Origin of the sequence: Acinetobacter sp. FDAARGOS_515 (genome assembly GCF_003938865.1) — a bacterium.
GTDB classification, from domain to species: Bacteria; Pseudomonadota; Gammaproteobacteria; order Pseudomonadales; family Moraxellaceae; genus Acinetobacter; species Acinetobacter ursingii.
Genome location: NZ_RKIX01000003.1, coordinates 230,686 through 346,028, shown reverse-complemented (window position 1 = coordinate 346,028; position 115,343 = coordinate 230,686). Strand labels below are relative to the sequence as shown.

The window sequence follows — 115,343 nt, the reverse complement described above, 5'->3', positions numbered from 1 at the left end:
TTAACAGATTGTATGTTAATGGATTATTGGGGAAATAAAATAAGGACAATGAAGGCTTTCAGTTTCAGATTGTATCTATTTTGCAACAATGACTACACCGAGTATCCTGTCAAATTCATCAAGATTTAAGAAAGAGGAATGAGAGTTCTATTCGTCAAAGTTAGTCAAACCGATAAATATCCATGCCTAGCGCTCCCATAGAAAAACTACTATGTACAATCGAAAAACGATTGCCTGTTCCCATCGCAAAAAATAAAGGAGCAAAATGTTCCAGAGTGGGATGATTACGTTCAACATATGGAATATCTGGCCAATTCAGCACAGTATCATAATCTTGATGAGTCAGTTTATTGACCACATAATTACGAAAAGAGGAAGCCCATTCGGGAACATGTTGAGCATTTCCATCCCATGATAATTCTGCCAAATTATGGGTGATGCTGCCTGAACCAATTAAGAGAATTTGGCGTTCGCGTAACGGAGCAAGGACTTTGCCAATTTGATAAATTTCATCTGCATTCATGTTCATCGGCAATGAAATTTCAATGACGGGTATATCCGCCTCAGGATACATATGCAATAACGGCATCCAAACTCCATGATCACGTGGTCGGGTGCTATTGGCATGAGCAGGAATGTGTTGTTCGGCCAGTAATTTTAAAATTTCCTCAGCCAGTTCTGGTTGACCTGGCGCAGGGTAATGAATTTGATAGAGTTCTTTGGGAAAGCCACGAAAATCATGCCATGTTTGTGGACGCATTGAAGTACTGATTTCCAGAGACTGACTTTCCCAGTGTGCAGACATGATGATAATCGCTTGAGGTTTAGGTAAATTAAAACTCAAACGGTGTAAAGCTGGCCCGATTTGTTCAGGATCCAGTGCAAGCATAGGTGAACCATGAGAGATAAATAGCCCGGGAAGTGTTTGTAAATTCATGCTGTTTACCTCATACAAATATCAATTGATCTTGCCAAACATATAACGTTTTAGTTTGATAATTTTGTCTCAAACGATGCATCAAGCGCGATGATAAGGATGATTGTGGTTGATGCTCATGGCTCGATAAAGTTGCTCAATTAATAAAATCCGAACCATCGGGTGTGGCATCGTGAGCTTAGATAAAGACCAATGCCAAGCAGCAGCTTGACGGACTCGATCAGATAATCCATCTGGACCACCAATGGCTAAAGCTACATCATTGCCTTCCAGCATCCATGACTTCATCGTCTCTGCAAGTTTTTCTGTGCTTAGCTCACGTCCGCCAACTTCCAGTGCAATTAGAGTTTCATTCGGTTTGAGTGCATTCAGAATACTTTCACCTTCAATCTGGCAATATTTTAAAATATCGGCTTCTGAATCATTTTTTCCACGTTTTGCCATTGGTAGCTCAATCACTTGAGTCTGCACAAAAGGTTGGATACGTTTGAAATAATCTTCAAAACCCGTGAGTACCCAAGCTGGCATTTTCTGACCAATCGTGAGGATGCGAATTTTCATAATATGGCTCGATGCACAATGCGAACAAATCTAAGTATAACGAGGATCTTAGCGGGCTTCATGTCGATTGTAATTCTATCTATTTGAATGATTAAGCCTTAGACAAAAAACTAAGTACATTAAAAAAACGCAGCCCACAAAAAGCGTGAAGGGGCTGCGGTTAAAAGGTCATCTGTCTGGAGAATCAGATGACCAGACTAAATTCAACAAGTGAAAATGATGAATTGTTACTTTTATTATGGGGTTAATTGATCAATTTTCAACCTAATAAATGTAAAAAAGAGAGCCTGAGCTCACTGCTGTCCCACAAATATCACAAGAAGAACCTCAATTGAGGTTCTTCTTGTTTTCGCCATTTTTTATCAGGCACAAAGAGTGACCTTAAAAGTTTCCTTTCAAATAAATTGACCTGAATAATTCTCAGTAAACGCTGAACACTCCATCCTTCTTGTGCCATGTGTTTAGCGAAGTTCACCAGCAAATAGGCAATTAATGCAATCCATATTTGCGTTTGTATCGCATTGCGGCTTCGACCTAGAAATGACTTCAGTTTTAAATTCTGCTTGATGGCTTTAAAGAATAACTCAATCTTCCAGCGATCTTTATAAATTGCAGCAATGGTGGATGCTGCCAGATGAAAGTTGTTGCTCAGAAATTCGAATGTTCTTTTCTTATCTGTATCATAAAACTCTATACGTCTTAATAATTCAGGTGCGCCTCTTTTCTTGGCATGCGCACTGCTCAATTCAATACATTCATCCGCAATAATCCCTTTAGTCTCTAATACGCTGCGGCTTGATTTAACTTGATAAACTGTCTTTGGGCGTAGCCGGGTTACAAAGCTGACGTTCTGAAGTGTCAACTGAGCAAACCATTGATAATCAACATATCCTTTATCAAAGACGATAATGCTGCCAGCAGGAAATTTAAATGCTCTGCCTTGCACCATATCATTTTCAATACCATCCCCAAGCGCTACAAATTCAGGAATGGTATTGCTGTGATTTAAGCCAACACTGAGTTTAATACTGGCTTTGGATTCATGCACTTTTGCCCATGCGCACAATGACAGTGAAAGATCAATATGACTGGCATCTAGTGAATACAGCGGATTTTTGAATCTAAATTTATGTGCAGTTTTAGAGTTTTCACAGCGCTGAAGCAGCTGTGTGAACAATTGCTGATACAGGCTGGCGGGCTGTTCTTCGTTGAGTCTTGCTAAGGTGCTTCGCGCAATTCTCTTCGCGCCAAGATGATAGAGCTTTTCCTGCTGGGATTCGAGATTGGATTGAATGTCTCTTAAGCTTTGCCGACAAGAAAGTTGGGACATCAATATGGCAACAAACTGATCCCAGCGGGTGGCTGATCTTAATTTTTGCCCAGAGTGGTGCAGTTTAGCCAGACGTTCAAAATCTTGTCTTAGAATGGGTTTGAGTAATTGATGAAATACGGTATTCTGATGTGACAAAACCTGAATCCTTGTAGTTGAAGTGTTTGTTCGCACTTATATTTTAACTACTTTGGACTCAGGTTTTTTTATTTAAGTTTAACTATGGGACAGCAGTGGCCTGAGCTCTCTTTTTGATTGACATAGTATGAGATTAATGACGTGCAGCTTTTGACTCTTCAACTGGTTTTACGATCGGCGTTTTTGCCAATGGTTTGGGTTGTTCAGTTAAAGCTAGCGGCAGAATCTCATCGATGCTTTTCACGGCTTTAATTTCCAGACCTTCTTTGACATTATCTGGAATTTCAGCCAGATCACGCACGTTATCTTGCGGAATAAATACCAACTTAATTCCGCCACGGTGTGCTGCCAAAAGTTTTTCTTTCAAGCCACCAATACGCAGTGCATTACCACGTAAAGACGTTTCACCTGTCATGGCAATATCAGCGCGGATTGGAATCCCAGTAAATGCAGAAACCAATGCGGTTGTTAATGCCAATCCAGCAGAAGGGCCATCTTTTGGTGTCGCACCTTCAGGCAAGTGAACATGGACATCAGTTTCTTCAAAACGAGACGCTTCGATTCCCAGTTCATCTGCACGAGTACGAACCACGGTCATTGCAGCGGTAATCGATTCTTTCATTACATCACCAAGCGAACCTGTAGTAATGAATTTACCTTTACCTTTAACTGCTGCCACTTCAATGGTCAATAACTCACCACCGACCGAAGTCCAAGCCAAACCATTAACGCGACCGACTTGAGCTTCATCTTCAGCCATACCATAGTCAAATTTATGCGCACCTAAGTAATCTGGCAGATTTTCACCTGTGACATCAATGTGCAAGTTTTTCGACTTCTTGCTCACCGCTTCTTTTACCACTTTACGTGCAATTTTAGAAACTTCACGCTCTAAACTACGCACACCCGCTTCACGTGTGTAGCGACGTACAATATCGCGAATCGCTTCTTCATGAACGGTCAATTCACTGCTACGTAAGCCATTGTCTTTAATTGCTTTAGGAACGAGGTAACGTTCAGCAATATTAACTTTCTCTTCCTCGGTATAACCCGGTAAGCGAATGACTTCCATACGATCCAGTAGGGCTTCTGGAATATTCATGCTGTTCGCTGTACAGATAAACATCACTTCTGACAAGTCCAAATCAAGATCAAGATAGTGATCGTTAAACTTGCTGTTTTGTGATGGATCTAGAACTTCGAGCAGGGCAGAAGCAGGATCACCACGATAATCCTGTGCCATCTTGTCAATTTCGTCGAGCAAGAATAATGGATTCTTCACGCCGACTTTGGTCAATGACTGCACAATTTTACCCGGCATCGCACCAATATAAGTACGACGGTGACCACGAATCTCAGCTTCGTCACGTACACCACCCAAAGCCATACGCACAAACTCACGACCAGTAGCTTTTGCGATAGACTCGCCCAGTGAGGTTTTACCTACACCTGGAGGGCCAACTAAACACAAAATTGGACCACGAAGTTTTTTCACACGAGACTGAACTGCCAGATATTCCACAATACGATCTTTGACATCATCTAAACCATAGTGATCCGCATCCAGTATTTCCTGTGCTTTTTTCAGGTTAATACTGACTTTGCTAGCAGTATTCCACGGGGTATCCAGAATCACTTCAAGATAATTACGAACCACAGCCGCTTCGCTCGAAGCTGGTTGCATTGCTTTTAACTTGCGAAACTCCGCTTCGGCTTTTTTACGAACATGCTCAGGTAAATCTGCTTCAACCAGACGTTTTTCAATTTCAGCAACGTCATCTTCAGCACCGCCATTCATATCGGAAAGCTCACGCTGAATCACTTTCATTTTTTCATTGAGAAAGTATTCGCGCTGGTTTTTTTCCATTTGGCGTTTTACATTGTCATGTAAGGTTTGCTCGATTTGTTGTTCAGCAGATTGTTGAGTTAAATAGGTCGTTAGCTCTTGCAAATGTGCTTCAAATTCATCATGTTCCAGAAATTTCTGTTTTACATCGATATTTAAAGGCACACGAGTCGCGACAAAAAACATGAGTTGTAATAAGTCGTCGATTTTATTTGCAGCCGTCACCAGTTCACGGGCATTACGTAATTTTGCTTCTGCGTATTGAGCAAATAAAGTACGTAACTCCTGCAAACGAGTTTCCTGATCTTGTTTGTCCATATTAACCGTCATCGGACTTAATTGATGTTCGGCCGTTAGATGGCTATCTTCATCAATAATTTTGGTTAATTTTGAACGGTAAAGACCTTCGATTAAGACCTTAATACAGTTTTCATCATTTTCGTGATTCACAACTTGCACAATCTTCGCGACAGTACCGTATTGATAAAGGTTGTCGTGATCAATTTCTTCAGTAAGAGAATCTTTTTGTGCAACTACAAATACTAAATTGTCACTGTTACGAGCCACATCCACTGCATTGATCGATTTTTCACGACCCACGAATAGCGCAATTTGCATGTGTGGATAAACCACAACATCACGCAACGCTAAAAGCGGTAATACACTTGGAACCTGAGGCTCTAAGGTTTCTACATTCATAATATTTTCAGACATGGGCACTCCTAATGAGTGACAACGATGTTGCCATGTTTTTTATAGTGATGTGTATTTTGAAAATTACAAGGGCATTCATATAGAAAATGCAAAAAAATAAGCAAATCAGTCGGAATTAGTATGCTGAAAGGTTTAACGCTTAAAACGATAGATACCATGAGGTGTGAGGAGTGCATCCAACGGCTGATCCCATGCTTGACGGGGCAAGGTTTGATCAAGCAATTGAAACGTGTGAGCCAAACCTAAACGGAATGGTTGATATGGTGATGTTGCCAATGTTCGGTCATAAAAACCACCGCCCATTCCCATTCGGGTTCCATGATGATCACAGGCCACTAAAGGCATTACCACTAAATCAAGATGAGACACAGAATAACCACGACTTGTCATGGGTTCTTTCATACCTAAAGGATGATGAGAAAAACGCTGATTATGATATTGATGAGAACTCACTTTTACCCAGACCAATTTATTATTCATATTACAGATCATGGGTAAATAAACTTGTTTTTTTAATTTATAACATTCTTCAATTAAAAGTTGGGTGTGAACTTCGCCAAAAGCGTGTAGGTAAAGACCGATTTTTTGATGACGAGTCATTATTAAAAATTTTCTAAAAAAGAATAATGCCGCCGAAGTTGAGTTCTTTTGCTGAAATTTGTTTAGCTGTTTGCGCTTCTGAGCTAAAGTTTTACGAAGATTTTTCATATTTTTTACAAAATGCCAACTCTCTAACAAATAAACACACAAAATTAAAAGAATATCTCACATGAATTTTATCAAAAAAATAATTTAATTAACCTAATAAATTAAGTCTAAATACAAAATTTAATAGAAAATCCACACTTCCTATTAATTATATTAAATTATATATAGGGATTAAAAATAAAAACTTAACAATATATATGATTTAAATCAAGTTTATTATTTTTAGTGTGATGGACTTATCATTATATTAGTTATAGACTTTAGCCAAAATCAAAAAATCCTATAACTTACTTTACTGGCGGTAACAAATAATGAACAAAGTATACAGAGTCATATGGAACGCTTCTTTGGGAGCTTGGGTTGCGGTTTCTGAGTTAGCTAAATCCAAAGGCAAATCAAAAACTGTAAAAAAAATAGCAGGAAGTGTAGTGGTTGCAACTGCTGCGATCATTACAGTTTCAGCTCATTCACAGGATATCAATGAAGATTTAAATGTCGCAGGTAAAATAACAGCTACCGGCACGATTACTGGTTCGGATGTGACTACCGATAGTGGCGCCTCTCTCAATGATTTGAATAGTAAAGTTAATAATACAACTACAGGTTTGGCCAGCAAAGCTTCGCAAACTGATTTAGATAATCTGACAACAACAGTAAATGGAAAAGCCTCCCAAACTGATTTTAATAACTTGAATAATCAAGTAAATAACGGAACCACAGGATTAGCTACCAAAGCTTCCAAGGCAGAAGTAACAGCTGCAAAGACGGAAGTTGTGCAAGGCAAAAATATTAATGTAACTCCAACTACTGGAAGTAATGGGCAAACCATTTATACCGTTAAAACTGCGGATGATGTGAATTTCAATACGCTTACCACCACAGGTAATACAAGCATTGGTGGAGCACTGACGGTAACAGGCAATGCTAACTTAAATAATGGTGCCAATTTAAATAATAAGAAAATCACTGGACTTGCCAATGGTACTGCTGATAGTGATGCGGTCAACTATGGTCAGATCAAAAATCTGGTGATTGGGAATAATTATGATGGTATTCAGTATTTTAGAACAAAATCAACAGAAGCTGATGCGAGTGCTTTAGGTGAGGACTCTACCGCAATTGGACCTTTAGCAACTGCAAATGGTGATAATTCAATAGCGGTTGGCAATACATCGCAAGCCAATGGTCTTGGTAGTATTAGCGTTGGTCAAAAATCGATTGCCTATCAGGAAAATAACGTCGCGATTGGTAAAGAATCTGCTGCCTTAGGAAAATACAGTACCGCCATTGGCGCAAGTACTGGTCAGCCTAGAACGCCAGTGTTAACTAACGATAGTAATAATAACAATCAACTCACTGCTATTGATGGAATTCCTGTGACAGCGACGGGTTCAACGCCAGATACCATTACCGAAATTAATGGTACTGCTGTAACACCTGATCAAAGAAATGCTTTTATTGCACTACTGAGTAGTGGTGCCAATCTGGCAGGTGGAGAAGCCAGTCTTGCACTCGGAACCTCGAATCTTGCAACTGGAAATTCCAGTGTCGCTCTGGGTTCAATGAATAGTTCAAGTGCAACTTCGAGTGTCGCTTTAGGTTCTAACAATAATGCAAATGGTAGTTCCAGTATCGCAATTGGGGATCGTAATAGTGCGTCAGCGAGTAATGCAGTAGCCATTGGGACTCAGGCTTCTTCCTCTCGCTCCAATACGATTGCAATTGGTAAAGGCGCAATTGCAGACACCAGTTCTGGGATTGCCATTGGTGAAAATGCAGGCGTAGGATCATCACAAGGTTCAACCACTGACCGTGTAGAACATATCGCGATTGGTAAAAATTCAGGACAAAATGTCGTTGGTAATCAAAACATTGCCATTGGCAGTGGCGCAGGTTCTAATTTATCTCCAGATAATAATTCTAGTTCGGATAGTAATATTGCCATAGGGATTGCAGCGGGAAGTGGCATTAATGGCGATGATAATATTTCCATTGGACGCAATAGTAATACAAATGGAGGAGCCATTACACGTTCAGTGACACTAGGCTCAGAAACCAAAAGCTCTAGCCAGTCTGTTGTAGTTGGAAACTCGTCTAAAGTCACTTCGGGAACCGATGCTACAATTGTGGGATACAATGCTCAAGTCACGGGCACAGGCGGTATTGCACTCGGTGCCAATACCCAAGCAGCTGCCAATAATATTGCGTTGGGTATAAATAGTGATGCTAGTGCTAATTCGACGACGAAAGCCTATTTAGTCTCTGACACGATTCCTGATGTTGCAACGGTTGGTTATAGTGTTGTTTCGGTCGGAAATGGAACAACAACTCGAAGGATTACCAATGTTGCGCCAGGGGGAAATCCAACAGATGCTGTGAATGTGAGCCAATTGACTCAATTACATAATGACGTTTCTTCTATATTGGGTTTGACAGGTTCCACCGATGGGAAATTTGGTGAAATTGATATTAATGGTAAAACCTACGGAAGTATTGTCGCGGCGATTGCCGCTGGAGGGGGAGGTGGAGGAACTTTACCGACTGATTATTATGTCACCTACACAAATCAGGCTCAAAATGAAATTAATCTGGGTCCGAATGGCGGAAAAGGAACAACCATCAACAATGTTGCGACAGCGACCAATGATGATCAAGCCGTTAATTTAGGACAGGTCAAAGCGCTTGCGAAAGATGCCACAGTCAAATATGTGTCCATCAATAGCACTGATGGAGCGAATAAGTTAAGTGACCAAGCGATTGCAAATAATTCTGTGGCAATTGGTCCAAGTACTGGAACTACGGCTGTCGCAGAAAACAGTATTGCCTTAGGTTCAAACGTTCGTACTGAGGCTTTAAATGGTATTGCAATTGGTAATAGTGGAACTCGAGCGAAAGGTGAAAGTTCGATTGCTATCGGTAAAGAAAATACCACGGCAGATATTAACAATATCGCTTTAGGAACTTTAGTCAGTACCAAAGGTATCGATAGTATTGGGATCGGTAAAAATGTTCAGACTGATGCAACGAGCAGTACAACAAATTACGCTATTGCCATTGGTAGTGATGCAGAAGTACAAAATTCAGACCAAGCGATTGTAATTGGTCGAAAGGCGATTGTAAGTCAGGACAATGGCGTTGCAATTGGTAATGAAGCATTAACTCAGGGTGAGCAAGGTATTTCTATCGGAAGACAAGCCACTTCATCCGCTGAAAATACCACAGCGATCGGGAATAAAGCATCATCATCGGGACAAAGTGCAAATGCAATAGGTGACAATGCAAAAGCTCAGGCAAAAGATGCAAATGCAATGGGTACAGCGGCAAATGCCTCTGCGCTCAATGCTCTGGCTTTAGGCACTGGAGCTTCTGCTTCATCAGAAAATAGTACCGCAATTGGTAATCAGGCTCGGGCTTCTGCAAGTGATGCAGTGGCACTGGGTAATGGTGCTGTTTCTCAAGCTCAACAAGCAATTGCCATTGGAAAAACAGCAACCGCATATGCAAAAAATGCAATTGCTACAGGTACAAATGCAAATGCTTATGCAGAAAATTCAATTGCATTAGGTAGTAATACAACGGTTAATAATAATCATGCCAACGCTGTAGCCTTAGGAAGTAATTCGGTATCAGGTGATTATAACCAAACGACGAAAAGCACCATTAATGGTCGAGATTATAACTATGCAGGTTCTGGTGCAGGTTTATCTACTGTCAGTGTTGGAACAAAGGATAATGAAAGACAAATTATCAATGTTGCTGCTGGTCGTGTGACTGCTACAAGTACTGATGCTGTTAACGGCAGTCAACTCTTTGCAGTACAGGAAGAGGTACAAAAACCACTTAGCTTTGCTGGTGATAGTGGTACAAAAGTTGATCGTAAGTTGGGTGATCAGCTTAAAGTTACGGGTGGTGCAAGTGGTACATTAACCGAGGGTAATATTGGTGTGGTCGCCAATGGCTCCGATACTTTGCAGTTAAAACTGGCGAAAGATGTGAATTTAACCAATGCGGGTAGTTTAACGGTTGGAACTACTAAATTAACAGATGGAAAAGTGGAAATAAAAGATTCCTCCAATAATAGCAATGTGAGTACATCGACCAATACTGTAATGACAGCAGGTGCGAGCAGTAATACGATCGATGCAAATAGCATTACATTAAAGAATGCTGCCAATAATGTCGTGCTTAGTGGGTCAACAGGAACTTTAACTGGGTTAACCAATAAAACTTTAACTGTATCTGGATTTGCAACGCAAGGACGAGCAGCGACAGAAGAGCAGTTAAAGCTGGTGAATGATACAGCCAATAAAGGTTGGAACATCACGACCAATAAAGATACAGCCAACAAGTCTAATGTAGCGCCAGACGCAACAGTAGATTTCTCCAATAGTGATAAAAATATTACAGTCAGCCATTCAGGTACAAATGTTGATCTAAAACTGGCCGAAGTGGTGAATATTGGGGGGCAGTCTGGAGGCGCCACTATTAGTGTTAATGGTAAAAATGGAACCATTACTGGTTTAACCAATAAAACCTTTGATCCAAATAATTACACAACTGGACGGGCAGCTACGGAAGATCAACTTGCGACACCACTTACATTCACAGGGGATAACGCGGGTGTAAATGTTCAACGTAAATTGGGTCAGCAGCTCAGTATTGTTGGTGGTGAATCTGTCGCAACAAATTTAACCGATAATAATATTGGTGTCGTTGCAGATAGCACCAACAACAAACTGACGGTCAAACTTTCTAAAGACATCAAACTTAATAGTGTAAATGCCGCGGGTACAGTGATTGATAGCAAGGGATTAACGTTTGTTAATTCGAGTGGTGGGGCTATTCCAAATTCACCAAGTATCAGCGCGACAGGTATCAATGCGGGAACCAATAAGATTACCAATGTTGGCGCTGGAGCAATCACTGATACTTCAATGGATGCTGTAAATGGTAGTCAGATCAAAGGCATTATAGATAAAGGCTTTACCGTCAGTTCAAATGGAAATACAGCCGCTAAGGATACGATTGCCTTAGGTGAAAATGTTGATTTCAGTGCAACTGATACTAATATTAAAGTGACCAATACTGGAAATAATCAAATTACGTTTGGTCTGGAGCCTGTGGTTAAAGTCGGGCCTGCGACTGGAGGAAGTCCTGTTACGATTAATGGTAACACCGGTCAAATTACAGGCTTAACCAATAAAACCACGACAAGTTCGGACTTTGCAACCGTAGGTCGTGCAGCGACAGAAGAACAATTAAAGACGATCCAGACAGGTTTAACTGATTCAGGTTTTGGTCTTAAGGCGGCGGATAGTAATACGGTTAATAAAAAGTTAGGCGAAACCATTGATATTGTAGGCGCCGATAGCAATATCACCACCAAAGTCGTGAATGGTCAGGTTGCCGTTGAGCTTTCCAAAAATATAGATTTGAGCAAAGCGGGTAGTTTAACGGTTGGTAACACTAAAGTGACTGACGGCAAGGTTGAACTAAAAGATGGTGCAAAATCAAATAGCAGTACGGTAGATGGTACCGTGGTGTCTGATGGCACAAATACGACCACCGTAGGTGCATCTCAAATTACGGTTGGGGCTGGATCAAACCCAATTATTATTAATGGAGCCACAGGTCGTGTTAGTGGATTAACCAATACCACATGGGATCCGAATGCAACCTATAACCAAAATCAAGCGGCCACAGAAGAGCAGCTTAAATCGGTTAGTGACGTTGCTCAAAATGCCAATAAAGGCTGGAAATTCACTTCAACAAACAAAGGAGGAGTCGCATCAGCTGCGCAGAAGATTGCACCAGATGATACCTTGGACTTTAATAACACAGACGGTAACATCAAATTAGCTGCTACAGCGAATAATCTGACTGTAAATCTAAATCCTGATGTGAATTTGACTTCAGCAGGAAGTTTAACAGTTGGATCTTCTAGCATAAAAAATAATGAAGTCAAAGTGGGCTCTAATACCTTGACTGACAATGGATTGACAGTGGGTTAGACCAGTGTGACCTCTGGCAATGTTACAGGCTTAACCAATAAAACCACGACAAGTTCGGACTTTGCAACCGTAGGTCGTGCAGCGACAGAAGAACAATTAAAGACGATCCAGACAGGTTTAACTGATTCAGGTTTTGGCCTAAAAGCAGCGGATAGTAATACGGTTAATAAGAAGTTAGGCGAAACCATTGATATTGTAGGTGCCGATAGCAATATCACCACCAAAGTCGTGAATGGTCAGGTTGCCGTTGAGCTTTCCAAAAATATAGATTTGAGCAAAGCGGGTAGTTTAACGGTTGGTAACAGTAAAGTGACTGACGGCAAGGTTGAACTAAAAGATGGTGCAAAATCAAATAGCAGTACGGTAGATGGTACCGTGGTGTCTGATGGAACAAATACGACCACCGTAGGTGCATCACAAATTACGGTTGGGGCTGGATCAAACCCAGTTATTATTAATGGGGCCACAGGTCGAGTTAGCGGGTTAACCAATACCACATGGGATCCGAATGCAACCTATAACCAAAAGCAAGCGGCCACAGAAGAGCAGCTTAAATCGGTTAGTGACGTTGCTCAAAATGCCAATAAAGGCTGGAATGTTAAATCAGATTCAACTTTAGCATCTACTCAAGTTAAACCAGAAGATACTGTCGATATAGGTCTCGCGAATGACGAAAAGAATCTTAAGGTTGCAGCGACTAATAGTAATGGAACCACGACCATTGACTTTAGTCTGAGTAAAGATTTGCTGCTAGATAGTGTGAATGCTGGTGGAACAGTTATTGATAAGAGCGGTCTAAGATTTGTTGACCCTATTACAGGTTTACCTTTGTCTAATACTCCATCGATCTCTTTAGGTGGAATTAATGCGGGTAACCAAATTATTAGCAATGTGGCCCCAGGTAAAAATGGAACGGATGCAGTCAATGTGAATCAGTTAAATGATGTAAAAGCGATTGCAGAAGAAGGATGGGTGTTTACTACAGCTACATCAGGTAAGGGGCAAACCGTAAATTCATCACTTCAAACGATTAAGCCGAATCAAAGATTTACCATGATTTCTGGCGATAACGTGGAGCTTATTCAAAATGGCGACAAGGTGACTGTTACCACCACGCCAGAAGTGAATTTTGATAAAGTAACGGTCGGCAATGTGGTCATTGACAAAACCACCAATAAAATTACGGGTGTAGAAGCGGGAACCATCGCAGCAAATTCAAAAGATGTGGTAAATGGCAGTCAGCTTCACGATCTGGGTAGCGGTGTTCAAAATATTATTGGTGGCAATACCACTTATGATCCTAATACTGGGACATATACCAATAATAATATTGGGGATACTGGACAAAATAACATCAATGATGCGATCAAATCGATCAATGACACCGCCCAAAATGCCAATAAAGGTTGGACAGTTTCCACCAATGGTCAAAATGCAAGTCAGGTAAAACCAACGGATACTGTGGATTTTGCCAATAAAGACGGCAATATCAAAGTCAATAACACAGGCAATAACATTACGGTTGACTTGGCGAAAGATATTCAAGTTGATAGTGTGAAGGCTGGTGATACAACAGTGAATAACAATGGTTTAACCATCAATGGTGGGCCAAGTGTAACCAAAAATGGTATCGATGCAGCTGGCAATAAAGTCACTGGTGTTGCAGAAGGTAGCATTGCTCAAGGCAGTAAAGATGCAGTCAATGGCAGCCAGATTCATGACATTATCGGTGATGGTGCATTTCAGGGAGGCGATGGCAATACCATTACCAATATTGGAGGCACGGGTGCAACCAACATTAATGATGCGATTGGATCAATCAATCAAAAAGCAGGTCAACATAGCACTGTTGAAGCAGGTCAAAATATTACGGTTAAAGAAAGTACCAATAGTAATGGCGGTAAAGAATATACCGTTGCGACCGCAGATGATGTGAAATTTAACTCGGTCACCTCAAATACCGTGACTGCAAATAATGTGAAAGTTGGCGATGTAAATATTGACCAAAATGGTATCAATGCAGGCAATCATAAAATCACAAATGTGGCACCGGGTGAAATTTCCAGCACATCCAAAGATGCTGTCAATGGTTCGCAATTAAATACCTCGAATCAATATATCGTGAACTCGCTGGGTGGGGGTGCCAAGTATGAAAATGGTCAATTTACTGGCCCTACCTACAATGTAAATAATGGAAGTTATAACAATGTCGGAGATGCATTGGGTGCATTAAATCAGGCAGATATCAATCTTGGAAATCGAATTACCAATCTTGGAGATCGTTTGGAACAAGTGTTCTATAACGTAAACGGCCGTATTGATGATGTCGAGAAAAAAGCCAATGCAGGTATTGCTTCTGCGATGGCACTGGAAGGAGCGCCTTTTGTTGCGGGTAAATTTACCTATGCTGTAGGCGCTGCTTATCATGGTGGAGAAAATGCAGTCGGTGCAACCTTGCGTAAAACTGCGGATAATGGTCGCTGGTCAATTACAGGCGGTGTTGCAGCAGCGTCGCAGGGAGATCCAAGTGTCCGTGTGGGTATCAGTGGTGTGATTGATTAATTTCATGAATGCTCAACAGGAGATGGATGGGCCATCTCCTTTCACAAAAATATTAAAGAGAACAAAAGCTATGCAAATCAAAAAAACTTTTATGTTCGCTGCAATGTTGGGCTTTATGATGTCTGCAACAGCAGCTGAACCGACGGCAACGACAGAACAAATTACTTTCCCTGACATCAGTAAAAGCTATCTTAAACAGGTATTGCGTTATGAAGTGGCTGATGTAGTTCGTTTAGATACTGGATTGAATAAAGACCAGATCAGGCACCTATTAGGTAATCCACAATTTAATGAAGGAATTTTTGGTGCAAAAGTCTGGAATTATGTGTTGGATATTCGTGTACCGAACAGTAATGATTATAAACGTTGCCAGCTTCGTATTGATTTTGACAAGAACAACAAGGCTGAGCGATTATCTTGGAAAGGTCAGGATTGTGAAGCTTTAATACATCCTAGCAATCCAGCACCAACTTTAACCCCAACTCCAGTACCTGTTGCTCCAGCACCCGTTCGATCAAAAGATATCCTATTCGCTTTTGATCGCTCAGATGTTGCAGGAATTACAACTGGAGTAGATTCGGTCAAAGAAATTGCAGAACAGATTAATCATTCACAAGATCATCGTCCTGTGATTGTTGCGGGTTATACCGACCGATTAGGGTCTTATGCCTATAACCAAAAACTTTCTGCAAAACGCGCACAAACGGTAGCGACATTGTTGACGCAATATGGCATTGATTCTAATCGTATAAAGATAGAAGCGAAAAATCAGACCACTGCCTATCAACAATGTGGGACAAACTCAGATAAGTCTCAACTGGTTGAATGTCTAGAACCCAATCGCCGTGTCAATGTAAATTGGTAAGTCAAGCAAATTGATAAAAAAGTACGCTTGAGGCGTACTTTTTTTAAGACTTATTTGATAACACTTTGGGATGCATCACTAAACGATAATAAGCAATGAATAAGAAAGTCCCTGCGGCACAGCTCAAAAAGATCAGTTTAGGTAATACAAAATAAGTTTGGGTACCCATCTGATTGAGTTGTATAAACAATTGAACAGCATGCGTGGAAGGCAAAAGCCAAGTAAAACCCTGTATCCATAACGGCATTGCTTGAATAGGCCAGGCAATGCCTGTTAATAAAAATAAGGGAATAGAGGTCGAAACCAGAAAAAGTCCAGCTCGTTCAGACATATCCAAGAGTGAACCAAAAAGTAGACCTAATCCACTGACACAACTGACGAAAATGGGTACAGCCAACAGCATTCCCCAGAAGTTTCCGCCACGTGGATAGTCATTAACCCAAAAAATGAAGCCGAATAAATAAAAACAACCTAAGCAACCTATGGTAAAAAAGCAGGCAAAAATTCCCCAAAATTCACTTGCTTTCGGACGCCAGTTTTTTTCTCGAAAACCGCCAATCAACATGCCCAAACCTAAAACGATGGTTTGATGAATAATCACAGGTGCGACCGCAGGGAAAATATAACTTCCATAACCTGATAAGGTATTAAACAAAGGGATTTGGTGGATTGAAAGTTCGGGTTTGAAATGTGAAATTTTTCCAAAGCGTTCGGCTTGTTCACGAATCGCATTTTCAATCGCAGTGGCTAAGCCTAATCCAATATCTTTGGTTTTTAAAAAGTAGGCAGTACTGATATAAAGTCCGATCCCTCCAACTTCGCCGCGTTGAATACTGTTAGACAAATTGTTGGGTAAATACAAGATGCCATCCGCTTTTTGGTTACGCACCATTTGTTCGGCTTCAAGAAAATTACCAGTAACTGCTTTAATCTTCACATCAGGACTATTGGCAACTTGAGTAATGATCGTTGAAGTGACGACACTCTGTTCTTCATCTACAATGACGATAGGAAGAGATTCAGCGTGTTCTGCCTTATAGGCCGTTGGATAAAAGATACTATAAAAGAAAACAGATAAAATGACGGTGGTCAAAATAGATGAGTTTTTAAAAATATTTTTAAATGTTTCAAGATAATAGTGAAAGAAATTATGCATTGCTTTGCTCCTTCACTAACTTTTTCATGAGTAACACACTCAGCGCAAAATAAAATAGACAATAGCCCAGTAAGATGAGAAAAGACCAAACTGAAATTGAGATATCACTCCCTACAACCCATTGCTCTGTTTGTAAACGTGCATAAGGGGTATAAGGAATGATCATTGACCAAAACTGAGTAAAAATGGGAGCATTATTTAATGGTAATGTGACACCCGCAAAGCTTAACGATGAGCCTCCATAAACTGCAATAAACCCAAAAGTTCGTCCTAAATTTTTACTGGCAAGCACTACCGTTGAACTAATAAAGGCATAGGCAAAATACAGTAAAATTTGTCCTGCCAGTATCATCACTAAGCTTCCCGCAACAAACCAACCTCTAATTTCGATCAACCAAAACATCCATGCCCAAGTCCAGAAAGTATAAATCACCACATAAACCAATATTTTTGCAAAAAGTGCTTGGATATAATCATCTTGGTTTGCCCAGTCAGGTACAGTTTCTCTTTTTAATTCCTGTCCAATCGCAAATGCCACACAGCAACATAGTAATAAATGTAAAATAGCAGGAATAACAAAAGGTTCTAAGTAAAATTCATAACTTAAATTTGGATTATATAAAGTTGAAATTTTAACGTTGGGTGTTGGCATACTGAGGTAAGGCAGCACATTTCCCAGATAACTTTCTCCAGCAAAATCTGCCATGCCATTCAAAACAGACAAAAGCATGGCCGATGAAACCGTATTTCCCACACTAAAAAATGACTGATTAAACACTATACTAATTTGGGCATCCTGTGCATTGACCAAACGCTGTTCTGCGCCCGCAGGGATATGGACATAACCCCAGATTTTGGTTTGGTTGAGTAAATTCTCAACTTCAGTCTGGTTTTGAGTTTGATATTTTACATCGAGGGTATGATTGAGTGATAAATCACGACTAATGTTACGACTGAGTTCACTCTGATCCTGATCGATGACGGCAATGGGTAGATGATCAGGTTTGCCCGTATAAAACATGCTACCAAATAACAAAATGATAAATAGTGGGGCAATCACCACCATTGCCAGATCCCACTTATTGTGAAGGAGATAGCGTAGCTCTCGTAACATACTGGCCAGCATGTTTATTTTGCCTCAGTCACTTTAAAGACCACACTCATTCCTACCTTCAAATCTGGTATGGCATGTTCTGGGACTAAATGTAGTTTAAAACTACGAATGTCATAACCACCTGTTTGGCGCGTGGTTTTAATCGTGGCGAATTCACCTTCCGCATCAATATTTTTAATTTTAAACTCGACTTTTTGATTGAGCGCAGGAATATAACCTTCTAGAGTCTTGGCTTTATACACCGAGCGATATTGATCTTCACGCACATTTAAACTCACCCAAAGTTCATCATCTTCCAAAATACTAACCACGGGTACAGCGGTCGCGACCAGCTCGGATGGTTTGCCGTAAGTTTTAGAAATAGTTCCATTGACAGGTGAATACAGTTTGGTTTCACCTTCAAGTGCGTTAGCTTCTGCTAATGCAGCCTGAGCAATTTCAACCTGCGCATCCGCCATTGATTTTTGTTCAGGGGTGCTGCCGCGTTTGGCTCGGGCATATTGTTGATAAGTTGCTTCGCTGAGTGCTTTGGCAGATTGTTGAGCAGCATACATTTCATCACGACGTTGCCGTGAAATTACACCTTCTTGATAGAGCACGGCTCCACGTTGATAGGTTTTAGTGGCCAGTTCTGCCTGTGCCTGTACACTTTTCCAATTGGCATACAACGTCTCAATGTTTTCTTGCTGTGAACCACGTTCAGCCGTGGATTGCAGCGCTTGTGCAGATTGTAAGGCAGCCAGAGCTTGCTGTTTCTTTGCCTGAATTTCAGGGCTAGTTAACAACACCAGTTCCTGTCCTTTTTTTACTTTTTGCCCTTCAGAGACATAAACTTGTTCGATCCTACTAGGCACTTTGGTACTGATATGTAAGGTTTCAGCTTCTACTCGACCTTGCACTTGTACTTGTTTGGGTTGGTAGGCTTTCCATAATCCATAAGCAATCAGTCCCAGGAGTAATAACACCACAATTGCAACGATGACTTTCAAGAGTCCTTTGTTTTTAGGTTTTTCAGACTTACTTTGCTGTTGTTCCGTTTGATTTTGCTCGATCTGATCAGGTTTTGCTTCTGTATTCTCTGGATTAGAAGAGGAATCTGGATGTTGAGCGTCAGATGGTGGTTGATCTTGATTCATCATGTCCTCTCCTTTAACGAATGAAATCGGTATTTGGTTGGTTTACATAAGCTTTAAAGTTTGAAATCGATCCGTGACTTTGTAATAAAGTCGCCAATGATAAAATATATTTATAGGCATTGAGCGCCATTTCGCTATCTAAAGCATTTAAGGCATTTTGAGCATCAATCACTTGTGTTGCAGTACCCATATCTTCTTTAAAGGACAGCTCTTGAATGCGTAAATTTTCCTGTGCCGCTTTTTGGTTTTGTAAAAGTAAACTATGGGTCTGTTGTGCTGAATGAAGTTCGCTATAAGATTTATTCAGCACATTTTCAATTTCTTGTTTGGTACGTGCCGTAAGTAATTCTGTAGCATAACGTTTAAGTTCGGCAGAATGGATACTTTTACTTTTATCAATGCCTGAAAATAAGTTATAGCGAGCTGCAATACCAACGATCCAGTTTTCTTTATCATCGAGGCTATATTCACCAAAAGCAAATAAATTTGGTTTTTTGGCGGCTTGTTGAGCTCGAACATTTTCATTGGCAATTTGAGTATCCATTTGCATTTTACGCACCAGACTGGACTGTTCTGGATAGGTGGCCATTAAATTGTCTAATGATTGAGTTTGGGCTTTGTTAACAAATAACGGCGTAGTAAGTTGATTCACTTGATTGGTTCTGAGCAGATTATTGAGTTGAAACTGACTACTTTGTAAATTTGCCTGTGCATTTTGCAATAAACGCTGCGCATTGTTCCTTGCCACTTCAAACTGCATGCGCTGTCCTTTACTTAAAAAGCCCTGTTTTTCAAGTTTGAGAGCATTATCCAAATGCCGTTGCATGGCATTAAAATTAAATTGACTAGATTTCAGCAATTGCTGTTGTAATTGCACATTGAAATAAGCCTGAATCATTTCAAAGCGTTGTACGTCTTGTTGTTGCTCGGTATTAAGTTCTGAACGTTGTGATTGGATCGCTGCAATTTGTTTGGTTGATTTGAGTAAGCCGCCTGTATAAAGCGGCATGACCATCGAGATAGATGATCTGATTTGTTCATCTTGTAAGATTAAATTGGCGTAATTAGGAACCATGTTGACGCCATCATGAATAACACCACTGACTCCATTTTCAATATCACCAATGATATTAGGAGGAATCACATTTTCCCATTCATTCAACTGGTTATCGAGTTTCTCATTCAGCGCATTTTCAATGCCCTGTTTAAATGAATTTAATGGCACATCTACTTCGTTGTGAAATTTATAGGCGCGAACATTCAAATCAATCCGTGGTAGCCCCAAACCTTTTACAGCTTCGGCATCCAATTTTGCAGAACTTTGCAGGGCTTGATTGGCCTGAGAGGTGTACGAGTTTTCAAGCACTTGCTGTTCAGCTTGTGCATAGCTATAACTTTGGGCTTGTACTTGAGCGCACAAGCCTGTAAAACCTAATCCAACCGCCATGATCTTGAATAAAGTCTGCGTCAAGAAGGTTGGTTTTGTTGTATAAACCTGACGTCTAAATTTCATAGAAAACAACTTTTAATATTTTCAGCTAGTGTAATCGATTATTTATAAAAGTAAGTTATTGAATTGTTTACAATACATTTGTATAACAGGCTTAAACCGCTGATCAAGTCCAAATCAAACCCTAATCTTGATCAAGCAGGAGATTGTCAGTTTGATATTAGCCTAAATTAAGATTTTGAATAGACTAAATCAAGAGACTTAGCAGTTCATATTGAAATATTTATGGGTTCAATTACTGCACGAAACTTCAAGATATGGTTAAATGCCACATTCAGTTTTGTTTCACTCTAACAAAGGAAAAATCATGCGCGCGTACAATTTCTGTGCTGGTCCTGCTGCATTACCCACTGCCGTTTTAGAAAAAGCTCAAGCTGAGTTATTGGACTGGCACGGTAAGGGCCTTTCCATCATGGAAATGAGTCATCGCAGTAAAGATTATGTCGCGGTTGCGGAAAAAGCTGAAGCGGACTTGCGTAAACTGATGAATATTCCTGAAAATTATCAGGTTTTATTTTTACAGGGCGGGGCATCACTTCAATTTTCAGCGATTCCACTCAATCTTTTGGGTAAAAATCCTAAAGCAGACTATATTCATACTGGGATTTGGTCAGAAAAAGCCTTAAAAGAAGCACAGCGTTATGGCGAGATCAATATCGTAGAAGCGGGTACAACGCTCAATGGCAAACTGGCGATTAAAGACCAAAGCGAATGGAATTTATCTCAAGATGCTGCCTATGTACATTATGCTGATAATGAAACTATTGGCGGTTTACAGTTCGCGGGTGTTCCAGAGGTGAATGCACCTTTAGTATCTGATTTGTCTTCAAGTATTTTGTCTGCGCCAATTGATGTATCCAAGTTCGGTTTGATTTACGCGGGTGCGCAAAAAAATATTGGTCCAGCGGGTTTAACGATCGTCATTGTTCGGGATGATTTATTGGATCAATCTCGTTCAGAGATTCCTAGTATTTTGAAATATTCTGCACAAGCAAAAAATGATTCAATGGTGAATACGCCTGCGACTTATTCATGGTATTTGTCTGGTTTGGTTTTTGATTGGTTACTCGAACAGGGTGGGATAGAGGCTATTCATCAGGTGAATCTGGAAAAAGCCAAATTGCTTTATGGTTATATCGATGCCAGCGACTTTTATAATAACCCGATAGCTGAAGCGAATCGTTCAATTATGAATGTGCCATTTACTCTGGCAGACGAAGCTCTGGAAAAACTGTTTTTGAAAGAAGCTGAAGAAAATCATTTGTTAAATCTGGCGGGACACCGCTCAGTCGGTGGGATGCGTGCGAGTATTTATAATGCTGTTCCGATTGAAGGTGTACAAGCTTTGGTGAACTTTATGGATGACTTTGCTCGACGCAATGGTTAATTGAGCAAAAAAATAAAGCCCTCAAAATGTGAGGGCTTTGTTTTGCATATTTGATATATCAAAAAACCAATAAAATTAGGCAGCTAATAAGCCAAAATGGTAAAAAATCATGGCTGCGAGAAACATTCCAAGAATAAAAAAGCAAAAGGCGCCTTTGTCCAACTTAATTCGTTGACCACTAAATTGGATGAGACTATAGCTTTGTTGTTCTCGAATAATTTTCATTAATGAGCCTAATAATTAAATTATTGTGAAAATATATTAATTATTCGTAGTTTTAGCATAAATATTCGCCTGAATCCAGAGGTTGCCGCGAATATACTGCCCAATTTCAAAGTTTTTATACAAATGTTGTTTTGTTGCAATACGAATTAATGTTGCAGGCAGATTATCTTCTAAAACTAAAGTGACATCATAAAGGGTATATTCCTCATTCATAAACGTCATGGAAGTTTTACCTACAATATTACCCTGAAACCACGCTTCATCTTCCTGACCCATTGTTTCGCCATATAAATAGGCCACCATTTTAGAAAAATCAACAGTGACAGGTTCTTTATCTTCAGGGGTTTTCGGCTCCCATGCATTAATCAGTTCCTGTAAATTTTCAGGTGCCACGCCATTATGTTCAGCTAAAATATCATTTAATGCTCGATGATGTTTAATTGAGGCTGGATCATCCACAATAATCGTTTCATTATCCGCTACCTGTTCTAACTCATAGGCCCAAGCATTGAGTTGAACCTGATAATTTTGATCTTTTTGATAATGGCCATGATTGACAGCATATAAATTATCAAAGGCATAAATAATCGTGTTTGCATTTACTTTTAGTCGTAATACTGCTTGAGTCGCAGAATCCGAAGTAATAATTCGATCAATGGTCGCATTAAATTTATACGGACTTTCAAATGTAGGAAATGCAGTTTTTAATGCTTTTGGTTTATTATTTTCAACTGCAATAATCTGATTCAGTTGAATAGGAGACTTTGCAGGGCCTTGAATGAGCCAAAAAGCCTGATCTATTTCTTCTTCACATTCACAAATCCCCATCGGCATAACAGGGCTATCTAAAGCCAAGCCCAACCATTTTGGGACATCTTGCTCAGGCTGGGTAGAAAGAAGTGTCCAGTGCTGCGCATGACTGCCAAAATTATTTTCTTCAATGTGAATGATTTCAGGGCTGTTTTGATTTTTCATATTGGCTGTGAATCGAAAATGGATAACTTGATATATTAAATCGAGCATATCTTGGTTTTTTCAAGTCTAGCACTGTAATTATGTAAAAAAAACATCAGGATTTTTCACCCGAATAAATATCCATGCGCAAAACTGAATCTGTTAAAATATTGCTTATTTTCGTCCAAGAGACATGCAGTTGTTAGCATTCAAGTTATGGGTAGATGCAGATGCATTGCCTAAAATTCTGCGTGAAGTGATTTTACGGGCATCTGATCGTTATCAACTCGAAGTGACCTTCGTCGCCAATCAAAATGTCGGGATTACACCATCAGTTCGAATTAAATCCATTCAAGTCATGAGTGGTGCAGATCAGGCAGATCAAGAAATTGTGGAGCGGATGCAAGAAAATGACATTGTCATTACGCAAGATATTCCGCTTGCAGCGCAAGTGATTGAAAAAGGCGGCGTTGCGATTCATCCGCGTGGTGAGGTTTATACCACAGCAAATGTTAAGGCGCGTCTACATCTTCGTGATTTTATGGATACCTTGCGCGGCGCAGGTGTACAAACAGGTGGGCCACCGCCAATATCTGAACGGGATAAACGAGAGTTTTCGAGTGCTTTGGATCAAACCATTTTGAAACAAAAGCGTAAAACAGCATGAGAATCCAGAATGCTATCTAAACGTAACATTGTCATAACCTATGTTGTGTTGGTGTTTATCTGGGCCACTACGCCTCTTGCGATTGTGTGGAGCGTGTCTGATATTTATATATTATGGGCAATGGCGTTACGTTTTTTTATTGCTTTACCCATTGCTGCGATTTTATTGTTTTTTCTCAAAGTTAAATTTCCTACCGACAAAGTTGCACTACAGAGTTATGTGGCGGGTTCTTTTAGTCTGATTGGTTCGCAGATTTTTACCTATATCGCAACACAATATTTAAGTTCGGGAATTATCGCGTTAATGTTTGGTCTAGCGCCGATTATTGCAGGACTAATGGCGCATTTTGCTTTGAATCAACATCTGAATCGATTGCAATGGCTAGGAATGTTTGTGGCGATTTCTGGGCTTGCACTGATTTGTTTTGCTGGATCTGAGCAGAATATTCAGCCCATTGGGATTGGTTTAATGCTGATCAGTGTATTTATGTATTGTCTATCCATTTTTTGGGTCAAGAAAGTCAATGCCAATGTACAACCGATGGCACAGGCAACAGGGTCGATTTTAGTCTCAGCTTTAGGAGCAATTTGTTTGATGCCGTGGATTTGGCAATATGCACCCACACATCTACCTGAAGCTAAATCGTTATTGGCCTTAATTTATACCGTGATTATGGCATCGTTGATCGCGATGTTTTGTTATTTTAAATTGGTACGCAATATCAAAGCGACGACTTTATCACTCACCAATGTCATGACACCACTTTTGGCCATGTTGGTTGGTGTTTTGGTCAATCACGAAAAACTATCCATGTTTGGGGTGATAGGCGCGGCGATTATTTTAATTGGGTTATTTCTATATTTTTATAAAGATTTACAAGCCAGTCGTAGATTACAAATGCACTTAAAACAGCAAAATTCCAAGCAATCATTTGAAAACGAATAACCTTCATAAAGATTTAGTTAGTCGTTTAATATTTGTTCCGCAATACATTCTGCTAGCTTCACTCGATCGTGTGGATGCAAGGTAATAAAATAAACCCCTGTTTTAAATTTATGATCATCTTCAGGAATGCTATATACCACTTGAGCCGTCACCGCGATATGAAAATAGTTGTCAGGATGACTAAGGGTGATATGAATATAAGTGCTTTCATTTAATGACTCAGATGCATAAAAACTGAGTCCAGTTTCAGAGACATTGACTTGTTCAGTACTTGGTAAGATGGATTGAACGATAGAGTCGTACAGAGAACCCGTAATTAAATTCAATTTTTGATTAAATAAAGATAAGATACGAGCAATTTGTTGATCTTTTTGATTTAATTGTTCTAATTCGTAGCTAAACGCATGATCAATTTGATCTAATTCTGCAAGTAGTAGAAAATAGCGCGGCAAAACAAAACTTGGATCGTAAGGATCGTTAAGCGCAACTGCATCAGAAATAATCTGATAGTTGATTCTTAACGCAGCATCTATACGAGACATGACACGGCGTTCAGTTATACCACTCGAATGCTGTGAATTTTCCATAATGAAATTACCTCGGATTAGATGGTATGTTTAAACCAATCTCGTTATATATCGGGTTGAGATATACTCGCGCACGGCGTAGTAATCACTTTATTTCTTTTATTGCATTGGTTTCCATGATTGGTCTCACCTTAGGTGTTGCCGTACTCATCACCGTGCTATCGGTCATGAATGGTTTTGACCGTGAGTTGAAAAACCGTGTCTTAGGCATGATACCTCAAGCTACTGTTTCTTCAACACAAATTTTAACAGATTGGCCAGAACTTGCAAAAAAAATTGAAAGTCATCCGCATGTCACGGGTGTTGCCCCTTTTACCCAGTTACAAGGCATGTTGACTGCACATGGTCAGGTGGCAGGCATTATGGTGACTGGGATCGAACCCAAATACGAAACCAAGGTTTCTATTATCCAAAATCATATGGTTGCAGGGAATATTAATAGCCTGCAAAAAGGTGAGTTTGGCATAGTATTGGGTAAACAAATGGCAGATGCATTGGGGCTGGGTCTTCATGATAACGTGACCTTAGTGCTTCCCGAAGCAACGCCATCGCCAGCAGGTGTCGTACCGCGTTTTAAACGTTTCAAAGTGGTGGGAATTTTTAGCATTGGCGCAGAAGTCGATTCGATGATTGGCTATATCGCCCTAAATGATGCTTCAACGCTGTTACGTTTGCCCGATGGCGCACAAGGTATCCGACTAAAATTAGACAATATCTTTCAGGCACCTCAAGTCGCAAATGACATTGTGAAAACCCTGCCACCGAACTTTTATGCATCTGACTGGACCTATACTCACGGTAACTTATTCAGTGCGATTCAGATGGAAAAGGCGATGGTGAGTTTGCTACTGTTCTTAATTGTGTTGGTAGCGGCATTTAATATCGTATCCTCTTTAGTGATGGTCGTGACCGATAAAAAATCAGATATTGCCATTTTGCGAACCTTGGGTGCTTCTCCAGCGACCATTACCAAAATTTTTATGGTACAAGGCACGGTGATTGGTGTGATTGGGACCGTTGCAGGTGCGATTTTGGGCATCATACTAGCGACCAGTATCAGTAATGTGATCGACTGGCTCAATACTGCTTTTGGCTGGCATTTGTTTGACGCTTACTTTATTAACTATTTACCGTCGTATTTAAGATGGCAAGATGTGGTGTTGATTGTTTCTGTGTCTTTAATCTTAAGCTTTTTAGCGACCATTTATCCAGCTTTGCGTGCTGCAAAAATTCAGCCTGCGGAGGCTTTACGTTATGAGTAAAATCGTTCTGGAAGCCAAAGATATTTATAAAAGTTTTACCGATGGTAAATCCAAGGTTGACGTGATTAAAGGTCTGTCTTTACAGGTGAACGCGGGTGATTTTGTCTCAATCGTGGGAGCAAGTGGTTCTGGTAAAAGTACTTTACTGCATGTATTGGGCGGACTGGATCAGCCAACGCAAGGTCAAGTATTTTTAAATGGTCAGCGCTTTGACACTTTAGGTGAAGCGGAGCGCGGTTTTAAGCGTAATGAATATTTAGGCTTCGTTTATCAGTTTCATCATTTGTTACCTGAATTTACGGCACTCGAAAATGTAGCAATGCCGCTTATGTTGCGTAGTAATAGCAACTTTAAAGAGGTGAAACAACGTGCAGAATATTTGCTAGAGCGAGTCGGATTATCACATCGTTTGGAACATAAACCTGGTGAGTTATCGGGGGGTGAAAGACAACGTGTGGCTTTAGCTCGTGCCTTAGTGACTAAACCTGCTTTAATGTTAGCTGATGAGCCCACAGGTAATCTGGATCGTAAAACAGCGATGACGATTTTTCAGTTGCTGATGGATCTGAAAAAAGAGCTGAATATGGCCATGCTCATAGTCACACATGATGAGCAGCTTGCTCAATCCGCAGACTCAATTTTGCATATGCAAGATGGTTTATGGGTTGATCAAATTAGCTAAGATGAAATGATTTACCGACCAATAACCTTTTAATGCTCATGAAAATGGGCTTTAATTTTGCCCAAAAAGAATGCCTATAAAATTACATGTTAAAAATTATATTGTTGGGATGGATTGCAGGCATCAGTTTGATGGGATATTCATTGCCTTACCTGAAATCGATCAGCGTTTATTTTATTGTATTTGTTTTGATTTTATGGATGATTTATTTTGTAAAAATAAAAATATGCAGCGAAAATATATCCTTTAAAGCAGTTCTAATCGCAAGTTTAACATTTGGTATGTTGATACTTGGTGATCTATACGCAGACCATGCCTTAACTGAACATCTTAAATATAAAGAAATGACGTCAAGAAGGGCATCTGAAGTCATCTATATTCGAAAAATCGGAGAAAGTACAGAACACGGAATTAAGCAGCCAATAGAAATTTTATCTCAAAATAAACCCACGGTTGTATGGCTAGCCTATATTGATGATCAGCTTTTGGAAAATATGCAGATTAACAATAATAGCTTAGCACTAGGACAATATTATCAGGTACAAGGAATCGTGAAGCCTGTGCATGGTTATGCGAATGCAGGAGGATTCGATCAGGAAAAGTGGTTTGTTCAGCAAAACTGGATGTCAGGCTTTCAAGTCCAACAGATTCAGCCCCTATCGATGCAACAAGTTTATGGTTTGGGTTTTCAGCAACATCTCAAACAGCAAAATAATCTCTGGCGAAAATTTAGTCTAAGTATTGAGCAATTACGACTGGATTTTCGTATTCAATTACAACAGCAACCCCTGAAATATAAAGCATTGATGCTGGCGCTGTTGACAGGTGATCGTAGTTTACTGGATCAAAATACTGAACTGCTTTTTCAGCGATTTGGTATTTCACATTTACTGGCGATATCAGGCCCACATGTTCTGATTTTAGCGGCACTCTTTACATGGCTGATGACACGTATTATTCATAAGTTTAAGCCAAAAATCTATTTAAGATGCCCTCGTCAGATTTTGCTGATTGTACCATTTTGTGGTTGTGTCTTTATTTATACCGCATTTGTGGGCTTTGAAATTCCAGCATTACGCACCTTATTATTCACCCTGATTGCCAGTTTATTCTTAATCTTTAAACATGAAATTCGACCGTTTAATTTGCTGTTATATACCGCAAGTCTGAGTGTATGGATTGATCCATTGAGTATTTTATCGGCTGCTTTTTGGTTATCTTATGGTGCTTGTTTTATTTTGTTAAATATTTATCAATCCATGCAGCATCAGTCAGATTCAGTACCTAATCTAAGGCAAAAGATCTGGAAAAACAGCAAAATATTGGTTCAATCGCAATGGAAAATTTTTATTGCTTTATGTCCATTGGTGCTTATATTTTTTAAACAGCTGTCTTGGATTGCACCGATTGCCAATCTGATTGTGATCCCATTTTTAGGTGGGGTGATCGTGCCACTGGGCATTATTGCAGCTTGTATCTCCTTGATCATTCCGTCTTTGGGACAGCTACTTTTTCATATTAATGACTTATTAATAGGTCTTTTATTTTTTATTTTAAACGGTCTGGATCATCTTTTTCAGCCCGAGCTGTACACATTTGCTTTAACTCCCATGCTTTTGCTCAGTTTTAGTCTCGGTATTGTGTTGTTATTTTTACCTAGAGGTAGTATTCCAAAGTCATGGGCAGTGTTATGTATTTGCCCCATATTTTTATTGGCATGGATCAAACGGGATACACAGATATCGGTGATTGATGTAGGGCAAGGGCAGTCTGTTTTTGTACAAGATGCATCTCAGCGTATGCTGATTGATACGGGCGGTTATTATGATGAAAGCAAATTTAGTATTGGTCAAAATGTTGTGGTTCCTTATTTAAAATCTCAAGGGGTCGCACAACTTGATCGTATTTTACTTTCTCATTTGGATCAGGATCATAGTGGAGCGCTAAATGCTGTTTTGCAGCAAACCAGAGTCAAGCATTTAATGGCCAATGAAACCCTACCACAGCCCACATTATCGTTACAAACTGATGCTTCTTTTTCCAGATGTCATAAGGGTCAAACATGGCAGACCCCAGAGATACGCTTACAAATACTCTCTCCAGAATCTGTTGATGATCAAACAATTCAATACAACCGAAATGAGTATTCCTGCGTGGTCTATCTGGAGCTGTTGAAGGCGAATAGTTTACGTCGATTTTTAATTATGGGCGATGCTGGCTGGGAGACCGAATATCAAATTTTGCAAAAGTATCCCGACTTAAAAGTTGATGTTTTGGTGTTGGGGCATCATGGTAGCAAGCACAGCTCATCTTATGATTTTTTAAAGCATTATCAGCCTAAAATCGCGATTGCATCCGTTGGATATACCAATCGTTATGGACATCCGAGTTTAGAAACCTTATCTAGATTAGATGCTTTACATATTCCGCTTTATACCACGATCCAGTCAGGAACGATCACGTTTAAGGTGGAAGATCATGAAGTAAAACTGGAACAATATCGAAATACAGTTAAGTGGCTGAATCTGTACGAGTCATATTAAGTTGTTTGGCTTGTTCACGCACTTGTTCTACTTTTTCCAAAGCAGCTTCATCCTCTAGCGTATAAACATTGTCGAGTTCAGGATTCGCTTTAAAGCGCTTATAACTCCAATGATAATGTTGAGGATATCGACGAATTAGATTTTCAATGGCGTGATGAATGACCAAGGTGCCATGTGCATCTGATCCTTCATAGATTGCAGGATCAATCGGTTCGATAAACATGTCAAAACCATCACTTTCATTTCGAATCGCGTACAGAAGAAGTGCCTTGGCTTTGGTTTTTTGAATGAGTTTTGAACTTAGGTTACTTGATGCAAGAGGAATACCAAAATAATCGACCATTTCTCCACCTACGTGTGGGGAGTGATCGGGTAAAATCACTGTCGTTCCACCTTTCTTCAAGGCTTTAAAAATCTGACGAACACCACTTTCATCAGTGGGAACCAGATTGGCTTGTTCTCGGCTTCTTGCTTCACGGACAAATACATCTGCATCTGCATTTTTAACAGGTTTATATAAAATGGTCATGGCTGTAAATTGTGCACACCATGCATTCATCACTTCCCATGTACCAAAATGTGGAACAATTAAAACCAAACCTTTATTTTCGGCTAAGGCTTCGTGGAAATAATGCTCGCCTGTAATATTTTGAATACGAGAAATATTTTTCTGATTAGACGAACCCCAAACACTAAAGAACTCAAAATATGAAGTGAGTTCATTACGAATGGCTTGTTGTGTAATCTGATCACGTTCATCTTCAGTCAAATAAGGTAAAGCGATTTGTAGGTTTAGCTGAATGGTTCTAGACGTTTTGGTAATTTTTAAAGTGTTGACTAATCCTGCGAGCATACGCGCAATAAAACGTGAAAATTGAATAGGCTGTCGGCTAACGAACCTTAAAAGACGGTAATTGAAGCTATGAGTATCAGGTGTCGTCATTATCAAAAAGTGTTAAATAAAGTAAGGAAAAAATCATCGGACAAAAATATTATAAGTGAAATCCTATTGATTAAATAGTTTTTACCGATTCAGTGTATATAATGGCAGAGATTTTAACTTTTTGGGTTGTTTTTTATGTCCGATTGGCCACCAAAACCACAAAATGAACCATCGAATAGCAATAATAAGGCTGGACAGGAATGGCAAATTTTGGAAAAAGCGGTTCTTGCCTCTGTAGAAGAACAACGTCGAGCCAGACGTTGGGGAATATTTTTCAAACTTCTCACCTTTCTTTACTTAATTTTCATTATCGTTGTTTTGGGTCGTGGGTGTTCTAGTGTAGAAAGTAGTACAACAACTTCAAGTTCAAGCCCGCATCTGGCGGTCGTGAATATTATTGGTACGATTGATTCAGGTAACCAGTCCGTCAACAGCGAAGATACCAATAAAGCACTGAAACGAGCATTTGAGTCAAAATCAAGTCAAGCTGTAGTGTTAAATATCAACTCTCCAGGTGGATCGCCTGTGCAGTCTGATGAAATTTGGCAACAAATTCGATATTTAAAACAACAGCATACTGATAAGAAAGTCTATGCAGTGATTGGTGATATGGGGGCATCTGGTGCTTACTATATCGCGTCGGCGGCAGATGAAATTATTGTCAATCCTTCAAGTCTGGTCGGGTCGATCGGGGTGATTATGCCGAATTACGGCATAAGTGGGCTTGCTCAAAAGTTAGGTATTGAAGACCGCACCATGACTTCAGGTTCAAATAAAGACATTCTGAGCATGACCAAACCGATTAATCCGCAGCAGCGTGAACATATTCAGGCATTATTGGATAATGTGCATCAGCACTTTATCGATGCAGTGAAACAAGGTCGCGGCAAGCGCCTGAAAACAGATGACCCTGCGATCTTCTCAGGTTTATTCTGGACAGGTGAACAAGCGATTAAACTCGGTATTGCTGACCGTACAGGTAACATAGATAGTTTGATGCGTGAGCTAAAACTTGATACTAAAGTAAACTATACCATTGAACGTAGTCCATTTGAGTCTTTGCTTGGGCGTATGGGATCACAAATAGGCCAGGGAATTAGCCAGTCGATTTCTCAGCAATTGCAGACGGAACAGCAGGCGCAATTCAAGTAATTGAGTTCGTAAATATGATATCTGATAAACCAATAATTCACTTTGCGCACGCCAATGGCGTGCCTTCTCAAGTCTATCAAAAACTTTTTGATGCACTTAAAGATGACTATGACATCATTTATGTGCCTTTGATCGGGCCGGATAAGCGTTATCCGATTACCAATCATTGGCCGCATCTGGTTGAGCAAATTGTTGATAGTATTGTGCAACAGGCGCAAGGTCGCAAAGTGATTGGTCTCGGACATTCTCTGGGTTCAGTGTTAACCTTGATGGCTTGCTATCAACGTCCAGAATTGTTTTCTCAAGTGATCATGCTAGATCCGCCGTTGATTTTGGGCAAATACTCCTTTGCTTTTCATATGGCAAAGCTGATCAGTCCAAAGCAAGTGGATAAAATGACACCCGCTGGTTTGTCTTCACGACGTCGGGATCATTGGGCATCGAAAGAGCAAGCCGCTGAATTATTGCGTCCTAAGGGTTTTTATCAGCATTTTGATCCAGAATGTTTCGAGGCTTATATCCAATATGGCTTAAGTCCAGATCCTGCGCGCGGTGGTGTGACGCTGACCATTCCTAAGGCAGATGAAGTTGAGATCTTCCGACAGAATCCATCTTGGTGGTGGTTAACACCACGACATTCTCCACATGTCCCTGTACATTTGGTGGTTGGAGAAAGAAGTGATTTTCTAAAACGAGGTTTTCCTCAAAAAGCCAAAAAAACATTAAGTATTCCATATACGGTAGTTAAAGGCGGACATATGTTCCCATTGGAATATCCATTGGCGACATCTGATCAGATTAGACAATTAATCAATGAGCAGAGCCAACAAAAAAGCGCGTAATTAACGCGCTTTTTTTTGAGTTAAAGTTCGGGCTTTTATTGTTTGGCTCTAAAGTCATTTGAAAACATGGAGCAGGTGTCTTGGCACCTGTCTTAATTCAAGTGTTATGAATGCAAATAGGCTTGAATTATCTTCAAAATACCGCGATTGACTGAAATCGAATAGAAATTTCTCACTATACGCTGACGAAATATTTGCAAATAAGATGTATTGATCCTAAATGGATTGAACTCAGTAATAATGCGAGACCACACTCCAAGTGCGGGAATGTTGGCTCCAAATTAGAGATTAGAATAGACTTCTTTCATCAGTTCCTTTTACTCCTTCCTCTGCGAGAAAAATAGAGAGGCTTTGAACAATAAAGAATTTTAGACAATGATGAAAGAAGTCTAATAAAGCAAAAAGCCAGTTACTTGCGTAACTGGCTTTCATCAAAAACAGTCAAACTTTTTTAACATGCAATATCGTGATTTTATTCAGAAGCAGAGGGCTTTGAATTTAATAACTTATATAAAACATACATCAGCACAATCCAGATCGGAATCATAATCACTGATTCCTTAAATCCTTGTGTCCACATGATATAGAGTACAACCGCAATAAACAGAAGAACGATATAGTTACTTACAGGAGACCAAAGCGCAGGGAAGGATACTTTGTGATGCAATGTTTTCATTGCAGATCTGAATTTTAAATGGGTTAGACTGATCATCGCCCAATTTAGAACCAAAGCACCCACAACGACATACATCAAGTGACCAAGCGCATCTTCTGGAACAAAATAGTTCAATAATACACAACCGAAAATCAATACCGCAGACAATAAAACGGCTGGAATAGGAACGCCTTCTTTATTCACCTTTTTAAACACGGCTGGTGCATTGCCTTGCTGCGCTAGACCATAGAGCATCCGACTATTGGCATACATCCCACTATTATAAACCGATAAAGCCGCAGTCAAAATAATGAAATTCAGTAGATGAGCTGCCCAGCCAATTCCCAATTGACTAAAGATCATCACAAATGGGCTTTTATCCAGACCGCCTAAATCCAACTGATTCCATGGCACTAGAGAAAGCAAAATAGTCAATGAACCCACATAGAAAATCAGGATACGAATCACGACTTGATTGATCGCTTTAGGAATAGTTTTCTTAGGATCATCTGCCTCTGCTGCTGCCATTCCGATCAATTCAATGCCGCCAAAGGCGAACATGAGAAATGCCAACATATAAAATAAGCCATCAAACCCATTTGGAAAAAATCCACCATGTGTCCATAGATTACTAAATGATGCAGTTGAATCTGGACCTGCTGTAAATAACAGATACAGACCAAAAATGATCATTGAAATCACTGCAACGACTTTAATGATGGCGAGCCAAAACTCGGATTCACCATAAAATTTAACATTGGTTAAGTTGATTGCCGTGATCACCACAAAGAAAAACAATACAGAAACCCATGACGGAATATGAGGCCACCAGTAATTAATATACTTAGCGACTGCTGTCAGTTCAGTCATAGCCACCAAAACATAAAGAATCCAGTAGTTCCAGCCTGCTAAAAAGCCAGGAAACTTGCCCCAATATTTATTAGCAAAATGGCTAAATGAACCCGCAACAGGTTCTTCTACAATCATTTCACCAAGTTGGCGCATGATGAGAAAAGCAATCAAACCACCAATGGCATAACCTAGGATAATAGAGGGACCAGCAGATTGAATAACTTGTGCGGAACCAAGAAATAAACCTGTACCAATTGCGCCTCCCATGGCAATCAATTGGATATGACGGTTTTTTAACCCCCGCTGAAGTTTTGAAGAATCGTTGTTCAAAGGACTTCGCTCGACCGTGAATAAGTGGGACATTCTAATAGATGAAGTGATTTTAGCCTAGCCTGACTATAAAAAAAGCGATCAACTTTAGTTGAACTTAATAGTCGAATTTATCTTGATTTCGATCAATGCATGGACATTTTAAATCGTTTCGTCATGATTTGGGTCATTGAGAAAACATGCTCCGTTGTAAGAAAATAAATCTCTAGACTTAAGTCTAGAGATTTATACATTGGCTTTCTTTACTTATATGATGTATGAAATTAGTCATGTTACATTTTTGTCTTAAGCAAAAAATAAATGAAAAGGATAACGGATCATGAGTTCGCAACCACAAATTAAAATTCCAGCAACTTATATGCGTGGTGGAACCAGTAAAGGCGTTTTCTTTAAACTGGATGACTTACCTGAATCTGCACAAGTGGCTGGACAGGCGCGTGATCAATTGTTGCTCCGAGTGATTGGAAGTCCAGATCCTTATGGAAAACAAATTGATGGCATGGGAGGTGCAACATCCAGTACCAGTAAAACCGTCATTTTGAGCAAAAGTACGCAGCCAGAGCATGATCTTGATTATTTATTTGGACAAGTATCCATTGACCAGCCTTTTGTTGATTGGAGTGGAAATTGTGGCAATTTAACTGCTGCGGTCGGTTCTTTTGCCATTAGTCATGGCTTGGTCGAACCGAGCCGTATTCCTGAAAATGGCATCTGTACGGTGAGAATCTGGCAAAAAAATATTGAAAAAACCATTATTGCACATGTTCCAATCACCAATGGTCAGGTTCAGGAAACAGGTGATTTTGAACTAGATGGGGTAACCTTCCCCGCAGCAGAAGTACAAATTGAATTTCTTGACCCTGCTGATGATGGCGGAGAGGGCGGCGACATGTTTCCGACAGGAAATGTCGTAGATACGCTTGATGTACCAGAAGTTGGAAGTTTTCAAGCCACTTTTATTAATGCAGGTATTCCTACAATTTTCTTAAATGCTCACGATTTGGGCTATACGGGCACGGAATTGCAGGATGCGATTAATGGTGATGCTCAAGCCTTGACACGTTTTGAAAAAATTCGAGCTTATGGTGCAGTTCAAATGGGCTTAATTTCAGATGTGAGTCAAGCCGCAGCGCGCCAACATACGCCAAAAATTGCATTTGTCGCCCCTGCAAGTACTTATCAATCTTCAAGCGGTAAAACGGTTCAAGCACAAGATGTTGATTTATTGGTACGTGCATTATCTATGGGTAAATTACATCACGCCATGATGGGCACGGCAGCTGTTGCCATAGGAACTGCTGCTGCTATTCCTGGAACTTTGGTCAATCTTGCGGCAGGGGGCGGTGCACGAGAAGCTGTACGTTTTGGGCATCCATCAGGCAGCTTAAGAGTAGGAGCGCAAGCCGAACAACAGGGTGAAAAATGGGTAGTGAAAAAGGCCATCATGAGCCGCAGTGCGCGTGTATTAATGGAAGGCTGGGTACGCGTTCCAGCAGATAGTTTCTAATAAAAACATGCTTTAGAAATCAGCTCATCTGCTGCAATAAGCAGAATGAGTTAATTTCGACATAAAGTCCCGATATAGATTAAATAAGCTATACGGGACTTTATCGTTGAGTAAAGAGAATCGATATTACGTGTGAATTTAGCGTGTTAAAGTGAAGCTTTTGAATTCTATGTAACGCAAAAGGCGATTTATTTTAAGATTAACTTAAATACACTTCTTTAATCCTTGTTTAAACTTTCGTGATTTTCTTGCATAGGCAGAAGTCAAAGGGACTTATGAAAGAAGTCTTATTTATTTGTGAGAATTAGATCATTAAAATAATTAAATGAGTGGATTTTATTGCATATTTTGAAGAAAATTTGAGTACAATGTCCTTCTGGTGGGAAAATATAATTGCAAATATGCTTAATGATAATGATTTAGAAACGGTGTTTATTTTGGGGCAGCAACAATTACGTACGTTGACACCTCTAATCTCCAAGGAATCTATACAAAGTTCAGTACCTACTCTGTCTTTATTGGATAAATTACCTGTTCCTGCATTTATTTTAAGTAGTGATGGCATTTTTTTAAAGGTCAATCAGTTATTTGCCGATATCTATGCTAGTGATGCTTTATATATGCAAGGCAAGTCGATCAATAGCTTTATTGACAATATTGAATCTGAAATATCCGCTATACTTGAACAATTTGAGCATAATGATGGGCATTATGAAAAAGAACTCTATGTAAAGGGCCATTTTTATAATACGTATTGCCGAGCCTTAAAAAACGATAATGAGCAAATTATCGCGTTGATGACGGTTTGGGCGGAAGTGACTAAATTAAAACGCCGAGAGCGAGTACTCGAACTTAATAATCTACGTTTACAGGAATATCTGTATGTCGATGCCATTACTGGTGCTGCCAATCGCTTGGCACTGGAACAATGGTTAAGTGAAACTCAATCCGAGCAAAAAAAGACCCCTTTTTATGCCTTGATGTTTGATCTGGATGATTTTAAAAAATTCAATCAGACGTATAGTTACAGTCAGGGAGACATTGTTTTAAAAGAAATTGCAGAACTTTTGCAAAGTTATTTAAATCCCAATGAAAGTATGCTGTATCGACTAAATTCTGCTCAATTTGTTATTGTTATGCCTAACGCTTCAGAACTTACGGCTTATACATTGGCAGAGCGTTTGCGCATTGCAATTTATGATGCTGCATATTTTTTTGAAGAAGGAGTTCATGATCGCCTAACTGCAACGGTTGCGATTTACAAACCTTCATTTCAAGAATCGACGTCATTTTCTGAAATTGAATCGCGTTTATGTTTTGCGATCAAGAATGTCAAAGTCAGAGAAAAGAATAAAAGCATTTCACTAGAATGATCTATTGCATAAAATTTTTATTAAGGTTTTATCAAGTTTAAATTTTATGTAAAACAGATACATCTGTCACATTTTAGTTGATGAAAAAAGTTTAAGCCTGATATGAATATGTTATCTTTGTGGGCAACTCATCAGATCGCGCTTGGGCGTGTAAAGATCTCTTATTTTTTGTTTCATCAGAGGCTGTCGTGACATCGATTTCACCAGTAAATGCCAATGCATTATTTGCGGCACAAGAGCGTATTCAGCAAGATTTAAAATTGGCCTTAGATGCTTTTTCTTTGGCTGAACCTTTGAAGTCAGCCGTTTATCACGCTGTAATGTTAGGTGGAAAACGTGTACGTCCAGCGTTATGTTATGCAGCAGCATCACTCAATCAACATTCAAATTTTGCTGCGGCACGCCGCGCTGCGGTTGCGGTGGAGTTTATTCATTGTTACTCATTGGTGCATGATGATCTGCCATGTATGGACAATGATTTATTACGCCGTGGGCAGCCGACTTGTCATGTGGCCTTTGGGGAAGACACCGCCTTACTCGCGGGAGATATTTTACAGTCGATGGCATTTGAAGTTTTGACCAGTCGCTTATTTGACCAACAGGCAAGTGTAGATAGTACAGTTGTACTAAAACAAGTCCAAATCTTGGCAACTGCTAGTTCTAAAATGGTGAGTGGTCAAGTCATGGACTTGCAGGCAGAAGGCAAAGCAATCGATCAAAATCAACTTGAGACCATCCATCGCAATAAAACAGGGGCTTTGATTCAGGCTGCGATTATGATGGGTGCCGTCACCGCATTTTCAGGCACAGATCAAGCCATTCCTCAGTTGCGTCAATTTGGGCAAAACATCGGGCTGGCTTTTCAGGTGCATGATGATGTACTGGATATTATTTCCACTACCGAAACATTGGGGAAAACCGCAGGTAAAGATGAACAGGTAGAAAAGTCAACTTATCCAGCATTGATGGGTTTAGAACAAGCACAACAATATGCCCAATCTTTACAGCAACAAGCGCTTGCTGCTTTGGATTATTTTGGTGAATCTGCCAAAGATTTGCTGGAAATTGCGCAGTTTGTATTATCGAGAAAAAACTGATTTTCAGGGTTTTAACGTGCAATTCTTTTCAAAAAAATTGCACGTGTTGAGGCATTTTTTGGGGATTATGACGGATTTCGTCCCATCACACCACGAATAGTATTGAGAATATCGGCAGGGAGTACCACGGTTTTGGCATTATTGGATTTCGCCAAATCCTGCATGGCCTTGATATATTGTTCACCCAACAAATAAGCCACAGGAATTTCCTGTTCACCGACTGCCGAAGTCACCATTTCAATGGCTTTTTGCGAAGCCTCAGCCAAGACCACCTGAGCTTCAGCATCACGACGTGAAGCTTCCAGACGACCATCGGCTTCTAAAATCGCCGCTTGTTTTTCACCATCTGCACGAGTGACGGTTGCACGACGCTGACGCTCTGCTGCGGCTTGCGCTTCCATCGCCGCCTGCATTGTTGTTGACGGTTGAATATCCTGAATTTCGACGGTTTTTAAGGTAATGCCCCAGTCTGAAATATCATCTGAAATGGCAGCTTTAAGTTTGGCTTTAATATGATCACGCGAGGATAATGCATCATCCAGATCCATCTCACCAACGATAGAACGTAGCGAGGTCTGAACCAGATTTTGAATTGCCCATGTATAGTTCTCAATGCCATACACCGCCTTTTCAGGCGTGGTTAAATTAATATAAGCCACGGCATTCATGACCAAAACCGCGTTATCGCGAGTAATGACTTCCTGCGAAGGAATATCTAAGACAATGTCTTTGGTCGTGACTTTATAAGCGACTTCATCGACATAGGGAATCACAAAATTTAGTCCAGGACTGAGTGTTGCGTGATATTTTCCTAGACGCTGAACAATCCATTTATAGCCCTGAGGAACAATACGCACCCCTTTAAAAATGGTCACTCCCACAAAAATGAGAAAGGCTAAACCAATAATCGTACCGACTGGCATAAAAAATCCTCTTATGTTTCTTGAGATTTATGTAATTGAACAACCAGATCATTGCCCATAATATCGACTACACGTACACGATCACCCACCTCTACAGGTGAGAGGCTACGGCAATTCCATTCATCAGCACCCAATACGGGCAAGGCAAAACGCACCACGACCTGATCATGAGTTAAGCCGACCTGAATTACCATGCCAATTTGACCAATGGTGGCTTCGCGGGATAATCCCGCTTTGGTTTTATCAATTGAAAGTGGCTTAATAAATTTAAACCATAGAATCGTGCAAAGAATAGACAAAATGATCCACACCACAATTTGTATGTTTAAACTCATGATGGGGAAAAGCCACAATAAAACACCCACCATAATGGCGGCAATACCAAACCAAAGGGCGGCAAAGGCAGGTAAAATCAACTCAGAAAGCATGAGAATGATACCTAAAACAAACCAATGCCAGGGTTCTAAAACTAATTCCATAGCGTTGCTCATATTACTTATGTGAAAGATGAAAAAATCATCAGTTATCAATGTAACAGAACTGGGCAAGGATGAATATTAAAATAGCGAAATGAATATAAAAATCAAAAAAATGCTTTCTAGTTGATGGGGTGTAGGGTATTTAAATCAGAGTCAAATACCCTTGAGAATGGCTTTTTTTTATCACTCTTTAGACTTTCTTTATTTTTCTCTCTTAGCGAGAAATCAAAGGGATTGATGAAAGAAGTCTAAGATGAACAAGCTTTAAAATTTTGGACGTGGTGCAGGTTTGAGTGCGGCAGGAGATTGTTTAAAGGCATTAATGACGCCTTGAATCTGTTTAATTTTGAGCTGTGCCGCTTTTTCACCTTCCAAAATGGCCTGATTGCTCGATTTCAAATCCAGTACGCCTAAATTGCCAACTTTAGGCTGAATGACGACATTGGCCTGATTGAGCTCAGTGCTAATACTTTGCTGACCCATAATATTAATGGTCTGATCCAAAAGCCCCAGCATATTGCCAGCGCCCGCACCTGTTGGACGTGCAGAAATATCGACAGCAATGACAATATCTGCACCCATATCTTTGGCCGTTTTAACTGGAATTGGGCTGACTAGACCACCATCGACATATTTTACATTCCCAATCGTTGCAGGTACAAAGACATTGGGAATACTACACGATGCGCGAACGGCCTGACCTGCATTACCTTTAATAAAATCGGCTTTTTGACCATTGTCCAGACGAGTAGCAACAGCGGCAAAACGAATCGGAAACTTTTCAATCGGTTTATTTCCGACTTGGGTATTCACATAATCTTGTAATTTTTGACCTAAAATAATGCCCTGACGATTGAGGGTAAGATCGCGCAGATCAGATTCCTGTAACTTCAGCGCAAGACTCTGCATTTGGTAAGGCGTTTGACCACTCGCATAAATACTGCCAACAAAACTTCCAGCACTGGTTCCTGTCACGATTTTAGGCTTGATCCCATGAGATTCTAAAACTTTAATCACCCCAATATGCGCAAATCCTTTCGCACCGCCACCGCCAAGAGCCAATGCAATCACAGGTTCGCGGGCTTTGAGAGGAGTGGTTTGAGTCGAAGTTTTAACGGTTTTATCACAGCCAAATAGCGCAAGGCTCAGGGTGCCAATCAAGGCAAAATGTGCAACTTTCATTTTCAGTTAAAATAGCAAAAAAATGGTCAAAAAGATGCGCACATCTCAACAGATTTGAGACCTGAATACTAGCGTTTTTTGACTAGATTTTGTAAAGGTAATGAGAGCCAGTCTGGGGTATGTGGTGAGAATTTTCCTGCAAATCGCTGCATCATCTGATCCAAATCTTGTTCATAGTGACCTGTTGGATCAAACACGCCCAAGCTATGAATAATTTTATGGTCGAAATCAAATGCAAAAATGACAATTGGAATGTGTGCTTTTAAAGCGATTTGATAAAAACCACTTTTAATTTTTTCTGCTTTTTTTCGAGTGCCTTCAGGCGCCATACCGACCCAAATTTGATCTTGCTGTTGAATAAACTCCACCACTTGTGCAGTTAATCCATTGATGCGATCACGTTTCACAGGAATCAAGCCAGCCCATTTTAAAAAAGGCTGAAAGGGCGGTTTAAAGAGGCTATCTTTACCCAACACAGTAATCTTAATGCCTAGTCCACCAATCGCCAGAAAACCATACCATGCATCAATATTTGAGGTATGTGGCGCAATAATCGCAACAGCCTTACTTAAATTTGGAAATTCACCTTCAATGCTCCAGCCTTGCGCTAAAAAAAGGGTTTTAAATAATGCTCGGCTCAAAGGTGTACCCCGATGCGGGACTTGATCAGGTAATTCTGGAAAATGTGGCATATATTTATCACTATAAAAATCCTTTTTTATGATCATAGGCTTTTGAAATTGAACTGACATTGGCAAAATGTAGACTTTACTGCTCAACTTTTTTGCAAAGGGAAAAGGATGCTCAATCCTGTGCGCTTATATGTCTTATTATTTTCATTGTATTGGGCGCAGGGATTACCTGTTGGTTTCATGACCCATGCTTTGCCTGTGATTTTAAGATCGCAGGGAGTTTCTTTGGCACATATTGGTGGGTTTGGTTTACTGATGTTGCCGTGGTCAATCAAGATTCTTTGGGCACCCTTAGTCGATCGGTTTGGTAGCGCTAAAATAGGACATTATCGAAGCTGGATTTTACCGACTCAGATTTTTAGTGTGCTTATTTTAGTGACGTTATCTTTTTATCCGATTGAGTCACTCAGCCAAACAGATTCCCTATTTTTATTTTTTGTACTGCTGCTTTGCTTGAATTTAACTGGAGCGACACAGGATATTGCCACTGATGCATTGGCAGTGAATCTGCTGAAAACAGATCAACAACATTGGGGCAATACCTTTCAGGTGATTGGTTCACGTCTTGGGTTTATTGTGGGTGGAGGCGTTTTGCTTTGGGCTCTGGATTGGTTTAGTTGGCAAATGACTTTTCTCGGTCTGGCTTTGCTGGTACTCGTCAATACCATTCCTGTCTGGTCTTATAACAATGAACAAACCCGAATAAATCATGCATCGCAACCAACCCCAACGCAATTTGCATTGAAAGACTATATTAAGCATTTTACGCAGTCGCCTGAGTTACGTTGCTGGTTGTGGGTACTGATCAGTTTTAAAATTGCGGATGGTTTGAGTGGTCCTTTATTAAAACCCCTTATGGTCGATATAGGACTGAACTTTACTCAGATTGGTGTCTATATCACCATGTTCGGTGCATTTGCGGCATTGTGTGGAGCAGTTATCGCAGGTTATTTACTTAAGCGATATACACGATCAACCTTGCTGTTGGTGTTTTCTTATTGCAAAATTTTAACGCTCTTCGCATATGCAGGTTTAGCCTTCGCTTTTGAGCGGAATGTCCAGATTCCTAATCTTATTGTGTATTTGATTAATGCACTGGAAGATGCGGTATCAGCGATGCTTTTAGTGGTTATGCTGACTTTGGTGATGCAATACAGTCGCAAAGCGTTTGCAGGAACAGATTTCACTTTTCAGGTTGCCATCATGGCAACAGTAAGCGGTGGTTTATATATCTTAAGTGGAATTGTGGGGGATTGGTTGGGTTATGCCCTGTATTTGGCACTGATTGTATTGATTGCGATCGTTTGCTTGGTTCCCATCTATCGATGGTGTGAATACTAGTACCTCCACTGACACCAAGATTTTAGCATAACTTTTCTTTTAATCGTTCATAGGGTGTTTTGCCATTCATAGCTGCATATGTCCACTTCCCTTAAACTGAGACAGTCATAACTAGAGTTTTCCAGTTTTACCCTGTAAATCGCAGGGGGTAAATTGCCTAAACTTTCATGGGGGCGTTGCTCGTTGTAATCCGTACGCCACAACCATGCCATTTCTCTCACTTGAGTTAAGTTTTCAAATAAATATGCATTGAGAAATTCTCTCCTGAATGAACCATTGAACCGTTCAATGAATGCATTCTGCTGTGGCTTGCCAGGTTGTATATGTACCACTTCAATCCTATGTTCTTCACACCAGTCCAGTAATTTAGCCGAAATCAATTCAGAACCATTATCAACTCGAAGTTGCTTAGGTAAACCACGTTGCTGCGGTAATCTATCCAGTACTCTGACAACACGTTCAGCGGGCAGTGATGTATCAACTTCAATATCCAGACATCCTAGTACTTTCATCCACAATATTCAAAGTACGAAAACGTCTACCGCAATACAGGCTGTCACTCATAAAATCTAGCGCCCATTGATGGTTGGCTTGAGCCACTACTTTCAAGGGCTGTGCAATGCGCTTAGGAAGAGCTCGCTTTTGGCGACGTGGCATATTCAAACCCATCAAACAGTACACTCGATAAACCCTTTTGTGATTCCAACTATGGCCTTGACGACGAATACGACCAAAACATTTCCAAAAGCCCGATTGTGGAGACTGTTTCAAGACATAATTTAAGGCATCAATGACAGCAGCATCTCGCTTACGCCAACTTGTACTTCGTCGATAGTAGCTGGCTTTGCTGAACCCACTCAAACGACAGGCTTGCATGACTGACAATCCAAGTGAAATCAGAGCATTCACACAATCTCGTCGATCTGCTATCACCAACCCTTTTTTGCGAATAATTCCTTCATCACATGGTTTTCCAGACTGAGTTCAGTAAACATTTTTTTTAGTTTGGTATTTTCTTCTTCTAACTCACGCATACGCTTGACTTCAGATGCTTCCATACCACCATATTTACTTTTCCATACATAATAGGTGGCATTGCCAATACCATGTTTACGGCAAATATCGTCAACTTTCATCCCAGCATCGGCTTCTTTCAAGATGCTGATAATTTGGCTTTCGGTAAATCTTCATTTTTTCATGTCTGTCTCCTGATCTTATTTAATCAGAAAACTCTAGTTATGACTGTCTCAGTTTAAGGGAAGTGGACATAAAATGGTGCGCTCGGCGGGACTCGAACCCACGTCGGTCACTTAGGAGGCAACTGCTCTATCCAGTTAAGCTACAAGCGCGCAATTTTATGATTATAAACAAAAAAGTTATTGTTGAGGCAATAATTTATTATTTTATAGGGTTTCTTATTTTGAAATAATTTTAAACCTATAATATTCATCTTATGGGAATAATTTAAGATCAAGTATTATACATAATCAAATGATTCAATGACCTTCACAACGATAATAGTAGATGGTGAGTTATATGGTATTTGTCAAAATCAGTTCATCTGATTTGAATGAAAAACAATCTACCATTGATCTTGAAATGCTTACTCAAATGGATTGAGGAGCTTGGGAATATCATCATCAACTCAAATGTCTGAAAAATTAAAAGCCAGTTAATTATTTAACTGGCTTTTATTGAAAATTTTCAGCAATTTAGGCTGTGCCCACTTTACTTTTACATTTGGCAGAGCTGTAAAGGTTTGCTAATCGGCTTGCCTTTAAATAATGCCTGACCAGACTGATACTGAATAGTTTGATTACAAATCCATTCTACCACTTGAGGATAAATCAGATGTTCAAGTTCATGCACACGTTTTGCTAACGTGTTGGCATTATCATTTTGAGCAACTTTAACTACACCTTGTAATAAGGCAGGGCCCGCATCAAGTTCTGCCGTCACATAATGAACAGTACAGCCATGAAAAACGTCGCCAGTATTAAGCACTCGTTGATGGGTATGCATGCCTTTATATAAAGGCAATAGGGAAGGGTGAATATTAATCATTTTCCCTTCCCATGCTTTTACAAATTTTTCACTCAGGATCCGCATAAAACCAGCAAGTATCACAAGGTCGACACCCCACTGTATAAGTTGATGATGCATAGCATCATCAAACATTTCACGGTGAGGATAAGCTTTATGTTCAATGACTTGCGTTTCGATGTTGGCTTGTTTAGCCCGCTCTAGCGCATAGGCATCTGCTTTATTGGAAATGACACCGACAATTTCACCAGACCAATGTTGCATACATTGAGCATCAATCAGGGCTTGTAAGTTGCTGCCATTTCCTGAAACAAGTACCGCAATTTTCATCACGCAAAGATCACACGAATTTTTTCGTCAGCACCTTCTACAGATTCAGCATTATCCTGAATATGACCAATTTTCCATGCTTTTTCACCTTGTGAATTCAGCACTTCAATGGTTTTATCTGCATCAGCCGCATCTACTGCGATGACCATGCCCACGCCACAGTTAAAGGTACGATACATCTCAAACTGTTCTACACCACCTTCTCGTTGAAGTAGTTTGAACAATTCTGGCCATTCCCAAGATGCTTCATCAATTACTGCTTGAGCACCGTTTGGAAGTACGCGTGGTAAATTACCCGGTAAACCGCCACCAGTAATATGTGCCATTGCATGCACATCGACTTGTTTGCACAGTTCAAGCACTGGTTTTACATAAATCCGTGTAGGTTCCATTGCGACATCGGCCAATGAGCGACCGTCAATTTGTTGAGTCAAATCAACATTTTTTACATCAAGAATTTTACGAAGCAGTGAATAGCCGTTTGAATGTGCGCCGCTTGAAGCGATGCCAATCAAAACATCACCTGCTTTTACTTTTGAGCCATCAATAATTTTGCTTTGTTCAACCACACCGACTGCAAAACCAGCCAAGTCGTAATCTTCACCTTCATACATGCCTGGCATTTCAGCAGTTTCACCGCCTACCAATGCGCAACCTGCAAGCTCACAGCCTTTCCCAATACCAGTCACGACATTAGCTGCAACGTCTACATTTAAATGTCCTGTTGCATAATAGTCGAGGAAGAATAATGGTTCTGCACCACAGACCAATAAATCATTGACACACATGGCAACCAGATCTTGCCCAATGGTGTCGTGACGATTGAGGTTGAGTGCTAAACGTAATTTTGTGCCTACACCATCTGTGCCAGAAACCAAAACAGGCTCTTCATAACCTTTTGGAATTTTACAGAGTGCGCCAAAGCCACCTAGACCGCCCATGACTTCAGGGCGAGTAGTACGTTTAGCTACCGACTTGATACGATCGACCAGTGCGTCGCCCGCTTCAATGTCGACGCCCGCATCTTTATAGCTTAAACCAGTATTTGGGGTAGAAGTTGAGTTGCTCATAGTGAAGTCTCCGCATTGGCGGCAGATTATAACCTGAATATACGAAACTCTTATGTTATTTATGCTGTTAAATGCTATCTTTAATTAAATATTTTTGCCTCTATAACGAATACATTAGAAAAAGGTCAGATTTTATGCAAGATCGTACCCTGCGTCGCATTTTTATTTTGACAGGTATAGCACTTTTAATTTGGGTTCTTTATTTACTTAAACCCGTTGTGATTCCATTTGTGGTCGCATTTTTGGTTGCCTATTTATTTAGTCCACTGGTTGAGAAACTCAGCAAAATCGGACTTCCGCGTTGGGTCTCTATTGGGATTGTATTTATTGGTATTGGCATCTTGTTGGTTTTGGCAATCTGGTATGTCGTTCCTTTAGTTTGGCAACAGTTGATCTATGCCAGAGATAGTATTCCTGCGGGCATTCATTGGATCAATGCGACTTTTCTACCGTGGGTATCACATACCTTTAATGTGGAACGTATGGAAATTGATACCGATCAGATTTCAACAGTGGTCATGGAATATATACAGACCAATTATAGTGCCGACAGTATTCAAGCAATGGCTTTAAGACTGGCTCAGTCTGGTCTAAGTTTTATCCAAATTGGCGGAACTGTTGTTTTAATCCCTGTAATTGCGTTTTATTTCTTACTCGATTGGAACCGTATGTTGCAAAGCTTACGTCGTCTCATTCCACGTCCTTATGAAGAAAGTACTCTACGCATAGTAGGTGAATGTCATAGTGTGTTAGGTGCATTTGTAAAAGGTCAATTTTTGGTGATGTTGCTGCTAGGTATTGTATATGCTGTAGGACTTCAACTGATTGGTCTTGAAGTTGGACTCATTATTGGAATGGTAGCAGGGTTGGCCAGTATTATTCCGTATTTAGGTTTTGCTGTAGGCATTATTGCAGCACTTATTGCCACACTGTTTCAGTTTGGCGTGGACTGGATGCAACTCGCGCTGGTCGTGATTGTATTTATGATTGGACAAGCCGTTGAAGGTTATATTCTACAGCCATTTTTGTTGGGTGATAAAATTGGACTTTCACCTGTGGCGGTTGTTTTTGCTGTACTAGCAGGTGCACAACTTGCAGGCTTTTGGGGAATGTTGATCGCTCTGCCTGTCGCCGCTGTTATCGTGGTATTGTTGCGACATGTTCGTGAAGCTTATGAGCATAGTCAGCTATACGGGTCTGATGCCATTGTCGTACAGCATGCTGGGGGTGAACATATTAGTGTCGAAACTGAAAGTGTTGATCTTGATATTGAAATCAAAAAGCCGCAAGATACTGATGTCCCAAACAATTCTACACCTAAATAGCCAAGAGGTTGCTCACGAGGTTTATGACATAGTATGCGTCAACTACAGTTGGATATTGAACCTCAACTTGATGCCCGAATCAGTGATTTTTCTGGGCCGGGTTGGGGACATGTTGTTGATGCCGTTCGTCAGTTACATGCAGGATTAGTCAATCGCTTTTATATTTATGGCGGGGCGGGTTCTGGGAAAAGTCATTTACTTTCAGCAATATGTGATTCCTATCTGGAGATAGGTAAATCTGCAATCAAAGTTTCATTGCTTGAACTTTTAGATGCCCCGATTGAGGCGATTACGTCACTGGAGCGTTATGATCTGGTTGCCTTAGATGACATTGAAGCGATTAGTGGCGTTCCGCATTGGCAACGGGCTGTTTTTCATCTCATTAATTATAATAATGAAGTCGGTGGACAACTGGTATTTTCATCGCGCGTTGCTCCGATTGAACTCAAACTGGAACTTCCTGATTTACAGTCCCGTTTAACACAGGCTGTGAGTGTGAAAGTACCCAATGGCAGTCTGTATGCTGACCGTGAAGCTTTGGTGTTATCCACTGTAGCACGTCGCGGTTTGCATTTTGATCCGCAAATAATTGAATATCTGCTATTGCATGGACCGCATCAAGCGTCTTTACTATTACAATCATTGGCACAGCTTGAAAAAATGCTCAAAGGTGAAAAAACCAAGCTTTCTAATGCAACTTTGAGGCAAATCTATGCCTTGATAGATGAGTATCGCTAGTCATGTGAAAAATCTTGAGTAATTACTCAAGCTATGCGAAAGTACGCAAATTGAACGAAAAGTTGCTAGGACGTGGCGACTTTACAAAAATAATGAAAATGGAAATGAAGGAGAAAGGTATGCTCAAGCGGGGTATAGGCGTTGGGCTGTTGTTTGTCGCTGGTCATGCATATAGTGCTGGCGAAATCATAGTCAACACAACAGCAGACGAAGTTAAGAACGACAATCTCTGTTCTTTGCGCGAAGCAATTGAGTATATCAATTAGGGAATGCCAGAAGCAGGCTATAATGGATGTGGGGGAAAAGACTCTACCGCTGTTGTATTACTGGAAAAACAAAAAACCTATGAATTAAATAGCCAGATTAAAATTCAGAAAGCATTACAGCTTAAAACAACGTATGATACCAGTGTCGGTGAAAACCAATATGGTTTAAATAATGCCACGATTAAAATGGTCGGCAATGACCGTATATTCTATATATATGATGACAATAGTGAAAATGCCCAATATAGCGTTTCATTGATTGAGGTCAATCTGGAAGGCAATCCAAATAGTCCTATTAATAATGGTGGATTAATTTTCAACCATGAGACTTTGGGTTTGCAATACGTCAAATTGATCAATGGACATGCCACGGTCAATGGTGGCGCCATTTATAACGAAGGTGTCTCTACTGACAAAAGTGCAGGCTACGTTAGTGCCCAAAATGTTATTTTCCAGAATAATACAGCCTCGCAAGGCGCAGTCATTTATAGTGAATTACCAAGATTTCATCTTTATCAGACCATTTTGCGTGATAACAAGGCGACAGGTTCAGATCAATCGATATTGTTATATTCTGCTATCGCATTTAATGATGACTCAACCAGTGGTAACGCTAGCTCTCGTTTATATGGTTTAAAGAACAGTACGATTTTTAATAATACAGGCTATATCACCAATGTACGTGATGGCATGATTATTAATAATATCACCATGATTCGAAATAACGCAGGTTTCTACCTTCAAGCACCAAAAGGTGATGCTTATGTGTCAAACAGCATCATTTCTGAAAATGGTTCAAAAAACTGTGTATTTGCAGATGGCGATAAAACCCAATTCATTAACAATCTGACCAAGACTTCTGATTGCGGTAGTGGCAATTCGACTGATCCAAATATCGAGATAGGAAGTAATACCTTATTGGCGGGTGAGTTAGAAGGCAAATGTAATGCTGCTCCAGCAGAAGGTTTACTTTGTCCATATTACTTGCCTGAAAAGCAGTTTTTGGGATTCTTCAAACCCCGTCTCTTGATGTCTTATCAAACTTTAAGTGATTCGCTGATTGTGAATCGAGGTCGTGTCCTCAGTGATGGGACTAATATTACCAGTCTTTCCAGTTGTGAATCGGTCGATCAGCGTGGCAAAACACGTAGCACGAAAGAGCTTTGCGACATTGGGGCGATTGAATTGGTCATTGATGCAGATTCTATTTCACCCGTAGGCCAAGATATTTTGTATGGTGAAACTGCGAAGTTTTCGATTGCGGATCAGTTAGCCGATGGGGAACTACTTCCTGCCAGTGAATGTGAAAGCTTATTGGGCAAACGAGAAGACGGTAAAGCATGGCAGGCAGGTTGTTTGCAAATCGTGCAAACCAACACGCCATCTAAAGGTACATTAACACTCGATCAGGAAGGCAATGTGACTTATGTACCAAATGGAAATTGGCATGGTTCTGATGAATTTAAACTTCGCGTTATGACCACGATTACTCGATTCAGTGATTCTATTGGAAATCGTTATATCGATATTCCTGGAAAAATTGTACAGGATCCACCGAATGATTTTGAAAGTAAAAAAGTAAAAACGGGTGGTGGTAGCTTTGGCTATGGAATGTTAATCGCCTTATTGGGACTTGTAGGTTTAAGACGATTTAAAAAGTAGGGATAGGGATATAAGGGATAAGTCATGAAAAATTATAAAAAAGGACTACTGACAGTAATGGTGTTATCTGCCATGTCACTCATGGCCGCAGAAGATAAAACCATTTATGTCAATACTTTTGATGATATTGATGATCAAGGTAGCAGTAAATGTTCACTTCGGATGGCGATGAAAGCGGCTGAACTGAATCGATCTTACGGTGGCTGTGGTGCTGGAAATACCGCAGCTTCTGCCATAGATTACATTCAGCTTGAAGAAGGAAGCTATAAGCTTAATTCGGAGCTGGTTCCAGCATCATCTATTTCATTGATGGGAAAAATTCCTCAAGACTACAGCAAGATCGATGTCATAACAAATGATTATCCTGCTAAAACGATCTTGAAGACGATTATCGATGGTCAGGGTAAGAGCCGACTCATTAATACCAGTGGTACAAAAGCTTCTATTACGGTGAGTAATGTCCAGTTGCAAAATGGTAAGAGTGACAGCCGTGGTGGTGCGCTCTATCTAGGTGCTGCGACAACTTTAACAGGTGTTTCGATTTTAAATTCAAGTGCAAATCAGGGCGCTGCGATTTATCTCGAAGGTAATAATTCATCGTTAACTTTAACCAGTGGAATTTATCAGGGTAATAAAACCGTTAAGAAAAACCAAAATGATGTCGACAATATTGGTGATGTACTCGCCATGAGTTGTCTGGATAATTTGTCATACAACAAACGCACGTTGGCGTTTACCAATAACAGTTTTATCCAAAATGGTTCTTCGGATAGTAAAAGTACACTTGAGTTTTGTGGTGAACCGACCACGACTTTAACTGCAAATACCATCGCGCAGAATACGGTAAATGCTGATAATGGAAGCATTATCAAATTTACAGGAGATAGCCACGTAAATACCGATGTAAACAAGTTAAGTACAGCAAGTACTTTGCAAATGGTGAGTAACACGATTGTAGAAAATAATGCGTTCAGTACTTTTTTATATGACAAAATTGGTATCAAGGTTTTGTCATTTAACATACTAGCATTTAATAGTAATCGTTCATGTCGTTATTTACTTGGTGAAGCCAAAGATCAAAAAGATACTGGTGTAGGCTTAGTCTATAATGCAGTAAGTTTGGCCGCTGGAAGTCAAAGTCAGTGCGATGTTGCAAGTGAAGTCTTGCCAGAGAAACAGACCAATATCGACATGAGTAACAGCAGTATGTCGAGTGTGTTAAGTAGCTTGCAGACACCTTCGGAATATACCAGCTTCTTACCTCTTTACTTCCCTAAAGATAATTCATCCGATACAGATTTGGTCGATGTGAATACCGATGGATGTAGCACCCAAGATCAACGCGGTATTAATCGTATCACTGATGGAACTTTAATCTTAAATCCAGCAGGGCGAAATAGCTGTGATCTTGGTTCAACTGAAATCATGCGTTTAACCGCAGGCGATATTAATGGTATCGTCAATAGTTCTCTTGTTACCTTACTGGATGGCTATCAAACACAATTAGATTTCTTTAAGGCGCAAGTTGCAAACACCAGTACAAATCCAGATTTCTTGCCTTATTACAATAAACGTATTAAAGAGTATGAAGATCTCCTTAGCTATACCAAAGCCAATGAGAAGTATCGGGCTGTCTATGTAGATCCATTTGCATTTAGTCTGCCAGATGAAGTTGTGCTGCCAGATGGTGGTCGTCAAATTCAGCATTTGACGCCAGATACTTATGCCGTTTCTGTAAAAGCCTTGGGTGTTGGCATGATCACAGGAAGTGGTGATAGCACTAAACTTGATGTTCGACCAGATGAAAATTTAAAATGTGAATGGAATCCTGATCTTAAGCGGATCATGGTTTATCGTCTGGATGATGGGATTACTCAAGCAGGTGAATATAACTTCTGTCAGTATACCTTAACCCTAAAAAATGCAGATGGTTCACTCAATACATCTAAACAATCATCAGGTTTGATGCAGGTGAACTTTGTCAATATTGCTCCAATTGCCAAAGCCGCTGAATACACCATCCAATATGGAACTGATCAGAAGATCAATGTCAATTTACTGAGTAATGCTTCTGATGATGGTGATGGGCCTGTTTCGGCTTTGGTCAATAAGCCAAACAAACCTGCTTTTTACCACGATGAAAATGGGGTTGAATTACCAATTCGTTTAACCACCGTTCCTTCAGGTATCACCGTTACTTCTGAGCATACTGGGCCATGTCCATATCCTGATCAAAAAGAAACCTGCTATGGCGGTAATCTTGCGATTCAGGTTAAAAATAATTTCAACGTATTTGACTATAAATTTAGTTATCTCATTTACGATGCTGATGGCACAAAGTCATCAGAGGCGACTGTGACTTTAAAAAATACAGCATCTACTACTAATAACCAGAGTAGTAGTGGTGGCGGTAGCCTAGGTATCTTTACAGTATTAGGACTTGTTGGACTGGTACTTTATCGCCGCCGATCATGATTTAGACTTAAAAATAAAAGAGAGGCTCAATTGAACCTCTCTTTTATTTTATTAAGTGCATTGAATTATCAAACTCGATGCACTTAATTTTTTATTTAAAGATCGACTTATTTTTTGGTGTCCAATTGAGGAACAGCTGAACCCTGACCAATCGACAGTAAACCTGTATTGGTGTAAATACCGAGTTTGGCACGTGTATCGGTAATATCCAGATTACGCATGGTTAACTGACCAATACGATCCATTGGTGTAAACATGGAATCGCCTTTCTCCATGGTTAAACGCTCTGCTTCATAAGTCAGATTTGGAGATTCAGTATTCATAATGGTGTAATCGTTACCACGACGAAGTTCAAGTGTCACAGTCCCCGTAATCGCTTTTGCAACCCAACGCTGCGCAGTTTCACGTAGCATCAGCGCTTGTGAGTCAAACCAGCGACCTTGATAAAGCAAACGACCTAAACGCAAACCGTTAATGCGGTATTGTTCAATCGTATCTTCATTATGGATGCCAGTAACTAAACGCTCATAAGCGATATGAAGTAATGCCATACCAGGCGCTTCATAAATACCGCGAGATTTCGCTTCGATGATACGGTTTTCAATTTGATCAGACATGCCGAGACCATGACGACCACCGATACGGTTTGCTTCTAGGATAAACTCAACAGAATCTTCGATACGCTGTCCATTCAATGCAACAGGCATACCTTCTTCAAAAGTCACAGAAACCAGTTCAGGCTGAATCTCAACTTCATCTTTCCAGAATGCCACGCCCATGATTGGATCAACGATTTTGATACCTGCATCCAGATACTCAAGATCTTTGGCTTCATGCGTTGCACCGAGCATGTTTGAGTCAGTTGAATAGGCTTTTTCTTTTGACATTTTATAGTCAAAGCCGTTATCAATCAGGAATTGTGACATTTCTGCACGACCACCCAACTCATCGATAAATTGTTGGTCTAACCATGGTTTATAGATTTTTAAATTTGGATTTGTGAGCAAACCATAACGATAGAAACGTTCAATGTCATTCCCTTTATAGGTAGAGCCATCGCCCCAGATATTCACATCATCTTCTTTCATGGCAGTCACCAGCATGGTTCCAGTAACCGCACGACCAAGTGGCGTCGTGTTGAAATAAGGAACACCACCCGTGCTGATATGAAATGCGCCGCATTGAATCGCCGCAATTCCTTCTAAAGCCAGTTGTAAACGACAGTCTACAAGACGGGCTTTGACTGCGCCATATTGTTCAGCTTTCTTTGGAATGGCATCGTAGTCATCTTCATCCGGCTGGCCCAGATTTGCAGTATATGCATAAGGCTCTGCACCTTTTTGTTTCATCCACAATAAAGCTGCTGAAGTATCCAGACCACCAGAGAAGGCAATACCCACTTTTTTGCCTACTGGTACATGCTGCAAAATGGTTGCGTTATCAGTCATTGCTAATCCTAACTAACATTTGTAAAAAGACCTAAACCGATGGTCTTGAGAATTCAGAATGGCAGATATTGTAGCACTTTTTTTATTTTATTTTTTCTGATCGTTCAATATCCACCCCGAAAAATGAAAAATCGATGTCGATATTTTTAGAGGCGCTCAATTTTTCAATTTTAGTTTTTTAAGCAACTTTAACCTGATTGAAGCTTTGACTGTTTTGAAGAGTATCATTTAATCCAATAAATTGTTTCTCAATCGGAGTAAAGACATGGTCGCTACGTGCGATCAGATATAAACCAATATTGCGATATTGTTCAGGTATTTCCCGATAATATTGAATCTTATATTTTTCAATCAGTGATTTGGCCAGCATAGAAATGCCCATTCCAAGTTGCGTGAAATGAATCAAAGCTTCATGATCATAAATGTGGGTAAACTCGCCTTTAGTTAAACCATAGTCTGCATAAATCTGATCCAGTGTCGTGGCATAACAGCATTCTTCAGATGTCAACAGAATATTTTGCTGATTTAAACAATCCTCAAACCGTTCATGATTAATCACATTTTTTCCAATGATCACCAGTTGATCTTCAGCTTTTTGAATATACTGAAGATTTTTTTGTTTAGGATGACCAAGCACATAAGCGATATCCAGATTTCCAGCTAATATTTCATCCTCAATAAAACCTGTTGCACCAGTTTTCATGGTAATCGAAAGCTCAGGGTAGGCCTGATAGAGTTGACTAAAAGAGGGATAAAAGCGCATGCCACCTAAACTGGTATTGGTGCCAAAGCGTAAGTTATTGTCTTGTTGATCGATTTTGTGTTCGGTTTCTTCCCACGTAAACAGCATTTTTTTATATTGACTATAAAGATGTAATCCAGATTCAGTTAACTCAACGCCTTTGGGCTTGCGAATAAAAAGTTGACGTTTGTAATGATTTTCAATTTTCTTGATTTTGGCGGTCATGTTGGATTGTAAATAATTAAGCTTATGCGCCGCTCCGGTAATACTTTTTAATTCGGCAACCGTAACAAATGACCGGATATCGCTAATGTCAATATTCATAGAGATGCCTCAATCTGTGCAAAATAGCCAATTTAATCAGATCAATCAGACTCTTTTAAAAAGGCATTAAAAAAAATGATGTATCTATTAAAACATAGCATTATTCATGATGTCATTTGTTTTATACACTATCACCATATTATTTGATTTGTTGAGAGACGCTCGTGAATATTCGGGTCATCAGTGCGATCGCGTTATTATGTCTGGTATGGGGATCTTTATGGGGACTGGTTAAACATAGCTTGCAGGTTTTTCCACCTTTTTTATTTACTTCGCTCCGTCTGATTTTGGCTGCTGTGACTTTAATGCTGCTTCAGTTGATTTTGAAGAAATCGATTTTGCCTAAACGTGACGAATGGAAATCCTTAATCATTTTAAGTGCGTTGGTGTGTCTGGGTTTCTATGCGACACAAATCTTTGCCATGCAATTTGTAGATTCTGGCTTGTCCGCCGTGTTGGTGTTTACCATGCCTATTTTTATTGGGATTTTGGCACACTATGTTTTACACGAACGTTTAAACAGACAAAAGGTCTTAGGATTAATTTTAGGAACATTAGGACTGATTGCGATTCTTTGGCCACAACTGTTGCATTTGAGCTGGAATCTGTCTTTAGCAGGTGAGTTACTCTTGATCGGATCGGGTTTTTTCTGGGCAATGGCAACGGTGTATATCAAAAAAAATTTTGCAACTTATGACAAAATTAAGCTAACAATCTGGCAAATGCTCATCGGTGGGATTGCGATTCTGATAGGTGCTTTAATATTTGAGCCTGTAGATATAACGGTATGGATGAATCCTTTAAACCAATCATTGCTTTTTTATATTGCTGTCATTGGAACTGGTTTTGCATTTGCCCTGTGGAACTGGATTGTGAGTCAGGTCGATACCTTTATCGCTTCGATTTCAATTATGTGTATACCTGTTTTAAGTTTATGTTTTGGTGCGTTAATCTGGCATGAACCTCTCACGATGAATATTCTGATGGGAGCTGCCTTGATTTGTTCAGGGATTGTGATGAGTTCGTTGAAATTAAAATCAAAAAATGCCCAATTTAATTATTGTTCTAAACAATCTCGATAAGAATGACCATTTCATATTGAAAGAAAGCGTTTTAACTTGGAAGCCATATTTTTTATGGCTTTTTTATTTTTTAGAATCTCTGATGAAGTACAGTAGAGATTCATTTAGGATAGGAATAAGACGGAATAACATTTTTTAAGGATCAACCGAAGTCAAAGTTGTTCAATGAACTATAGTTATCATAACGGTATGGAGCTCAGTAGAATTCCAGAATGAATAAAAGCGTTGTTTCAGCAATTCATCTTTTGTAGAGAAAATAAGATATGCTTTAGCGATGATTGACAATTTCAACAGCTAAAAAAAGATAACAAGCCATCCCAACCTATAAAAAAAGTATTAAAGTATTATGCAACAAGTTGCACCGCCAAATTCAACAAGGATTTCCTATGACTAGCTATGCACATATTTTAAAACCATTACATTTAGGTTTTACCACAATTAAAAATCGAGTTGTGATGGGATCGATGCATACGGGGCTAGAAGACCGTTTTTATAATTATCCCAAGTTAGCTGCTTATTTTGGCGAGCGGGCCAAAGGGGGGGTGGGCTTAATTATTACGGGAGGGATTTCACCGAATCGTCAAGGCTGGTTGTTACCTGCGGGTGGAACCATGAATTCATTGGCAGATATACCGCATCATCGATTGGTTACTCATGCGGTGCATAAACATGGCGGCAAGATTTTGATGCAAATTTTGCATGCGGGTCGTTATGGATATCAGCCTTTTGTGGTGTCAGCGAGTCCGATTAAATCACCTATTTCTCCGTTTAAGCCTCGTCAAATGTCGGAAAAAAATATTCTTGAAACCATTGAGGATTATGCGCGTTGCGCCAGTCTTTCCAAAAAGGCAGGCTATGATGGCGTAGAAATTATGGGTTCTGAAGGTTATTTGCTGAATCAATTTTTAAGTCGCCATGTCAATCAACGTACAGACCGTTGGGGTGGCTCAGTCGAAAATCGAATGCGTTTTGCGATTGAAATCGTCAAAGCAATTCGTGAAAAAGTAGGCGAAAAATTTATCATTAGCTTTCGTTTATCCATGCTTGATTTGGTGCACGATGGCAATACCATGCAAGAAGTGATTGCCATTGCTCAGGCACTGGAAAAAGTAGGCGTGAGCATTTTAAATACAGGAATTGGCTGGCACGAAGCACGTGTTCCAACGATTGTAACTTCTGTGCCACGTGCTGCCTTCGTGGATTATACGGCGTATGTTAAACAGCATGTTTCAATCCCTGTGATCGCGTCAAATCGTATTAATATGCCTGATACTGCCGAAGAAATTTTGGCAGCAGGCAAAGCAGATATGGTGCAAATGGCGCGACCACTCCTTGCTGATGCATTTTGGGTGACGAAAGTCGCAACCAATCGTGTTGATGAAATTAACACTTGTATTGCGTGTAATCAGGCTTGTTTGGATCACACTTTCAAAAATAAACGAGCCACCTGTCTAGTTAATCCACGGGCAGCCTATGAAACAGAATTGGTTTATGTAAAAACAAAAAAACCGAAGAAAATTGCGGTTGTCGGTGGCGGTGTTGCAGGCATGTCTGCGGCAACTGTGGCGGCAAGTCGTGGACATCAGGTGACGTTATTTGAAGCAAATTCTGAAATTGGCGGCCAATTTAATCTGGCGAAAGTGGTGCCAGGCAAAGAAGAATTTCATGAAACCATTCGTTATTTTAAAGTTCAAATTGAAAAAACGGGTGTGGATTTACGCTTAAACACACGAGTCAATCGTGAGCAATTAGAGCGTGAGGGTTTTGATGAGGTGATTGTCGCAACAGGTGTGATTCCTCGTCAGCTTAAAATTGAAGGGAGTCAATTACCACAAGTTTTATCTTATGCAGAAGTACTCAAAGGCGCTCCAGTCGGAAATAGTGTAGCTGTGATTGGTGCAGGTGGGATCGGTTTTGATGTATCTGAGTTTTTATTAAAACCAATACATCAACCTCAGCCGCAACCGTTAGTTGATTGGCAACGTGAATGGGGCATCGATCCTCAACCAGATTATATGACCGAAGGTGGTTTGCAAGCTCCGCAAATTGAAGCACCCATTCGTCAGGTTTATCTATTACAACGTAAAACGACGCCATTGGGTATCGGTTTAGGCAAAACATCTGGATGGGTACATCGTGCACAGTTGAAAAAACATGCAGTGCGTATGATGCGCGGTGTGCAATATAAAGCTGTGACTGATGAAGGACTGTGGGTTGAGCTTAATGGGTATGATCAGTTATTACGGGTAGATACTGTTATCGTCTGCGCAGGGCAAGAATCGATTAAGGATTTGATGCCAAGTGAAAATGAAGCGACACTTGCGAATTATCATATTATTGGAGGTGCAAAATTGGCTGCTGAGTTAGATGCTAAACGCGCAATTCGCGAAGGTGCAGAATTGGCTGCCCAGCTTTAATTTTTGATGAAACAATATCCAATTGAATATCAGGCACTCAAATTTTTCTTGAATAAAATGAAGTGTCTTTGTATTCTTACGCACATGGAAGCGTGGCAGAGCGGTTTAATGCACCGGTCTTGAAAACCGACGAGGGTGTGAGTCCTCCGTGAGTTCGAATCTCACCGCTTCCGCCAAATATCTTAAAGGGAATCAAATACATAGTTTGATTCCCTTTTTATTTGGCACAATTTTGGCACTATTCGAAATTTTAGCAATCTCTTCCTTATTCTTATCTGAATTAATCCACTTCGCATAACGCTTCATGAGCATCACTAAACTATGCCCTAGCTGTGAAGCCACATAAACTGGATTAAGTCCATTCATTAAGCATACGGTCGCATATGTATGACGAGTGTTATAGGCAGGACGATAACGTATGCCATTCGCTTTCAATGAGGCTACAAACTTTTCGCTCAATGATTTTTGCGTGGTAAATTCCTTACCTGTCTCATCACAGATAAATACGTGCTCATATTTGAGGTAGGTTAGTAATCTGAGTTGTTGAAATGCCTCGAAAGCAAAATCATTTAAATCTACAAATCTAGCTTTATTTGTTTTAGTGGTTTCTTGCTGAACGCCGTTCACACGACCTTTATTGATGTAAATCTGCTTATTTAAAAAATCTACATCCTGCCAAGTGAGTGCGATAATTTCTGATGGACGGCAACCTGTCCAGAATGCCACCACAAAATACCAATACACAGTTGGGTAGTCTGCAATATATTTCTCTTTTAACCAGTTCAGTATTATTTCCTTTTCCATTTCATTAAATGGATCAGGTTCATCCTCCTGAGTTTTCTGATTTTTCAATCGGTCACATGGATTCTTATCAATCACCTCATCATCACAAGCTAATTCGAATACGCCACGTAATGGAATCAAAGCATCATTTCGAGTTTTAGCCGATGACCATTCACGTCCATTGACGGCTGTACGCAACATTTGACTGGTGATCGTATTAATCGGCATATCTTCGAATAATGGCATCCAGAGCCTTTCCAAAATTGATAGATATTTTTTCTTGGTGCCTAGCTTATGATCTGAAAGGTTATAAAGGTATTCTTGGGCATAGTGAGCAAATGTCGGAGCATTTGACGCTGGCAATGTTTTTTGCGCAGCGTCAGCTTTTTTGATGGGTTTGGCGGTGACAGCTTCGATATCCTCGATTTTTAATATCCCGTATTTAGCCTTGTTTACAAAATCTTCTCTAATCTTAGCCGCCTTAATGAAGTTGGCTGGGGTATCGATGAGGTCGAGGGTGAACCACTCGCGCTTGTCGTTCCATTTAAAGTTAATCTGTATTTTTCCCGATCTTGCTCTTGTGCCTTTTGGTAGACCTGAGCTGCTTGTTCGACCCATGCGTTATAACCTTTCAAACTATATAGAATTTTTCGATCAGACACTTTCACCCAGACTTTTCCTTCCTCCCAGTGAGGCCTAAGATTCTTTAGGTTCGTGATCTGTTCACCCGTCAATTCACAAAACTTTTCTGCGGTGACCCAATCCAGCAGTTCAAAATATTTACTCATTGTTGAACCTCCGCATTTTTATTTGAAAGTCTTGCTCCAGTTTTTTTATATCTAATAATTAATTTTATTAGATAAAGATTTTTTATCATTTTGACCTCTTCAGTTTTTAATGCAGTTGAAGAAAGCCTGTTGTCTTAAAATCCTCATGTTGTTAATTAGGATCTGAAGAGTAAAACAAGTTTCTATACATTGAAAGCTAGCATGTTTTATTTGTGTAAAAATGATTTGTGTATAAAAGATCAAGAAATAGGTTTATTTTTTTAATTAATTTTTATCTATTATAACAGTAATTAATCTTTAGTACGTTCTTCAGTTTACTACTTTTGTTTTTTTGTGGTTAGGTTTTTATTTCTTAATTCCTTTTTTGTTTTAGTTGGGGTTTATTAGTTTTTGATGTTGATCATTTTAATATTTTTCTTATGAGAACTATTATTTATTTAATAATTAGATTAAATATTTAATCTAATTTAATTTAAGAGAGTAAACTTTAAACTTAGATGTTGTTTTTAGTTAAGCATATGTTTTAATTATAAAATAAATTTAAAATTCCTCTTGGTGTATATCTTCTATAGATCATGATCTTATTTTTATTTGAAAATTAGAACGTGTTCAGTCTTTGTGATATTTAATATATCACTTAATAGTCCAAAGTACATAAAATATGAAAATAATCGGTTGAGCCAGAGTACCCTGTCCGTACACAATAACAACAAAAGTTGTAATTGTGTACGAACGGAATCTGGTTGGCTTGCAGCCAAACCGCTACTTTTAATAATGTGTTTGTTTTAAATTTTTAGAGTAACTATTTATTCTACATATAAATTATTTTAAAATTCCTATCAAAAAACACTTTTATTATTTTAAAATTTATTATAGCTTAAAAATAGATTGACGGTTTTTAGGTGTATTATGGTTGTTGCTAATGTTATTAAAAAATCAAGAAGAGTAAGTCGACTTGAATTGCGTTTAAATGATGATGAATTAGAGATAATTAGAGATTCAGCAAGTCTATTAAATAAAACTGTAAGTGATTTTATTCGATTTAGCGTGAGTTGTTATATTCAAAATAATTTGAATGTTGATCGATCTTCAATTCGTGAATCGCATGTTATAGCGAAGAAAAAAGAGTCAAATCACAGGACGCAAGAAGATAGTGAAAGCATTGCATTCCAACTTGCAAAAATTGGCAATAATCTCAATCAGATTACCCGTGCAATTCACATTAGCAACAAAATCGGAAAACCAGTCGACTTACTTCGTACGTACCTACTTGTCGAAGACTATTTAAAAAAAATCTATCAGCTTTATCCGCTTCCTTGTCCTCCGTCACTGCATCGTTCTGATAAGACAGTTCAGCGCCGACACCAGCATATTGAACAAAAATATCTCGCCGATTTATTGCGACAAATGCAAGTCGTTGGAGACGGTGAACTTGAATCAACTTCAGACGCTGACCTTTCTAATGACCATCTAAAAAATTGACTTTTTATTTCCATTTATATTTTTAAACGGGAGGGTACTTCATGTTGATTAAGATGTTGAGGCATGGAACGGGCAGTGCAGCACGTGCAGCGGCCTATGTCCTCGATGAAAAGGATCACATGAATATTTTACGTCCGCATGTCGAAGTGCTCTGCGGCGATCCACATCTCTTTGCAAAAATTGCAGACAGCTCTCCTTTTAAACATAAATACACGTCTGCCGTCATTGCTTTTACTGAGGAAGATCAACCGACCGATGTTGAAATAAAAGATGTCTTAAAACAGTTCGAAGCATTGGCTTTCAGCGGTCTTGAACCTGACCAATATCATATGACGGCTGTTCTGCATCAGGAACCAAACGGTTCAAAACATGTTCATATACTTGTTCCTCGGCTTGAACTCAGGTCAGGAAAAGCAATGAATATAGCCCCTCCAGGGTTGTTTCAAAAGCATTTTCATACTTTGCAAGACAAGCTTAATTCCGAATATGGGTGGGCAGATCCGAAGGATCCTGACCGTGCAAGATTTACAAAAAAAGGCTATGAGCTGTATTTACAATCTGCGCTGAAAAAAGTTGAAAAGAATAGAGGAAACTATAAAACATTCATTGAAAATTTATATGTTGGACTCTTGTCCATTTCGTTAAAACAATTAGAAACAAATCAAAATGAATTTCTCTTCTCTGAAATTTTAGTACATAACCGTGATGACTTTATGCAATTTGTACTCACAAACAAACTTGCTAGCGAAGTTGCCAAAATTCGAGAAAATCAGTTTAGCTTAATTCCAACTTTCGGGAAAAAACCTATTTATTTTCAAGGAGAAATATATGAAAGACAATTTGACATCAGAAAATGCTCAGAACCATTTCGAGAACGTATCAAAGCTTTTGAGCAAGTTCGAAAAGCAGATAGCGAACGTGGAAACGATGAGCAGCGAACAGTTAATCAGATTTCAAAAAATACTCGAATGCCTTGCGCAGAACTTCGAGATAGAGCAGAAAAAACTTTGCAAGGAGCTAGACAGGCAAGAGCAGCTTACAACAGACAACGTTATGCATCTGCTACAACATCAGAAAAACGAGACTCAGATTTTAATCAGAGGATTGAAATCATATCGAGCAGAGTTGAAGCAGAATATCAGCAATATTCAAATGACGCTGTCTTCACATCTCAACGAAATCGATCAGATCATGCAAAAGCATCTTCAGCAGAGCAAAGCCCAATTGCAACATACGATCAAAGACAATCAGAATCTGATCAAAGCCCAAATTCAGGACAATACCCAAAGTATCACACTGTTATTAGAAGATCAGAAGAATCAGTTGCAGCAGCAAGTAGATCAAGCATTAACTCAGTCGATCACTTACAACCCGAAATTAATTCTGAAAACATTTATTCTGATGTTGCTTGGAATGGGGCTACTGAATATTTTAGTAATATTGCCCTCCAACTACTATCTCACACAGCCGATCTTAACCAAAAACGAGACCGAAATCTTGACGGACGAAGACGGCACTCGATACCGAGCGATCACCTCCTCGAAATGGATCGATTGCAATACCCTGAATTTGAGCAAAAAGAAAGTCCATCCGACAGAACCGAATATTCATCTGACATTTCCTTGTTTCGTGGAGAAGTAAGTTATGAAAGAACAGCAACATACGATTATTCAACATCACAACGGCAGCGATACACAGCAGATGATTTTGGATTTACTCGAACAAATGAGTTTAGCTTTGATGCCATCATCGCTGAGTACTATGCAAGACTTGCAAGAAAACGTCGAGAAGATGAAAAAAAGGCTCAGCGTGATCGAGCATTACGAGCAGAGCAACAGAGACGACATGAACAAGATCTTGAAAATCTTAGGCTTCAGCAGTCCGTCAGAATTGAGCCACACCGAGATCAGTTTATTTCAGAATATTGGATTGATGATCAAAGAGTTACAATCGAGGCAGGAAAAATTAGAACAGTTAGAACAACAGCAGCAGTTACAGCATCAGAAAGAGCACCGACTTCAAGAACAGAGCATGTCATTCGCTACACAGATCAGCAGACTAGAGCACTTAACGACAAATTGGATCAAGCGCTTCGACGTGCTGGAGAAGCAAGAGTCGAATTTGAAACAGTTGCAATTGCAACAGCAAAAACAAATCAAAGACTTAAACGAGATGATGTTGAATTGTATTCAGAGTATGAGCAATTTAAACAAAATATGCGTCGACTTAGAGAACAAGCAGATGCAGATCAAGAGCATGCAGCAACAGTGCAACAGCAATACCAATTCGATCGAGAGCATTCAGCAGAGCTTACAGCAACAATACTGCAACTTGCAAAACTCGTTGAAGAAATTGTCAGTCTGATGATGCACTTAATTGCAGCAATGCTGGGACAGCAATATAACATTCAAAGTCAATTACAAGTTGAATCTAAACAACCAAAACCAAATGATTTTGGTGCTGAGTTTTAAACAATAACTTTTAATATTCACAAGTCTATTATCTTTAGCGTTGCTGCTGTCACTGATTGCATTCAACATTATTTCTGCTTATTCGATAATAATGCAGTCGATTAATACAGTGCACAGTAGCAAGCTAAAAATACATAATTAATTAAGTGACCTAAATAGAACGGATTCCCAATACACGCTGTGCACGTTCAATCATCTTGTGACGCTGATGTGTACGAAATGCCCATAAAGAGGAGAGATTGTTATTTTGATTGAGCTTTGCAACTTCAAGAATTTGTTCATCAGTCATTTCATGCATGCATTCACGAATGATTTGATGTGCTTGTTCAAGTTCGTTGAGCAGGGAGTTTGCTGTATCAACAGCAATATAAAGATTGGCGAGTGTTTGACGTTGAGGATTTGAAATAGTTTTGCCAAGTTCAACAATCAGTTGACCAGCTTGTTGTTTAGGTGTGCAAGAGTTTGCACCATGAAGAATTGCGTTCATAGTCGTTTCCTTGTAGATAAGTTTAATACTTACCCCCATTACTTCTCACGGTAATGGTGGCAGCAAAACAGGGGTGAGAATACCGTTCTACAAGGTACGGCCAGCATAAAGCTGCCCTGTCAAGCTGCCATAACGACTGCTAAACAGTAGACAAAAAAATAGCCGCATAAGCGACATTGTTTTGCGCTTGTAGAATATAACAGGTTCTCACGCCTGTACACAGATTTTGCTGTGTTCAATTAGCTTAACTGGGTATCGCTTGAGCTGTCAACGCTGTGATTGGATCTTTTTACATATCTTAACATTAATTAATTGATTGATTCTGCTGGAGATATTTTAAATTTCTGACGGCTGGAAAACTATTTATTAAAAGTATCTAGGGACGGCTATGTCAGCCCAATATTTATTCTTATAAGCATTTTAGACTTATCCATAAAATCAAAATAACTGCCTTGATGGGTTGAATTTTACATAAGCAAAAATCAATCATTTAACTTAAATTTTCCGTCCGAACTGATCGTCCAGATTTTAGTATTGGTAAAATTGACTAAAGCTTTGAATAAAATTAATATGGGCTCGCTGGCCTACATTGCCAGTCGGTTTTAGCAGACCGTCCAACACAAGAACATTATGGGACTTGTCCTTTAGTGTTTATCCCCTCGTGCCCCTCTGCGGTGGAACGGGAGGGGGACGTCTTCGGACGTGCTGGATTCTTGTGTTCCAGTCTGCTAACCCGCTCTCGTTCTGCCACCATTATTTAGCAGTAATTGGTAGAACTTCTTTAACACAAGGAGCTTCTCATGCTGTATCTATCTTTTCTTATTTGTGCCTCGTCACCTGTTCAACCTTGTTGTGCTTTGCAACGAGGGCGATACGGCTAATTTATTATTATTCGTCTGTATTCAAACAACATTTTTACAAGAACAATCCAACGGTGGATGGCTAAATCACGCCTATAAAAAATAAACCTTTTTATATCTGCTGGTGATTGTGCATTGCATTGAACATGCGGGAAACAACCATGATTGAATTAAGCAAACCCAAAATCATACCCATTGAACACCGTCCACAAAAATCCAAGCTCTTTATAAAATGTGTGGTCTTACCCATCGTGATCTTTCTCATCGTTGCCAAAATCTTCTCCTTTGGTGCTTTCGGTTACATCTTCTTTGGCTTTGACCTGTTCTGGTTTGTGATCCTTTACTATCTTTATGAATATGGAAATACCTACTTTGACGGGATGACTGAACAACTCAAGCGTCAAGGAGAAACTTTTAACTACCAAAACCGTGGTGTCTGGATTAACAGCCAAGATAAAACCATTATTCTGTTTGATCAGCCAGATCAACGCCTCGTGAAATATCCCTTTGATTACATCACCTCCGTTGGACACTACAACTTAGTCGAAGATAACTTTAGAACCACGACCACTGTGATCAGCAATCCAATGATGGGAACGCACGTCAATCAACAGGTCCATCGCACACCGATGAAACGAGAGTTTCAAGTCAATATCGGTACACGAGATCCATTCAAACCGAATTACAGCCTAAAAGTACTATTTCCTTGGCGTAGTCCACAAATGGCCAGTGAAATCCGTCAATTATTATCGGCTGATCATTATCAATAACAACAATATAAAAATTTAAGGCAGTCAATCATGATGATTTCAAAATCGTTCATGCCATCAGTTCTAATGATGGCAATCAGTACAGCAATGGTCGGGTGTGGTGGTGGTTCGGGTGGAGATTCAAGTTCATCCAATGGCGGTGGAACGGATAATCCAGATAATGGCAATCCAATCCCTAAGCCCGTGACCTGTGTTGAAAGCCAATATCTGGAAGAGGGGGTATGTAAAAATAAGGCAGTACAGAATATCCAGTCATTCCCATTGAGTACACTGGTTCAAGGTCAAAGCTATCCATTATCGCTGCAAACAGATCAAGGTCTAGTAGTAACGTTTAGCAGTAACACACCCAACATCTGTAGTGTAAGTGGCGGTGAACTTAAAGCGCATAAAGTCGGTCAGTGTAATCTGGTATTGACACAGGCAGGGACGGCAAAAGTTCTAGCACTGAATAGCAGCATGACCGTCAATGTGAGTTGTGCGGCTGAGCAATATCTAGAAAATAATGTGTGCGTGAATAAGCTCAAGCAAACCATTACCCCACTAAAAATCAAATATATCCTGACGGAGAGTGTGTATTCACTGGATACGGAATCCAGTGCCAAACTACCTGTCACGATTAGCAGCCTTTCTTCATCAACCTGTACCTATAGTCAGGGGGAACTCAAAGGGATTGGTGCAGGGTTATGTACCCTTAAACTTACTCAAGAGGGGGATGCTAAAACACTGGCAGCAGAGAGTAAAACCATCAGCTTTGATGTGTTTAAAGCTTCATCTATGGGTGATGCACCCGATATCAATAACTGTTATGCAGGTAAGCTCAGTGCAAAGTTTAGAAATGAATTTTTAAATGAGCTCAATACAGTTCGCGCTTTGCATGGGCTGCCAAGTATTACATACGACTATGCCCATGAAGATGAGATGATGCAGACGGCATTGATTCTTGCGGCAAACAACATCTTGACTCATTACCCTGAAGCGACCACAAACTGCTATTCAGATATTGGTGCAGTGGGTGCAAAAACCAGTAGTTTGGAAATGGGGGTAAGACAGAATAAATATGACTATTCACCTGCCGAAAGCATTACAAATATGGTGCATGACAAATTAAATCTGTTTGCAGGAGATGTGGGGCATCGCCTCTGGATGCTGAATCCTTTCTTACAAAAATCGGCGTATGGTTCAGTTAATGCGCCATCATTTAAAGATACCCGATTCCCTTATGTGGTCGGTACGTCCTACAAAGTGGTTTATCCCTTCGACAATCCAACCACTGCACCACTCGGTGTGATTGCCTATCCCTACCACAACTATCCAGCCAAATATTATATGGCGGGTTCAATTCTCTCGATTTCAGTTTTAACCGATCAAAAGAATTTCTTTGCCAATAGAAATGTGGATTACGCCAAAGCCACTGTTGTTGTCACTGAACGAAGTAGTGGCGCTAAACAGAAGATCAGCAATATACGCTATGAAAATATCGGAGTTCCTAACCATATCCAATTTAACTTCGACGATTTGAAACTGAATGTGATCTACGACGTCAAACTCAGCAATGTCTTGGTGAATGGTCAGCCTAAAGAATATTCCTACTGGTTTAATGTGAATGATTAATAAGGATAAGAATCAGATGAAAAAATTAATACTCCATCTTGCTGTCGCTAACAGTATGGTAATGACCAGTTCAACAGTATCTGCTGAAACCAAGAAAGTGAACCTGTCGGCAGGACTGAACTATGTACTGTCACAAGTCGTGACCAAAGGAGATAATAATCAAAGTCACCATAATATGGGAATGCTTTACTACTTAGGAAAGAAAGGTGTACCTGTAGATCATAAAAAAGCGGCTGAATGGTTTTCCAAGGCAGCAGTGAATGGTTTTGCTCCTTCACAGTACGCATTAGCAGTCATGTATCTTAATGGGGATGGTGTACCACAGGATGCAAAAAAGGGCGTTACCTTGTTGCAAAGTGCTGCACGGCAGGGACAACCTGAAGCGGTCAAGTTATACAATGTATTGCAGGCTAATAAAGCACAGCAGCTCAATGCTGTTCAAACGACATCAGTACAAACAGCTACAACAGCCATTAAATACTATGATACATCCAAGCTTGAACCTAAGAACTTTAAGCAAGTTGTACTCCCTAACCTAAGTACAGATACCGTTGCTCGAAGTTTTTATAAAGTGACATCATCCAGAGAAAGAGGAAAAGATGATTACTGGGGAAGTGGCAAATACTACTATGTTAATAAGCCTAGCGACTTGGATGATCTCACTGATGCTGTAATCAGTATCGCGCCTATTATTACTTACCAGAATATGCAGGGGGAAGCCCGTTATTTAGTCCCTGTCGAAGTGACTTTAGCAATCGAAGGGAGGATAGAAACTTCACATGCTACACGAGGCACTTTGGAATTATATCTCTTTAAAAAATTGGACAATGGACAATTCCAAATGATTTCAAAAACAGCCCAAGGAGGAATTGAAAGTATTGAGGGATATGGTCGAACCTCATGGAATGCTCAAGAATTTAAAAAGAACTTACAAGCTTTTGGGAACAATACACTAGGAAGCTATACCATTGATGGTTATTACGGCAATGGTTATGGGGAAAGCGTATGGTCACTTCTTCTGTTAAATGAGGACGACTATATTGTTGAACAAATGTTTGAAGAAGGAAAAGTTTCAGAACAACCAGAGTACGGGTATTCTTCAGTAATCAGAGTCAACAAAAATGGACAATCATTTTATCCATTCCAGATTCATTATCAGGGAACGGATATGAACGACAATAATCGGATGGTTAAAGTAAATAAAATTGTACCTTATCAGTATGACAGTAAGAGTAAGTTTTATTTGAAGCTGAAATAATACTCTTAAATGGCTTTGTTGCACAAACCTATCTGTAAAGGGTTTTTCAGCGATATAATTTTCAAATGAAGAAGCCTACACACAAAATCTACCGCACAACCAATTGGCCCGCATATAACCGAGCACTTATGAGTCGCGGAAATATTGCCATTTGGTTTGATCCTGCTACGCAATGGTATGCGCCATCAAAAGGCAAACAAGGGCGAAATCAAACCTACTCCGACGCAGCCATCCAATGCTGCTTAATGATTAAATCCTTATTCCGTCTGTCTTTACGTATGGTCACTGGCTTTGTGCAAAGTCTGATTAAACTTTGCGGATTAAATTGGATAGCTCCAGATTACACCACGCTTTGTAGAAGACAAAAGCATATTAATATTGCAATCAATTACCAAAAAAGTAGCGATGGGCTGCATCTACTCATAGACTCTACAGGCATGAAGTTTCTAGGTGAGGGCGAATGGAAACGCAAGAAATATGGACCTGAATATCGTCGCCAATGGCGTAAACTTCATATTGGCATAGATGCTAAAACTCTACAAATACGCGCTATTCAGCTTACAACCAATAATGTCAGTGATTCACAGGTGCTTGGTGATTTACTTAATCAGATTCCACAAGATGAGCAGATTGACTCTGTTTATACCGATGGAGCTTATGACACCAAGCAATGCCGTGAGGTCATTGCAGATCGGCAAGCGCATGCGGTGATTCCACCTAGAAAAAAATGTGAAACCTTGGAAAGATACAAAGAGCAGCTCGCTAGATCGAAATGAATTACTTCGAACAGTTAATCTTGGAAGCAGTGCTTCTCAGGCAGGACACTATGGAAAAAATCAGGCTATCATCGGTGAAGTTTGGTTGAAACTAAGATGCACTGCATTAAATTATTAGGAGATAAACTCAGAGCAAGGCGTTTTGATAGCCAAGTCAATGAGATTCATGCACGTGTAGCAGTCCTCAACAGATTTACGGAATTAGGTCGACCACTTACCCAAGTTACGCCTTAAATTTAGCTCAATTAGCGGCGCTTTGCATTTCAAATCTTTGTGCAACAAAGCCATAGCAGATTCAAAACGCAGACATGGTTCCAATTGTCAGCTTTCTCCATTAGATTATGAAAAAGCGCATCAAAAGATGGGCTTGTGTGTCTAAAATTTTGGTGGCTATTCAGTGCAACAAAGCCAACTTGTACTAATACTACACAAAATAATTCCGTTTCAACCTAAATCAGTTGAGAAACACTATAATCATGATAGGGTAGACATTAGCTATAAAATCAGTTGTCGATGATTGAAAATCGCTCTCCAATCAATACCTAATGCTCAGTATTTTAAAGTGGACAAAAAATAAAGAGGAAAGAGCGTGATTTATGGCTGTATGGCATCCTTCGCGAGAAAACACAAAAGGTTTATTGTTGATGTGATACATGTAAACAACAGTCTTGGCTGTACAGCTATCAAGTTACTTGATAAAGAAATCGTAGAAAAGATAGGCTAGTCGAACTTGATAATTTGTGTGAGTAATTCGATTTATAGATTCAGGGCTTTTTTCAAAGTCGTCAACTGAAAAGGTAATTAACGAGAGTAAGTAATGACAACCATTAATCATTTAAATCAGCAAGAAGTACTAGCCATTGAAGATGGCATGATGCTGGATTACCTAACGAATAATCCTATCAAAGAAACGCCTAAAGAATTGGTTCGTCAAAAAACCTTACGCGCCTTGTTCCATGAATACGGCATAAGCGCTGAAGATATGGAGCTTGATGTAAAAGTTAAAATTGGCGGCAAGCAGCAGAAAATAGATATCGCTATTTTCGAGCATGGTGCAAAGCACACCCACGAAAATATTCGCCGCATCGTAATGTGCGATAGCGAACCCAAAAAAGGTAAAAAATCTGCAGTAAAAATGCGTGATCACGACCAAGCTCAAAAAGATCTTCAGTTGATGGAAGATATGATGCGTGAGCAGGTTGGAGACCAATACCTATTAGCTAAGTGTCATTGGGGGCTGTGGACTAACGGTATTGAATTCTTCTTTGTTGAAAAGGAAGAATCACGTTTTGACACAAAATTTAAACCTGTAGGTGATTGGCCCCTGGCCGATGAAACACTTGGCAGTAGAGATGTTGCCTCCAACGCACAATTACGAACAGCCGATCGTGAAATGTTGCTTACAGCATTCCGCCGTTGTCACAACTTTATCCATGGTAACGAAGGGATGCCTAAAGATGCGGCATTCTGGCAGTTCTTATACCTTATTTTCTCAAAAATGTACGATGAGCGTATTGGCAATCGAGACCGAGAGTTCTGGGCCTCACCTACAGAACAATTTGACGACGAAGGCCGCAAGAGAATTAGAGCACGAATTAACCCGCTATTTGAAAAGGTAAAGAAAGCTTACCCGGAGATATTCTCGGGTAACGAAGAAATTACGTTGTCTGACCGCGCGTTGGCATTTATGGTGTCTGAGCTTGCCAAGTACGATTTTACCCGAACTGAAATGGATGCGAAAGGTGCCGCCTACCAGGAAGTTGTTGGTGATAACCTCCGAGGTGACCGAGGTCAGTACTTTACGCCTCGTGGTGCAATCAAACTTATTGTCGAAATGATGGCACCACAACCACATGAGAAAGTGCTGGATCCATCATGTGGTACCGGGGGATTTCTAGAGCAAACCTTAAGCTATATCAACAAGCAGTTACATGAAGAGGAAAAAGTTAAATTAGGTGCGGAAACCACCGAAGAATTCATTTCAATTCAGCAGCAAATAAAGAAATTTGCTGAAAATAATTTGTTTGGTTGTGACTTTGACCCTTTCTTGTGCCGTGCCTCACAAATGAACGTGGTGATGGCAAGTAATGCGATGGCGAATATCTACCACATGAACTCATTGGAATACCCTCACGGGCATTTAAAAGGTGTAGAACCAGCCAAGAAAACGATTCCGGTGGGAGACTCAAGTGGTAAAGATGGCAGTATCGATGTGATCTTAACCAACCCGCCGTTTGGCTCAGATATTCCGGTGACCGACAAACAAATTTTAGAGCAATTCGATCTCGCGTACATTTGGGAGCGCACTGAAAACGGCGGCTTTAGAAAAACTGATAGGCGTAAAGATGCTGTATCACCGGAGATTCTGTTTATCGAGCGCTGTGTGCAGTGGCTTAAGCAAGGCGGCCGTATGGGTATAGTGTTACCAGACGGTATTTTGGGTAATCCTGGTGATGAATATATTCGCTGGTGGTTAATGCAAGAGTGCTGGGTGCTTGGTTGTGTCGACTTACCGGTAGAGTCATTTATCGTGGAAGCTAACGTAAACATCTTAACTAGCCTGTTGTTCTTAAAAAAGAAAACTGATACTGAAAAAGATGCCATTGCCATCGGTGGAGAGCCCGAATACCCGGTATTTATGGCGGTTGCAGAAAAAGTAGGCTTTGATCGTCGTGGTAATACGCTGTATGAGCGTCATCCAGACGGCGAAGAGAAAGTGATCGAAGAAGAAGTTGAAGAGCGTATTCGCATTAATGGTCAAAATGTGGTGCGTAAGCTGAAGCGTCGCAGCAAAATTTTAGACGACGACCTGCCAAAAATCGCCAAAGCCTGGAAAGAGTTTCGCGCTAACAATCCGGAGCCATCGGTATGATTACGCGAATAGAGGCATACCGATATCGTTGCTTCAGCAAGCTAGATTTAGAACTTGATAATCTGCATGTTTTTGCCGGCTCAAATGGTTCTGGAAAAACGACATTATTAGATATCCCAGCCCTGATAGGGGATATCTTGATGGTTAGTGATATTAACGATGCTTTTTTTAAGCCAATGAATGGCCGAGAAAGGGCTAGAGCAGATAGCCCTAGAGAGCTTGTTCACAAACTAAAGGGAGATAACTTTACTTTAGTTTTAGAGGCTGAGATTCCAGAGCAGCAGCAAATCTTACTAGAGCGAGTTGGTCCAGCGAGATTCAGATCTAAACCGGCTAGGCGCAGTAATACCATTCGCTATGAATTATCGATTGGTATTGGTGAAGAGAAGCTGGAAGTGAAAGAAGAGCATTTGATGCTTTTTAATAAGAACGATCGAGTTGCTCATGGCGGTGAGATTCAAGGTGGCAGGTTTGATAATAAAAACGTCTTCCAAGTCATTGAAAGATCGAATAGACAGAAAGCTGTATTTTCACCTGAATGGGCGGATAAAAGGCAAAATAAAGGCATTGAGTTTGCCCTTCAAAATGAGCGAACAGCTTTTGCTTCTATGCCCGCTGACAGTATTGATTTTCCAGCTGCATTTTGGTTTCTAGAATTTTTAAAAACGGGTTCACATTGCTACGAGCCACAATGGCCTGCAATGCGAATGGCTGCATCGCCAAGAGATAAGCATGCCTTTAAAGCGGACGGGAGTAGTTTACCTTGGCAAGTACATGCCTTGCAGCAGAGCGATCCCGAAGGCTTAAGCGAATGGCTAGAGTTGGTGCAAATGGCGCTGCCCTCTATTGCCAAAATTGAAGCCAAGCAACGTATCGATGATAGCTTTTGTTACCTAGAAGTAACCTATAGCAACGATATGGTAGTGCCTTCGAGTGGCTTGTCGCACGGAACTCTGCATATCTTAGCGTTGACCATTATTCCGTATTTGCAAAATGCACCTAAGATCATCACCTTAGAAGAGCCTGAAAACGGTATTCACCCTAAGGCAATCGATGCGGTGTTAGAAGCGTTAAAGCTCACCTCTGATACGCAATTGTGGTTATCAACGCACTCACCTGTGGTGCTCGCCAATACCGAAGTAGAGCAAATCATCACCATGCGCTTTAACCAAGACGGCGCAACAGAAGTATTAAAAGGCCATGAACACCCCCGCCTAAAAACATGGAAGGGCGAAGTGGATTTAGGAACCCTATTTGCGGCCGGAGTGTTGGAATAACCATGAGAGATATTGTCTTTTTAGTAGCCGACGGTGAAATGCAAGCCACCGTAGAAGGTTTTTTCGAAAATCCAGCGTTCGATACGCGATTGCAATGCAGCAGATTCGAATTCGATACTAAGCAAGATTTAATCAAACACCCAAGAAAAGATCCGGGTGTATATCAGGATGGTCATAACCTACTGAAAAGCTACATAGCTACCCATAACTACGCAGTTGTTATGATCGATTTCGCGTTTAATGACAATTTGCGAACAATGCATTACCAGCAGTTCTGTGAAACCATTAAAGCTAATATGCGTGCCGCAGGTTGGCCTGATGAGCGTTTTTTTGTCATGGCAATTAACCCAGAGCTGGAAGTATTAATGTGGCAAGCGGATACCCGACGAATTGAGTCAGTATTTGATTATCCAGGTGCTAGTGGCAGCCTGAGAGCTTGGTTGCAAGAAAGAAACCTTTGGGATGCGGGTGAACTTAAACCTGCCGATCCTAAAGCAGCAATTGATGCGGTAAGAGGCCAAAACTGGGGGCGGAAAAAGACCCACTATCAGCTGTTTAAGCGCATTGCCAAAGATGTGTCTTTTCGTGGTTGTGAAGATGAGTCATTTAATAGCTTATTGCATCAGATTCAGGCTTGGTATCCGAGGGTTTACGCATGATTATTAAAAAGGTGCTTAGCACTTGGTTTCAAGAAACCGGATTGCGTTTAGATTGTGCTCCATATGCCACTGGTGCTCTAGAGGCGAAGCAAGCTCTACGTGATTTGGATTCAGAATGCGATCACTTGGGAGAGCTCACTGCTGGTTATAAAGGTGGGATCTACAATGGCCCAGTCTTTAAACGTAATTATGTTCAGCACGAAGAGTATGGGGTTAAATTCTTAACAACGAGCAGTATGATTCAGGCGAGGATGAATAGAGTATCTTTGCTGAGGAAAGAAGATGCGCATTCAAAGAAATTATCCTATTTGGAACTGAAAAAAGGCATGACGATGATTTCATGCTCTGGAACCATTGGCCGTATGGTTTACACGCGCAGAACAATGGATGGAACTTGGTCATGCCAAGATATGCTGAAGGTTGTATGTGACACAGATAAAGTCCAAAGTGGTTATGCCTATGCATTTTTGGCAAGCAAGTTTGGTGTTCCAATAATTACATCCAGTACATACGGGGCAATTATTCCCCACATTGAGCCGGAGCATATCGCTAATCTTCCAATTCCTAGATTTGCTAAATCGCTAGAAAATGAGATTCACGAGAAGGTAGATAAAGCTTCAGAGTTTAGAAGTGATAGCGAAGAATTGTTAGACAAAGCGGGAGATATAGTAAACGCAAAATTTTCATTTCCGGAGAAGCTTGCTATTTCACATCGTATCTTTACTCATTCAGCAGCATCATCATCGTTAGTACAAAAACGTATGGATGCAACTTATCACGACCAAATTGCTCAATTGAGTGATGAGCTAATTGAAAAAGCTGGTGCTGAAAATAATCTTGCAGAGCTGGGTATCCAAGCACTTGAAGGTAATCGGATGAAGCAAATATTCACCGGTGAAGACTACGGCGTTCCTTTCTTTACAAGTGGAGAGATATTCAGAGCTGATGTTACACCTGAGCGCTTTTTGCTTAGAAAGTCACTGAAAGGTGATGAGAGCTGGCAGACTCGAGAAGAAGATTTGTTAATCGCAAGAAGTGGGCAAGTCGGTGGAATTATTGGTACAGGGGTTTGGGCCGATTCAAGATTTGATGGGGCTTGTGTATCGCCTCACGTTCTAAAGTTGAGGACGACAAATCAAAGCGTCGACGCTGGTTATCTTTATGCATTCTTATGTTGCACAGATGTTGGTTATCGTCAGTTAATTCGTGGTGCAGCAGGTAGCTCAGTTCCATTTCTGTCTATAAATGACATTCTAGCCATAAAGCTACCTAGAATGAGCGAAGACGATGAAGCCCGAATCGGAGAAATGGTTCGTCAAGCTGGTCGACTGGCCGCTGAAGCGCAAAAGCTAGAAAAAGATGCAGTAAAAATGGTCGAAGACGCAATAGAAGCAGCAGCACCAAAGCATTAAGGAGAGGTTATGGCACAGGTATTTGCAATTGGTGATGTGGTTAACGATGAAGAGCGCAAAGCCATCGCTTGGTTAAAAGAAAAGTTACCCGACGATTACTTTATTATTCATAGCTTTGAAGTTGAACAGTATGACCAGCTGTTTGAAGTGGATATCTGTGTTGTTGCGCCCCATGCGATTTACTTGGTGGATGCCAAGGGCATCCACGGCCAAGTTGAGGTGGACGGCACCATGTGGCACACCGCCCACAACAGCTATCGTTCACCGCTACCTAAATTACGCGGCAATGCAAAGTCGTTATCGGGCCTCATTTGTAAGCAGAATCGCGCAAATAGAGATTTAAAAAACATCTATGTGGATACTGCGGTGGTGCTCACCATAGATGATTGCGAGTTCAAGGACCCAGAAGATCGCGAGCGCGGCCATGTAGTGGCACTAAAAAACAGCACCCGTTTCTTCACCGACAGTGCCCGTATTCCAGAGCGCTTTGAGCACAATGTGACTAAGTACATTCAGATTATCGCAGAGGCCTTGGGTAAATCGGCCAAAAAGCGTAGCCATGGTGTACGTTTTGGTAACTGGGAAGTGGCTGAAACCTTGACCGATAATCAGTACTTTACGGAATACCGTGTATTTAACATTACCGCTGGTCGCAAAGGCGGCACTGTGCTGGCTAAAGCCTATAAAGCCGACCCTTACTTACCAGATGAAGAACGCAGCAAGCAAAAGCGCCTGATTGAAAACGCGTATCGTGCCATTGCAAAAATGCCCTCGCATTCCGCCATTATTGGTGTGAAAGACTTCTTTGTTACCGAAGCGCAAGATAAATACTTGTTATTAACCGATGATATTCCTGGCGAAATCCTCAGCAAAAAGCTTAAAGACGCAAGCTCGCTGCTCACATTGGATCAGAAAAAGCGCATCGTTAATGATTTGTTGTTGGCGTTAGCGCATTTATGCCGCAATGGCGTAGTCCATCGCAATATTACCCCTGAGCATATTTTAATGGGGGCCGATGGTCAGCCAAGGCTGATTGATTTTGACTACGCTCGGATAGGGAGTGAAAACACCACCACGATTGCAGACGAAGTACAGCAGCGGATCTCAAACCGTTATAAAGCCCCCGAACTCTGGGCTGATAGCCATGCAGCGAGCTGCGCCTCGGATATGTACAGCTTAGGTCTGGTTATTTTTGAGCTGTTTAGTGGTGATGCGGCCTTTGATTCGGTCACGCAAGCTATTGAGAAATCGTGTCTGCTCAGTACAAAGTTGAGTGAGCGATATAAACAGCTACCAGTAGAGTTTGATGATTGGCTGCAAGCCTTATGTCACAAAGATGCACTGCAACGGCCAAGCCCTGAAGATGCGCTGGCGCAATTTAATGCACTCTGGCAACCCAAAGCAGCAGTAGAAACAATTGAGCCTAATAAACCCGAACAGCTGAGTGTTAAAACGCAGAATAACCATGAGCTTTCAGTCAATTACAAGCGTTTACCGAGCGGCTACCAGCTAACTAATAAATACGTCGTACAGCAACCGCTGGGTAAACCTGGCGGTTTTGGTATTGTGTATAAGGTAACGGATACCTTTGGTGATGTTTCGCGTGCGGTGAAGCTGATTTTGAATGATAGAGAATCGGTATTAGAGCGCTTAAAGCAGGAATACCGCACTTTGGTAAAACTGCCAGAGCACCCTTATGTGGTAAAGGTGTACGACGCAGACGTACTTCCTAATCAAGGCCCGCCTTATATTGTTTTTGAGTACCTTGAAGGCCTAGATGTCAGTGAGCTGATCCAGCAGCGCTCATTAACTGCACACGAAGTGTGGACCATGGCTAAGCAGGTAGCGGAAGGTTTACAGCATTTACACGATCACAATATTTTCCACTGTGACATCAAGCCACAAAATCTGATTTGGAAAGACGGCAAAGTTCGTATCATCGATTTTAATGTATCGGTAGATGCTGAAGACCTAACGTTAGGGGGCGGTTCACGGAAGTATTTACCCCCAGATTTAAGCATTACTGAAACACCGCAAGCCTCTGATTTGGTTGATAGGGACTTATATGCCTTGGGCATTACCCTGTATCGAGCTATGACCGGTGAATACCCATGGGCCAATGTGCAGTGCCCACCTATGGACGAGTTAGCTCGTCACCCTAGTGAGTTTACCCAGAGCTTTAACTTAACCGATGATGTTTCGGCGGTCCTGCTCAAACTGATCGCCCCAAAACGAGTTGACCGTTTTGAATCTGCCGAACAATTGCTGAAAGCACTGAATAAAGTCCAGCAATTGAAAAAGGCGCAAACTTTATCGGAAGAAAGTACTTCGCAATTTCATTTGCCGCCACTTGCGGATGGCTCTAACCCAAGTAAATCTGCGTTTCATGATTTTATGCTGACGCTGTATAGCCAAAGTCGGCATTCAAATGCGGGCACCCGTGGCTTAGATGATTACGCAAAGTTAATTTACGTTGAAACCGCCTTAGATACCGAGCTTGCTCCTGCAATTCTGGCTGGGCAACTGCGCTTGGTACTGATTACCGGTAATGCAGGTGATGGCAAAACCGCATTTTTGCAGCAATTAGAGGCTCAAGTTGAAGCGCAAGGAACAAGTGTTCACTTAAACCCACAAGGGAATGGCAGCTGGTTTGAAATAAATGGTCATAAATACCTGACCAACTACGATGGTAGTCAAGACGAAGGTAACAAAGATAATGACGCGGTACTCGAAGAGTTCTTTAGCGTCTATCAAGGTAACGATTCAAATGCATGGCCACATCACGAGACCCGGTTAATTGCCATTAATGAAGGTAGGCTAGTCGACTTTTTAACCCAACATTCAGAAAGGTTTTCTGCTCTAAAAGCCGTAGTTGAACAAAGTTTAAAAGATGGCTCAGTGCAAAATGACGTGGCGGTAGTTAACCTGAATATGCGCGATGTGCTGGCTTCGACGCAAAGTCAACCTGAGTCTATTTTTGAGCGAATCATCGGAAAAATGACCTCGGCCAAGGTTTGGCAAGGCTGTGATTATTGTGCGCTAAAAGACAAATGCTACGTTAGGCACAATATTGCTACCTTTCAAGACGAGCAAACTGGCCCTAAAGTCATCGAGCGTTTGAAGTATATCTACAGACTGACCAGTTTACGCAATCAGCTACATATCACGATGCGTGATTTGCGCTCGGCACTGAGTTATATGCTAGTCGGTGAATACTCCTGTAACGAAATTAAAGAAATCTATGCCAATGGGGACGCTGACAAAATTCTTCACGGTTATTACTTTAACGCTTGGTGCGGTAACGACAATACGCAAGATAGATTGTTAAAGCTGCTAAGAGAAACCGATATTGCTCAAGGGTCTGACGTGCGCTTAGATCGCGGGCTGGACTTTTTAGGCTTAGATGCTGTTGATTGGTTGCAGTTCGAGCAGCGTAGTGAACACGAAACCCAACTGTTGGCCAATGCTCATCAGAGCTTACCAAATGGCACAGCACTAAGTGAGAGTAAGGAACGCTATCTAACTCATCGTAATGTGGTTGGGATGTTACGAAGAAAGGCCTACTTTGAGCGCCGTGGAGAAAATTGGCAATCATTACTGCCTTATCGTTCAGCAAAGTTATTAGTACGTTACCTCGAAGACAGTGCATTACTGAATGAAGCGAAATCGCTTGCCATTAATGCAATTAACCGCGGTGAAGGTTTGCATAACCCGATGTATTTTAATGGTCAGCTGGCGATGCAAGTACGTAAGGTGCACTTAGGCACTATTAAAAGTTATCGCTTATTCCCATCGGATGTTTTTTCCATTGAAGTGAAAGACTCAGCGATGAACTCATCATTTGTGGAGCATAGCCCGCAGTCACTATTGCTTAAGTACCAAGATGCAACCGGCCTTACGGCTGAGTTGGAATTAGATTTGGACTTGTTTGAAATGTTGCATCGTCTTAACCAAGGATATGTGCCTTCGGCGCAAGCGGAGCAAAGTTTTTATTTAAGTTTAACCGTATTCAAGAACGTACTGGCTTCAGCACCTTATCAAGAGGTTTTGCTAACTACCAACGGCCAACAGTATGAAAAAATCACCCGCGACGAAGGTGGTGTGTTGCAGTTAGAACGGTTGGTAGCGGAGGTTCAGCCATGAAGTTAGGGAAAAAAGATAAGGCTTTTCGCACCAATAAAGTGAGCTATCTTGATTACAAAATTGTTGAAATGGATAGGGTCTTAACTCATCTATTCGCTCGGCTAAAGCACAATGGCGCTTCTAGTAAACTAAGTGCTAAAGGTATGACGGTTGAGTTGTTTAAAGACGAGTTTCTAGACTCTCGTAATGGAACACATTTTAAAAACTTCTCTCAAGCCCCTATTACTATTGAAAAGTGGATTGAAACCCACTTGGTGGACTTAATTAATCGTGGCAAGGCTAACGAAGCGGTTGCTGCGCCGAGACCACTTCACGGCAATACTTATTTGTTTCGAAATCCTAAAAATTGCCGGGATTATGGTGCCTCTAAGCAAGTATATGAGTTGCTTTACCATGCCAATCATGGTCAGACCGCGATTAACCGACTCAAACAGTTTTTCTTTGCTGGTGTCGATTCTACGACAGGTCAGTATGATAGTTCGTCGCAAGTAGATGTTGAAACGCAGGCAATATTAAGACTGTCTGATCAAGTAAAGTCTGACGCGCCGGATCATGCTGACTTACAAGAACGGTTTGCGCCGCTTAATCAACAAGCTGCGGATATTTTAGCTGAAGATATCATTAAGCTTCTGACGTATCGCCAGTATATTCCTCGTTCAGTGATGGTTGAGTACATAAAGATATTGTTAGCCTTTCACCTGGCGCTATACCAATTGAAATTGTTTAAGTTGCTACCGGCTTTGTCTAAGAGTAAGGGCCGTAATCTCCAAGAGAGCAATAAACAAAAGACGGCGCTCTATGTGGACATGACAAATGGCGCTAATAGCTTGAGTGAATCGATGGCTGAGCAAAGTGCGACGTTACACTACAAGCGTATTCCAGCTTTTATTAAAGCCTATTTCGGCGTTAAAAAACTCGATGAATTTGCAGAGTATCTATCGAAAAAAGGTAAATTATCGGGGGCAAAATCGATAAAACAAATGTCAGTGCCTGATTTGTTCACTCTGCTGGAGTCGCCGTTAGAGCAAGAGCGCGATCAGTTTTTTGGTCAACGTAACGCTGGAATTTTAGATGCGTCAGTATCATCTGCTCATGAGTCAGAGGATATTCCCCCAGAGATTCATGCTATTACCCAGCTCGGCTTACCTGAGTATGAAACCTATATAGAAATTTTGTTGTTTGTACAAGGTAATTCAATCCGTTCTGGTTTAGTCAAAAACCTAGATAGTTTTATGCTCAAGAATAAACCTGGTGCTTTGTTAGAACAACAAAGTGGTAGCACTGGTGGACGTCGATTTAGCGTTGATGGACGACTGCTAGAAGTGTTGTTACAGCTGGCAGTACTCACCAAAGGTGGTGACTTGGGTTTTCACACTAAGGAGTTAAGAGTTGATGAGCTGTTAACTTTCTTAAAAGAACGATATGGCATCTTTATTGATTCGTTACCCGATACAGATGCTTTCTGTGAGTCATCAATTGATGTGAATAAAGCGCTTAGAGATAACTTATCTGGTTTTAAACGCCGGTTACGAGAAATTGGTTTTTATCGCGATCTTTCTGATGCGTATGTAACACAAACGGTTACTCCAAGGTATCAGATAAATAGTAAGCAAAATGAGAGTATGAAAGGACATAACGCATGATTAAGGGAATTCAAACCGTTATTAAGTCAGATATTGACGGCAGCTTAATCAGTGTCCTTGTACCTAAGTTTAAGTTGTTATTAGAAACTCGCGGTGCGGGCCACTGCATGAAGGTATCTGATTTAGAAACAGAGCTGATGTATCAGCTTAGTGAAGTCGTATCAGGTGCGGTTGAGTATGCCCAGGTTGCCGTATTGGCAGAGAAAGCGACGCGTAATTTTTCGGTTACCAGCACCAAGCTTGTTGAACTGCGAAACCCTGATGAACACGGCCAGCTTCGCCAGCCATTACTGATTTTTGTACCCAATGAATTAAAAACGTCTTCTGAAGACTCTTTTGGTGCTGCGACCTTTGAACAAATTGATATTTCAGATGCTTATTGGCTTGCGTTTAATCAAGTAAAGGCTGAATCTCCTGATCCGATTAAGCGGTTGTTAGACGAAGTTTACTTCATTCTTCAAGAAAAGGCGGCGTTAAAACTCAGTGCTTATCAATGGTTGCGATACGCACTAACAATTAAGGTTAATGGCTTTGATCCAAGTATTGCTGGTGCTGCTCTTTACGAGCTGGGGTTGATTCCTGATCTTGAGTTGCATCAAGATCATTCAATGTTGGTCCGCAAATTAGTTAAAAATCGTGAGTGTGTACAAATTATAAACCGCTCTGAGAAATCAGCGATTGCAACCGTTTATGACCTGCAACTAGAAGGTGAAGATTTTAACAAGAGATTAGCGCTATTTTTAAATGATCATGAAAATCTACTCGATAGCAGTTGGCGCAAGCAATTAGTGGTGGATAGCAGCAATTGGGCACTCACTTTTGATAAGTGGCGCTTTCAATATGAGGAAAATGCCACAGATGCAGTTTGTTTAACGGTGACTGAGGTTGGTTTGCCGCTTATTCCTGATGATGAAACAGACCCAAACTTGCAACAACTGATTGGCCAACAAGTATTAACTACTGGCCAAGGTGGTTTGAAAAAGTTTTCTGTAACTTTTTCTGTTTCACCAAAGCCTAGTGAAGTTAATGGTTTAGCGAAATATAAAGCTCAGGTGTTTACTCAACAAGGTGATTTCGTTGGGTTAATTAAGGTAGGTAAAGCTACATCAAAATCCACAGTCACAATCACGTTTAACAAGTTGACTGGAATCGAATGGGAAGAAGGTTGGCATTACATTCGAATTCAAGCGTTTGATGAAAACGATGAATTATTACCTTTGGTTGATGACAAACAGTGTCCAATACCGTGGGGTACGTCCAGTGCGGAGGAAGCTGGCTCACGAATTAATGAAAGTGATCTGTTTTATGTATTGCCAGCAGCAGATGCAGAGGTTGAGCCAATTGAGGGGCGAAAAGTCAGAGAGGCGTCATTAGCGCATGCGAAGATTAAAGCTGAATTTGCCAACGTCATCGAAACTGAGAAATTTGCCAATGCTGAAGTAATGGAAACGACTTGGCAAGATAGTAAGAGTAAGGCTGAGTCGATCGTCAATGTGAAATTCAAGAAAGGAAGTGGTATTCAAATCCCCGTTACCACTTACTTAAAAAACTTTGAGCAAAAAATTCTAGCTAATCCAATGGCCGCTTTGACTTGGCGTGTAGAAATTCGCAATCAAGAAGCAAGTGAGTCTGGTGCCGATGCTGTAGATTGGCCAATAAAGGGTGTAGAAAGCCAGTTTGAAAAGTTTAAAGTGGCACGTGAAACGTACTTTCAAATTATACATCAAGATGAGAAAGAGCTAATTTCTGTCGCTCATGATCATGTGTCTTCATCACATGAAGCCTACTTGTATTCCAGCAGCTATTTAGAATACCTAGCAGCGGTATTTCAGGAAACTGAAAATGGACATGACTATTCGACTGAATTAGCCGCGTTACTTCGCTTGGATTCACTTTCAATCGTGATATGGAATTATGACGGCAGCTATAAAAAAGCCATGTTACTGGGGCCTACACATCCACTGAGGGCTTTATGGCTAGGTGGATGGGCTTCTCTTGCGGAAGCTTGGGCAAGACAGAGTGAGAAGGTTGGTAAGGAAATCGCGGTTGGGACTAAAAACAGTTTATTAGAAGAACTCGCATTAACCAATTTTCCTTACGTTCTGCCAGACTCTCAAGGCCAGTTGATGGTCGCACTTGATAGTATTCATCCATTTTGGAGTATTCTGTCGTCTGCACAAGAAAAAGAGCCACAAGCACTCATTGATAAAATTAAAACTGCATTTGGTATTAAAAATGATTACCAGCAAGTTGGTAAGCAAAGTAGTACCTTTCTCGCCACAAAAGTCGAAAGATATCTGATACAACACCCCTATGTGAATTGTTTATCGATCAATGTGTTTAACGCGGGGTCTGCGGGAGCCGTAGCGGGCATGTTGTTGGCTTTGAGAAAGAAACCGGAGCTAAAGCATATTAGTTTTGATATTCGTCTATTCGTAGCTGACCCATACGCGACAGAAGTAGGCGCTGATTTATTTAAGCTGATAAATAGTGGCGAAGACAGTGAGAATGAAAATCAGCTATTTCATTCAGCAGAAAATCACTTGCAGCCAAAGTTAAGCATTTCGCTCAGAGCTAACTCTGAATTTGAACAGTCGCCTGATGAGTTTCAGTCTCATTTAAGCATGTTATTTGATGTATTCCCTGCACAAGAGTTATCCGTGGTAAAACCTCAGGCAGACGAGCAAGTTGCGCCCGTACATGGGTTATATCAGGATTATTGTATTGATTACTTTGATGAGAATGGGATTGCTGCGTGGGATCGGCACACGAGACATGGTGCTGCAAAAATGCTATTCGGCGGCCAGATATCAGAGACTATCGCCAAACTGCCTAAAATGATGTCGGCAATAACCGCATCATTAGCGACGGGCGACTTTTCTTTAGAACAGGTGCCTGTAGTCAGGTTGGCTCTTGATAGCGCTGAAAGAGCTTTGTTAAATCAATTACACGAAGTCAGTGATTGGGTATTCACTGTGGATAGAAACTTGGGCATTGAATTTTTTGATCATGGTGGTAAAGATGGTCGTCCAGATTATCTGATTGATCACAGCCCTGAAATGGCTTCTTCAAACACGCACAACTTTGTTATTACTTCGCGTTCTACTACAGAAATAGAAGCATTATTGAGAGGGACCTTAGCACAGCATCAAATTGTTCCTGATGTTAATAAGGCGACGAGGGTTTTAGACTCACTTAGAGCGTTGTCAGGCAGGCTTGCACTAAAACTGGCTTCAAATAGCGCTTCAAAGTCGGAAGCCTTAGGGTTGGCGCTATCCAAACTTTATCTTGAATACCAGGGGGTGTTCAAAGATCAGATCATTGTTCCTTTAGATGCCCACCTAGAGCTATATTCCGAGCTTCAAAAAGGAGATGGGGAGCTTGGTGCTGACGTTAGCTTTAAAAGAACTGATTTAGCATTGTTCGATTTAGATGCTTCATCACGCACAATTCGTTGCAATTTGGTTGAAGTTAAGTGCTATTCAGAAGTCGGCGATCTTACAAAGTACGAAGGTTTAAAAAAGAGTATTGCTGAGCAAATCTCGGAATCTGAACGTGTTCTTCAGCGTCATTTTGATTTGACGCGTACAACACCGGATAGACCTGATCGCTTGGTTAAAACACAAAAGCTCTGTGTCCTTCTTGAACATTACCTTAAACGATCTGAGCGTTTTGGTTTATTGAGTTCTGAAATTGTCGATGAAGCAAAATTTTTGCTTCGAACTTTGGAGGAAGGGTACAAGCTTTCAATTACCCGAAGTGCTGTTATTTTCGATTTTGGCCAGAATAGTTCCGGCGTTGAAAAAGAAGTTGGTATCGAGTTTCATCGTGTTGGGCGAAACCATATTGACGAATTGCTCTCCGCTAAAGTGCCTGAGGATAATGAACTCAGTGAAGGAACGTTGGATTCACTTGAGCTAACGCTGCCTAAGTTAACTTCGGCCGAATTTTTATATAAAGAGCGAGATAGAACCGTATCTTGGGCTGAATTAGTATCTCAAGCTGCGATCACTTTACCTGAGCGGCCAGATACTTCGAAAGATGAAACGATTAAAGTACTGCCTTTTAATGATGATGTTCCAGCTACTGTTTCACCGTTGATTAGTCAGAGCGTTGAAGAAGTAAAACCTGTGGGTAATCCAGCTCCTGCAATAGCTAATCCTGCAGAGCCAGAGCCAGAGCCAGAGTCTGACGAAAATTTGCACATTCCGAACATCACAATGGGTAATAAAGTTGAGGTCGTTCCCCACGATATTGTTCTTGGTGTCAACGGTGATTCTGCTCAGTTTGGCCTATTGGGAGAGGTCCATGGACGGAAAATAGCTTTAGATTTAAACCATACACACACACTAAGTTTATTTGGTGTTCAAGGTGGGGGTAAAAGCTATACATTAGGCTCAGTTGTGGAGATGGCAACTAAATCAATTCCATCGATCAATACGCTGCATAAAGAGTTGGCCAGTGTGATATTCCATTACAGCGCTACTCAGGACTATAAACCTGAGTTTACGTCGATGATAGCCCCAAATGACGATGTTATGCAGTTAGCTAAGCTTAAAGAAGTATATGGTGCGGAGCCAACTTCCTTAGATGATGTTGTGTTGTTAGCTCCTGAAGACAAGTTAAACGAACGTCGTGCTGAGTATCCTGGAATTGAGGTACATCCGTTGAAGTTTTGTTCTTCTGAATTGCAAGCTGGGCATTGGAAATTTTTGATGGGGGCTATCGGCAACCAAGCCGCATATATCCGCCAACTAGGCAATATTATGCGTAAAAATCGAAATAACCTCTCGATCCAAGCGATAAGGGATGGAATACAAAACTCTAGTCTTTCGGATTCACTTAAAGACCTAGCAGACATGCGTTTGGATTTTGCTGAACAGTACATTGATGACCAATTAAACGTTGGTTCGCTGATTCGACCAGGCAGAATGATCGTTGTAGATGTTCGGGATGAGTTTATTGAAAAAGACGAAGCATTAGGTTTATTTGTTGTGTTACTGCAAATATTCTCAGAGGCAAAGTATCATGGGCAAACATTCAACAAACTGATAGTTTTTGATGAGTGCCATAAGTACATCGATAGCCCAGAACTAGTAAAAGGACTTGTAGAAACGGTTCGTGAAATGCGTCATAAAGGTACCAGTGTGATGATTGCTAGCCAAGATCCACCATCTGTTCCAGTTGAGCTCATCCAGCTTTCATCTCAGATAATATTGCATAAGTTTAATGCTCCAGATTGGTTAAAACACATTCAGAAAGCTTGTATTGGATTGAAGTCTTTAACACCTGAGAAGCTTGGCGCATTAAAGCCAGGCGAGGCATATATTTGGTCTAGCAAAGCCAGCGATAACGCATTCGTGAGTGATGCAATGAAGATCCAGTGTCGACCTAGAGTGACCAAGCATGGTGGGGATACTTTGACTGCAGTATCAAACAATTGAAGGAAGATAGAGTTTATTTTCCTTTCTCTTTAGAAATCAAGATATCCTTTGTCAACTGGTTTTGAATGCTAAGCATTTAAAATATTTATGCTGGCAGTTTAAAAATAGTATTTGTATTTAAAATGATTATTGTGTGATATATAAATTTAATTTACCTTAGCTAGTCACACTCTTTTAAGTATTATGTTTAGGTACAGCCTGTAATTACGAATGCTTCTGCCTTAGATGGCAGAAGCATTTGTAATATGTTGCTTATTTAAAGATCGTATTACAAAATTTAGCCCAATCAGCCATCAAGCCTTTTCGTTTTTCAAGGTAAGCCCCACGTAGGTAAGCAGCTTCTACTTCATCAGGTAGCTTGTGTGCTAAAACATGCTCACAGACCTCACGGGGATAATCAGTTTGATCGGCTGACCAGTCACGGAACGTAGAACGGAAGCCATGTGTGGTAATCACTCTATTTTGCTTCGGATCAATATAGCCTAAGCCATTTTCTTTAAGCTTCTGTTCATGCATGCGCTTGATCAGAGTATTCAAGGACATGTCAGAAAGTATTCCACCATTACGAGGTGCTGGAAAAATAAAATCTTGTGGCTGAGTATATTCTTGGACAGATTCAAGCAAGCTAATCGCTTCTTGAGATAAGGGCACACGATGTTCCTTTTCTGCTTTCATTCGTTCTTTAGGAATAATCCAGACGTTATTTTTAAAATCAATTTCCTGCCACTCAAACGGCTGGTTAAGCCCAGAAGCCTTTGAACTGAAATATTTTAAGAATTTAGAGGGATTTGTTGTCCACGATACTGTCTAGGATCATTCTAAGGATTTTCTAAACTCAAGTAGGATTCGGTTCCAGCTACTTTAGCTTTTGAACGATGATTTTTTATTAAGGATTTTGACACAAAATTTGGCACAAAAGTTAAAACCTAATAGATTCTAACGTATTATAATTTATTGAAAAATAATGAATTAGAATTTAATAGAATCTATTAATGTTATTTTTGTAGAGTTCGAATCTCACCGCTTCCGCCAAATATTTAAATAAGCCCTTGTTTTTACAAGGGCTTGTTTTTTATCTATGATTTTACCCCTCAACCTACCCCTCATCAAACATTGGATTAGGTGATATCTAAAGAGACATCTTTTTACTTATTTGGACATCATATTAGTTGAAAGAAAATTTCTAGTAGAATTCCAAACTGATTTTAAGGTGGGGAATTTTGCAAATATCCACTTTGGTCTTATGCTTGAATGGTCTGTTGTATTTGGTTTTTTACTGTTGCTTATCTTTACTTTCATCTTGGATGAGTTTTCTTGATCTTATACATTCTGTTTATGAGATTTTATCGATTCATAATTATGGGCAGACTGTAAAAAAATAAATCTACCCATATTCTTTAGATGCTTGTAAGTGATGTTAAACCCATAAATTTGATGATACTGGTATATCATACGGACTGTTAAGTTGTCTGCATCCTTACAGATTGATGATCTCATATAAATTTTCTGGTGATAAATTTTTCACCATATCATTTAGACCTTTACTTAGACTTGCTTTACTAAATGTATGTTCATAAAGTATGTCCCTCATACCACAAGTGATAAATATTGTTGCTTTTTTAGGCTTTATGGTTTTTATATCTTTATCATTTTCAAGTAATTCATAAAGCGTTTGGAACAAATCGGAAAAATAATCCATGCCTGTATGATTGATTGAGTTGCGACGATCTTGATTGATAGCATTCTCAATTATAGTTTGGTTTGCAGAGCCGTGAATTTCACTTAGCATAAATTTAGAATAATTCGCTGATTCAAACTGCTGGATGTTACCCTTGTTGATCTTTGTTTCAAAAATTTTATCGTAGTAAATCAGGCTGATTAGCGCAGTAAGAATTGCATCAGCTCTTTTGAGTACTTCAAGTGAATTTGCACAATCATCTAAAATGATGCTCAAGCTATGAATTTTTTCAGAAACCTTATTGTCAATAATAGGCTGGGCATCTGTCCCATTTCTCTGATTATCTAATCTTGTAGCCATAAATTCATGTATAAATTTACTTAAAAGCACAGGCAGATTGCTAACATCCTCTTCTAGATTTAGATGAAGATTTATGAACTTTGAAGGTGGCAAATTGGCATCTAACGGAGAGCATCCAATAAATGATTTTGTGGACTTCTGTAGTGGTGTACCATAAATTTTCAATCCTTTAATTGCATTCCTAACTTCGTGATATGAAGGGACTTGAGTTATATTTGTGCCTTTTATATCTTTGCTATTCTTAAAATTATGATATTCAATATAAATTTTAAGATAATCCAAAAATAGAGATTTAATATCCCAGAATGGTAACAAGTCAGGTAAGAAATACTTTTCGTTCAAAATACGTTTGAGGTTTGTCGAAAAATTGGGGAATTGTGTCCATTCTTCATAACTTTTGATGTTTTCCCAAAATATGCAATAAAGTTCTTCAAATATTGATGTTAGTTCATCTGGTTGAAGTAAATGGTTTAACAAAAATATATCTTCATCCACTAATTGCCTTGTTTGACAATATCCCATTACATGGTTGAGTAACTGTCTGCCAAAGACAATTATCTCTACTTCAATCTTGATTTGCTCAATAGGTAGTGACTTTCTTTCTTTATATTTTTCAGTTAGCAGGTTGACCAGTTGCCTCAATATTACATCCCTAATACGTATTAACTCGTTATACAGATTTGGGAAAGTTGCTTGAAACTCTCTTGCTTTTACAGCTTGCTTTACTAATTTTTGCATTACAGGGTGAGCTATTCTGTAAATTTCATGATCGAAGACGGGATTACTCATTTAAATACGCTACTTAACAATTGTGAATCTTGTTTTGCTGATGTTTCTGAGGATTCTAGAGCATATTTATATCCGAAGACATCCACATCAGGTTTAAATCGGAGTAAACAATGCAAACCTCAGAAACCAAAAAAAATCAGATTCTTAGAATGAAAGGAGTAACAGAATTAGTCTGTTTAAGTAAATCAAGTCTGTATGACAAAATGAACCCGAAATCCAAGAGATATGATTCGTCTTTTCCTCGTCCGATTAGATTGGGACTATCAGCCGTTGGTTGGTTAGAGCAGGACATAATTGATTGGATCAATTCAAAAAAAAGCTAACCAGATTAGCAAGATATCTTTACAACTCTCACATACCCTATTAACCCTTATAACACTGTAATTCCTTGATTTCGAGGTCATGGGATTACAGTGATTTTTACGCCTGACCATTTGTGTTACTTATATGATCAGTATATCTAATAATATTAATTATTATATAAATTGACTTAATTAACAAATTGTTAGGTGTAATTACGTACAGAGAAGTTCATTATTATGAATCAATCATCCTATCTTATGAGTAATAATCAAACACCTGCTTTAGCACATGAATACTTAACACAAGTACCTGAACACTTTCTAAATCAGCAGACTGAAATAACTGATACTGATTCATCTAATCAGCCCATTCAGATTACAGCACCATTGGAAGAGCAACAGTCTTTACTCAATTCAATGTATGAAGAATGCTTCAATGCAGCAGACGATCAGCATTCAAGCTCATTGGCATTGGATTACTTATTAGATTTCAACACTGAATATAACCAATATGAAATTCGATCAAATCCTGAAGCTGAGAAAATATTCTCAGAAATTGAATTAGTAAAACAAATCTTAAAACACAACTATGTGCAGGCTTATCGTAAGATCAAAGGCACTCTGTATCATGGATGGTATGAGCCTATTGATAAAAAATTCATTGAATTATTAAAGCAAATACTCATCCAAGGGTTTGATCCTCTAGAGCATTATGATTGTGAGCATCATAAGATTGTTATGCAAGCGTATAACGAAATTCTAAAGGGTTATTTTCATGCTGATTTTTATCTACATTACCCCAATGATATTATTCAGCTAAGAAATACTGATGGAACAATAACTTCAATTTGTTATGCAGAATTAATTAATCTATTCATTGAACGTTTGTATTTGCTAACTCAAGAAAAGGAATTCAAATACCAACAGAAAAAACGAAGGGAACGTTCCCAATATCAGCAAAAGGTCGCTACAGAATGTGTAGATACGATACTGGCTAAACATTCGAGAATTGTCATTGCTCGTGTCGATTTTCGTTATGGAAAAACACAAAACCCTGAACTTGCCCAAGTCAAAGCAGATTTAATCACATGCCTTCGTTATTTAAAGCGTACTTCAAATTTACGTATATTGGGCTATCTATGGAAATTGGAATTTGCCGAAAAAACGGGCTATCACTACCACTGTTTTTTCTTTCTCGATGGTCGTAAACACTCACAGAGAGGTGGATCAGGAAATTTGAACAACACTTATAAGTGATATTTTGCTCCCCAAATGATGTTATAAACATCAATATATGGAGTATTTTATGGCACGTAGACCAAGAAGAAATCATTCAAATGATTTTAAAGCTAAGGTAGCACTTGCTGCGATTAAAGCAGAAAAAACACTTGCTGAATTGAGTGCTGAATTTGATGTTCATCAAAACCAAATTATCGACTGGAAAAATCAACTGATTTCAGCTTCCTCGCAAGCTTTCGATCAATCAAAAGCTCCAACAGAACCACCCATCGATCTAAAAAAACTACATGCAAAAATCGGTGAGCAGGCATTAGAAATTGATTTTTTAGAAGGTGTGTTGAAGAAACTGGGCCGCTTCAACCACAAAAGTTAATCGATGACTCACTTCAGATTTCAGTATCTAAGCAAGCTCAGCTGCTGAAAGTCTCCCGTGGTTGTTATTACTATCGCCCAAAACCTGTGAGTGCATCAGATCTGAAGCTAATGCGGTGTATGGATGAGTTACATATGCAATACCCTTTTGCAGGTAGCCGGATGATGCGTGATTTGTTGAATCGTCAAGGACATCATATAGGACGACGTCATACACGTACTTTAATGAAGAAAATGGGCATTAATGCGTTATATTGCAAACCAAATTTAAGCCAGGCTAATCAAGCTCACCGCAAATATCCATATCTGCTCAAAGGATTGGCTATTCAGCGCAGTAATCAAGTGTGGTCTACGGATATAACGTATATCCCTATGGCAAAAGGCTTTGTTTATTTATGTGCTGTGATTGATTGGCATAGCCGCAAGGTACTTGCGCATAGAGTATCGATTAGTATGGAGGTTACATTTTGCATAGAAACATTAAATGAAGCTATTGAAAAATATGGTCGACCTGAAATATTTAATACAGACCAAGGCAGTCAGTTTACCAGTGATGCATTTATTGATGTATTGAAATCAAATGGCATTCAAATCAGTATGGATGGTAAAGGTCGATGGGTTGATAATGTGATGGTTGAACGATTATGGCGGAGCGTTAAATATGAAGAGGTGTATCTCAAAGCCTACAGCAATGTTTTGGATGCGAAGAAGCAATTAAACGCATATTTTGAATTTTATAATTTGAAACGACCTCATTCGAGTCTGGACAAAATGACTCCAGATGAGTTTTACTATGACCAGCTACCACAACAAAATAAGGTAGCTTAACTAGAGCAGAGTATCACTTATAAATAAGCTTTTAGTTGTTCAAACATGTGGGACCACCTCTCAGGACATTAAGTTAGCACAACAGATTGGTGAGGTCTGGAAAAGAGTGATTGGTGATGAGGGGACTTACTATAATTGCAATATTGATGCTCACAATGGCAAATACAAAGATGTCGGTATTGGCACCTTACATCGCAGTGATAAACAAAAATACGAGTATTTGATTAAAGCCATCCGTTATATAACCAAAAGAGACCAATTCATTGTGCATAAAAGGATTAAGCAGGATGAAGAGAATGAGCAAAACCTTAGAAATGATAAAGCCTACTTCATACGTGTATTTGGTAAAAATATTGCTAAGGATGTTGCGATAAAAATGGGTAAATCTCTTAAAAATACTGGTCAAAAGGAGGCATGAAATGACTCATTATTCAGCGACTCCTCAAGCACACTATATACCGCAGACACCAATTATCCCATTCATGCTGGATGTTAATACTCATTTGTTCTTAGGACAGAGTATTCAAAATGCAGCTCAAATTGAAAATGGGAAACTAGCGGTTATGGATAAACGATCACCCAAATGTTTGGATAAGAATTATCGTATATTTTTAAATTCTCTACCTTGGCTGCATTATCACCGTTTGGTATTACATGGATTTCAACTAAATCCTTATTGGGCTGCAATCTTTGATACAGTAGGCTTTTCTCATTACGGTAATATGAATTACCTTGTAGAGAATGCAGAGCTTATTCATGATCAATTTAAACATAAGTTTCTGAAACGACGGATTGCACTGGAATATACAAAATTTATTGAACCAATTAATGAAAGTATTAAATTCCAAAAGGCATTGTTTAAACGTTGTCTAGACAAACATAAGCAGATCAATTGTATGATCTATGATTTACCTTGTATGTTTACTATTCCCTTACAATTTGATGCCGAAGTTAAATTACCAAAACTTGCTAGTAAATGGCTGGAAAGATTACATCAATCCGAAGAATTAGCTGGCAAGCTGTATGATGTGCAATGGCGTATTGTGAAATCACTGAATGGATTTTATTCAGTCCATGCCATCATTTATGTGATTGGTGATGAGTGTAAATATTCTGATTTTATCTTACGGGTATGGAGAGGGGCTTGTTTACACAAGGGACATGAGCTTGTGCAAGGATCACCTTATTTGGTTTGGGAAAAACACTGTTACTTTGCGGACAGTGATATGCGTAGCTACTGGAGTAAACAGCTTGAGTTTCTAAATGGCCCCCTCAAACTTTATCGGTATATGAGTCAGCATATTTCCTATTTATGGCAAAGCTATACAGGGAATATCCCTGCTAAGTAAACTTTTCAAATATAAGGCGCTCTGATTAGAACGCCTTTTTTATGCTTGTATAAATCGCTGTGATTAAATCTCTAAAAATTATAGGTATAGGTCAAACCACTGTTGGTGGTGATGGTCACTTCACGGACATATTCAGCGGAACAGCCCAAGTAGACTTTTGCCACTGAGCCATAGCGCATATTTTGGTAATCGTAAGTGCCTTTGCTTCTGCAATTACCACGGTTGATTAAAACCCCTGTGATGGTGGTTGGCGCATCGTTCAAGGACATGATGTTTAACAAATCGGTATAGCCTGTCATGGAGTATTGTGATTCTTCACGACGGACACGGACTTCAAATTGTTCTTGTACAGTGGGTTCAGTCCCTTCCTCAGCATTATATGACTCATCTTCCAGAAAGGATTTATCAACGGCTGGAAAATCATCTTCAGATTGAGGCGGAGTTTCAGTCGCATCAGCAGTGCTATGCTCACTTGTTTGAGTTGGGGTATCCTTTGGTTTTGGTGCATCGTTACCTGAATTACACGCAGTTAAAGTCAGTAGCAACACACTGGATAAAACAATCGATGGAATAAAATTCATTACACATGCCTATATTTAATCGAATATTGTGATCTACAGGGTTGGGTGAAAGCCCAACTCTGTGTATTTAATTGTTTGGTCAATCAATTTTTTACTTTTTATAAAAGTGGGAATTACTCATCGATCTTTTTAAATACCTTTTCGATCGGCGTGTAGTTTTCCAAGCTAAAATCAAAAGGAATTGGCTTTTTCAGTGTCACATCAAATTGCTTTAATCGAGCATTTTCTATGCCGTTGAAATGTTTGCGTTGAAAGGACATGGTGCTCGGTTCAAGGATGGCAATCGGTTCATTCGCAGAATCAGCTTGAGTGTTGTTGGCCTGATAAATGACTAAGCTCTCTAATTCCAATTTATGATTATTGAAGTTAAAAATGTAACCGACATACTTCTGTCCACCAGCCGTAATAATATTTTGTGCTAACTCTGGCGTGGATGGGGCTGTGAAATTCACAATAAGATCAGATGCGAAATTCATATTCTCAAAATGTAATTGTTTCGAATCAGCATCGTAATAAACAAAATTATCAATCGGACCATTTGGTCGATCATTCGGTGTATAGCTGCTTGGCATAAACAGACTTTGACCAGACGTAGCATTTAAACTGAGTTCTAAAAGCTTCAAGTCATAATTTAGATGGGCATTTTTAGTATCCAACTCATTTTGAAGTGTCTGAATACGTTGTTGATATTGTTCTGTACTCTCAAATTGATCTTTTTGTGGTGGAGTCACCTGCATTGTCGATCTTATATAATTGATTGCCGTATCATGCGCTGCACGCAAAGAATAGTCATCACCTAAAGCAAAAGTGAATGCAGGAAACTGTTGATCAGTATGTCCGATCACTAAAACTTGATTGTTTTTTAAAGCCAGCACATTTCTTAAATCATTGAGAATGGACTGGAAATACACGCAGTTTGCACAATAATCTGCAACATCGTCATTTTCAGCAAACATCTGCAATCCATAGATGGTTTTATACGGTGGATAAAAGGAAAAATACCCCTCATCTTTGATGAGTTCCTGAAAGTCTTCTCCAGTCTTTGTTAGCGGAGGTGTAATTTTATTGCGAGCGATAATCAAAGGAGAAGAAACAGCCTGTGCAGGGACAGCATCATTCAATGACATGTTTTCAATCTTTTGAGATAGTTCTTTATTCTCTACATCATCTTGTTGTGGTTTTGAGCAGCCGACCAACGCAAGGCTGGTGAGCAGCGCAATTGAAATGTATTTCATCCTATTATTTTCCCCATCCAATATTTTTTAAGTTTTTAAAAATGAATTATGAAATTGCCTGTAATTTCAAATACATTTTGCTTGGCTGTCATAGGCTCTAGCGATGCTGTTACTGAGCACAATAAGGACAACCAAAATAAGCTGTGCGATGAATTTCATGATTTTTATCCAGCACAAAACACCACTGACCAAAATGGATGCAGCAGTTAATTGATGCCTTGAGTCAATCAGGACACAGTGAAAGCGTGTGATAAATGAATTGGAATAAAATGCCTGAGAGGCAGAGAAAGTGCAGGGGAATAATAAAGCACAGTAAATTGCGTCATGGTTGACTCCTAGATGAATTAGAAGTTCTACCGAATCACTGTCAATTGATTATGGTGGCAGAACGAAAAGGGGTTGACAGACTGGACATCTAGAACCAGCACGCGCGAACGCGTCCCCCTCCCGTTCTACCGCAAAGGGGGACGAGAAGGTTTTTACACATACAAAGAATACTCAGATGAATAAACTCCGATGCGCTAGATGAGCGGTCTGTCAAAACCGACTGACAATGTAGGTCAGCCCTTGCATCATAATCGCTGCTAAAAAACAGGTCAATTGATCTGTTTAATCATCATTCAAAAATTGCCTAAAACTGATGAAAAAAAACGCATTCTAAAAAAATACAAATACATAGCATCTAATTGAGAACAGTGTTTCTCCATTTGAGATAGCACCAATACATGCTTCAGCTACATTGCAATCATTTTGCCTGCTTCCCCAGCAGGTTTTTTTATTCATTTACAGGAAATACCACAATGAGTTTGCCATGTCCTTATTGCCAGTCCCGAGAGACGGTACTGCTTGAATCAACCCAACATTTACCCAGTACCTCAACCAATAACCCCATTTCCAATAGTGTGATGTCACCGATGGCACTTGCCACATTAGGAGTGAGTGTTTCCAAAAGCCTGAATATTCCTCCAATTGCAGGTGCAATCGTTGGGGTACTGATTGGCGGTATCTGGATGTTGATCACTGAAGATGAACAGCAACAACCGCTTCACCCAACTTATCGCAAACAGTATTACTGCAACAACTGTGACCGCAGCTTTAGCCCGAATTTACGCAATTAAGTATTTAGCAAAATTTAAATCGAACCCTTTTACCCATTCAAAATCGATACAGGAATTATTCTTATGGCACATTTAGTTGAAACTATGGCATTCACTGGACAAACCCCTTGGCATGGGTTAGGCAATGAACTCACACCAAACCAACCCATCGAGGTTTGGGCACAACAAGCAGGCATGGACTGGCGGATAGAATCCTCGGATGTCAATTACATGGCACAGAATGAACGTGGACAAAGCATCATCATGCCTTTTGAAGAACAACGAGTGCTTTACCGTTCAGATACGCATGCACCTTTATCCGTGGTCAGCCAACGCTTTCAAGAAGTCCAACCGATGGAAATCCTACACTTCTACAAAGACCTGACGGAGCAATCAGGCTTTGAACTGGAAACCGCAGGGGTACTGAAAGGTGGCAAGAAATTCTGGGCATTAGCCAAGACTGGACAGACTTCAGCACTCAAGGGTAAGGATGTGAGTAATGGCTATATTCTACTAGCGACGGCTTGTGATGGCACTCTAGCAACCACTGCACAGTTCACCAGTATCCGGGTGGTATGTAACAATACTTTGGCAATTGCTCTCAAAGGACAAAATACCAGTGCAGGTGTGGTTAAAGTCCCACACAGCACTCGTTTCGATGCTGAGAAAGTTAAACAACAGTTGGGTATTTCAGTCCGTGCATGGGATGAACACATGTATGAAATGAAACAACTGAGCCAGCGTAAGGTAACTCAGCAGGAAGCAGCAGCCTTCTTTGATGCGGTGTTTAACAATACCAACCTAACTATGGCTGAACAAGATGAAAGCATCATTCAGTTCTATCGAAATGCTGCTATGCCAAACCAAGGCATCAACACCCCAACCAAAGCGGACAATAAAACCGAGCCAAATGGACGTGCCATGTCGAAAGTCATGACCATGTTTAACGGACATGGACGTGGTGCAGAACTGAGTTCAGCCAAGGATACCGCTTATGGATTATTGTGCAGCATCACCGAGTTCTGTGACCATGAACGTCGAGCGATGAGTACCGATCATCGACTCGATTCAGCATGGTTTGGTGCAGGGGCTGCCATTAAACAGCGTGGTCTGGAACAGGCATTGAGAATGATTGCCTAAATTCAGTTTCAATTAAGCCAGCTCCATTAGCCTAAGCATACAGTAACACCGTACAAGCACAGCAACACCTTTAGCCGCACCCTCATGCGGCTTTTTTATGCCCAAAATTCAGCTTTTACGATTTTATCGATACAGGAATAATTGCAATGAATAGTCATACTCAAATTCAAAACACGCTAAATAACCCACCACTACAACCCTATTTACCGAATCTAAATCAATCCATTCAGCAGATTGAGGTGGGAACCCGAACCAAACGAGATCGACCGAATACGCAACCACGAAAGACCAAAGCCCTTACAGCAAAAAGACTTGCCAACACCAAACAGATGAACTATCAACAATGGTTAGAAGTCAGAAAATAGGGTATTGGCAGCAGTGATGCAGCAACGGCCTGTGGACTGAATCCCTATATGTCGATGCTGGAACTGTGGATGATCAAGACAGGGCGGATGCAACAAAACATCGAGGATGAAAGTGCAGGTTACGCACCCTTGTACTGGGGAAAAAAGCTAGAACCTTTGGTGGCTGAATACTACAGCATGCACACCAATCATAAAGTCCGTCGAGTTAATGCAGTATTGCAACACCCTGATGAAGACAAACAGTTTATGTTGGCGAACTTGGATTATGCTGTAGTCGGTAATGAAGAAGTGCAAATTTTGGAATGTAAAACCGTGGGGGAATATGGCGCAAAACTATGGCGAGATGGCGTGCCTTTATATGTGCTGTGTCAGGTACAGCATCAATTGGCAGTGACAGGTAAACAGGCAGCGCATATTTGTGCCTTGATCTGTGGGCATGAAACCAAAATCTATAAAGTGACTCGTAATGAAACTGTGATTCAGCACATCATTAATGCGGAACGTCATTTCTGGCAATGTGTCGAAACAGGTATTCCACCCAGTGTAGATGCTTCGGATTCAGCAGCTAAAGCCTTGCAACAACTTTATCCTGAACAGATTCCATTAACAGTAGAAGACCTGACCCAAAATGAACAAGCTAATTATTTGTTTAATCAGTTACTAGAGGAGCGACATAAAGTTGAACAACACCAGCAGTATTTTGATGAACTGAAACATCAACTACAAATGATGATGAAAGAAGCAGAGCGAGCGGTATTTACAGGTGGTTCAGTCACATGGAAGAAATCACAAGACTCAATCAGCCTAGACAGTAAATCATTGCTTAAACAGCATCCTGAATACCTACAGCAATTTCCCCAAACCAAAGCAGGAACACGACGCTTTCAGATTTATCCGAATGGTGGATAGGGCTGATACCCAAGTAACCCATTTCAATTTAACTAACACCCCAACCAACTGATCCCATACCCCAAACAAGTATGGGATTTTTTATGCCCAAAATTTATTTATCCAAATTTAAACGCCATTTCAACATCTATATAGAGTACATCATCATGATTAAAGGTTTAGCTATTACCCCACCTGTGTTGGGGCGTATCAGTATCGGCAAAATTGTCGAAAAGAATGGAAAACGTCTGCCTGAAAAAGATGATCAATTTACCATTACCAGCCAAATCCAAAATAAAGATGGGTGGGTCAAACATCCACTGGATGAGCAACTACGTGCCAAAGCGCCCAATCAGAACCAAAAGCTGAGAAGCATTCCAGTCCGCATGATCTTCAATGATCCCGATCTCAACTTAAGAGCAGAGTACAGCCTATTTGACCGCCAAACTGGACGTTTAATCTGTTCAGGCAATGGCGAAAGCTGTCAGCGACTCGGTCAAAATGGCATTGAACAACATCCTTGTCCATCCCCTGATTTATGTCCATTGGCACAGGGTGGATTATGCAAGCCCTATGGCAGACTCTACGTCAACTTAGATGAATCAGATGAGTTTGGTACTTTCATCTTTAGAACCACAGGCTTTAACAGCATCCGCACTTTGGCAGCTCGACTTCGTTACTATCACGCAGCATCGGGTGACTTACTTTCTTGTTTGCCATTGCAATTGACCTTGCGAGGTAAAAGCACCACACAAAGTTACCGTACCCCGATCTACTACGTGGATCTGACTTTACGTGATGGCACAAACCTGAAAGATGCGATTAGTTCAGCCAAACAGATGGATGAACAAAGTAAGACAGCAGGGTTCTATCAGGAGGCTTTGGATCATGTGGCACGGCAGGGTTATGGTAATGCCTGCTTTGAGGTGGGAGGTGAAGAGGGTTTGGATATAGTGGAGGAGTTTTACAGCGTTGAATCTCAAACAGAGCATCAGCAAACGCATGATCTCACTCATGTTCAAGATATTCAGAAAGGCTTACAGCAGTCGGTTCAAGCTCTGAATTAAATACTGTTGGGGGCTAAGAAGCCCCCAACAGTAATATTGCTACTATTTTTTATTAAAAAATTTGAACTACTTATTGAATCAATAAACATTACTTAAGTATCGTTTATTTGGAGGGCGGTAGTACGTTAGGCTTTTGTAACATTAATCCATTTATAACTTTTTGTTGTCTACTATCTTCAGAGGTGGATCAGGAAATTTGAACAACACTTATAAGTGATATTTTGCTCCCCAAATGATGTTATAAACATCAATATATGGAGTATTTTATGGCACGTAGACCAAGAAGAAATCATTCAAATGATTTTAAAGCTAAGGTAGCACTTGCTGCGATTAAAGCAGAAAAAACACTTGCTGAATTGAGTGCTGAATTTGATGTTCATCAAAACCAAATTATCGACTGGAAAAATCAACTGATTTCAGCTTCCTCGCAAGCTTTCGATCAATCAAAAGCTCCAACAGAACCACCCATCGATCTAAAAAAACTACATGCAAAAATCGGTGAGCAGGCATTAGAAATTGATTTTTTAGAAGGTGTGTTGAAGAAACTGGGCCGCTTCAACCACAAAAGTTAATCGATGACTCACTTCAGATTTCAGTATCTAAGCAAGCTCAGCTGCTGAAAGTCTCCCGTGGTTGTTATTACTATCGCCCAAAACCTGTGAGTGCATCAGATCTGAAGCTAATGCGGTGTATGGATGAGTTACATATGCAATACCCTTTTGCAGGTAGCCGGATGATGCGTGATTTGTTGAATCGTCAAGGACATCATATAGGACGACGTCATACACGTACTTTAATGAAGAAAATGGGCATTAATGCGTTATATTGCAAACCAAATTTAAGCCAGGCTAATCAAGCTCACCGCAAATATCCATATCTGCTCAAAGGATTGGCTATTCAGCGCAGTAATCAAGTGTGGTCTACGGATATAACGTATATCCCTATGGCAAAAGGCTTTGTTTATTTATGTGCTGTGATTGATTGGCATAGCCGCAAGGTACTTGCGCATAGAGTATCGATTAGTATGGAGGTTACATTTTGCATAGAAACATTAAATGAAGCTATTGAAAAATATGGTCGACCTGAAATATTTAATACAGACCAAGGCAGTCAGTTTACCAGTGATGCATTTATTGATGTATTGAAATCAAATGGCATTCAAATCAGTATGGATGGTAAAGGTCGATGGGTTGATAATGTGATGGTTGAACGATTATGGCGGAGCGTTAAATATGAAGAGGTGTATCTCAAAGCCTACAGCAATGTTTTGGATGCGAAGAAGCAATTAAACGCATATTTTGAATTTTATAATTTGAAACGACCTCATTCGAGTCTGGACAAAATGACTCCAGATGAGTTTTACTATGACCAGCTACCACAACAAAATAAGGTAGCTTAACTAGAGCAGAGTATCACTTATAAATAAGCTTTTAGTTGTTCAAACATGTGGGACCACCTCTCTTCATTACGTAGTTGTTTATCTTTAGAATGATGGTCTTTATTCTCTTCGACTTTGGTGTCGCCATGATTATGATCAGTGATATTACGTAATTCGGTATCATCTAAGGAGCGAATCGTTTTTGAAGTGCTAGGTTCAGCCCATGATGTCGTATTCAAAAAAATGAAAAATAATAAATTGTACTTCATCCATGAAGTCATAGCGTGATCCTTTTTTACTCAATACCGACTACAGTGGTGATATAACCAGTGGCTAAAAGAATTGATAGACCTAATGACATCTCAAATAAAATGGCATAGCCCAATTGTTTCGCAAATTTCGGGTCTTGTAAGCGAGGTGTGAAATACCATTTGTTAAAGGCTGCTAACAATAAAATACTTAGGACAAATAATATTTTAATAATAAATCCATGCCCATAAGGTGTATTGATTAGAGTATTAAAATCTTTAAAGAGTAATAAAGCAATACTAAGACCACAAGCGATGAGTATTCCTACAATAAAGGCTGCTATTTGCCCAAATAGATGCATACGTTCTTTAAGTGGTAAGCCATTAATTTTTTTGCTTGTTTTCCATAATGGATAAAGCGACCCCATCCATAAGGACATTACAAGTACATGTATTGATAACAAAGCTTGAGCGAATAAGGGTAAATTCGTGACGTGTCCGAGTTGTGAAAAACTTAAAACGATTGGTGTGAGCAGTATGGTAAAGATTGCTCCTTCAGTTTTGGAAATATCAATCGTCCCTTTACTAAGTTTGACTATCATAAATATGAGTAAAAGTGCAAAACTGATTGATCGAATGATAGAGACATGTCCAGTAGGAGTATTGACTAGTATATTTATATAGTTGCTATCCCACATACCTGAAAGGCCAGTGTTGGCAAAACTTCCTATAAGAATGAAGAAGCCGAGAACACTTGAAAAAAGGCCTAAACCTGTACCAATAGTCATGTATTTTAGAATAGTCTCCTTGATTTCAACATAACGTCCAAGTAAGAAATAGCAGAAAGCACCGCCAATAACAAATGCAATCCCTAAATATAAAATGACTTTAACCAACCATGTTGCATATATCCAAGTCTCAGGAATCATATTTTTCTCCCTTTATTATAGCAACATGCCAGCAAGCTGCTGGCATGTTGACTATTTTCACTCATTGTTATTTTGCCGATTTAATAGTGAAATTATATTCACCATTCATGTTATGGCCATCGGTACCCATTGTGGTCCAAACCACCGTATATTTTCCTTTTTTTAGTTTTGGAACCGCTACGTCAAATGATTTTTTCATATCATGAGTTATTTGGTAGTTCAAAGGGATATCCTTACGTTGGGCATCAAGTAACTTAACGTTCATTAGCATGACTTCTTCACCAAAATTGAGTGTTATGTTTTTTGGTTGACTTGCTACAGAAGCATTGATCGCAGGAATTGCACTTTCAAGTTTCACGTGTGCAAATGCACTTGAAGCAGTAACAATCAGTGTTGCACCTACGAGAGTGTTACGTAGAGCTGACATTTTATTTTTGAAAATTTTCATTTCTTCATCCTCTTTAAACTAATCTTGGGCTCAGTAATGACCGAATGAAATGCATCAATTGGTTGCTTGGTCATCACCTTTCTCATGCTTATTATTAAAGGATGAGAGAAACATCCCGATGACTTCAAAATTACATTTTTGTCATTTTAAAAATTAAAAAACCACAAGTGGTACACTGGCTTTAAAGAAAACAATGATCACTAAACAAACTAATAAGAGGGAGTCTATTTCCATCTTAATGAAATTATTAATTTAAAAAATTAAATATGAAGGAGGCTTTTATGGACCATCATCATGAAAACAAAGTACTCAATAACAGACTTACTGACCCTGTCTGTGGTATGACAGTTACAGAAGCATCCAAGTTTTATGAAGAAGTTAAAAATAGAACTTTTTACTTTTGTAGTGAGAAATGCCACATAAAGTTTAAAAGTGATCCTCATTTTTATATTACTAAAGTTGAGAATGTAGTTACGTTAAAAGAACCACAAAAGAGGGATGGTGAGGATTCAAATGAAGTTAATCAGCCTGCTCATGTTAATACCTTCACGATATACACTTGTCCAATGCATCCTGAAATTAGACAGAACCATGCGGGAAATTGTCCGATCTGTGGTATGTCGTTAGAGCCTTTACTTCCTGACTTAGATGACGCTGATGAAAACCCAGAACTCAAGAATTTTAAGCATAGATTTTGGTGGACCTTACCGCTAACCATTATTGTAGTTTTCTTAGCAATGTTTGGTCATCAATTGAACTGGTTCGAAATGCAGGTGCAAAGCTGGATTGAACTTTTTCTTACCTTGCCAATAGTTTTTTGGGCGGGATGGCCATTTTTTGTTAGATGTTGGCAGTCAATCTGGAATCGGAGTCCAAATATGTGGACCTTGATTGGAATAGGTACAGGAGCTGCTTTTATATACAGCCTTGTTGGAACAATAGTACCTCAAGTATTTCCAGACTCATTTGTATCTATGGGGCGTGTTGCTGTGTATTTTGAGGCGACCGCAGCGATTATTTCTCTCACATTGTTAGGTCAAGTGCTAGAGTTAAAAGCACGTTCCCAAACTTCAGCGGCAATTAAATCCCTACTTGGGCTAGCACCTAAAACAGCAAGAAAAATCAGTGTTGATGGTATAGAAGAAGATATTCCACTATCTCATGTACACGTAGGCGATTTATTACGGATACGCCCCGGTGAAAAAGTTCCTGTTGATGGAGTCATTACAGAAGGTTCAAGCTCTGTAGATGAATCGATGTTAACTGGTGAACCTGTGCCAGTTACAAAACGTGTGGGTGATCAAGTCATTGGTGCAACAATGAACATGAATGGTTCATTGGTGATGCGATCAGAAAAAGTTGGATCATCAACCGTACTTTCTCAAATCGTGCAAATGGTTGCTCAGGCTCAACGTTCAAAAGCACCTATGCAGCGGATGGCGGATCATGTTGCAGGACGATTTGTTATGGGGGTTATAGGTATTGCTGTTCTAACTTTTTTGGGGTGGGGGCTATTCGGACCTGAACCTAGTTGGGTTTATGGATTAATCAATGCAGTAGCTGTTTTAATCATCGCATGCCCATGTGCTTTGGGATTAGCTACGCCAATGTCAATTATGGTAGCAACAGGGCGAGGTGCATCAAATGGAGTACTTTTTCGAGACGCTGCCGCAATAGAGAATCTACGTAAAATTGATACATTGATTATTGATAAAACAGGAACTTTGACAGAAGGACAACCATCATTCAATAAAGTAGTAGCCACTTCAGGATATGAAAAGAATGAAGTCCTCCGTTTAGCTGCGAGTTTAGATCAGGGCAGTGAGCATCCTTTAGCAAATGCAATTGTACGTGCCGCCCGTGAGCGAAATCTTACTTTAAGTAAACCTACTTCATTTGAATCAGGTTCAGGTATTGGTGTTAATGGAGAGATAAACGGACAAAAATTAGCGCTAGGCAATACGGCACTGATGAAGCAATTAGGGATATCTGTTAACACTCTTATTCCACAAGCAGAGGTATTAAGAGCTGAAGGTGCCAGTGTTATGTATTTGGCAGCCGATGGAAAACTGCTAGGTCTTCTGGCAGTTTCAGATCCAATCAAAGCAAGCACTCCAGAGGCCCTTTTATCGTTGGAAGACTCAGGTTTAAGAATCATCATGGCAACAGGTGATGGGCTAACTACAGCAAAATCAGTTGGGGCTAAGTTAGGAATTAGTGAGGTTTATGGTGAGGTTAAACCTGCTGATAAATTAGATTTGGTCACAAAATTGCAAAAAGAAGGGAGAATTGTTGCTATGGCTGGTGATGGAATTAATGATGCACCAGCCTTGGCTCAAGCTGATATTGGAATCGCAATGGGCACGGGTACTGATGTAGCAATGAATAGTGCCCAAGTTACATTAGTAAAAGGTGACTTACGTGGTATTGAAATTGCTCGTTCTTTATCAGAGGCAACTGTTAAAAATATGAAACAAAACTTGATGTTTGCTTTCCTCTATAATGGATTAGGTATCCCTTTGGCTGCTGGTGTACTGTATCCATTTACTGGCTGGTTACTCTCGCCTATGATTGCTGCATTAGCAATGAGCCTAAGCTCAGCATCGGTAATTGGTAATGCCTTACGATTACGTCATCAAAAATAATCACGACTTACCACTCATTAGCGTAAGTTAATGAGTGGTAAGCATCATTAGAATGAGTGCTTAATAACCGAGATATCACTAATTTTTAAAGATAATTTTAAAAGAAATATGTCCCTCGTTATAAGTCGCTTGAATGGAAGCTCCATGCACATCAAGAATAGATTTGGTAATTGCTAAACCAAGGCCAGTACCTTCTTCAACTCTCTGTCTAGATACATCTGTTCGATAAAAACGATCGAATAACCGATTAAGTTGTTCTGATGATAGTGGGGAGCTTTCATTTTCAATGATGAATGTTGTTGTATCAAAGTTTTGTTGGCATGTGATTTTGATGACCGAATCTGATTTGCCATATTTAATTGCATTCGATAACAAATTACTTAAAGCGCGGCGTAGCATTAAAGGATCACCTTTTATACTACCTGAACCACTCTGTTCGAGTGACATTCCCTTTTCAGCAGCGATAGCATCATAAAAATCAAATAATGCTGAAACTTCTTTAACTAAATTAACCTGTTGTAGGTTAGGTAAATGTAGACCATGTTCTGCTTTTGCCAAAAATAGCATATCAGAGACCATGCGAGCTAAATGCTCAAACTCTTCTAAATTTGAAAATAGAACTTCCTGATAAGTATTAATATTTCGACTACGAGATAAACATACTTGAGTTTGAGTCATCAAATTGTTAATAGGTGTTCTTATTTCATGAGCAAGATCAGATGAAAAATCTGAAAGTTTTTCTACTGCGGCTTCTAGCCGATCTAACATATCATTAAAAGCGACAGCCAGTGATTTAAGTTCGGTTGGAGTATTTTCGACTTCTAAACGTTCAGAAAGATGTTGGGCTGAGATACCCTCTGCTACTTTTGCCATTTGTTGTACTGGACGTAGCCCTCGCCATGCTGCGAACCACCCTAAGAACATTAAACAAATTGTACCCACAAATCCAATGTATAAAAGTTGACGTCTAAAGTCATTTAAGAAATGTAGATGCTCAGAGGTATCGATTCCAACAATAATCTGAGCTGATATAAACGAGTCATTATGATCAAAAGTCTTTTTATAAATTAAGCCACGATAAGTCTTATTTTTAATTTTCCATTCAAGCCATGGATCTTGTTTTGATTTGTTGAGTGCTTGGGGATGAATTACTGATGGTGCTGAGCTAAAAATAACTTGACCTGTTGGACGTTCAATCTGAACAATCAGATCGTGATGTCCAATTAAGGCATCTTTTAAATATAAATTTAGTTCTTGAGAGTTAGATGGGTTCTGTTCAAGTAGATTCTCTATAAGTTGAATTTTGCCTTCTAATTGAGTTCGGTCTTGAGCTTCAAAATGATGCATTACGAGCTTGTGAATAACCAACCCCATAATCATTAAGATGATAACAGTAGAAAGAGAAAAGATGATTGCTATACGAAAGCTGATTGCATTAAACAATTTACGAGTCATCTTCTACCTCTAAAACATACCCCATTCCACGTATGTTCTGTATCAGCTTTGGGCTAAAATTACTGTCAATTTTACTGCGCAAACGTTTGATAGCGACTTCTACAACGTTGGTATCACTATCAAAATTCATGTCCCATATTTGAGAGGCAATGAGCGTACGAGGTAATATCTCACCACGTCTACGCATAAATAATTCCATCAGCGCGAATTCTTTAGCTGTTAAGTCAATACGTTGCCCAGCGCGAGTGACGCGGCGTTTACGAAGATCAAGTTCAAGATCAGCAATTGTAATAAGGTTACTATCTTCTTTTTGTTGTCCCCGTCGGAGTAAGCTTTTAATTCGTGCTAATAACTCAGCAAAAGCAAAAGGCTTGACTAGATAATCATCAGCACCTAAATCCAAGCCTTTCACACGATCTTCAATTTGATCACGTGCTGAAAGAAAAAGAATAGGCATAGTTTTGCCACTTTTTCGGATATCATAAATGATATCCCAACCATCTAGCTTTGGAAGCATCACATCTAAAATGATGAGGTCATATTCTTCGGAAAGCGCTTGATGTTTACCAGATAATCCATCCGTTACCCAATCCGTTATATACCCAGCTTCAGATAGACCTTGTTTAAGGTAGTCACCGGTTTTTTGTTCATCTTCAACTAGTAAGATTCTCATTGATAAAAATCCCATATCACTCATTAAGAACATAATAACGTTATAAATACGTGATTCGTTGTAGATTACAAAAATGTCATTTTCATGTCACATAGATGTTTAGTGAAGGCCTTTAAGGTATTTACATAAAGTTAATTTTTGGAGCAAAACATGAAAACTCTATTCAGCCGTAGCTTAACCACTCTTATGTGTGTTGGTACTTTAATTGTAGGAACTCAGTCTTGGGCAGCAGATGTGAAACAAGGAACTACAGTTGTGTCTGAAATTAAAGCCGATTCAAAGACGCAAGAGAAATGTCAAAAACCTTGTAATATGAAGAATGATGATAAAACCCAACAGGATCATAGTCAGCATGAGCATGGTAACATGACGGATATGTCTCAGATGGATCATTCTAAGATGATGAATATGGGGCAATCTAAAATGAGTAATATGGATAATTCCAGTATGATGAACATGGACCACTCAAAGATGAACATGTCAAATACATCAAATAAATAACAAATACGATAAATGAAAGATCGGGGGAAATTAAAGCGAATAATAGGTTTGCTTGATTCTCCCATCCTTATATTAGATAGGTGAAATAAATGTCTACAAAATTAACGCATGTCCTTTTAATAGGAGTCGGTTTATTTTCATCAACTTGGGTTGTGGCAGCAGTTAAAGAATATGATTTAACAATCGCTGAGCAAACGGTGAATATCACAGGTAAGCCTTTAAAACGAATTACGGTTAATGGGAAATTTGTTGCACCTCTTCTTGAGTTTGAGGAAGGTGATGATGCTATTATTCGTGTCCATAACAAGCTAAAAAAACAAGATTCTTCTATTCATTGGCACGGGTTAATTCTACCGGGCATCATGGATGGCGTACCCGGATTTAATCAGTTTGACGGTATTGCCCCTAATAAGACCTACGAATATAAGTTTAAGGTACGCCAAAATGGTACCTATTGGTATCATTCGCATAGTAAAGGTCAAGAACAAGAGGGCTTGTATGGTCCGTTAGTCATTTACCCCAAAAATAGGACACCTTTAACTGTAGCTGAGAAAACAGATAAGGATTATGTCGTATTACTTTCAGATTTTCATGATTCAACTAGTGATAAAATCATGAATAATCTAAAGAAAGAAGCTGACTATTATCAGAACCGTCGTGAAACTGTTTTTGATGTTTTTAAACAAATTAAAAAAGATGGTTTAAAAGCAACATGGCAAGACCGTTCGATGTGGAACCAGATGCGAATGCTCAAGACAGATATGTCTGATGTGACAAAATATACTTTTTTGATGAATGGTAAGACTCCAGAACAAAATTGGACTGGTAATTTTAAGACGGGTGAAAAAGTACGTCTTCGGTTTATTAATGCCTCAGCAATGTCATTCTTTGACGTCAGAATCCCTAACTTGAAAATGACGGTAGTCAGTGCAGATGGGCAACCAGTGAAACCTGTTCCGGTTGATGAATTCAGAATAGGGACGGCTGAAACGTATGATGTTATTGTAGAACCCAAACAATCAAATTATCAAATTGAAGCAGAATCAATTGATAGGAGTGGTTTTTCAGTTGGTTCCTTACATGATGAGAATACTCCTCCAATAAATCAAATCAAAATGCCGAAGTCACGTCCTCGTTCTTTATTAACTATGGAAGATATGGGGATGGGGCATGATATGTCTTCTATGGCGGGCATGAATCACGACATGTCTTCAATGAAAGGCATGGATCATGATATGTCGCCTATGACAGACAGCTCAAAAGATCAGTCAATGTCTGGAATGAACCATGACATGTCTTCAATGAAAGGCATGGATCACGATATGTCGTCTATGACAGACAGCTCAAAAGATCAGTCAATGTCTGGAATGAACCATGACATGTCTTCAATGAAAGGCATGGATCACGATATGTCGTCTATGACAGACAGCTCAAAAGATCAATCTATGTCAGGTATGAACCATGGCATGCAAATGACTACATCTAATGCACCTACACAAGAAAAGAATGGTGATGTTGTATATGGCTGGGCAAATGCTTCAACACCTGTTGGTCAAAAAGCACTTCAATATAGTGACTTACAATCTTTAAAGCCTCAACCAGATACTCGTGCCCCTGAACGTGAAATGGAAATCCGTCTTGGTGGGAACATGGAGCGCTATATTTGGACAATTAATGGTAAGAAGTTTAATGAAACAGAACCATTCAAAGTGAAATACGGGGAACGTATACGCTTGAAATTTGTGAATGACAGTATGATGGCTCACCCAATGCACTTGCACGGTATGTTTATGCAGCTTGAAAATGGTCAAGATCCAAGTAATATGCCAAATAAACACACGATCATTGTGCCACCGGGGAAAACAGTTACAACTTTACTTACTGCTGATGAATTGGGTGAATGGGCTATCCACTGCCATTTGTTATATCACATGGCAGCTGGAATGATGAACAAACTCATTGTGGCAAATGTAGATAGCAATGATGATGATACGAAAAGTATCGTTGCCCAACCTCAAACTAGCCATGAGGGAGTGAATCAACATGCACATCACTAAACAGTTATATTCAAAAACAATTTTATCTGTTGCTTTAATTGGCTTAGCGGGTATGGCATTTGCGAATGATAATTCGACTGAAAATCTAAATAAGAGTACGTCAAGTATGAGTGTGCTTTTACGCGAATCAGGCGGATTAGGCTATGTTGAACGTAATACTGATCAAAAGTCTTCAAACAGCAAAGGGTCTGAAACTTTAGCTTTTAGCCAAAATCATATGAACGAGCATGGTGGGCAAATTTATCAGACAACTAAATTTTCCAATGAGTGGATAGTTGATAAAGATGGAAAGGGCAGCTTAGGTTCGAGTTTCGAGGCATTGATTGGAACAGATGAAAATCGAATGTTTGTTGAAGCTAATATGAATAAAGCGGAGAGTAATGATCCCAAATATGATGTATCAGCTCTTTACAGTAGAAATGTTGCACCATTTTGGGATGTACAAGCTGGGGTAAGGTATAGTGAGGACAAAAATAACCGTAATAGTAATCGCATTGATGGCGTTATTGGATTATTAGGCCTTGCACCTTATTTCTTTGAGACAAAAGCCTACCTTTATGGTGGTGAAAATAATTTTTGGGGAGCCAGTTTTGAGTTTGATCGAGATCTATTACTCACTCAAAAGCTAATTACTCAGCCATATATTGCAGCAGATATTGTGTTTAATGATAATTCTGATTTTGCTACAAAGTCAGGTTTGTCTGAGTTAAAGACAGGTCTAAAAACTCGTTACGAGATTAATAAGCGTATAAGACCATTTGTTGATGTCGCTTATCAATATGAAAAAGGACAGAAATTAACAACTTTTCAAGAAGCTACAAATTCTGAAAAGGGGTGGTTATACGGGGCAGGTATTGAATTAGTTTTCTAAATATTTTATTAAGAATGAATAATGGTGATATTCCATTATTCATTCTTAATTATTTTAAACTTACGGATAACCCTTCAAGTACTTTACAAGAGTTAATTTCCAAAAAACCAGAGCATTTGCTTCTTAAATCAGAAAGTTGTTGCTTAAGCTGAATCTGTTTTTGGATATTCTGCTCTAATTGATGAATATGTTTATCAACTAAGATGTTAATAGAACTACAGTTTCCACAAGGTTTGTCTTTGTATGCTAATAAAATTTTTATTTCGTCCAAGCTCATATTCAAAGTTCGGCAATTAAGAATAAATAGAAGTCGCTCTAAGTGGTCTTTGTTATAAAGTCGATAATTAGCTTCCGAACGATTAGGGGCTAGTAATAAAGCTTCTTTTTCATAAAACCGTATTGTAACAACAGGGCAACCGGATAGCTGAGATAATTCACCAATTTTTAAGTTCATTTCAAGTCACCTGATCTATTGACTCTATAGTAGCTATAGGGATTTTAATATGCAATACGTGAAGATATGACTATAGGCACATCAATGAGTGGTTGCGGTTGTAATCAAGAAAGTTCTTGTGAAGACACTAAGCAAAAACAAAATGAATCAAAAACAGATTCTTGTAAAATTAAAGATTTAGCTACAGAAGAAAGTGAAAGTTCTTGTTGCGATAATGAGGTACAGCAAGAACCTAACCCTGATGAAAAAGATTCATGCGGTAGTAAGCAGTCGAATTCATGCTGTGGTTCGGATTCGATAACTTCACCTGAAAAGATTAGGGGGAGTGAAGATACAGCGACTTTCATCAGTGACTATAGCATCCCGAAAATGGATTGTTCCGCAGAGGAACAAATGGTTCGGATGACTTTATCTTCATTGGTAGATGTTAAGAGCTTGGTTTTTGATTTGCCGAACCGAAACCTAAAAGTTCTGCATAATGGTGAAAGTAATGAAATCACTGCAAAACTTGAAGCTCTTGGATTTGGGGCAAAATTAAATAAAACTGAAGCTTATGAAAATAAAGAACAAGCACAAGAAGCTAGTACTTTTCTGATTCCGAAGATGGATTGTTCGGCAGAAGAGCAAATGGTAAGAATGGCACTTTCTCCCTTGCATGAAGTTAAAGGTTTATCTTTTGATTTGGCGCAAAGACAGTTAGTTGTTTTCCATACCAATGGGATTAATGAAATTACCACAAAACTTGAAGCCCTAGGTTTTGGTGCAAAGCTCGTGGAAACAGTAAAAGCCACTGGGGAATTGCCTGAAACACCAGATCCGACTAAGCAGGCGAAAGTCCTTAAATTATTACTAGCGATTAATGGTGTTCTTTTTTTTATTGAGTTCATAAGTGGAATTATTGCCGCATCGACGGGGCTCATTGCGGACTCTCTTGATATGTTTGCTGATGCGGCCGTTTACGGTATAGCACTTTACGCGGTAGGGAAAGCGGCTAAATACCAATTAAAAGCAGCTCATTTTGCAGGATGGATTCAACTTTTATTAGCTTTGATCGTTATTATTGATGTTGTCAGACGTTTCATGTTCGGTAGTGAACCAGAGTCAGATTTGATGATCATTATTGGCTTCTTAGCACTTATTGCCAATGTGACGTGCTTGTATCTCATTTCTGGGCATAGAGATGGCGGAGCCCATATGAAAGCGAGTTGGATCTTTTCAGCTAATGACGTAATAGTAAATATGGGGGTTATTTTAGCAGGTGTACTTGTTGCATGGACTGGTTCAGCTTACCCAGATTTGATTATTGGTATTCTTGTTTCACTGTTTGTACTGAATGGCGCTCGAAAAATTTTGGCGTTGAAGTAGGGTGCTGACAATGAATTTATTTCAAGTAAAGCAAGACCAGACTGTAAAAATCATTGATCTTAAAAAGGGTGAACAGTATCAAGATAAAAATGATCCTGTTCTGGAGCGTTTAGAACTGCTGGGCTTTAGAGTAGGTGAATCCTTACAAGTGCTTGCGAAAGGGCTTTTTGGTGGTGATCCTGTGTTGGTTCAAATCGAAACCTCACGTTTCGCCTTAAGAAAAAATGAAGCAGAACGAATTTTTGTAGAGATTACCAATGGACACTAAAAATATTGCACTTGTTGGTAATCCTAATTGCGGTAAAACATCACTTTTTAACACCCTCACAGGGACTCGTCAAAAAGTTGCAAATTATGCTGGGGTAACGGTAGAACGGAAAGAGGGATTTTTTAAACTGCCATCTGGTGATACCGTTCGAGTATTGGATTTGCCTGGGACTTATAGTTTAAAACCGAGCAGTTTAGATGAGGAGGTAACTAGAGCAGTATGCTTTGGTGAATTAAAAGGCGAAGTTATACCTGATATTTTTGTATGTGTTGTCGATGCTACGAATCTTCATCTTCATTTAAGTCTTGTACTTGAAGTCAGGGCTTTAAACAGACCAATGTTACTTGTTCTTAACATGATGGATGAGGTTAGAAAGCGTGGGATTTCAATTGATACAACGAAGCTATCTCAGCTTTTAGGTATTCCTGTTGTTGAGTCAGTAGCTGTAAAAACAAAAGGCATTCAGGGGCTATTGACCCAATTGGATCAAAAGAATTTGTTTGTTGCCCCTTATCATTCTGATCTGAGTCACTTTGACCAAATCAAATATATTACAAAACAAGTCATCTTGAAAAATGATAATGGTGATAAACGAACGGCTTTCTTGGACAAAATATTCTTACATCCAGTTTTTGGATTATTAATATTGACCTTTACCATGTTTGTAATGTTTCAGGCTGTCTTTATTTGGGCTCAACCGTTAATTTCCTTTGTTGAGGATTCGATTTCATGGTTTGGTGGGGCGATAGGACCTCTGATTACTCATCCACTTTTAAGAAGTTTGGTCGTTGATGGTGTAATTGCAGGTGCTGGTAGTGTACTCGCGTACATGCCTCAAATTCTGATCTTATTTTTCTTTATTTTAATTTTAGAAGAATCGGGATACTTACCTAGA

82 protein-coding genes, 2 tRNA genes and 4 pseudogenes (1 of these 88 running past the window's edge) are annotated in these 115,343 nt (G+C 39.8%); 53 read left to right on the top strand and 35 right to left on the bottom strand.

Going from position 1 to position 115,343, the window contains the following annotated elements; all coding sequences use genetic code 11:
• Positions 1-160: 160 nt before the first annotated feature.
• From EGS47_RS03090 to EGS47_RS03070, 5 genes are all read right to left on the bottom strand, one after another.
• The gene (locus EGS47_RS03090) at positions 161-937 is read right to left on the bottom strand and encodes a DODA-type extradiol aromatic ring-opening family dioxygenase (RefSeq protein WP_125269172.1); all 777 of its coding nucleotides are present in this window, start codon (positions 935-937) and stop codon (positions 161-163) included.
• A gap of 81 nt (positions 938-1,018) precedes the next feature.
• Positions 1,019-1,498, bottom strand: coding sequence for a 23S rRNA (pseudouridine(1915)-N(3))-methyltransferase RlmH (rlmH, locus tag EGS47_RS03085; RefSeq protein ID WP_125269171.1), 480 nt, complete (start codon positions 1,496-1,498; stop codon positions 1,019-1,021).
• A gap of 313 nt (positions 1,499-1,811) precedes the next feature.
• The gene (locus tag EGS47_RS03080; protein ID WP_005003123.1) at positions 1,812-2,966 is read right to left on the bottom strand and encodes an IS4 family transposase; all 1,155 of its coding nucleotides are present in this window, start codon (positions 2,964-2,966) and stop codon (positions 1,812-1,814) included.
• 133 nt (positions 2,967-3,099) lie between these two features.
• Positions 3,100-5,526 (bottom strand): endopeptidase La, encoded by a 2,427-nt coding sequence (gene lon, locus EGS47_RS03075; RefSeq protein WP_119686532.1) that lies wholly within the window; start codon positions 5,524-5,526, stop codon positions 3,100-3,102.
• 132 nt (positions 5,527-5,658) lie between these two features.
• Positions 5,659-6,234, bottom strand: coding sequence for a 5-formyltetrahydrofolate cyclo-ligase (locus tag EGS47_RS03070; RefSeq protein WP_171455408.1), 576 nt, complete (start codon positions 6,232-6,234; stop codon positions 5,659-5,661).
• A 311-nt stretch (positions 6,235-6,545) separates the two neighbouring features.
• Between EGS47_RS03070 and EGS47_RS03065 the strand changes: the two genes are divergently transcribed.
• From EGS47_RS03065 to tpgA, 3 genes are all read left to right on the top strand, one after another.
• A complete protein-coding gene (locus tag EGS47_RS03065) occupies positions 6,546-12,245 on the top strand; it encodes an ESPR-type extended signal peptide-containing protein (protein ID WP_125269169.1) in 5,700 nt (1,899 codons plus the stop codon).
• A 6-nt stretch (positions 12,246-12,251) separates the two neighbouring features.
• Positions 12,252-14,807, top strand: a complete 2,556-nt coding sequence (locus tag EGS47_RS03060; RefSeq protein WP_228711791.1) for a YadA-like family protein — start codon at positions 12,252-12,254, stop codon at positions 14,805-14,807.
• Positions 14,808-14,877: 70 nt separating this feature from the next.
• Positions 14,878-15,672: a trimeric autotransporter adhesin/peptidogylcan-associated protein TpgA gene (tpgA, locus tag EGS47_RS03055; RefSeq protein ID WP_004990470.1), complete on the top strand. Its 795-nt coding sequence runs from the start codon at positions 14,878-14,880 to the stop codon at positions 15,670-15,672.
• A gap of 43 nt (positions 15,673-15,715) precedes the next feature.
• Here tpgA and EGS47_RS03050 read toward each other — a convergent pair whose 3' ends face one another.
• The 4 genes from EGS47_RS03050 to EGS47_RS03035 are packed head-to-tail and all read right to left on the bottom strand — an operon-like array spanning position 15,716 to position 20,591.
• Positions 15,716-16,828, bottom strand: coding sequence for an ABC transporter permease (locus tag EGS47_RS03050; RefSeq protein WP_005003136.1), 1,113 nt, complete (start codon positions 16,826-16,828; stop codon positions 15,716-15,718).
• Positions 16,821-17,954, bottom strand: a complete 1,134-nt coding sequence (locus EGS47_RS03045) for an ABC transporter permease (protein ID WP_005003137.1) — start codon at positions 17,952-17,954, stop codon at positions 16,821-16,823. The genes EGS47_RS03050 and EGS47_RS03045 overlap by 8 nt, the downstream gene beginning before the upstream one ends.
• 2 nt (positions 17,955-17,956) lie before the next feature.
• Positions 17,957-19,081: an HlyD family secretion protein gene (locus tag EGS47_RS03040; RefSeq protein WP_005003138.1), complete on the bottom strand. Its 1,125-nt coding sequence runs from the start codon at positions 19,079-19,081 to the stop codon at positions 17,957-17,959.
• A 10-nt stretch (positions 19,082-19,091) separates the two neighbouring features.
• Complete coding sequence (locus EGS47_RS03035) at positions 19,092-20,591, bottom strand: TolC family protein (protein WP_005003139.1); 1,500 nt, start codon at positions 20,589-20,591, stop codon at positions 19,092-19,094.
• 304 nt (positions 20,592-20,895) lie between these two features.
• Between EGS47_RS03035 and serC the strand changes: the two genes are divergently transcribed.
• Positions 20,896-21,975 carry a 3-phosphoserine/phosphohydroxythreonine transaminase gene (gene serC, locus EGS47_RS03030; RefSeq protein ID WP_005003140.1) on the top strand — a complete coding sequence of 360 codons (1,080 nt, stop codon included), beginning with the start codon at positions 20,896-20,898 and terminating at the stop codon, positions 21,973-21,975.
• A 261-nt stretch (positions 21,976-22,236) separates the two neighbouring features.
• Here serC and EGS47_RS03025 read toward each other — a convergent pair whose 3' ends face one another.
• Positions 22,237-23,175, bottom strand: coding sequence for a hypothetical protein (locus tag EGS47_RS03025; RefSeq protein ID WP_035272230.1), 939 nt, complete (start codon positions 23,173-23,175; stop codon positions 22,237-22,239).
• Between the two features lie 172 nt (positions 23,176-23,347).
• Between EGS47_RS03025 and EGS47_RS03020 the strand changes: the two genes are divergently transcribed.
• Both EGS47_RS03020 and EGS47_RS03015 read left to right on the top strand, forming a co-directional pair.
• Entirely contained in the window at positions 23,348-23,821 is a 474-nt protein-coding gene (locus tag EGS47_RS03020) for a YaiI/YqxD family protein (RefSeq protein WP_004990454.1), read from the top strand.
• Between the two features lie 9 nt (positions 23,822-23,830).
• Complete coding sequence (locus EGS47_RS03015) at positions 23,831-24,766, top strand: DMT family transporter (RefSeq protein ID WP_005003143.1); 936 nt, start codon at positions 23,831-23,833, stop codon at positions 24,764-24,766.
• 17 nt (positions 24,767-24,783) lie between these two features.
• On the opposite strand, the gene EGS47_RS03010 is transcribed toward EGS47_RS03015, so the two are convergent.
• Positions 24,784-25,353 carry a PilZ domain-containing protein gene (locus EGS47_RS03010; protein ID WP_005003144.1) on the bottom strand — a complete coding sequence of 190 codons (570 nt, stop codon included), beginning with the start codon at positions 25,351-25,353 and terminating at the stop codon, positions 24,784-24,786.
• Positions 25,354-25,379: 26 nt separating this feature from the next.
• Here EGS47_RS03010 and EGS47_RS03005 point away from each other — a divergent pair, with 26 nt between their 5' ends.
• The 3 genes from EGS47_RS03005 to EGS47_RS02995 all read left to right on the top strand — a co-directional run bounded on the left by EGS47_RS03005 (position 25,380) and on the right by EGS47_RS02995 (position 29,840).
• Complete coding sequence (locus tag EGS47_RS03005; protein ID WP_004990448.1) at positions 25,380-26,615, top strand: lipoprotein-releasing ABC transporter permease subunit; 1,236 nt, start codon at positions 25,380-25,382, stop codon at positions 26,613-26,615.
• The gene (gene lolD, locus EGS47_RS03000; RefSeq protein WP_004996415.1) at positions 26,608-27,297 is read left to right on the top strand and encodes a lipoprotein-releasing ABC transporter ATP-binding protein LolD; all 690 of its coding nucleotides are present in this window, start codon (positions 26,608-26,610) and stop codon (positions 27,295-27,297) included. Before EGS47_RS03005 ends, lolD begins: the two co-directional genes overlap by 8 nt.
• Positions 27,298-27,383: 86 nt before the next feature.
• Positions 27,384-29,840, top strand: a complete 2,457-nt coding sequence (locus EGS47_RS02995) for a DNA internalization-related competence protein ComEC/Rec2 (protein WP_213069592.1) — start codon at positions 27,384-27,386, stop codon at positions 29,838-29,840.
• On the opposite strand, the gene EGS47_RS02990 is transcribed toward EGS47_RS02995, so the two are convergent.
• A complete protein-coding gene (locus EGS47_RS02990; RefSeq protein WP_119686514.1) occupies positions 29,809-30,783 on the bottom strand; it encodes a lysophospholipid acyltransferase family protein in 975 nt (324 codons plus the stop codon). The genes EGS47_RS02995 and EGS47_RS02990 overlap by 32 nt on opposite strands.
• Before the next feature lie 135 nt (positions 30,784-30,918).
• Here EGS47_RS02990 and sppA point away from each other — a divergent pair, with 135 nt between their 5' ends.
• Positions 30,919-31,935, top strand: a complete 1,017-nt coding sequence (sppA, locus tag EGS47_RS02985) for a signal peptide peptidase SppA (RefSeq protein WP_004990442.1) — start codon at positions 30,919-30,921, stop codon at positions 31,933-31,935.
• Positions 31,936-31,952: 17 nt separating this feature from the next.
• Positions 31,953-32,777 carry an alpha/beta fold hydrolase gene (locus EGS47_RS02980; RefSeq protein WP_162897692.1) on the top strand — a complete coding sequence of 275 codons (825 nt, stop codon included), beginning with the start codon at positions 31,953-31,955 and terminating at the stop codon, positions 32,775-32,777.
• 472 nt (positions 32,778-33,249) lie between these two features.
• On the opposite strand, the gene EGS47_RS02975 is transcribed toward EGS47_RS02980, so the two are convergent.
• Positions 33,250-34,614, bottom strand: a complete 1,365-nt coding sequence (locus EGS47_RS02975) for an amino acid permease (RefSeq protein WP_005003150.1) — start codon at positions 34,612-34,614, stop codon at positions 33,250-33,252.
• 319 nt (positions 34,615-34,933) lie between these two features.
• On the opposite strand from EGS47_RS02975, the gene prpF reads away from it, so the two are divergent.
• From prpF to EGS47_RS02960, 3 genes are all read left to right on the top strand, one after another.
• Positions 34,934-36,121 (top strand): 2-methylaconitate cis-trans isomerase PrpF, encoded by a 1,188-nt coding sequence (gene prpF, locus EGS47_RS02970; RefSeq protein WP_119686512.1) that lies wholly within the window; start codon positions 34,934-34,936, stop codon positions 36,119-36,121.
• A 401-nt stretch (positions 36,122-36,522) separates the two neighbouring features.
• Positions 36,523-37,494, top strand: coding sequence for a sensor domain-containing diguanylate cyclase (locus EGS47_RS02965; RefSeq protein WP_228198129.1), 972 nt, complete (start codon positions 36,523-36,525; stop codon positions 37,492-37,494).
• Between the two features lie 188 nt (positions 37,495-37,682).
• Positions 37,683-38,591, top strand: coding sequence for a polyprenyl synthetase family protein (locus tag EGS47_RS02960; protein ID WP_125269168.1), 909 nt, complete (start codon positions 37,683-37,685; stop codon positions 38,589-38,591).
• A gap of 65 nt (positions 38,592-38,656) precedes the next feature.
• Here EGS47_RS02960 and EGS47_RS02955 read toward each other — a convergent pair whose 3' ends face one another.
• The 4 genes from EGS47_RS02955 to EGS47_RS02940 form a co-directional block, all read right to left on the bottom strand.
• Entirely contained in the window at positions 38,657-39,514 is an 858-nt protein-coding gene (locus tag EGS47_RS02955; protein ID WP_004990430.1) for an SPFH domain-containing protein, read from the bottom strand.
• Between the two features lie 11 nt (positions 39,515-39,525).
• Positions 39,526-39,993 carry an NfeD family protein gene (locus EGS47_RS02950; protein WP_125269167.1) on the bottom strand — a complete coding sequence of 156 codons (468 nt, stop codon included), beginning with the start codon at positions 39,991-39,993 and terminating at the stop codon, positions 39,526-39,528.
• Positions 39,994-40,257: 264 nt separating this feature from the next.
• Positions 40,258-41,175 (bottom strand): patatin-like phospholipase family protein, encoded by a 918-nt coding sequence (locus tag EGS47_RS02945; protein WP_004990424.1) that lies wholly within the window; start codon positions 41,173-41,175, stop codon positions 40,258-40,260.
• Between the two features lie 68 nt (positions 41,176-41,243).
• Positions 41,244-41,867 (bottom strand): 1-acyl-sn-glycerol-3-phosphate acyltransferase, encoded by a 624-nt coding sequence (locus EGS47_RS02940; protein WP_213070259.1) that lies wholly within the window; start codon positions 41,865-41,867, stop codon positions 41,244-41,246.
• 108 nt (positions 41,868-41,975) lie between these two features.
• On the opposite strand from EGS47_RS02940, the gene EGS47_RS02935 reads away from it, so the two are divergent.
• Positions 41,976-43,208 carry an MFS transporter gene (locus EGS47_RS02935; protein WP_125269165.1) on the top strand — a complete coding sequence of 411 codons (1,233 nt, stop codon included), beginning with the start codon at positions 41,976-41,978 and terminating at the stop codon, positions 43,206-43,208.
• A gap of 47 nt (positions 43,209-43,255) precedes the next feature.
• On the opposite strand, the pseudogene EGS47_RS02930 reads toward EGS47_RS02935, so the two are convergent.
• The 4 genes and pseudogenes from EGS47_RS02930 to purM form a co-directional block, all read right to left on the bottom strand.
• A pseudogene (locus EGS47_RS02930) lies at positions 43,256-44,395 on the bottom strand (IS3 family transposase); the annotation flags it as partial.
• 86 nt (positions 44,396-44,481) lie between these two features.
• A tRNA-Arg gene (locus tag EGS47_RS02925) sits at positions 44,482-44,557 on the bottom strand.
• 385 nt (positions 44,558-44,942) lie between these two features.
• Positions 44,943-45,584: a phosphoribosylglycinamide formyltransferase gene (gene purN / locus EGS47_RS02920; protein ID WP_035271982.1), complete on the bottom strand. Its 642-nt coding sequence runs from the start codon at positions 45,582-45,584 to the stop codon at positions 44,943-44,945.
• The gene (purM, locus tag EGS47_RS02915; RefSeq protein ID WP_004998948.1) at positions 45,581-46,651 is read right to left on the bottom strand and encodes a phosphoribosylformylglycinamidine cyclo-ligase; all 1,071 of its coding nucleotides are present in this window, start codon (positions 46,649-46,651) and stop codon (positions 45,581-45,583) included. Before purM ends, purN begins: the two co-directional genes overlap by 4 nt.
• A 134-nt stretch (positions 46,652-46,785) precedes the next feature.
• Here purM and cxpE point away from each other — a divergent pair, with 134 nt between their 5' ends.
• The 4 genes and pseudogenes from cxpE (at position 46,786) to EGS47_RS02895 (ending at position 53,117) form a co-directional block, all read left to right on the top strand.
• The gene (gene cxpE / locus EGS47_RS02910; RefSeq protein WP_125269164.1) at positions 46,786-47,976 is read left to right on the top strand and encodes a chloramphenicol efflux transporter CxpE; all 1,191 of its coding nucleotides are present in this window, start codon (positions 46,786-46,788) and stop codon (positions 47,974-47,976) included.
• A gap of 33 nt (positions 47,977-48,009) precedes the next feature.
• The gene (hda, locus tag EGS47_RS02905) at positions 48,010-48,714 is read left to right on the top strand and encodes a DnaA regulatory inactivator Hda (protein WP_044434548.1); all 705 of its coding nucleotides are present in this window, start codon (positions 48,010-48,012) and stop codon (positions 48,712-48,714) included.
• Positions 48,715-48,833: 119 nt separating this feature from the next.
• A pseudogene (gene rbtA / locus EGS47_RS02900) lies at positions 48,834-50,642 on the top strand (rhombotarget A).
• Between the two features lie 24 nt (positions 50,643-50,666).
• The gene (locus EGS47_RS02895) at positions 50,667-53,117 is read left to right on the top strand and encodes a CSLREA domain-containing protein (protein ID WP_125269163.1); all 2,451 of its coding nucleotides are present in this window, start codon (positions 50,667-50,669) and stop codon (positions 53,115-53,117) included.
• A gap of 107 nt (positions 53,118-53,224) precedes the next feature.
• On the opposite strand, the gene argG is transcribed toward EGS47_RS02895, so the two are convergent.
• Entirely contained in the window at positions 53,225-54,565 is a 1,341-nt protein-coding gene (argG, locus tag EGS47_RS02890) for an argininosuccinate synthase (RefSeq protein WP_005003179.1), read from the bottom strand.
• A gap of 178 nt (positions 54,566-54,743) precedes the next feature.
• Positions 54,744-55,631, bottom strand: coding sequence for a LysR family transcriptional regulator (locus EGS47_RS02885; protein WP_119686507.1), 888 nt, complete (start codon positions 55,629-55,631; stop codon positions 54,744-54,746).
• A gap of 164 nt (positions 55,632-55,795) precedes the next feature.
• Between EGS47_RS02885 and EGS47_RS02880 the strand changes: the two genes are divergently transcribed.
• From EGS47_RS02880 to EGS47_RS02870, 3 genes are all read left to right on the top strand, one after another.
• Positions 55,796-56,713: a DMT family transporter gene (locus tag EGS47_RS02880; protein WP_119686506.1), complete on the top strand. Its 918-nt coding sequence runs from the start codon at positions 55,796-55,798 to the stop codon at positions 56,711-56,713.
• Between the two features lie 386 nt (positions 56,714-57,099).
• On the top strand, positions 57,100-59,130 hold the full coding sequence (locus EGS47_RS02875; RefSeq protein WP_005003186.1) for an NADPH-dependent 2,4-dienoyl-CoA reductase: 2,031 nt from the start codon (positions 57,100-57,102) through the stop codon (positions 59,128-59,130).
• Between the two features lie 86 nt (positions 59,131-59,216).
• Positions 59,217-59,306 (top strand) — tRNA-Ser (locus EGS47_RS02870).
• Positions 59,307-59,322: 16 nt separating this feature from the next.
• On the opposite strand, the gene EGS47_RS02865 is transcribed toward EGS47_RS02870, so the two are convergent.
• A complete protein-coding gene (locus tag EGS47_RS02865; RefSeq protein WP_125269162.1) occupies positions 59,323-60,531 on the bottom strand; it encodes a site-specific integrase in 1,209 nt (402 codons plus the stop codon).
• A 1,079-nt stretch (positions 60,532-61,610) separates the two neighbouring features.
• Between EGS47_RS02865 and mobC the strand changes: the two genes are divergently transcribed.
• Together mobC and EGS47_RS02855 are read left to right on the top strand one after the other, a co-directional pair.
• Entirely contained in the window at positions 61,611-62,183 is a 573-nt protein-coding gene (mobC, locus tag EGS47_RS02860; RefSeq protein ID WP_125269161.1) for a plasmid mobilization relaxosome protein MobC, read from the top strand.
• A 41-nt stretch (positions 62,184-62,224) separates the two neighbouring features.
• On the top strand, positions 62,225-64,654 hold the full coding sequence (locus EGS47_RS02855; RefSeq protein WP_125269160.1) for a MobA family protein: 2,430 nt from the start codon (positions 62,225-62,227) through the stop codon (positions 64,652-64,654).
• 151 nt (positions 64,655-64,805) lie between these two features.
• Here the strand turns inward: EGS47_RS02855 and EGS47_RS02850 are convergent, their stop codons facing one another.
• Positions 64,806-65,141, bottom strand: a complete 336-nt coding sequence (locus EGS47_RS02850) for a hypothetical protein (RefSeq protein WP_125269159.1) — start codon at positions 65,139-65,141, stop codon at positions 64,806-64,808.
• Positions 65,142-66,162: 1,021 nt separating this feature from the next.
• On the opposite strand from EGS47_RS02850, the gene EGS47_RS02840 reads away from it, so the two are divergent.
• The 12 genes from EGS47_RS02840 (at position 66,163) to mads8 (ending at position 87,866) form a co-directional block, all read left to right on the top strand.
• Entirely contained in the window at positions 66,163-66,771 is a 609-nt protein-coding gene (locus tag EGS47_RS02840) for a hypothetical protein (RefSeq protein WP_125269157.1), read from the top strand.
• A gap of 30 nt (positions 66,772-66,801) precedes the next feature.
• Positions 66,802-68,382 carry a CAP domain-containing protein gene (locus EGS47_RS02835; protein WP_125269156.1) on the top strand — a complete coding sequence of 527 codons (1,581 nt, stop codon included), beginning with the start codon at positions 66,802-66,804 and terminating at the stop codon, positions 68,380-68,382.
• 16 nt (positions 68,383-68,398) lie between these two features.
• Positions 68,399-69,640, top strand: coding sequence for a tetratricopeptide repeat protein (locus tag EGS47_RS02830; protein WP_125269155.1), 1,242 nt, complete (start codon positions 68,399-68,401; stop codon positions 69,638-69,640).
• A gap of 128 nt (positions 69,641-69,768) precedes the next feature.
• Entirely contained in the window at positions 69,769-70,416 is a 648-nt protein-coding gene (locus EGS47_RS02825; RefSeq protein ID WP_267313002.1) for an IS5 family transposase, read from the top strand.
• A 96-nt stretch (positions 70,417-70,512) separates the two neighbouring features.
• A complete protein-coding gene (locus tag EGS47_RS18785; RefSeq protein ID WP_171455407.1) occupies positions 70,513-70,650 on the top strand; it encodes a hypothetical protein in 138 nt (45 codons plus the stop codon).
• Positions 70,651-71,233: 583 nt separating this feature from the next.
• Positions 71,234-73,288, top strand: a complete 2,055-nt coding sequence (gene mads2 / locus EGS47_RS02820) for a methylation-associated defense system DNA methyltransferase MAD2 (RefSeq protein ID WP_125269154.1) — start codon at positions 71,234-71,236, stop codon at positions 73,286-73,288.
• Positions 73,285-74,565, top strand: a complete 1,281-nt coding sequence (gene mads3, locus EGS47_RS02815) for a methylation-associated defense system AAA family ATPase MAD3 (protein ID WP_125269153.1) — start codon at positions 73,285-73,287, stop codon at positions 74,563-74,565. The genes mads2 and mads3 overlap by 4 nt, the downstream gene beginning before the upstream one ends.
• A gap of 2 nt (positions 74,566-74,567) precedes the next feature.
• A complete protein-coding gene (gene mads4, locus EGS47_RS02810) occupies positions 74,568-75,224 on the top strand; it encodes a methylation-associated defense system protein MAD4 (RefSeq protein ID WP_125269152.1) in 657 nt (218 codons plus the stop codon).
• Positions 75,221-76,636, top strand: a complete 1,416-nt coding sequence (mads5, locus tag EGS47_RS02805) for a methylation-associated defense system restriction endonuclease subunit S MAD5 (protein ID WP_125269151.1) — start codon at positions 75,221-75,223, stop codon at positions 76,634-76,636. The genes mads4 and mads5 overlap by 4 nt, the downstream gene beginning before the upstream one ends.
• 9 nt (positions 76,637-76,645) lie before the next feature.
• Positions 76,646-80,779, top strand: coding sequence for a methylation-associated defense system protein kinase MAD6 (gene mads6 / locus EGS47_RS02800; protein WP_125269150.1), 4,134 nt, complete (start codon positions 76,646-76,648; stop codon positions 80,777-80,779).
• A complete protein-coding gene (gene mads7 / locus EGS47_RS02795; RefSeq protein ID WP_125269149.1) occupies positions 80,776-82,422 on the top strand; it encodes a methylation-associated defense system protein MAD7 in 1,647 nt (548 codons plus the stop codon). The genes mads6 and mads7 overlap by 4 nt, the downstream gene beginning before the upstream one ends.
• Entirely contained in the window at positions 82,419-87,866 is a 5,448-nt protein-coding gene (gene mads8, locus EGS47_RS18595) for a methylation-associated defense system ATP-binding protein MAD8 (RefSeq protein ID WP_125269148.1), read from the top strand. Before mads7 ends, mads8 begins: the two co-directional genes overlap by 4 nt.
• Before the next feature lie 252 nt (positions 87,867-88,118).
• Here the strand turns inward: mads8 and EGS47_RS02785 are convergent.
• Together EGS47_RS02785 and EGS47_RS02780 are read right to left on the bottom strand one after the other, a co-directional pair.
• Positions 88,119-88,595: pseudogene (locus EGS47_RS02785) on the bottom strand (tyrosine-type recombinase/integrase); the annotation flags it as partial.
• 748 nt (positions 88,596-89,343) lie between these two features.
• On the bottom strand, positions 89,344-90,693 hold the full coding sequence (locus EGS47_RS02780) for a hypothetical protein (protein WP_004801557.1): 1,350 nt from the start codon (positions 90,691-90,693) through the stop codon (positions 89,344-89,346).
• Positions 90,694-90,803: 110 nt separating this feature from the next.
• On the opposite strand from EGS47_RS02780, the gene EGS47_RS02775 reads away from it, so the two are divergent.
• From EGS47_RS02775 to EGS47_RS02755, 5 genes are all read left to right on the top strand, one after another.
• Entirely contained in the window at positions 90,804-91,016 is a 213-nt protein-coding gene (locus EGS47_RS02775) for a helix-turn-helix transcriptional regulator (RefSeq protein ID WP_004699696.1), read from the top strand.
• A 237-nt stretch (positions 91,017-91,253) separates the two neighbouring features.
• On the top strand, positions 91,254-92,252 hold the full coding sequence (locus tag EGS47_RS02770) for a YagK/YfjJ domain-containing protein (protein WP_228711790.1): 999 nt from the start codon (positions 91,254-91,256) through the stop codon (positions 92,250-92,252).
• A gap of 49 nt (positions 92,253-92,301) precedes the next feature.
• Positions 92,302-93,434, top strand: a protein-coding gene (locus EGS47_RS02765; protein WP_223235881.1) for an IS3 family transposase whose coding sequence is annotated in 2 segments (ribosomal slippage) — positions 92,302-92,554 and positions 92,554-93,434 — 1,134 coding nt in all. Because the reading frame shifts where the segments join, the coding sequence is not laid out codon by codon here.
• A 106-nt stretch (positions 93,435-93,540) separates the two neighbouring features.
• A complete protein-coding gene (locus EGS47_RS02760; protein WP_228711789.1) occupies positions 93,541-93,852 on the top strand; it encodes a hypothetical protein in 312 nt (103 codons plus the stop codon).
• Position 93,853: 1 nt separating this feature from the next.
• The gene (locus tag EGS47_RS02755) at positions 93,854-94,783 is read left to right on the top strand and encodes a hypothetical protein (protein WP_004699700.1); all 930 of its coding nucleotides are present in this window, start codon (positions 93,854-93,856) and stop codon (positions 94,781-94,783) included.
• A gap of 71 nt (positions 94,784-94,854) precedes the next feature.
• Here the strand turns inward: EGS47_RS02755 and EGS47_RS02750 are convergent, their stop codons facing one another.
• Entirely contained in the window at positions 94,855-95,364 is a 510-nt protein-coding gene (locus EGS47_RS02750) for a hypothetical protein (RefSeq protein WP_004699703.1), read from the bottom strand.
• Positions 95,365-95,477: 113 nt separating this feature from the next.
• Positions 95,478-96,599: a hypothetical protein gene (locus tag EGS47_RS02745; RefSeq protein WP_005003187.1), complete on the bottom strand. Its 1,122-nt coding sequence runs from the start codon at positions 96,597-96,599 to the stop codon at positions 95,478-95,480.
• A gap of 800 nt (positions 96,600-97,399) precedes the next feature.
• Between EGS47_RS02745 and EGS47_RS02740 the strand changes: the two genes are divergently transcribed.
• The 5 genes and pseudogenes from EGS47_RS02740 (at position 97,400) to EGS47_RS02720 (ending at position 102,555) form a co-directional block, all read left to right on the top strand.
• Positions 97,400-97,717, top strand: a complete 318-nt coding sequence (locus tag EGS47_RS02740; RefSeq protein WP_004801552.1) for a hypothetical protein — start codon at positions 97,400-97,402, stop codon at positions 97,715-97,717.
• Between the two features lie 63 nt (positions 97,718-97,780).
• A complete protein-coding gene (locus EGS47_RS02735) occupies positions 97,781-98,836 on the top strand; it encodes a DUF932 domain-containing protein (RefSeq protein WP_004801549.1) in 1,056 nt (351 codons plus the stop codon).
• A gap of 146 nt (positions 98,837-98,982) precedes the next feature.
• Positions 98,983-100,110, top strand: a pseudogene (locus EGS47_RS02730) (YqaJ viral recombinase family protein).
• Positions 100,111-100,256: 146 nt separating this feature from the next.
• Positions 100,257-101,156, top strand: coding sequence for a hypothetical protein (locus EGS47_RS02725; RefSeq protein ID WP_004801544.1), 900 nt, complete (start codon positions 100,257-100,259; stop codon positions 101,154-101,156).
• A gap of 266 nt (positions 101,157-101,422) precedes the next feature.
• Positions 101,423-102,555 (top strand): IS3 family transposase gene (locus tag EGS47_RS02720; protein ID WP_223235881.1). Its coding sequence is split into 2 segments (ribosomal slippage): positions 101,423-101,675 and positions 101,675-102,555, totalling 1,134 coding nucleotides; the frame shifts between segments, so codons are not numbered across the junction.
• Between the two features lie 17 nt (positions 102,556-102,572).
• On the opposite strand, the gene EGS47_RS02715 is transcribed toward EGS47_RS02720, so the two are convergent.
• From EGS47_RS02715 to EGS47_RS02705, 3 genes are all read right to left on the bottom strand, one after another.
• Entirely contained in the window at positions 102,573-102,815 is a 243-nt protein-coding gene (locus EGS47_RS02715) for a hypothetical protein (protein WP_125269147.1), read from the bottom strand.
• 14 nt (positions 102,816-102,829) lie between these two features.
• Entirely contained in the window at positions 102,830-103,711 is an 882-nt protein-coding gene (locus EGS47_RS02710) for a copper resistance D family protein (RefSeq protein ID WP_004801541.1), read from the bottom strand.
• Positions 103,712-103,778: 67 nt separating this feature from the next.
• Positions 103,779-104,159, bottom strand: coding sequence for a copper resistance CopC family protein (locus tag EGS47_RS02705; RefSeq protein ID WP_004722340.1), 381 nt, complete (start codon positions 104,157-104,159; stop codon positions 103,779-103,781).
• Positions 104,160-104,440: 281 nt separating this feature from the next.
• On the opposite strand from EGS47_RS02705, the gene EGS47_RS02700 reads away from it, so the two are divergent.
• Positions 104,441-106,804: a heavy metal translocating P-type ATPase gene (locus EGS47_RS02700; RefSeq protein WP_005003192.1), complete on the top strand. Its 2,364-nt coding sequence runs from the start codon at positions 104,441-104,443 to the stop codon at positions 106,802-106,804.
• Positions 106,805-106,882: 78 nt separating this feature from the next.
• Here EGS47_RS02700 and EGS47_RS02695 read toward each other — a convergent pair whose 3' ends face one another.
• A complete protein-coding gene (locus EGS47_RS02695; RefSeq protein ID WP_004801537.1) occupies positions 106,883-108,259 on the bottom strand; it encodes a heavy metal sensor histidine kinase in 1,377 nt (458 codons plus the stop codon).
• Positions 108,249-108,932 (bottom strand): heavy metal response regulator transcription factor, encoded by a 684-nt coding sequence (locus EGS47_RS02690; protein WP_004722337.1) that lies wholly within the window; start codon positions 108,930-108,932, stop codon positions 108,249-108,251. The genes EGS47_RS02695 and EGS47_RS02690 overlap by 11 nt, the downstream gene beginning before the upstream one ends.
• Positions 108,933-109,082: 150 nt before the next feature.
• Here EGS47_RS02690 and EGS47_RS02685 point away from each other — a divergent pair, with 150 nt between their 5' ends.
• The 3 genes from EGS47_RS02685 (at position 109,083) to EGS47_RS02675 (ending at position 112,361) form a co-directional block, all read left to right on the top strand.
• Positions 109,083-109,433: a hypothetical protein gene (locus EGS47_RS02685; RefSeq protein ID WP_004801531.1), complete on the top strand. Its 351-nt coding sequence runs from the start codon at positions 109,083-109,085 to the stop codon at positions 109,431-109,433.
• A gap of 89 nt (positions 109,434-109,522) precedes the next feature.
• Positions 109,523-111,490 (top strand): multicopper oxidase domain-containing protein, encoded by a 1,968-nt coding sequence (locus EGS47_RS02680; protein WP_062846547.1) that lies wholly within the window; start codon positions 109,523-109,525, stop codon positions 111,488-111,490.
• On the top strand, positions 111,477-112,361 hold the full coding sequence (locus tag EGS47_RS02675) for a copper resistance protein B (protein ID WP_004801527.1): 885 nt from the start codon (positions 111,477-111,479) through the stop codon (positions 112,359-112,361). The genes EGS47_RS02680 and EGS47_RS02675 overlap by 14 nt, the downstream gene beginning before the upstream one ends.
• A 49-nt stretch (positions 112,362-112,410) precedes the next feature.
• Here the strand turns inward: EGS47_RS02675 and cadR are convergent, their stop codons facing one another.
• The gene (cadR, locus tag EGS47_RS02670; protein WP_004699715.1) at positions 112,411-112,815 is read right to left on the bottom strand and encodes a Cd(II)/Pb(II)-responsive transcriptional regulator; all 405 of its coding nucleotides are present in this window, start codon (positions 112,813-112,815) and stop codon (positions 112,411-112,413) included.
• Positions 112,816-112,899: 84 nt separating this feature from the next.
• Here cadR and EGS47_RS02665 point away from each other — a divergent pair, with 84 nt between their 5' ends.
• The 3 genes in view from EGS47_RS02665 to feoB are tightly spaced (at most 10 nt apart) and all read left to right on the top strand, a layout consistent with a single transcriptional unit that may run on beyond the window.
• Positions 112,900-114,180, top strand: a complete 1,281-nt coding sequence (locus EGS47_RS02665) for a cation transporter (RefSeq protein WP_004699717.1) — start codon at positions 112,900-112,902, stop codon at positions 114,178-114,180.
• 10 nt (positions 114,181-114,190) lie between these two features.
• Positions 114,191-114,448 (top strand): FeoA family protein, encoded by a 258-nt coding sequence (locus EGS47_RS02660; protein WP_004699719.1) that lies wholly within the window; start codon positions 114,191-114,193, stop codon positions 114,446-114,448.
• Positions 114,438-115,343, top strand: the 5' end (the start) of a protein-coding gene (feoB, locus tag EGS47_RS02655) for a ferrous iron transporter B (protein WP_004699721.1). 924 nt of this gene lie beyond the right edge of the window; only the first 906 of its 1,830 coding nucleotides appear in the window; it begins with the start codon at positions 114,438-114,440; its stop codon lies off the right edge, out of view. Before EGS47_RS02660 ends, feoB begins: the two co-directional genes overlap by 11 nt.

What these genes read in the sequence shown, in the direction of transcription:
- EGS47_RS03090 (WP_125269172.1), bottom strand. Translation starts at nt 937, where the DNA reads ATGAATTTACAAACACTTCCCGGGCTATTTATCTCTCATGGTTCACCT.
- rlmH (WP_125269171.1), bottom strand. Translation starts at nt 1,498, where the DNA reads ATGAAAATTCGCATCCTCACGATTGGTCAGAAAATGCCAGCTTGGGTA.
- lon (WP_119686532.1), bottom strand. Translation starts at nt 5,526, where the DNA reads ATGTCTGAAAATATTATGAATGTAGAAACCTTAGAGCCTCAGGTTCCA.
- EGS47_RS03070 (WP_171455408.1), bottom strand. Translation starts at nt 6,234, where the DNA reads ATGAAAAATCTTCGTAAAACTTTAGCTCAGAAGCGCAAACAGCTAAAC.
- EGS47_RS03065 (WP_125269169.1), top strand. Translation starts at nt 6,546, where the DNA reads ATGAACAAAGTATACAGAGTCATATGGAACGCTTCTTTGGGAGCTTGG.
- tpgA (WP_004990470.1), top strand. Translation starts at nt 14,878, where the DNA reads ATGCAAATCAAAAAAACTTTTATGTTCGCTGCAATGTTGGGCTTTATG.
- EGS47_RS03050 (WP_005003136.1), bottom strand. Translation starts at nt 16,828, where the DNA reads ATGCATAATTTCTTTCACTATTATCTTGAAACATTTAAAAATATTTTT.
- EGS47_RS03045 (WP_005003137.1), bottom strand. Translation starts at nt 17,954, where the DNA reads ATGCTGGCCAGTATGTTACGAGAGCTACGCTATCTCCTTCACAATAAG.
- EGS47_RS03040 (WP_005003138.1), bottom strand. Translation starts at nt 19,081, where the DNA reads ATGATGAATCAAGATCAACCACCATCTGACGCTCAACATCCAGATTCC.
- EGS47_RS03035 (WP_005003139.1), bottom strand. Translation starts at nt 20,591, where the DNA reads ATGAAATTTAGACGTCAGGTTTATACAACAAAACCAACCTTCTTGACG.
- serC (WP_005003140.1), top strand. Translation starts at nt 20,896, where the DNA reads ATGCGCGCGTACAATTTCTGTGCTGGTCCTGCTGCATTACCCACTGCC.
- EGS47_RS03025 (WP_035272230.1), bottom strand. Translation starts at nt 23,175, where the DNA reads ATGAAAAATCAAAACAGCCCTGAAATCATTCACATTGAAGAAAATAAT.
- EGS47_RS03020 (WP_004990454.1), top strand. Translation starts at nt 23,348, where the DNA reads ATGCAGTTGTTAGCATTCAAGTTATGGGTAGATGCAGATGCATTGCCT.
- EGS47_RS03015 (WP_005003143.1), top strand. Translation starts at nt 23,831, where the DNA reads ATGCTATCTAAACGTAACATTGTCATAACCTATGTTGTGTTGGTGTTT.
- EGS47_RS03010 (WP_005003144.1), bottom strand. Translation starts at nt 25,353, where the DNA reads ATGGAAAATTCACAGCATTCGAGTGGTATAACTGAACGCCGTGTCATG.
- EGS47_RS03005 (WP_004990448.1), top strand. Translation starts at nt 25,380, where the DNA reads ATGTTTAAACCAATCTCGTTATATATCGGGTTGAGATATACTCGCGCA.
- lolD (WP_004996415.1), top strand. Translation starts at nt 26,608, where the DNA reads ATGAGTAAAATCGTTCTGGAAGCCAAAGATATTTATAAAAGTTTTACC.
- EGS47_RS02995 (WP_213069592.1), top strand. Translation starts at nt 27,384, where the DNA reads ATGTTAAAAATTATATTGTTGGGATGGATTGCAGGCATCAGTTTGATG.
- EGS47_RS02990 (WP_119686514.1), bottom strand. Translation starts at nt 30,783, where the DNA reads ATGACGACACCTGATACTCATAGCTTCAATTACCGTCTTTTAAGGTTC.
- sppA (WP_004990442.1), top strand. Translation starts at nt 30,919, where the DNA reads ATGTCCGATTGGCCACCAAAACCACAAAATGAACCATCGAATAGCAAT.
- prpF (WP_119686512.1), top strand. Translation starts at nt 34,934, where the DNA reads ATGAGTTCGCAACCACAAATTAAAATTCCAGCAACTTATATGCGTGGT.
- EGS47_RS02965 (WP_228198129.1), top strand. Translation starts at nt 36,523, where the DNA reads ATGCTTAATGATAATGATTTAGAAACGGTGTTTATTTTGGGGCAGCAA.
- EGS47_RS02955 (WP_004990430.1), bottom strand. Translation starts at nt 39,514, where the DNA reads ATGCCAGTCGGTACGATTATTGGTTTAGCCTTTCTCATTTTTGTGGGA.
- EGS47_RS02950 (WP_125269167.1), bottom strand. Translation starts at nt 39,993, where the DNA reads ATGGAATTAGTTTTAGAACCCTGGCATTGGTTTGTTTTAGGTATCATT.
- EGS47_RS02945 (WP_004990424.1), bottom strand. Translation starts at nt 41,175, where the DNA reads ATGAAAGTTGCACATTTTGCCTTGATTGGCACCCTGAGCCTTGCGCTA.
- EGS47_RS02940 (WP_213070259.1), bottom strand. Translation starts at nt 41,867, where the DNA reads ATGCCACATTTTCCAGAATTACCTGATCAAGTCCCGCATCGGGGTACA.
- EGS47_RS02935 (WP_125269165.1), top strand. Translation starts at nt 41,976, where the DNA reads ATGCTCAATCCTGTGCGCTTATATGTCTTATTATTTTCATTGTATTGG.
- purM (WP_004998948.1), bottom strand. Translation starts at nt 46,651, where the DNA reads ATGAGCAACTCAACTTCTACCCCAAATACTGGTTTAAGCTATAAAGAT.
- cxpE (WP_125269164.1), top strand. Translation starts at nt 46,786, where the DNA reads ATGCAAGATCGTACCCTGCGTCGCATTTTTATTTTGACAGGTATAGCA.
- hda (WP_044434548.1), top strand. Translation starts at nt 48,010, where the DNA reads ATGCGTCAACTACAGTTGGATATTGAACCTCAACTTGATGCCCGAATC.
- EGS47_RS02895 (WP_125269163.1), top strand. Translation starts at nt 50,667, where the DNA reads ATGAAAAATTATAAAAAAGGACTACTGACAGTAATGGTGTTATCTGCC.
- argG (WP_005003179.1), bottom strand. Translation starts at nt 54,565, where the DNA reads ATGACTGATAACGCAACCATTTTGCAGCATGTACCAGTAGGCAAAAAA.
- EGS47_RS02885 (WP_119686507.1), bottom strand. Translation starts at nt 55,631, where the DNA reads ATGAATATTGACATTAGCGATATCCGGTCATTTGTTACGGTTGCCGAA.
- EGS47_RS02875 (WP_005003186.1), top strand. Translation starts at nt 57,100, where the DNA reads ATGACTAGCTATGCACATATTTTAAAACCATTACATTTAGGTTTTACC.
- EGS47_RS02865 (WP_125269162.1), bottom strand. Translation starts at nt 60,531, where the DNA reads ATGGGTCGAACAAGCAGCTCAGGTCTACCAAAAGGCACAAGAGCAAGA.
- mobC (WP_125269161.1), top strand. Translation starts at nt 61,611, where the DNA reads ATGGTTGTTGCTAATGTTATTAAAAAATCAAGAAGAGTAAGTCGACTT.
- EGS47_RS02855 (WP_125269160.1), top strand. Translation starts at nt 62,225, where the DNA reads ATGTTGATTAAGATGTTGAGGCATGGAACGGGCAGTGCAGCACGTGCA.
- EGS47_RS02850 (WP_125269159.1), bottom strand. Translation starts at nt 65,141, where the DNA reads ATGAACGCAATTCTTCATGGTGCAAACTCTTGCACACCTAAACAACAA.
- EGS47_RS02840 (WP_125269157.1), top strand. Translation starts at nt 66,163, where the DNA reads ATGATTGAATTAAGCAAACCCAAAATCATACCCATTGAACACCGTCCA.
- EGS47_RS02835 (WP_125269156.1), top strand. Translation starts at nt 66,802, where the DNA reads ATGATGATTTCAAAATCGTTCATGCCATCAGTTCTAATGATGGCAATC.
- EGS47_RS02830 (WP_125269155.1), top strand. Translation starts at nt 68,399, where the DNA reads ATGAAAAAATTAATACTCCATCTTGCTGTCGCTAACAGTATGGTAATG.
- EGS47_RS02825 (WP_267313002.1), top strand. Translation starts at nt 69,769, where the DNA reads ATGAGTCGCGGAAATATTGCCATTTGGTTTGATCCTGCTACGCAATGG.
- EGS47_RS18785 (WP_171455407.1), top strand. Translation starts at nt 70,513, where the DNA reads ATGCACTGCATTAAATTATTAGGAGATAAACTCAGAGCAAGGCGTTTT.
- mads2 (WP_125269154.1), top strand. Translation starts at nt 71,234, where the DNA reads ATGACAACCATTAATCATTTAAATCAGCAAGAAGTACTAGCCATTGAA.
- mads3 (WP_125269153.1), top strand. Translation starts at nt 73,285, where the DNA reads ATGATTACGCGAATAGAGGCATACCGATATCGTTGCTTCAGCAAGCTA.
- mads4 (WP_125269152.1), top strand. Translation starts at nt 74,568, where the DNA reads ATGAGAGATATTGTCTTTTTAGTAGCCGACGGTGAAATGCAAGCCACC.
- mads5 (WP_125269151.1), top strand. Translation starts at nt 75,221, where the DNA reads ATGATTATTAAAAAGGTGCTTAGCACTTGGTTTCAAGAAACCGGATTG.
- mads6 (WP_125269150.1), top strand. Translation starts at nt 76,646, where the DNA reads ATGGCACAGGTATTTGCAATTGGTGATGTGGTTAACGATGAAGAGCGC.
- mads7 (WP_125269149.1), top strand. Translation starts at nt 80,776, where the DNA reads ATGAAGTTAGGGAAAAAAGATAAGGCTTTTCGCACCAATAAAGTGAGC.
- mads8 (WP_125269148.1), top strand. Translation starts at nt 82,419, where the DNA reads ATGATTAAGGGAATTCAAACCGTTATTAAGTCAGATATTGACGGCAGC.
- EGS47_RS02780 (WP_004801557.1), bottom strand. Translation starts at nt 90,693, where the DNA reads ATGAGTAATCCCGTCTTCGATCATGAAATTTACAGAATAGCTCACCCT.
- EGS47_RS02775 (WP_004699696.1), top strand. Translation starts at nt 90,804, where the DNA reads ATGCAAACCTCAGAAACCAAAAAAAATCAGATTCTTAGAATGAAAGGA.
- EGS47_RS02770 (WP_228711790.1), top strand. Translation starts at nt 91,254, where the DNA reads ATGAGTAATAATCAAACACCTGCTTTAGCACATGAATACTTAACACAA.
- EGS47_RS02755 (WP_004699700.1), top strand. Translation starts at nt 93,854, where the DNA reads ATGACTCATTATTCAGCGACTCCTCAAGCACACTATATACCGCAGACA.
- EGS47_RS02750 (WP_004699703.1), bottom strand. Translation starts at nt 95,364, where the DNA reads ATGAATTTTATTCCATCGATTGTTTTATCCAGTGTGTTGCTACTGACT.
- EGS47_RS02745 (WP_005003187.1), bottom strand. Translation starts at nt 96,599, where the DNA reads ATGAAATACATTTCAATTGCGCTGCTCACCAGCCTTGCGTTGGTCGGC.
- EGS47_RS02740 (WP_004801552.1), top strand. Translation starts at nt 97,400, where the DNA reads ATGAGTTTGCCATGTCCTTATTGCCAGTCCCGAGAGACGGTACTGCTT.
- EGS47_RS02735 (WP_004801549.1), top strand. Translation starts at nt 97,781, where the DNA reads ATGGCACATTTAGTTGAAACTATGGCATTCACTGGACAAACCCCTTGG.
- EGS47_RS02725 (WP_004801544.1), top strand. Translation starts at nt 100,257, where the DNA reads ATGATTAAAGGTTTAGCTATTACCCCACCTGTGTTGGGGCGTATCAGT.
- EGS47_RS02715 (WP_125269147.1), bottom strand. Translation starts at nt 102,815, where the DNA reads ATGACTTCATGGATGAAGTACAATTTATTATTTTTCATTTTTTTGAAT.
- EGS47_RS02710 (WP_004801541.1), bottom strand. Translation starts at nt 103,711, where the DNA reads ATGATTCCTGAGACTTGGATATATGCAACATGGTTGGTTAAAGTCATT.
- EGS47_RS02705 (WP_004722340.1), bottom strand. Translation starts at nt 104,159, where the DNA reads ATGAAAATTTTCAAAAATAAAATGTCAGCTCTACGTAACACTCTCGTA.
- EGS47_RS02700 (WP_005003192.1), top strand. Translation starts at nt 104,441, where the DNA reads ATGGACCATCATCATGAAAACAAAGTACTCAATAACAGACTTACTGAC.
- EGS47_RS02695 (WP_004801537.1), bottom strand. Translation starts at nt 108,259, where the DNA reads ATGACTCGTAAATTGTTTAATGCAATCAGCTTTCGTATAGCAATCATC.
- EGS47_RS02690 (WP_004722337.1), bottom strand. Translation starts at nt 108,932, where the DNA reads ATGAGAATCTTACTAGTTGAAGATGAACAAAAAACCGGTGACTACCTT.
- EGS47_RS02685 (WP_004801531.1), top strand. Translation starts at nt 109,083, where the DNA reads ATGAAAACTCTATTCAGCCGTAGCTTAACCACTCTTATGTGTGTTGGT.
- EGS47_RS02680 (WP_062846547.1), top strand. Translation starts at nt 109,523, where the DNA reads ATGTCTACAAAATTAACGCATGTCCTTTTAATAGGAGTCGGTTTATTT.
- EGS47_RS02675 (WP_004801527.1), top strand. Translation starts at nt 111,477, where the DNA reads ATGCACATCACTAAACAGTTATATTCAAAAACAATTTTATCTGTTGCT.
- cadR (WP_004699715.1), bottom strand. Translation starts at nt 112,815, where the DNA reads ATGAACTTAAAAATTGGTGAATTATCTCAGCTATCCGGTTGCCCTGTT.
- EGS47_RS02665 (WP_004699717.1), top strand. Translation starts at nt 112,900, where the DNA reads ATGAGTGGTTGCGGTTGTAATCAAGAAAGTTCTTGTGAAGACACTAAG.
- EGS47_RS02660 (WP_004699719.1), top strand. Translation starts at nt 114,191, where the DNA reads ATGAATTTATTTCAAGTAAAGCAAGACCAGACTGTAAAAATCATTGAT.